The 115,343-nt window shown below is 66.2% G+C and carries 97 protein-coding genes and 5 tRNA genes (2 of these 102 running past the window's edge); 49 read left to right on the plus strand and 53 right to left on the minus strand.

Features of this window, described 5'->3' with window-relative positions:
- The 10 genes from AB2N08_RS14130 to AB2N08_RS14175 all read right to left on the minus strand — a co-directional run.
- A protein-coding gene (locus AB2N08_RS14130) for a SulP family inorganic anion transporter (RefSeq protein ID WP_367611294.1) crosses the window boundary here: on the minus strand, nt 1-1,349 show its 5' portion. 370 nt of this gene lie to the left of the window's left edge; the window shows 1,349 of its 1,719 coding nt (coding positions 1-1,349); the start codon lies at nt 1,347-1,349; its stop codon lies beyond the left edge, outside the window.
- An 88-nt stretch (nt 1,350-1,437) separates the two neighbouring features.
- The gene (locus AB2N08_RS14135; RefSeq protein ID WP_367611295.1) at nt 1,438-2,028 is read right to left on the minus strand and encodes a HupE/UreJ family protein; all 591 of its coding nucleotides are present in this window, start codon (nt 2,026-2,028) and stop codon (nt 1,438-1,440) included.
- Between the two features lie 30 nt (nt 2,029-2,058).
- A complete protein-coding gene (gene ureG / locus AB2N08_RS14140) occupies nt 2,059-2,682 on the minus strand; it encodes an urease accessory protein UreG (protein ID WP_367611296.1) in 624 nt (207 codons plus the stop codon).
- Between the two features lie 26 nt (nt 2,683-2,708).
- Nucleotides 2,709-3,374: an urease accessory protein UreF gene (locus AB2N08_RS14145; protein WP_367611297.1), complete on the minus strand. Its 666-nt coding sequence runs from the start codon at nt 3,372-3,374 to the stop codon at nt 2,709-2,711.
- Nucleotides 3,371-3,916, minus strand: a complete 546-nt coding sequence (gene ureE / locus AB2N08_RS14150) for an urease accessory protein UreE (protein WP_367611298.1) — start codon at nt 3,914-3,916, stop codon at nt 3,371-3,373. Before ureE ends, AB2N08_RS14145 begins: the two co-directional genes overlap by 4 nt.
- Before the next feature lie 9 nt (nt 3,917-3,925).
- Nucleotides 3,926-5,626 carry an urease subunit alpha gene (gene ureC, locus AB2N08_RS14155; protein WP_367611394.1) on the minus strand — a complete coding sequence of 567 codons (1,701 nt, stop codon included), beginning with the start codon at nt 5,624-5,626 and terminating at the stop codon, nt 3,926-3,928.
- Nucleotides 5,626-5,955: an urease subunit beta gene (locus AB2N08_RS14160; RefSeq protein WP_367611299.1), complete on the minus strand. Its 330-nt coding sequence runs from the start codon at nt 5,953-5,955 to the stop codon at nt 5,626-5,628. The genes ureC and AB2N08_RS14160 overlap by 1 nt, the downstream gene beginning before the upstream one ends.
- A 12-nt stretch (nt 5,956-5,967) precedes the next feature.
- Complete coding sequence (locus tag AB2N08_RS14165; RefSeq protein ID WP_367611300.1) at nt 5,968-6,270, minus strand: urease subunit gamma; 303 nt, start codon at nt 6,268-6,270, stop codon at nt 5,968-5,970.
- Between the two features lie 15 nt (nt 6,271-6,285).
- A complete protein-coding gene (locus AB2N08_RS14170) occupies nt 6,286-7,125 on the minus strand; it encodes an urease accessory protein UreD (protein WP_367611301.1) in 840 nt (279 codons plus the stop codon).
- Between the two features lie 100 nt (nt 7,126-7,225).
- Complete coding sequence (locus tag AB2N08_RS14175; RefSeq protein WP_367611302.1) at nt 7,226-8,710, minus strand: diguanylate cyclase; 1,485 nt, start codon at nt 8,708-8,710, stop codon at nt 7,226-7,228.
- Nucleotides 8,711-8,887: 177 nt separating this feature from the next.
- On the opposite strand from AB2N08_RS14175, the gene AB2N08_RS14180 reads away from it, so the two are divergent.
- The 4 genes from AB2N08_RS14180 (at nt 8,888) to AB2N08_RS14195 (ending at nt 12,797) form a co-directional block, all read left to right on the plus strand.
- On the plus strand, nt 8,888-9,853 hold the full coding sequence (locus AB2N08_RS14180; RefSeq protein ID WP_367611303.1) for an SDR family oxidoreductase: 966 nt from the start codon (nt 8,888-8,890) through the stop codon (nt 9,851-9,853).
- Between the two features lie 26 nt (nt 9,854-9,879).
- On the plus strand, nt 9,880-10,944 hold the full coding sequence (gene ku / locus AB2N08_RS14185; protein WP_367611304.1) for a non-homologous end joining protein Ku: 1,065 nt from the start codon (nt 9,880-9,882) through the stop codon (nt 10,942-10,944).
- Between the two features lie 2 nt (nt 10,945-10,946).
- Entirely contained in the window at nt 10,947-11,180 is a 234-nt protein-coding gene (locus AB2N08_RS14190) for a hypothetical protein (protein ID WP_367611305.1), read from the plus strand.
- A gap of 117 nt (nt 11,181-11,297) precedes the next feature.
- Nucleotides 11,298-12,797, plus strand: coding sequence for a catalase (locus tag AB2N08_RS14195; RefSeq protein ID WP_367611306.1), 1,500 nt, complete (start codon nt 11,298-11,300; stop codon nt 12,795-12,797).
- A 49-nt stretch (nt 12,798-12,846) separates the two neighbouring features.
- Here the strand turns inward: AB2N08_RS14195 and ligD are convergent, their stop codons facing one another.
- A complete protein-coding gene (gene ligD, locus AB2N08_RS14200) occupies nt 12,847-15,414 on the minus strand; it encodes a DNA ligase D (protein ID WP_367611307.1) in 2,568 nt (855 codons plus the stop codon).
- Between the two features lie 189 nt (nt 15,415-15,603).
- Between ligD and AB2N08_RS14205 the strand changes: the two genes are divergently transcribed.
- On the plus strand, nt 15,604-16,545 hold the full coding sequence (locus AB2N08_RS14205; protein WP_367611308.1) for a D-2-hydroxyacid dehydrogenase: 942 nt from the start codon (nt 15,604-15,606) through the stop codon (nt 16,543-16,545).
- Here the strand turns inward: AB2N08_RS14205 and AB2N08_RS14210 are convergent.
- Nucleotides 16,542-20,426: a sensor histidine kinase gene (locus AB2N08_RS14210; protein ID WP_367611309.1), complete on the minus strand. Its 3,885-nt coding sequence runs from the start codon at nt 20,424-20,426 to the stop codon at nt 16,542-16,544. The two genes, AB2N08_RS14205 and AB2N08_RS14210, sit on opposite strands and share 4 nt — an antisense overlap.
- 109 nt (nt 20,427-20,535) lie before the next feature.
- On the opposite strand from AB2N08_RS14210, the gene AB2N08_RS14215 reads away from it, so the two are divergent.
- The 6 genes from AB2N08_RS14215 (at nt 20,536) to AB2N08_RS14240 (ending at nt 22,888) form a co-directional block, all read left to right on the plus strand.
- Nucleotides 20,536-20,612: transfer RNA gene (locus AB2N08_RS14215), tRNA-Arg, on the plus strand.
- A 165-nt stretch (nt 20,613-20,777) separates the two neighbouring features.
- Nucleotides 20,778-20,854 (plus strand) — tRNA-Arg (locus AB2N08_RS14220).
- 71 nt (nt 20,855-20,925) lie between these two features.
- Nucleotides 20,926-21,594 (plus strand): NUDIX hydrolase, encoded by a 669-nt coding sequence (locus AB2N08_RS14225; RefSeq protein ID WP_367611310.1) that lies wholly within the window; start codon nt 20,926-20,928, stop codon nt 21,592-21,594.
- A 55-nt stretch (nt 21,595-21,649) separates the two neighbouring features.
- Nucleotides 21,650-21,726: transfer RNA gene (locus AB2N08_RS14230), tRNA-Arg, on the plus strand.
- A gap of 171 nt (nt 21,727-21,897) precedes the next feature.
- Nucleotides 21,898-21,974 (plus strand) — tRNA-Arg (locus AB2N08_RS14235).
- Between the two features lie 368 nt (nt 21,975-22,342).
- On the plus strand, nt 22,343-22,888 hold the full coding sequence (locus AB2N08_RS14240) for an FxDxF family PEP-CTERM protein (protein WP_367611311.1): 546 nt from the start codon (nt 22,343-22,345) through the stop codon (nt 22,886-22,888).
- 67 nt (nt 22,889-22,955) lie between these two features.
- Here the strand turns inward: AB2N08_RS14240 and AB2N08_RS14245 are convergent, their stop codons facing one another.
- The 3 genes from AB2N08_RS14245 to AB2N08_RS14255 are packed head-to-tail and all read right to left on the minus strand — an operon-like array spanning nt 22,956 to nt 27,383.
- A complete protein-coding gene (locus tag AB2N08_RS14245; protein ID WP_367611312.1) occupies nt 22,956-24,848 on the minus strand; it encodes a hybrid sensor histidine kinase/response regulator in 1,893 nt (630 codons plus the stop codon).
- On the minus strand, nt 24,848-25,429 hold the full coding sequence (locus AB2N08_RS14250) for a YfiR family protein (RefSeq protein WP_367611313.1): 582 nt from the start codon (nt 25,427-25,429) through the stop codon (nt 24,848-24,850). Before AB2N08_RS14250 ends, AB2N08_RS14245 begins: the two co-directional genes overlap by 1 nt.
- Nucleotides 25,430-25,445: 16 nt before the next feature.
- A complete protein-coding gene (locus AB2N08_RS14255) occupies nt 25,446-27,383 on the minus strand; it encodes a TonB-dependent receptor plug domain-containing protein (protein ID WP_367611314.1) in 1,938 nt (645 codons plus the stop codon).
- A gap of 301 nt (nt 27,384-27,684) precedes the next feature.
- Here AB2N08_RS14255 and AB2N08_RS14260 point away from each other — a divergent pair, with 301 nt between their 5' ends.
- The 3 genes from AB2N08_RS14260 to AB2N08_RS14270 all read left to right on the plus strand — a co-directional run bounded on the left by AB2N08_RS14260 (nt 27,685) and on the right by AB2N08_RS14270 (nt 32,875).
- A complete protein-coding gene (locus tag AB2N08_RS14260; protein ID WP_367611315.1) occupies nt 27,685-28,530 on the plus strand; it encodes a response regulator in 846 nt (281 codons plus the stop codon).
- Nucleotides 28,531-28,701: 171 nt separating this feature from the next.
- Nucleotides 28,702-31,734 (plus strand): ATP-binding protein, encoded by a 3,033-nt coding sequence (locus AB2N08_RS14265; protein ID WP_367611316.1) that lies wholly within the window; start codon nt 28,702-28,704, stop codon nt 31,732-31,734.
- A 130-nt stretch (nt 31,735-31,864) separates the two neighbouring features.
- Complete coding sequence (locus AB2N08_RS14270; protein WP_367611317.1) at nt 31,865-32,875, plus strand: GGDEF domain-containing response regulator; 1,011 nt, start codon at nt 31,865-31,867, stop codon at nt 32,873-32,875.
- 167 nt (nt 32,876-33,042) lie between these two features.
- Here AB2N08_RS14270 and AB2N08_RS14275 read toward each other — a convergent pair whose 3' ends face one another.
- Nucleotides 33,043-33,462: a hypothetical protein gene (locus AB2N08_RS14275; RefSeq protein ID WP_367611318.1), complete on the minus strand. Its 420-nt coding sequence runs from the start codon at nt 33,460-33,462 to the stop codon at nt 33,043-33,045.
- A 230-nt stretch (nt 33,463-33,692) separates the two neighbouring features.
- On the opposite strand from AB2N08_RS14275, the gene AB2N08_RS14280 reads away from it, so the two are divergent.
- Nucleotides 33,693-35,336 (plus strand): response regulator, encoded by a 1,644-nt coding sequence (locus tag AB2N08_RS14280; protein ID WP_367611319.1) that lies wholly within the window; start codon nt 33,693-33,695, stop codon nt 35,334-35,336.
- Between the two features lie 97 nt (nt 35,337-35,433).
- On the opposite strand, the gene AB2N08_RS14285 is transcribed toward AB2N08_RS14280, so the two are convergent.
- Nucleotides 35,434-35,913, minus strand: coding sequence for a hemerythrin domain-containing protein (locus tag AB2N08_RS14285; protein WP_367611320.1), 480 nt, complete (start codon nt 35,911-35,913; stop codon nt 35,434-35,436).
- Between the two features lie 192 nt (nt 35,914-36,105).
- Between AB2N08_RS14285 and AB2N08_RS14290 the strand changes: the two genes are divergently transcribed.
- Entirely contained in the window at nt 36,106-36,825 is a 720-nt protein-coding gene (locus AB2N08_RS14290; RefSeq protein WP_367611321.1) for a sensor histidine kinase, read from the plus strand.
- A gap of 60 nt (nt 36,826-36,885) precedes the next feature.
- On the opposite strand, the gene AB2N08_RS14295 is transcribed toward AB2N08_RS14290, so the two are convergent.
- The 3 genes from AB2N08_RS14295 to AB2N08_RS14305 all read right to left on the minus strand — a co-directional run bounded on the left by AB2N08_RS14295 (nt 36,886) and on the right by AB2N08_RS14305 (nt 40,314).
- On the minus strand, nt 36,886-38,187 hold the full coding sequence (locus AB2N08_RS14295) for an NAD(P)/FAD-dependent oxidoreductase (protein WP_367611322.1): 1,302 nt from the start codon (nt 38,185-38,187) through the stop codon (nt 36,886-36,888).
- Between the two features lie 97 nt (nt 38,188-38,284).
- The gene (locus AB2N08_RS14300; RefSeq protein WP_367611323.1) at nt 38,285-39,055 is read right to left on the minus strand and encodes a LytR/AlgR family response regulator transcription factor; all 771 of its coding nucleotides are present in this window, start codon (nt 39,053-39,055) and stop codon (nt 38,285-38,287) included.
- Nucleotides 39,052-40,314 carry a sensor histidine kinase gene (locus tag AB2N08_RS14305; RefSeq protein ID WP_367611324.1) on the minus strand — a complete coding sequence of 421 codons (1,263 nt, stop codon included), beginning with the start codon at nt 40,312-40,314 and terminating at the stop codon, nt 39,052-39,054. The genes AB2N08_RS14300 and AB2N08_RS14305 overlap by 4 nt, the downstream gene beginning before the upstream one ends.
- Nucleotides 40,315-40,543: 229 nt before the next feature.
- On the opposite strand from AB2N08_RS14305, the gene AB2N08_RS14310 reads away from it, so the two are divergent.
- The 3 genes from AB2N08_RS14310 (at nt 40,544) to AB2N08_RS14320 (ending at nt 42,740) form a co-directional block, all read left to right on the plus strand.
- Entirely contained in the window at nt 40,544-41,233 is a 690-nt protein-coding gene (locus AB2N08_RS14310; RefSeq protein ID WP_367611325.1) for a hypothetical protein, read from the plus strand.
- A 40-nt stretch (nt 41,234-41,273) separates the two neighbouring features.
- Entirely contained in the window at nt 41,274-41,411 is a 138-nt protein-coding gene (locus AB2N08_RS14315; protein WP_367611326.1) for a hypothetical protein, read from the plus strand.
- An 84-nt stretch (nt 41,412-41,495) separates the two neighbouring features.
- On the plus strand, nt 41,496-42,740 hold the full coding sequence (locus AB2N08_RS14320) for a DEAD/DEAH box helicase (RefSeq protein ID WP_367611327.1): 1,245 nt from the start codon (nt 41,496-41,498) through the stop codon (nt 42,738-42,740).
- On the opposite strand, the gene AB2N08_RS14325 is transcribed toward AB2N08_RS14320, so the two are convergent.
- From AB2N08_RS14325 to AB2N08_RS14335, 3 genes are all read right to left on the minus strand, one after another.
- On the minus strand, nt 42,737-43,042 hold the full coding sequence (locus AB2N08_RS14325) for a hypothetical protein (RefSeq protein ID WP_367611328.1): 306 nt from the start codon (nt 43,040-43,042) through the stop codon (nt 42,737-42,739). The two genes, AB2N08_RS14320 and AB2N08_RS14325, sit on opposite strands and share 4 nt — an antisense overlap.
- A 147-nt stretch (nt 43,043-43,189) precedes the next feature.
- Nucleotides 43,190-45,883: a bifunctional acetate--CoA ligase family protein/GNAT family N-acetyltransferase gene (locus tag AB2N08_RS14330; RefSeq protein ID WP_367611329.1), complete on the minus strand. Its 2,694-nt coding sequence runs from the start codon at nt 45,881-45,883 to the stop codon at nt 43,190-43,192.
- A 153-nt stretch (nt 45,884-46,036) separates the two neighbouring features.
- Nucleotides 46,037-46,447: a hypothetical protein gene (locus AB2N08_RS14335; protein ID WP_367611330.1), complete on the minus strand. Its 411-nt coding sequence runs from the start codon at nt 46,445-46,447 to the stop codon at nt 46,037-46,039.
- A 100-nt stretch (nt 46,448-46,547) separates the two neighbouring features.
- On the opposite strand from AB2N08_RS14335, the gene AB2N08_RS14340 reads away from it, so the two are divergent.
- Genes AB2N08_RS14340 through AB2N08_RS14355 form a run of 4 tightly spaced genes read left to right on the plus strand, consistent with a single transcriptional unit; the run spans nt 46,548 to nt 50,156 of the window.
- Nucleotides 46,548-46,964 (plus strand): hypothetical protein, encoded by a 417-nt coding sequence (locus AB2N08_RS14340; protein ID WP_367611331.1) that lies wholly within the window; start codon nt 46,548-46,550, stop codon nt 46,962-46,964.
- Between the two features lie 59 nt (nt 46,965-47,023).
- On the plus strand, nt 47,024-47,380 hold the full coding sequence (locus AB2N08_RS14345; protein ID WP_367611332.1) for a hypothetical protein: 357 nt from the start codon (nt 47,024-47,026) through the stop codon (nt 47,378-47,380).
- Nucleotides 47,380-48,771, plus strand: coding sequence for a TolC family protein (locus AB2N08_RS14350; RefSeq protein ID WP_367611333.1), 1,392 nt, complete (start codon nt 47,380-47,382; stop codon nt 48,769-48,771). Before AB2N08_RS14345 ends, AB2N08_RS14350 begins: the two co-directional genes overlap by 1 nt.
- Nucleotides 48,768-50,156: a multicopper oxidase domain-containing protein gene (locus AB2N08_RS14355; protein ID WP_367611334.1), complete on the plus strand. Its 1,389-nt coding sequence runs from the start codon at nt 48,768-48,770 to the stop codon at nt 50,154-50,156. Before AB2N08_RS14350 ends, AB2N08_RS14355 begins: the two co-directional genes overlap by 4 nt.
- 155 nt (nt 50,157-50,311) lie before the next feature.
- On the opposite strand, the gene AB2N08_RS14360 is transcribed toward AB2N08_RS14355, so the two are convergent.
- The 3 genes from AB2N08_RS14360 to AB2N08_RS14370 form a co-directional block, all read right to left on the minus strand.
- Entirely contained in the window at nt 50,312-53,059 is a 2,748-nt protein-coding gene (locus AB2N08_RS14360; RefSeq protein WP_367611335.1) for an ATP-binding protein, read from the minus strand.
- Nucleotides 53,060-53,205: 146 nt separating this feature from the next.
- A complete protein-coding gene (locus tag AB2N08_RS14365) occupies nt 53,206-55,650 on the minus strand; it encodes a heavy metal translocating P-type ATPase (RefSeq protein WP_367611336.1) in 2,445 nt (814 codons plus the stop codon).
- 72 nt (nt 55,651-55,722) lie between these two features.
- The gene (locus AB2N08_RS14370; RefSeq protein ID WP_367611338.1) at nt 55,723-56,061 is read right to left on the minus strand and encodes a hypothetical protein; all 339 of its coding nucleotides are present in this window, start codon (nt 56,059-56,061) and stop codon (nt 55,723-55,725) included.
- A 257-nt stretch (nt 56,062-56,318) separates the two neighbouring features.
- On the opposite strand from AB2N08_RS14370, the gene AB2N08_RS14375 reads away from it, so the two are divergent.
- The 6 genes from AB2N08_RS14375 (at nt 56,319) to AB2N08_RS14400 (ending at nt 60,652) form a co-directional block, all read left to right on the plus strand.
- Nucleotides 56,319-56,732 (plus strand): nuclear transport factor 2 family protein, encoded by a 414-nt coding sequence (locus AB2N08_RS14375; RefSeq protein WP_367611339.1) that lies wholly within the window; start codon nt 56,319-56,321, stop codon nt 56,730-56,732.
- Between the two features lie 110 nt (nt 56,733-56,842).
- Nucleotides 56,843-57,151, plus strand: a complete 309-nt coding sequence (locus AB2N08_RS14380) for an iron uptake protein (RefSeq protein ID WP_367611340.1) — start codon at nt 56,843-56,845, stop codon at nt 57,149-57,151.
- A gap of 2 nt (nt 57,152-57,153) precedes the next feature.
- Nucleotides 57,154-58,833 carry a PepSY-associated TM helix domain-containing protein gene (locus AB2N08_RS14385; protein ID WP_367611341.1) on the plus strand — a complete coding sequence of 560 codons (1,680 nt, stop codon included), beginning with the start codon at nt 57,154-57,156 and terminating at the stop codon, nt 58,831-58,833.
- Entirely contained in the window at nt 58,826-59,152 is a 327-nt protein-coding gene (locus tag AB2N08_RS14390) for a DUF3325 domain-containing protein (RefSeq protein ID WP_367611342.1), read from the plus strand. Before AB2N08_RS14385 ends, AB2N08_RS14390 begins: the two co-directional genes overlap by 8 nt.
- A 142-nt stretch (nt 59,153-59,294) precedes the next feature.
- Nucleotides 59,295-59,924, plus strand: a complete 630-nt coding sequence (locus AB2N08_RS14395) for a superoxide dismutase (RefSeq protein ID WP_367611343.1) — start codon at nt 59,295-59,297, stop codon at nt 59,922-59,924.
- Between the two features lie 98 nt (nt 59,925-60,022).
- Nucleotides 60,023-60,652, plus strand: a complete 630-nt coding sequence (locus AB2N08_RS14400) for an NAD-dependent dehydratase (RefSeq protein WP_367611344.1) — start codon at nt 60,023-60,025, stop codon at nt 60,650-60,652.
- 12 nt (nt 60,653-60,664) lie between these two features.
- Here the strand turns inward: AB2N08_RS14400 and AB2N08_RS14405 are convergent, their stop codons facing one another.
- Both AB2N08_RS14405 and AB2N08_RS14410 read right to left on the minus strand, forming a co-directional pair.
- Nucleotides 60,665-62,716: a TonB-dependent receptor gene (locus tag AB2N08_RS14405; protein ID WP_367611345.1), complete on the minus strand. Its 2,052-nt coding sequence runs from the start codon at nt 62,714-62,716 to the stop codon at nt 60,665-60,667.
- Nucleotides 62,717-62,828: 112 nt separating this feature from the next.
- Nucleotides 62,829-65,843, minus strand: coding sequence for a sensor histidine kinase (locus AB2N08_RS14410; protein WP_367611346.1), 3,015 nt, complete (start codon nt 65,841-65,843; stop codon nt 62,829-62,831).
- A gap of 122 nt (nt 65,844-65,965) precedes the next feature.
- Here AB2N08_RS14410 and AB2N08_RS14415 point away from each other — a divergent pair, with 122 nt between their 5' ends.
- A complete protein-coding gene (locus tag AB2N08_RS14415) occupies nt 65,966-66,391 on the plus strand; it encodes an efflux RND transporter permease subunit (RefSeq protein WP_367611347.1) in 426 nt (141 codons plus the stop codon).
- Between the two features lie 3 nt (nt 66,392-66,394).
- Here the strand turns inward: AB2N08_RS14415 and AB2N08_RS14420 are convergent, their stop codons facing one another.
- Both AB2N08_RS14420 and AB2N08_RS14425 read right to left on the minus strand, forming a co-directional pair.
- Complete coding sequence (locus AB2N08_RS14420; protein ID WP_367611348.1) at nt 66,395-67,687, minus strand: PQQ-dependent sugar dehydrogenase; 1,293 nt, start codon at nt 67,685-67,687, stop codon at nt 66,395-66,397.
- Complete coding sequence (locus AB2N08_RS14425; protein ID WP_367611349.1) at nt 67,684-68,115, minus strand: DUF2231 domain-containing protein; 432 nt, start codon at nt 68,113-68,115, stop codon at nt 67,684-67,686. Before AB2N08_RS14425 ends, AB2N08_RS14420 begins: the two co-directional genes overlap by 4 nt.
- Nucleotides 68,116-68,379: 264 nt before the next feature.
- Between AB2N08_RS14425 and AB2N08_RS14430 the strand changes: the two genes are divergently transcribed.
- The 10 genes from AB2N08_RS14430 (at nt 68,380) to AB2N08_RS14475 (ending at nt 79,041) form a co-directional block, all read left to right on the plus strand.
- Nucleotides 68,380-69,735 (plus strand): MFS transporter, encoded by a 1,356-nt coding sequence (locus tag AB2N08_RS14430; RefSeq protein ID WP_367611350.1) that lies wholly within the window; start codon nt 68,380-68,382, stop codon nt 69,733-69,735.
- Between the two features lie 29 nt (nt 69,736-69,764).
- Nucleotides 69,765-71,297, plus strand: a complete 1,533-nt coding sequence (locus tag AB2N08_RS14435) for a 3-hydroxyacyl-CoA dehydrogenase (RefSeq protein WP_367611351.1) — start codon at nt 69,765-69,767, stop codon at nt 71,295-71,297.
- The gene (locus AB2N08_RS14440; protein ID WP_367611352.1) at nt 71,294-72,079 is read left to right on the plus strand and encodes an enoyl-CoA hydratase-related protein; all 786 of its coding nucleotides are present in this window, start codon (nt 71,294-71,296) and stop codon (nt 72,077-72,079) included. Before AB2N08_RS14435 ends, AB2N08_RS14440 begins: the two co-directional genes overlap by 4 nt.
- A 105-nt stretch (nt 72,080-72,184) precedes the next feature.
- Nucleotides 72,185-72,937: a GntR family transcriptional regulator gene (locus AB2N08_RS14445; protein ID WP_367611353.1), complete on the plus strand. Its 753-nt coding sequence runs from the start codon at nt 72,185-72,187 to the stop codon at nt 72,935-72,937.
- A 42-nt stretch (nt 72,938-72,979) separates the two neighbouring features.
- Nucleotides 72,980-73,597 carry a glutathione S-transferase family protein gene (locus AB2N08_RS14450; RefSeq protein ID WP_367611354.1) on the plus strand — a complete coding sequence of 206 codons (618 nt, stop codon included), beginning with the start codon at nt 72,980-72,982 and terminating at the stop codon, nt 73,595-73,597.
- Between the two features lie 29 nt (nt 73,598-73,626).
- Nucleotides 73,627-74,847 carry a CaiB/BaiF CoA transferase family protein gene (locus AB2N08_RS14455; RefSeq protein WP_367611355.1) on the plus strand — a complete coding sequence of 407 codons (1,221 nt, stop codon included), beginning with the start codon at nt 73,627-73,629 and terminating at the stop codon, nt 74,845-74,847.
- Nucleotides 74,848-74,884: 37 nt separating this feature from the next.
- Nucleotides 74,885-75,499: a carboxymuconolactone decarboxylase family protein gene (locus AB2N08_RS14460; protein ID WP_367611356.1), complete on the plus strand. Its 615-nt coding sequence runs from the start codon at nt 74,885-74,887 to the stop codon at nt 75,497-75,499.
- On the plus strand, nt 75,496-76,398 hold the full coding sequence (locus tag AB2N08_RS14465; protein ID WP_367611357.1) for an amidohydrolase family protein: 903 nt from the start codon (nt 75,496-75,498) through the stop codon (nt 76,396-76,398). The genes AB2N08_RS14460 and AB2N08_RS14465 overlap by 4 nt, the downstream gene beginning before the upstream one ends.
- A complete protein-coding gene (locus AB2N08_RS14470; RefSeq protein WP_367611358.1) occupies nt 76,395-77,171 on the plus strand; it encodes an enoyl-CoA hydratase/isomerase family protein in 777 nt (258 codons plus the stop codon). The genes AB2N08_RS14465 and AB2N08_RS14470 overlap by 4 nt, the downstream gene beginning before the upstream one ends.
- Nucleotides 77,172-77,403: 232 nt before the next feature.
- A complete protein-coding gene (locus tag AB2N08_RS14475) occupies nt 77,404-79,041 on the plus strand; it encodes a tannase/feruloyl esterase family alpha/beta hydrolase (RefSeq protein WP_367611359.1) in 1,638 nt (545 codons plus the stop codon).
- 42 nt (nt 79,042-79,083) lie between these two features.
- Here AB2N08_RS14475 and pcaF read toward each other — a convergent pair whose 3' ends face one another.
- From pcaF to AB2N08_RS14515, 8 genes are all read right to left on the minus strand, one after another.
- A complete protein-coding gene (gene pcaF, locus AB2N08_RS14480) occupies nt 79,084-80,286 on the minus strand; it encodes a 3-oxoadipyl-CoA thiolase (protein WP_367611360.1) in 1,203 nt (400 codons plus the stop codon).
- Nucleotides 80,287-80,392: 106 nt separating this feature from the next.
- Nucleotides 80,393-81,331, minus strand: coding sequence for an alpha/beta fold hydrolase (locus AB2N08_RS14485; RefSeq protein ID WP_367611361.1), 939 nt, complete (start codon nt 81,329-81,331; stop codon nt 80,393-80,395).
- A gap of 33 nt (nt 81,332-81,364) precedes the next feature.
- The gene (locus tag AB2N08_RS14490; RefSeq protein ID WP_367611362.1) at nt 81,365-82,423 is read right to left on the minus strand and encodes an ABC transporter substrate-binding protein; all 1,059 of its coding nucleotides are present in this window, start codon (nt 82,421-82,423) and stop codon (nt 81,365-81,367) included.
- A gap of 22 nt (nt 82,424-82,445) precedes the next feature.
- Complete coding sequence (locus AB2N08_RS14495; protein ID WP_367611363.1) at nt 82,446-83,519, minus strand: porin; 1,074 nt, start codon at nt 83,517-83,519, stop codon at nt 82,446-82,448.
- Nucleotides 83,520-83,730: 211 nt separating this feature from the next.
- Nucleotides 83,731-84,510 (minus strand): phosphate/phosphite/phosphonate ABC transporter substrate-binding protein, encoded by a 780-nt coding sequence (locus AB2N08_RS14500; protein WP_367611364.1) that lies wholly within the window; start codon nt 84,508-84,510, stop codon nt 83,731-83,733.
- Nucleotides 84,511-84,537: 27 nt separating this feature from the next.
- Nucleotides 84,538-85,503: a fatty acid desaturase gene (locus AB2N08_RS14505; protein ID WP_367611365.1), complete on the minus strand. Its 966-nt coding sequence runs from the start codon at nt 85,501-85,503 to the stop codon at nt 84,538-84,540.
- 90 nt (nt 85,504-85,593) lie between these two features.
- Complete coding sequence (locus AB2N08_RS14510) at nt 85,594-86,877, minus strand: MFS transporter (RefSeq protein WP_367611366.1); 1,284 nt, start codon at nt 86,875-86,877, stop codon at nt 85,594-85,596.
- A 30-nt stretch (nt 86,878-86,907) separates the two neighbouring features.
- A complete protein-coding gene (locus tag AB2N08_RS14515; protein ID WP_367611367.1) occupies nt 86,908-88,125 on the minus strand; it encodes a pyridoxal-phosphate-dependent aminotransferase family protein in 1,218 nt (405 codons plus the stop codon).
- Between the two features lie 231 nt (nt 88,126-88,356).
- Here AB2N08_RS14515 and AB2N08_RS14520 point away from each other — a divergent pair, with 231 nt between their 5' ends.
- A complete protein-coding gene (locus AB2N08_RS14520) occupies nt 88,357-89,073 on the plus strand; it encodes a GntR family transcriptional regulator (protein ID WP_367611368.1) in 717 nt (238 codons plus the stop codon).
- Nucleotides 89,074-89,114: 41 nt separating this feature from the next.
- Here AB2N08_RS14520 and AB2N08_RS14525 read toward each other — a convergent pair whose 3' ends face one another.
- From AB2N08_RS14525 to AB2N08_RS14545, 5 genes are all read right to left on the minus strand, one after another.
- Entirely contained in the window at nt 89,115-90,095 is a 981-nt protein-coding gene (locus AB2N08_RS14525; protein ID WP_367611369.1) for a PDR/VanB family oxidoreductase, read from the minus strand.
- A 7-nt stretch (nt 90,096-90,102) separates the two neighbouring features.
- On the minus strand, nt 90,103-91,188 hold the full coding sequence (locus tag AB2N08_RS14530) for an acetamidase/formamidase family protein (RefSeq protein WP_367611370.1): 1,086 nt from the start codon (nt 91,186-91,188) through the stop codon (nt 90,103-90,105).
- A 110-nt stretch (nt 91,189-91,298) separates the two neighbouring features.
- Nucleotides 91,299-93,146, minus strand: coding sequence for an ABC transporter ATP-binding protein (locus AB2N08_RS14535; RefSeq protein WP_367611371.1), 1,848 nt, complete (start codon nt 93,144-93,146; stop codon nt 91,299-91,301).
- On the minus strand, nt 93,146-94,048 hold the full coding sequence (locus tag AB2N08_RS14540) for an ABC transporter permease (RefSeq protein WP_367611372.1): 903 nt from the start codon (nt 94,046-94,048) through the stop codon (nt 93,146-93,148). Before AB2N08_RS14540 ends, AB2N08_RS14535 begins: the two co-directional genes overlap by 1 nt.
- Nucleotides 94,045-95,145: an ABC transporter permease gene (locus AB2N08_RS14545; RefSeq protein WP_367611373.1), complete on the minus strand. Its 1,101-nt coding sequence runs from the start codon at nt 95,143-95,145 to the stop codon at nt 94,045-94,047. Before AB2N08_RS14545 ends, AB2N08_RS14540 begins: the two co-directional genes overlap by 4 nt.
- Before the next feature lie 258 nt (nt 95,146-95,403).
- Here AB2N08_RS14545 and AB2N08_RS14550 point away from each other — a divergent pair, with 258 nt between their 5' ends.
- Nucleotides 95,404-96,615 carry an aromatic ring-hydroxylating oxygenase subunit alpha gene (locus AB2N08_RS14550; RefSeq protein WP_367611374.1) on the plus strand — a complete coding sequence of 404 codons (1,212 nt, stop codon included), beginning with the start codon at nt 95,404-95,406 and terminating at the stop codon, nt 96,613-96,615.
- A 188-nt stretch (nt 96,616-96,803) separates the two neighbouring features.
- On the opposite strand, the gene AB2N08_RS14555 is transcribed toward AB2N08_RS14550, so the two are convergent.
- Nucleotides 96,804-97,772: an AraC family transcriptional regulator gene (locus AB2N08_RS14555; protein WP_367611375.1), complete on the minus strand. Its 969-nt coding sequence runs from the start codon at nt 97,770-97,772 to the stop codon at nt 96,804-96,806.
- Nucleotides 97,773-98,196: 424 nt separating this feature from the next.
- On the opposite strand from AB2N08_RS14555, the gene AB2N08_RS14560 reads away from it, so the two are divergent.
- The 4 genes from AB2N08_RS14560 (at nt 98,197) to AB2N08_RS14575 (ending at nt 102,889) form a co-directional block, all read left to right on the plus strand.
- Nucleotides 98,197-99,063, plus strand: a complete 867-nt coding sequence (locus AB2N08_RS14560; protein ID WP_367611376.1) for a TauD/TfdA dioxygenase family protein — start codon at nt 98,197-98,199, stop codon at nt 99,061-99,063.
- 55 nt (nt 99,064-99,118) lie between these two features.
- Nucleotides 99,119-100,651, plus strand: a complete 1,533-nt coding sequence (locus tag AB2N08_RS14565; RefSeq protein ID WP_367611377.1) for an ABC transporter substrate-binding protein — start codon at nt 99,119-99,121, stop codon at nt 100,649-100,651.
- Entirely contained in the window at nt 100,648-101,481 is an 834-nt protein-coding gene (locus AB2N08_RS14570; protein WP_367611378.1) for an oxidoreductase, read from the plus strand. Before AB2N08_RS14565 ends, AB2N08_RS14570 begins: the two co-directional genes overlap by 4 nt.
- A gap of 205 nt (nt 101,482-101,686) precedes the next feature.
- Nucleotides 101,687-102,889, plus strand: a complete 1,203-nt coding sequence (locus AB2N08_RS14575) for a multidrug effflux MFS transporter (RefSeq protein WP_367611379.1) — start codon at nt 101,687-101,689, stop codon at nt 102,887-102,889.
- Here the strand turns inward: AB2N08_RS14575 and AB2N08_RS14580 are convergent.
- Complete coding sequence (locus tag AB2N08_RS14580) at nt 102,886-104,388, minus strand: carboxylesterase/lipase family protein (protein ID WP_367611380.1); 1,503 nt, start codon at nt 104,386-104,388, stop codon at nt 102,886-102,888. The two genes, AB2N08_RS14575 and AB2N08_RS14580, sit on opposite strands and share 4 nt — an antisense overlap.
- Before the next feature lie 78 nt (nt 104,389-104,466).
- On the minus strand, nt 104,467-106,770 hold the full coding sequence (locus AB2N08_RS14585; RefSeq protein ID WP_367611381.1) for a TonB-dependent receptor: 2,304 nt from the start codon (nt 106,768-106,770) through the stop codon (nt 104,467-104,469).
- A 225-nt stretch (nt 106,771-106,995) separates the two neighbouring features.
- Between AB2N08_RS14585 and AB2N08_RS14590 the strand changes: the two genes are divergently transcribed.
- Genes AB2N08_RS14590 through rbsK form a run of 3 tightly spaced genes read left to right on the plus strand, consistent with a single transcriptional unit; the run spans nt 106,996 to nt 109,264 of the window.
- Nucleotides 106,996-107,820: a DODA-type extradiol aromatic ring-opening family dioxygenase gene (locus AB2N08_RS14590; protein ID WP_367611382.1), complete on the plus strand. Its 825-nt coding sequence runs from the start codon at nt 106,996-106,998 to the stop codon at nt 107,818-107,820.
- Between the two features lie 31 nt (nt 107,821-107,851).
- On the plus strand, nt 107,852-108,340 hold the full coding sequence (locus AB2N08_RS14595) for a VOC family protein (protein WP_367611383.1): 489 nt from the start codon (nt 107,852-107,854) through the stop codon (nt 108,338-108,340).
- 30 nt (nt 108,341-108,370) lie between these two features.
- Complete coding sequence (gene rbsK / locus AB2N08_RS14600) at nt 108,371-109,264, plus strand: ribokinase (protein WP_367611384.1); 894 nt, start codon at nt 108,371-108,373, stop codon at nt 109,262-109,264.
- Nucleotides 109,265-109,280: 16 nt separating this feature from the next.
- Here rbsK and AB2N08_RS14605 read toward each other — a convergent pair whose 3' ends face one another.
- The 7 genes from AB2N08_RS14605 to cysS all read right to left on the minus strand — a co-directional run.
- The gene (locus tag AB2N08_RS14605) at nt 109,281-110,252 is read right to left on the minus strand and encodes a bile acid:sodium symporter family protein (RefSeq protein ID WP_367611385.1); all 972 of its coding nucleotides are present in this window, start codon (nt 110,250-110,252) and stop codon (nt 109,281-109,283) included.
- Nucleotides 110,253-110,436: 184 nt separating this feature from the next.
- Nucleotides 110,437-110,529: transfer RNA gene (locus AB2N08_RS14610), tRNA-Ser, on the minus strand.
- A gap of 97 nt (nt 110,530-110,626) precedes the next feature.
- Nucleotides 110,627-111,874 (minus strand): aspartate kinase, encoded by a 1,248-nt coding sequence (locus tag AB2N08_RS14615; protein ID WP_367611386.1) that lies wholly within the window; start codon nt 111,872-111,874, stop codon nt 110,627-110,629.
- A gap of 147 nt (nt 111,875-112,021) precedes the next feature.
- Complete coding sequence (gene tilS / locus AB2N08_RS14620; RefSeq protein WP_370662420.1) at nt 112,022-113,446, minus strand: tRNA lysidine(34) synthetase TilS; 1,425 nt, start codon at nt 113,444-113,446, stop codon at nt 112,022-112,024.
- 48 nt (nt 113,447-113,494) lie between these two features.
- Complete coding sequence (locus AB2N08_RS14625; protein ID WP_367611388.1) at nt 113,495-114,472, minus strand: acetyl-CoA carboxylase carboxyltransferase subunit alpha; 978 nt, start codon at nt 114,470-114,472, stop codon at nt 113,495-113,497.
- Between the two features lie 106 nt (nt 114,473-114,578).
- Entirely contained in the window at nt 114,579-115,271 is a 693-nt protein-coding gene (locus AB2N08_RS14630; RefSeq protein ID WP_367611389.1) for a DNA-3-methyladenine glycosylase family protein, read from the minus strand.
- Nucleotides 115,271-115,343 carry the 3' end of a cysteine--tRNA ligase gene (cysS, locus tag AB2N08_RS14635; protein WP_367611390.1) on the minus strand. It continues 1,328 nt past the right edge of the window, so 73 of the gene's 1,401 nt are visible here — the last part of the coding sequence; its start codon lies off the right edge, out of view; its stop codon occupies nt 115,271-115,273. Before cysS ends, AB2N08_RS14630 begins: the two co-directional genes overlap by 1 nt.

The following is a 115,343-nucleotide window of genomic DNA, read 5'->3' on the forward strand; positions in this document are numbered from 1 at the left end:
CCGGCATCGACCCGCAGCATCAGCAGCCCCGGCGTGGTCTCGGCCGGGTAGCGGTCGACATTGCGGAAGTGCTCGGTGCCGTGAATACGGCCGAGCACTGCGATGTGCGGCCGGCTGGCGCGCCAGATCAACGCCCCCATCGACAGCGCCACGCCCACCACCACACCGGCCTCGACACCCAGAACCAGCACGCCGCCGGCCGTGGCCAGCAGCGCCAGCGCGTCGGCGCGGTCGTAGCGCCAGGCGGTGCGCAGCGTCGACAGGTCGAGCATGCCGAGCACGGCGACGATGATCGTCGCTGCGAGCGTGGGTAGCGGCAGCAGCGCCAGCCAGCCGGTGGGCAGCACGAGGGCCAGCGCCAGCAGCCCCGCCGTGATCATGCTGGCCAGCTGGGTATTGGCGCCGGCCGCGAAATTCACGGCCGAGCGCGACATGCTGCCGGTGACCGGAAAACCGCCCGTGAGCGCGCTGCCGACATTGGCCGCGCCCAGGCCCACCAGTTCGCGGTTGCTGACCAGTTTTTCGCCGCCGCGCTTGAGCGCCAGCGCCTGCGCGCCCGACATGCTGATCAAGAACACCATGAAACCGATCAGCAGCGCCGGTTGCAGCAAGGCGCGCCAGTGCTGCGACGATGTCGCCAGGTTCAGGCCCGGCAACCCGGTCGGCACGGCGCCGGTGGTGGCCACACCCATCTGCGCGAGGCCAAACCCGTGCACGAGCGCCATCGCCCCCAGCACGACGACGATCGGCGCCAGCTTGGCCCCCACGTCGGCCGCCGCCAGCGACAGGTTCAACCGCCGCAGCAACGGCGCGAGATGGCTGCGCGCAGCCAGCAGCAGCGCGAGCGAGCCGACGCCCAGCCAGATGCTCGGCCAGTGCGGCGACATGTCGATGTCGATGGCGCCGCCCACCAGCGTGCGCAACTGCCCCCACGCGATCACGATGGCCGAGCCGATCGTGAACCCGCTCATCACGGGCCGCGAGAAGAAATTGGCGAGAAAGCCGATGCGCAGCAGTCCGCACAGCAGCAGCACGAGGCCCGACATGAGGGCCAGTTGCGCCGCCAGCACGCCATACAGCGCGCTGCCGGGCGTGGCCAGCGGCGCCAGCGTGGACGCCGTCATCAGGGAGATGATCGCCATCGGTCCGACCGATTGCGTGGTGCTGGTGCCGAACAGCGCATACAGCAGGGGCGGGACGATGCTGGCGTAGATACCGACCGCCGGCGGCAGGCCCGCCACCAGCGCGTAGGCCATGCCCTGCGGGATCATCATCATCGCCACCACGATGCCGGCGCTGATATCGCCCGGCAGCGCGGCGCGCCGGTACGGGCGCAACCACTCAAGCATGGAACTTACCTGGCCGGGAGGGCCGGCTGTGAAAAGAGCGCTAGCGTAGCATAGTTACCAGGCCAGGCCGAGCCGGCGGATGGAAGCATCAACCGGCCAGCGCCACCAGCCACACGCCCGCCGCGCCGATCGCCGCGCCCAGCGGCCGGCGCAGGCGCCCGGTCGGCACGGCGCCCAGCAGCATCAGGCCGAGGCTGGCCATCATGAAGCCGGCGCCGCTGGCCATGCCAGTGAGCTCGTTGCCATGCGCCAGGCCATGCACGAAAGCGCAGGCGCCGACGGTCAGCACCGCCACCTGCGGCGGCACGCGCTGCTGCAGCCGCGGCGCGCAGGCCGCCAGCACGCCCAGCAGCAGCACGGTGGCGGCGATCGACAGTTCCAGCGCCGGCAAGTGCACGCCGCCACTGCTGGCCGCGCCCAGCGCCATCATCACGAGGAAGGTCGGCGCCAGCACATGGCCGTGCTGTTGCTGGCGGCTCCACAGGCCCACCGCGAGCAGCGCCAGCAAGTGGTCGATGCCCGTCATGGGATGCAGCAGGCCGCTCACGAAGCCGCTCTCGGGGCCGTGCCCGGGATGCGCAGCGGCCGGCAACGCCAACAGCAGACCGGTGGCGGCCACGCCTGCACGGGCCAGGTGGTTGGCGATGGCGAGGCGCCCTGCCTTGCATGATGTGTTCATGGTTGTCTCCTCATGGTTGTCTCCTGTCGATTACTGGTGCGGCGCATCGAGCAAACCCTGTTCGCGAATGAACGCGACCACTTCCGGCACGCCCTCGCCCGTGCGCATATTCGTAAACACGAATGGCCGCTCGCCGCGCTGGCGGCGCGCATCGCTCGCCATGACCGACAGATCGGCGCCGACGTGCGGCGCCAGATCGGTCTTGTTGATGATCAAAAGGTCCGAGCGCGTGATGCCCGGCCCGCCCTTGCGCGGGATCTTCTCGCCGCCGGCCACGTCGATCACGTACAGCGTCAGGTCGGACAGCTCCGGGCTGAAGGTCGCCGCCAGGTTATCCCCGCCGGATTCGACCAGCACCAGTTCCAGCGCGGGAAAGTCGGCCTGCAGCCGCGCGATGGCTTCCAGGTTGATCGACGCGTCTTCGCGGATCGCCGTGTGCGGACAGCCGCCCGTCTCCACGCCCATCAGTCGCTCGGGCGCGAGCGCGCCGGCGCGCAGCAGGATGTCCATGTCTTCGCGCGTGTAGATATCGTTGGTGATCACGGCCATGTCGTAGTCGTCGCGCATGTGGCGGCACAGCAGCTCGCACAGCGCGGTCTTGCCCGAGCCGACCGGGCCGCCGATGCCGACCCGCAGCGGATTGGATGTAGTCATCGTGGTTCCTCTATCTTCAACGGTGGTCACGACCTGTATAGCCGGCCGTGCTGGACTTCGTGGCGCATCGACAGCATCGACAGGCCCGGCGCCCAGTTCGATAATTCGTCGTCGGGCAAACTGCGCGCCAGGTACGCAGCGCGCTCGATCTCTGGCCGCAGCGACAGCAGCAGGCGCTGGCCGGCCACCTGCCCCAGCGGCACCGACTTGACGCACACCAGCACCTGGTTCTCGACCCAGGCGAACAGCATCGCCAGCAGCGCTTCTTCGTGCGGGATGTCCAGGCCATCGACGGCGCAGGCAAAGGCGAGGGGCAGCGTGACGTCCTCGCCCAGACTGCCCGTGTCGGCCACGCCCAACTCTGCAATCAGGCGGCCCAGCGAATAGCCCATCTGGACCGACTCGGCGCGCAGTTCGGCCGTGTCGCGCGAGGCCAGGAAACACTGGCCCCATTGCGTGACCGCATCCGCATCGCGCGCGGCAAACGCGCCGAGCAAGCGCCACAACACGGGCGCATCCCAGCGCGCCACCACTTCATCGAGGCAGCGCGCGATCCATGCGCGGGCGCTGCCGGCGTCGCGCACCAGGCCTTCTTCGAGCGCTGTTTCCAGGCCCTGCGAATAGCTGTAGCCGCCGATCGGCAAGGCCGGGCTGGCAAACTGCAGCAGGTGCAGCAGGCTGGCCGCGTTCATGCGGGATCCGGCTCGATCGGCACGACGTCGGACGGCCGATGAATCTTCTGGCGCAGCGGCACCGGCGCCAGCAGGCCGCCCGGGCCATGCTCATGATGGTGACCATGCCCGCCACCATGTCCTCCACCATACGCGCCCGCCTCCGGCTCGAACTTGGCCAGTTCTTCCTCGACGACGGCGCCCAGCCCTTCGACCATCTCGCGCAGCACCGGATCGACGCGGATGCGCAGCCAGCCAATGCCCACCTGGGTCTGCGTGTGGCGGTTCCCCAGGTGAAAGGCGCAGCGCGCCAGCAGCGTCGCGTCCGGGCAGCGCACGACATAGGTCGGCTCCAGCGCGGCCTGTACGCGCACCACGCGCCCGCCTTCGCCCAGCAGCAGGTCGCCGTCGCGCAGCACGGTGCCGCGCACGAGGAACATCGCGACTTCTTCGCCCGAGGCGAGGCGCGCCCGCTGGCGGCAGCGCTCCCGCTGTTCGAACGGCAGCACCAGCGTGTCATGCACGACGTCGGCAGCGGGAATGCAGGTATGCAGGGAAATCATGGTGGGCCTTCAGAACAAAAAGTAACGCTGCGCCAGCGGCAGCACGGTGGCCGCTTCGCACACCAGCAGGCGCCCGTCGGCCCGCACTTCATAGGTTTCGGGGTCGACTTCCATATGCGGCGTGGCGCCGTTGTGGATCATGTCGCGCTTGCGCAACCCGCGCGTGCCGCGCACGGCGATCGTGGTCTTCATCAACCCCAGCTCGCGCGCGATGCCGGCGTCGAACGCGGCCTGCGACACAAAGGTGAACGACTTGCGCAGCCCACCGCCAAAGGCGCCGAACATCGGCCGGTAATGCACCGGCTGTGGCGTCGGGATCGACGCGTTGGGGTCGCCCATCAAACTTGCCGCGATCATCCCGCCCTTGACCACCATCGACGGCTTCACGCCAAAAAACGCCGGGCGCCACAGCACGATGTCGGCGATCTTGCCCACTTCGAGCGAGCCGACGACATGCGCAATGCCGTGCGTAATGGCCGGGTTGATCGTGTACTTGGCGATGTAGCGTTTCACGCGCGCGTTGTCGTTGCGGCCCGTATCACCTTCGAGCGCGCCGCGCTGCACCTTCATCTTGTGCGCCGTCTGCCAGGTGCGCATGATGGTCTCGCCCACGCGGCCCATGGCCTGCGAATCGGACGACATCATCGAAATCGCGCCCAGGTCATGCAGGATGTCTTCGGCGGCGATGGTCTCGCGCCGGATGCGCGACTCGGCAAACGCCACGTCTTCGGCAATCGCCGGGTCGAGGTGGTGACAGACCATCAGCATATCGAGGTGCTCATCGAGCGTGTTGACGGTGAACGGGCGCGTGGGATTGGTCGACGACGGCAGCACATTGTCGTGCCCCACCGCCGCGATGATGTCCGGCGCATGCCCGCCGCCCGCGCCCTCGGTATGGAAGGTGTGGATCGTGCGGTCCTTGAAGGCCGCCACGGTCGACTCGAGAAAGCCAGCCTCGTTGAGCGTGTCGGAGTGCAGCGCCACCTGCACGTCCATCCGTTCGGCCACCGACAGGCAGTTGTCGATGGCGGCCGGCGTGCTGCCCCAGTCCTCGTGCAGTTTCAGGCCCACGGCGCCGGCGGCGATCTGCTCTTCCAGCGGGCCGGGCTGGCTGACATTGCCCTTGCCGAAAAAGCCCAGGTTCATCGCGAACGCGTCGGCCGCCTGCAACATCGAGGCAATGTGCCAGGCGCCCGGCGTGCAGGTCGTGGCGGCGGTGCCGACGGCCGGCCCGGTGCCGCCGCCCAGCATTGTCGTGATGCCCGAGTACAGCGCCTCGTCGATCTGCTGCGGGCAGATGAAGTGGATGTGCGTGTCGACGCCGCCGGCCGTGACGATCATGCCCTCGCCAGCGATGATCTCGGTGGCCCCGCCGATGGCCATCGTCACATCGGGCTGGATATCCGGGTTGCCGGCCTTGCCGATGGCGGCGATCAGGCCATCCTTGATGCCGATGTCGGCCTTGACGATACCCCAGTGGTCGACGATGACGGCGTTGGTGATGACGGTGTCCATCACGCCCTCGCGCAGGCGCTGCGACTGGCCCATGCCGTCACGGATCACTTTGCCGCCGCCGAATTTGACTTCTTCGCCGTAGGTCGCGAAGTCGCGCTCGATCTCGATCACGAGCTCGGTGTCGGCCAGGCGAATCCGGTCGCCCGTGGTCGGGCCATACATGTCGGCATAGGCCTGGCGGCTGAGCGTGACCATCATGCTTCTCCCGAGGACGAAACGGGCAAAGCGCCCGACACGCGCCCCTGGAAGCCATGCACGATACGGTCCCCTGCCAGGTCGACCAGCTCCACGGTGCGGCGCTGGCCCGGCTCGAAACGTACCGCCGTGCCGGCCGCGATGTTCAGCCGCATGCCGAGCGTGCTTTCGCGCTCGAACTGCAGCGCGGGATTGACCTCATAAAAATGATAATGCGAGCCGACCTGCACCGGCCGGTCGCCGGCATTGGCCACGATCACGGTCGCCGTGCGCCGGCCAACGTTGATGGCGATGTCGCCGTCTTCGAGAAAGTATTCGCCTGGGATCATGGGGTTCTCCGGCTAGGGAATCGGATGGTGGACCGTCACGAGCTTGGTCCCATCGGGGAACGTGGCCTCGACCTGGATATCGGGGATCATCTCGGGCACGCCCTCCATCACATCGCCGCGCGCGAGGATCGTCGTGCCTTCGCTCATCAGTTCGGCCACGCTGCGGCCATCGCGCGCGCCTTCCATGATGGCCGCCGTGATCAGGGCCACCGCCTCGGGGTAGTTCAGTCTGAGGCCGCGCGCGCGCCGGCGTTCGGCCAGCAGCGCGGCGGTGAAAATCAACAGCTTGTCTTTTTCGCGGGGAGTCAGGTCCATGGAATCGGGTCCGTTCTAGGTGAGCCAGATGCGCGGCGGGCACGCCGGCCGGTCGAGCAGATGGGGGCGCAGCAGTTGCCACACGCGCGCCATGACCGCGCGCGCGGCTTCGCCGTCGTCGCCGAGAAAGCGCGCCACGAACACCGACTTCACCTGGCTCAGCGCCAGGTGCGGGTCGATCTCGCGCACGCTGGCCTGCAGCGCGCCTGGCACCGGCCGGCCGACGGCGATGAAGGTGGCGCAGACCGAGTGGCCGTTCATGCCAAGAGGGCTGGCGATGCCAGCAGGCGTCAGGATGCCCTGCTCCCACCACAGCAGCCTGCCGTCCTGGCGAATGCGCGTGCGCTGCCGTACCCGCCCTTTGGCAAACGCTTCGCCTGCGGCCACGCGGCCGAAGCACAGCACTTCGCTGCCGATATAGATGCTGCCGGCGGCCAGGTCGACATCGTGTTCGAGGTCGACGCTGGCGGCGTCATAGAAAATGGTTTCTTGCGGCAGCCATTCGATGGCGGCGCCGGCGGCGATGCGCAGCCGCACCGCCTGGTGCGACACGCGGCCGTTGGCACGGTACCACTTGGCCGCGCCGGGGCTGGTGGCCAGCACGGTGCAGTGGGGCCCGGCGTCGATGTCGATCTCGAGCTGGTCGCCACCGACCACACCACCGGGCGGATGCACGACGATCACGTGGCAGGCGCCCGGGCCTTCCGGATACAGCGCCTTCTGCACGCGCAGCGGGCCGCGATGCGTGCGGCGCACGAGGCGCGTGGTGTCACCATCGCGCACGAAGCCCAGCGCCAGGCTGGCTTGCCAGGCGGGGAAGACGTCGGAAGGTTGGGTTGGACCGCAATCGCGCATGCTTAGTGAAATAGCACGATGCGTGCCAGCATCCAGCGATGGTTTCGCGGGTAAATCACGGTGCGGCTGCACCACAACGGTGCGCCCGCACCCAAACGCTTCAGGACATCGCCAGCTCGATGCAGTTGCGGCCGGCCCGCTTGGCGCGCGCCAATGCAGCGTGGGTACGCACGGCCATCGAGTCGCCGCTCTCGCCCTCGCCCAGCTGCGCCACGCCGAGGCTGATCGTGACGTGATCGCAACCGGGAATTTCCACCTGCTCGATCGCCGAACGCAGCTTCTCGGCCATTTTGAGCGCGTCGATGGCGCTCGTGTGCGAGGCGATGACCTGGAATTCTTCGCCGCCCGAACGCACCAGCACATCGCTCGAGCGCAGCATGGTGCGCGCCGTGTCGGCCACCGTGCGCAGCACCAGGTCGCCCACCGGGTGGCCGAAGGTATCGTTGATGTGGCTGAAGCGGTCGATGTCGAACGCGATCAGCGCCAGCGGCAGCCGGTAGCGGCGCGCACGCTTGATCTCTTGCTCGAGCAGGCTTTCGCCATGGCGCCGGTTGGCCAGGCCGGTCAGCGCATCGGTCGTGGCCAGGTGCGTCACGCGCGCCAGCAGCGCCTCGTTCTCGCGGGTGACCTCGGCCATGCGCAGGCCGTACGCGGCCAGTCCGGCCAGATCGTCAAGCGCCTGCAACTGCGCCGGCGAGAACACGCGCGCGTCGCCGAACAGCAGGCACAGGGAGCCGAGCGGCCCGCCCGGCCCCGGCCCCGGGATCGGCAATCCGACCACCATGCGCGCGCCAAACGATTCGAGGCGGGCGGCCAGTTCAGGCTCGCCCGCCTTGCCCGGCGCATCGAGCAGCGCGAATTCGCCGGTCGTCGCCGCCAGCAGGCCGGGGAATGCGTGGCGCAGCGGCGACTGCAGCAGCCGTCCATCGTGCGGGAGCAATGCCATCAGGTGCAGGCCGGCCACGCCCTGCTCGGCTTCGAGATGCAGGTCGCCGTCGCGATGCTGGAACAGGGCCGCATGCACGACGCCCGGCCAGCCGGCCAGCGCAGCGCACAGGTGTTCGGCAAAGCGCACGCTGTCGTCAGCGTCTGCCAGCGCCTGCTGGCAGGCGGTACGCACCGCCAGCAAGGTGCGCAGTTCGGCTTCGACCGGCGTCGGTGCGCCTGACGTCACGCATGGCGTCGTGGCAGTGAAGCCGGCACGCATGCGCGCAGCGAGCAAGGACCGGGTTTGCTGCGCGCGCAGCGGGCCGATGGCGTAGTCGAGCGGGCCGAAGGCCATCAGGGCCGGCAGCCAGCGCGCATTCGTGAAGGGACACAGCACCAGTACCGGCGCGCCCTGGCGCTCGGCGACCAGTGCGCCCAGCGCGGCCAGGTCGATGCCCGGATCGCAGCGCTCGAGATCCAGCACGAGCAGGTCGGCCGGTTCGCGCGCCAGCAGATTGCGCGCCTGCTCGGCGCCGGCGGCCACGCGCAGGTTGGCGAACATGCCGTCGCAGCCGTGCTGGAAATCGGCGCGGCGCTGGCCGACGGGATTGACGAAGACGCAGGTAAAGTGGTCGCGCGCGCCGTCTTCTTGATGCATTCGAATTCTCCAGATAGTAATCCAGCCGCGCCCTGCCGGCACGGCTGCAAGGCGAGTTTGCCACAAGCGACGGCCCAAGGGATAGCAATTGTCGTCCCAGTGTGTGGGAGCGCACCGTCGCGGCGCAGCGCTCGCCGAATACTTGTGGAGACAATCCAGACTCACGGGAGAACAACGATGACACAGCAAGACGACGTGGTAGCCAGGCAGCGCGCAATCCAGCAAGAGCAGGATGTACGTGACGCCGGCAAAAAAGAGACCGAAAGTAAGGACGCCGTCCAGACCGGCGTCGACCAGCCCGCGCCACCGATGCCGGCGCAGCACCTGGCCAAGCCGGGACTCGAAGCCGATATGGACCTCAAGCCCAAATTCATGGCCGAGGGTTACAAGGGCAGCGGCAAGCTCGAAGGCATGGCAGCCATCGTCACCGGCGCCGACTCGGGCATCGGGCGCGCGGTGGCGGTGCTGTTCGCGCGCGAAGGCGCCGACGTGGCCGTGATGTACCTGAACGAAGACGTCGATGCGGCCGAGACCAAGCGCTGCATCGAAGCCGAAGGCCGCCGCTGCATCACGATCGCCGGCGACGTCAAGGACCCGGCGTTCTGCAACGAAGCCGTGCAGCAAGCGGTCAGCACATTCGGGCGCCTGGACATCCTGGTCAACAATGCCGCGTTCCAGGAACACGCCGACTCCATCCTCGACCTGACCGAAGCGCGTTTTGAAGAGACCTTCCGCACCAATATCTTCGGTTACTTCCACATGGCCAAGGCGGTCGTCCCGCATCTCAAGCGCGGCGCGGCCATCATCAATACCGGCTCGGTCACCGGCCTGAAAGGGTCGGCCAAGCTGCTCGACTATTCGTCGACCAAGGGCGCGATCCACGCGTTCACGATGTCGCTGGCGGGCAGCCTTCTCGAGCAGGGCATCCGTGTCAATGCGGTGGCGCCGGGCCCGGTCTGGACACCGCTCAACCCGGCCGACAAGGGCCCGGACGACATCCAGGAATTCGGGGCCAGCACCAGCTACAAACGCGCGGCCCAACCTGAAGAACTCTCGCCGGCCTATGTCTTCCTGGCCTCGCCCGTCTGCTCGGGCTACATCACCGGCATCGTATTGCCGGTGACGGGCGTGGTCGGCGAATAATCATCTACTGGAACAAGGAGCCGGCAATGGCACGCAGCATGTGGAAGGGCGCGATCAGTTTCGGACTGGTCCACATTCCGGTCGATATGTACACCGCGGTCGAGAGCAAGGGGCTCGACCTGACGATGCTCGACCGGCGCGACTTTTCGCCGGTCGGGTTCAAGCGCTACAACAAGGGCAATGGCAAAGAGGTCGTGTGGGACGACATCGTCAAGGGCTATGAGTACGAGGACGGCGAATACGTCGTGCTGTCGGACGAAGACCTGCGCCGCGCCAATCCGGAAGCCACGCAAACGATTGACATCCAGGCCTTTGTCGATGCCGAAGACGTCCCGCTGATCTACTACGACCAGCCCTACTACCTCGCACCCGGCAAGGGCGGCGCGAAAGTCTACGCGTTGCTGCGCGAGACGTTGCGCGAAGCGGGCAAGATCGGCATCGCGCGCGTGGTCATCCGCGTCAAGCAGCACCTGGCGGCGCTGATCTGCGTCGGCGACACGATCGTGCTCAACACCTTGCGCTACCCGGACGAGATGCGCGACGCGGGCGAACTCAAGATCCCGTCGCCCGATTCCAGGACAGCCGCCGTCACCGTCAAGGAGCTCAAGATGGCGATGGCGCTGGTTGAAGGCATGAGCGAAGACTGGGCGCCGCAGCAGTACCACGATACCTACCGCGAAGACGTGCTGGCCCTGGTGAAGAAAAAGGTCAAGGCCAGGCAGACCAAGACGATCACGCAGCCCGAACCGGAAAAAGAAAAGCGCACCACTGGCAAGGTCATCGACCTGGTCGCACTGCTGCAGGCCAGCCTTGGCAAGAAGCCGGCCAAGGCGGCACTGGCGGCGCTTGATGACGACGATGACGACGACGATCCGCCACCGCGCAAGTCGCGCAAGCCGGCCGAGAACGAAGATGACGACGATGATGCGCCCGCACCACGTGCGCGCAAGGCGCCGGCCAGGTCCACTAGCCGCGTAAGCGCAACGAAAGCAGCGGCCAAGCCAGCGGCAAATAAGGCGGCAAATAAGGCGGCCAGGCCGGCGGCAAAGAAAGCCGTCGCCAAGGCGCCCGCACGCAAGAAGGCGGCGTGAGGATGGATGGATTCATTGACTTCCTCCAGTGGCCGGCGATGGCCGTGAGTCTCATCGCCGCTTACCTCATCGGTTCCAAGCGCGCCGAGCGCCGTATCCTGGGATTCTGGACATTCATTTTCAGCAATCTGCTATGGATCGTCTGGGGCTGGCACGATGAAGCCTGGGCGCTCATCACGCTGCAACTGGCGCTGATGGCCATGAATATCCGGGGCATCTTCAAGAACGAAGCATGAGTCGACCCGGCTGTATTGTAAAAAACTATCAAATTAATTAGATCAATTATGTTTATCTTTTAGATATTGCTGAGTAGAATCGCCTCATTGATAGTTTTTCGCAATGAGGAGAGCACCATGCTTGAACCCCGCATCACCACCGCTTCCGGCATCCCGGTCGCCGACAACCAGAATTCGCTGAGCGCCGGCCCGCGCGGCCCGCTGCTGCTGCAAGACTTTCACCTGATCGAAAAGCTCCAGCACTTCAACCGCGAACGCATTCCCGAGCGCGTCGTCCACGCCAAGGGTTCCGGCGCGTATGGCACGTTCACCGTTACCCACGACATCACGGGTCTCACCACCGCCAAGCTGTTTTCCAGCGTGGGCAAGGAAACGCCGGTGTTCCTGCGCTTCTCGACCGTCGGCGGTGAAAAAGGCAGCGCCGACACCGAACGCGATCCGCGCGGTTTCGCCCTGCGCTTCTATACCGAAGAAGGCAACTGGGACCTGGTCGGCAATAACACGCCGGTGTTCTTCATCAAGGATCCGATCAACTTTCCCGACTTCATCCACACCCAGAAGCGCGACCCGCAGACCAACCTGAAGTCGGCCAACATGATGTTCGACTTCTGGAGCCATGCGCCGGAAAGCCTGCACCAGGTGACGATCCTGTTCTCGGAGCGCGGCACGCCGGACGGCTACCGCCACATGCACGGCTTCGGCAGCCACACCTACAGCCTGATCGACGCGGATGGCGGCCGGGTCTACGTGAAATGGCATATCAAGACGCGCCAGGGCGTCAAGAACCTGCCGGCAGCCGAGGCAGCGCGCATCGCCGGCGTCGATCCCGATTACGCCCAGCGCGATCTGTTTGGCGCGATCGCCGCCGGCGACTTCCCGCAGTGGGACGTCAAGGTACAGGTGGCGCGCGAAGAAGCATTGCGCCAGTGGAGCGAGCGTACCGGCTGGAATCCGTTCGATCTGACCAAGGTCTGGCCGCATGGCGACTTCCCGCTGCAGCCGGTGGGCTTGCTGGAACTGAATCGCAATCCGGTGAACTACCATGCCGAAGTCGAGCAGGCGGCGTTCTCGCCGGCCAATGTGGTGCCGGGCCTGGGCTACTCGCCGGACAAGATGCTGCAGGGCCGCCTGTTCGGCTACCACGATGCGGCGCTGTACCGCGTCGGCACCAACCACCAGCAGCTGCCGGTGAACGCGCCGCGCTGCCCGGTGCACAACGGCCAGCGCGACGGCGTGATGGCCACCACCAACGGCGGATCGCAGCGCAACTATGCACGCCTGAACGCGGTCGGCGCCGGCGCCACCGGCATGGGCCATGGTGAACGCGAACTGGCGTTGACGGGCGACGCGGGGCGCTTCGATTTCCGCGGCCAGGAAGACGACTTCACGCAGGCCGGCAATCTGTTCCGCCTGATGACGCCATCGGAGCGCCAGAGCTTGTGCGACAACCTGGCCGGGCCGCTCTCGCAAGTGGATGCCGATATCCTGGCGCGCCAGTTGGGGCACTTCGACAAGGCCGATCCCGAGTACGGCCGTGGCGTGCGGGCCGCGCTGAAGGCGGCTGGCCGCAACGTAGGGTTGGCGGCTATGCCGCCGACGCGTTCAGACAACGCGTGAGCGACCTGACACTGGCCGCTTGAACGCGTCGGCAGCGAAGCGGCCAACCCTACGGCACGAATCCAAGCTGCTTCATCGCCTTGGTCAGTGTCTTCGCCGCCGTGGCATATCCCTGCCACGGCGTGTTGCCTTCATCGAGCCGGTCATGCACATTGGTGATGTTCCACTGGTCGCTCGAGGTGAGCGCATCCAGTTCATCCCAGCGCAGCGGCACTGAAATCCCCAGCCCCGGGCGCGAGCGCGCCGACCACGCGGCCACCGTCGTCGCACCCTGCCCGTTGCGCAGGTAGTCGATGAAGATTTTACCGATCCGGTTTTTCGGCCCGCTCTTGAAGGCGAAGCGCTCCGGCAGCGTTTGCGCCATATGGTGCACGATCGCCTGCGAGAAACTCTTTACCGTGTCCCAGCCATGGGTGCCCTTGATCGGCACCACCACGTGCAGGCCCTTGCCGCCGCTGGTTTTCAAGAATGCCGGCAAGCCCAGTTCATCGAGGAACGCGTGCATCAGTTGCGCCGCCTCCTGCATCTCTGGCCACTTGATGCCCTCGCCCGGATCGAGGTCGAACACCATGCGGTTGGGCTTCTGGTAACTGCCCTTGAACGCGTTCTGGGTATGGATCTCCAGTACGTTCCACTGCGCCGACGACAGGATGCCCAGCGGCGTGGCCACTTCGAGCATCGACGGATGTTCCGGGTCGAGTTGCTGGTCTAGATCGCGCAGGCCCGGCATCTTGCGCACGTCGACGTGTTTCTGGAAAAACAGCTCGCCACCCACGCCTTCGGGTGCGCGCACGAGCGAGACCGGCCGGCCCTTGAGGTGTTCCATCATCAGCTCGCCCACCAGCGCGTAATAGCGGATCAGCGCCAGCTTGGTGGCGCCTGTGTCCTGGTCGATCACGCGCTCGCCGTTGGTGATCTTGAGCGACGCAGGCAGCTTGCCTTGCGCGGCGACCGGCTCTTCAATGTCTTTCTGTTCCACGAGGTCCGCCACATCATGCTGCTGCTCGCGGGTGATGTTCTTCGCCGGCTTGTCCTCGCGCAGCCCCTGGAACACCGGATGGCGCACGGCGCCGCCGCTCGTCCACTCCGAAAAACTCACCTCGGCCACCAGCACGGGCTTGACCCAGTGATGCGCCCTCCCCGGCACCGCACGCGGCGGGAACGGGCTGGTGTCGGTGCGCAGCTTGTCGAGTTGGGTGGCAATGCTGGTGAGCGTCGCGTGGTTGAAGCCCGAGCCGACATTGCCGGCGTAGCGCAGCACGCCAGCGGCGTCATGGACGCCAAGGAGCAACGCGCCGATGCCGGTGCGCGCGCCTTTCGGGTCGGTGAAGCCGCCGATGACGAACTCCTGGCGCCGCCCGCATTTGAGCTTGATCCAGTCGGGCGAGCGGCGCGAGACGTAGCGCGCGTCGCGCCGCTTGCCGATCACGCCTTCCAGCCCGATCTTGCAGGCGGCGACGATCAACTCGTCGGGCTTCGCGCCGAATTCGGCCGAGAAGCGCACCTTGTCCGACTTCGCTTTCTTGAGCACCTGTTCAAGCACCGTGCGGCGCTCGACCACCGGCAGCTCGCGCAGGTCGTGGCCGTCGAAGTACGGAATATCGAACAAAAAGTAATCGATGTCGACGGCGCCGTCGCCCTCGAACGCCGCCTGCAGCAGGCCGAAATCAGGCTTGCCGCCGTCGTCGTGCACGACGATCTCGCCGTCGTACCAGCCGTCGGGCAGCTTCATGCGCTCGAGTTCTTGTTTCAGTGGCGTGAGCTTGGCGGTCCAGTCGTTCGCGTTGCGCGTGATGAGGCGCACCGCGCCATCCTCGATGCGCGCCAGCATGCGGTAGCCGTCGAACTTGACTTCGAACAGCCAGTTCTCGGGGTCGGGCGGCGGCGCGTCGACGAGCGTGGCCAGTTCGGGGGCGAATTTCTCCGGTAGCGGCATCCTCGCGTCGTCGCTGGCGGCTTTCGTCGCTGCCGCTTTCTTGGCGGGCGCTTTCCTGGCAGAGGCTTTCTTCGCAGGCTCTGCCTTGGCCTGTTTACGCAGGGCCGCCACCTTGTGCGCGGCGCGCTTGGGCATCGGTAGCGCCTTGACACTGTCGGGCATCTCGTCGACCAGCGAGAATTCGTCGGCCGGACGCGCGTAGTCGTCTTTTTCCTTGATGAGCAGCCACGGTGGCTGCTTCTCGCCCCGGCCTTTCATTCTCACGAGCGCCCAGCGCCCGTGCATCTTGTGGCCGTGCAGCGCGAACTTGATGCTGCCTTTCGCAAAACCCTGGCGTGGGTCTTCCAGCGGCTCCCAGGTGCCCTTGTCCCAGATGATCACTTTGCCGGCGCCGTACTGCCTGGCCGGAATCGTGCCTTCGAAATCCGAGTACGAGATCGGGTGGTCCTCGACTTCCACCGCCATGCGCTTGTCGCGCGTGTCGTAGCTCGGGCCTTTTGGCACGGCCCAGCTTTTCATGGTGCCGTCCAGCTCGAGCCTGAGGTCGTAGTGAAGGCGGCTGGCCCAATGCTTCTGGATCACGAAGGTCAGCACGTCCTGCCCCGCCACGCCGCCATCGGCCGGCTCGGACGTGATCTCGAAATTACGTTTGGCTTGATAGACTTTGAGCGCGTCCGACATGGCGACCCCTTTGAAACTCGATCTGCCCAGCGTAGCCGGGCTGCGCATCCGGAACTGTACGGCACCTCACGCTGACCACGGCTGCTATGATAATTGTAAGGGCATGTAAGACGGGTCAACGCGCGCGAGGCGCGGCCCGTTGATCGCCTGCTCTACAACAGGTTTCGTACCCAACCGCGAAAGGACACCATGCAGCGTATCGTTTTTCTCGACCGTGACAGCCTGCGCGCCAATCTCCGCGTACCCGCCTTCGACCATGCGTGGCACGACCATGCCGCCACCGCCGCCAACGACGTCGTGGCGCGGCTGGCCGGGGCCACGGTCGCCATCACCAACAAAGTGCCGTTGCGGGCCGAGACCATCGCCCGCCTGCCCGACCTGAAAATGGTCGCCATCGCCGCTACCGGCACTGACAACGTCGACCTGGCGGCCTGTCGCGAGCGCGGCATCGTGGTGTCGAACATCCGCGATTATTCGCTGGTGTCGGTGCCCGAACACTGCTTTACCCTGATCCTTGCGCTGCGCCGCAACCTGCGCGCCTACGCCGCCGACGTTGAAGTAGGCAAGTGGGAAACCTCGAGCCGCTTCTGCCTGCTCGACCACCCGATCGGCGACCTGGCCGGCACGCGCCTGGGCATCGTCGGCTACGGCGCGCTGGGCCGGCAAGTGGCCGGCATCGCGCGCGCGTTCGGCATGGAAGTCGTCGCCACCTCGCGCTCGCCCATCGCCGATGCGAACGTCGCGCAACTGCCTCTGGACGAATTGCTGGCCACTTCCCAGGTCGTGAGCCTGCACCTGCCGCTCACCGATCGCACGCGCCACATGATCGGCGCGCGCGAACTCGGGCTGATGCAGCCAGGCGCGCTGTTGATCAATACCGCGCGCGGTGGCCTGGTCGACGAGGCCGCGCTGGCCAACGTGCTGATGGAAGGCCGGATCGCCGCCGGCTTCGACGTGCTGAGCGAAGAGCCGCCCGGCTCCAGCAATCCGCTGTTGCGCCTGCGCCTCCCGCATTTTTTGCTCACGCCGCACATCGCCTGGGCCAGCTTTGGCGCGATGCAGACGCTGGCCGACATGCTGGTCGATAATATCGAAGCCTGGCACGCTGGCACGCCGACCAACGTGGTCTAGACCACCAGTGCAGCGGGCGCCCCGAGCGGCAGTTCGATCAAAAAGGCGGTGCCGGCGTCCGGCAAGCTCACCACGCGGATGGTCCCGCCCATCAGCGTGGTGACGATGTTGTAGACGATATTCAGTCCCAGCCCGGTGCCGCCCTGCCCCATGCGCGTCGTGAAGAACGGATCGAAGATGCGACCCAGGTGGGCCGCATCGATGCCGCGGCCGTCGTCGCGGAACGTGATCACCACGCGACCGTCCGCTTCCAGCGCGACGAGCGTCATGGCGCCGCCCGGCCCGTCGAACGCATGCAGCATCGCATTGTTGACGAAGTTGATGATCACCTGGCCGAGCGGACCGGGGAAGCTGTCCATCACGATCCCGGCCGGCACGTCGATGTCCAGCCGGTGCCCGGCCAGGCGCACCGTGTTCATCAGGGTCGCGCCGATTTCATGACAGGCCTGTGCCAGGTCGAAGCGGCGCCGCTGCGCACTGGCCTGGTCGACCGACACCTGGCGGAAGCTGCTGACCAGTTCGGCCGCATTGTGCAGGCTGCGCTCGATCAGCTGCGACGCGTCGCGCGCCGCGCCCATGTACTCGGCCAGGTCCGAGCGCTTGAGCGTGGCCGCCTCGAACTGCGCCGCCACCGCATGCGTGCGTTCCTGCAGCGTGCTGGCCATCAGCAGGCTGTTGCCGATCGGCGTATTGAGTTCGTGCGCCACGCCGGCCACGAGCGAGCCCAGTGACGCCAGGCGTTCCTGCGCCGCCAGCTGCATCTGGGTTTCCTTCAGCCGCGCGTAGGCCTGGGCATTGTCCATAGCCACGCCAACGTAGGCGGCCAGCGTGCCGAGCATGTCAAGGTGAACCTGGCCATAGGCGTTCGCTTCCAGGCTTTGCACCGTCAGCGCGCCCAGCACGCGCTCGCCCGACGTCACCGGCACGCACAGCACGGAGCGCGGCAGCGGCAGCGCTGCCGTCGGCGTGGACAGCGCGACGGCGGCGGCCAGGTCCGGCGCCAAGGGCAGGCAGGCGCCCAGTTCGGCGTCGACATCGGCCAGCAGGAAGGCGCGGCCGTCGTCCATGCAGCGCGCCAGCAGGTAAGCGCCCGGATCGAACGGCAGTTCGCGCGGCGCCTCGCGGCGACCGAACACCATCGCGAACGGCAGCTCGAGCACGCCGCGTTCGTTCGGGCGCAGCGCGACGGCGAACAGCGGCGCGTCCATCAGCGCCTTCACGTGCTGGTGCAGCGTGAGCATGATCGCCTCGTGATCGAGGTTCGCGGTCAGGACGCGGCCCATGTCCGACAGCAGCGCGATGTTGCGGTGGGCGCGCTCGACCGATTCCTTCTGGCGTTCGACTTCGCGCTTGCCCCGCTCGGCCGCTTCTTTTTGCAGCAGAAGTTCGCCGGTGCGGGCGTCGACTTCGCGCGCCAGCACATTCTGGCGCGTGACGAGCGCGCCGATGCGCAGGCGATAGACCAGGTACGACAACGCCGCCGCCAGCGCCACCGCCAGCATGCGGAACCACCAGGTCTTCCAGTACGGCGGCGTGATCGTGAGCGCGAGCGTGGCCGCCTCCTGGCTCCAGACGCCATCCTTGTTGCTGGCCCGGACGCGAAACACGTAGCGGCCGGGATCAAGATTGGTGTAGGTGGCAAAGCGCCGGCCGGCGCCGGTATTGACCCAGCCGCTGTCGAAGCCCTCGAGCTGGTAGGCATACAGGTTGCCCATCGGGTCGGCGTAGTGCAGCGCCGCGAATTCGAGCGAGATCACGGTGTCCGTGTGCGACAGCGTGATTTCGCGCTGCGCCGCCAGGTTGTGGATCCCGCGCGAACGGTTCAGCACCTGCAGGTCGGTGATGGCGACCGCTGGCGGGAACGGATTGTCGCGCACGTCGGCCGGGTTGAACGACGTGACGCCGCTCACGCCGCCGAAGTGCAGCTGCCCGTCGGCGCCGCGCCAGCCGGCGCCGACGAAATAAGCGCCGTCGATCAGGCCGTCCTTTGCGGTATAGCTCTTGGTGTTGCCGGTAACCGGGTCCACGCGCGTGATGCCGCCGGTCGTGCTGACCCAGATGACACCGTCGTTGTCTTCGAGGATGGCGCCGATCGACTGGGCATCCGGGCCACCAAACGGGTAGTAGCGAAACACGGTGCGCCCGCCGGCTTGCACCATGCGATGCAGGCCGCCGGCGGTGCCGACCCACAGGTCGCCGCCCCTGGATTCGTGCAGGTAGTACACGCGGCTGTGCCGCAAACTGCCGTTGTCGCGCGGATCGTGGCGAAAGTGGGTGAACGCGCCGGTGGCGGGGTCGAAGCGCTCGAGTCCCGACTCGGTGCCGATCCACAGCACGCCGCGCCGGTCCTCGACCAGGGCAAAGCCGTAGTTGTCGCCCAGGCTCGCGGGGTTGGCCGGGTCGTTGCGCCAATGGCGCACAGTGCCGGCGTCCGGCGCCACAGCCGACAGGCCGTCGCGCGTCATCACCCACAGCGTGCCGTCGCGGCCTTCGCGCAGCGCCTGCACGAAACTGGCGCCCGGGCCCATGTCCATGCCCAGCGCTACCCGCCCCATGCGCCCGCGCCCGTCGCGCCAGGCCAGGCCGGTGGGCGTGCCGATCCACAGCTTGCCATGTGCGAGCGCCAGCGCGGTGACAACCTTGCCCGTGATTGCGTCGGTGCCGAAGCGCTGCGTCGTGCCTGACACCGGGTCGAGCAGCATCAGACCATCGCCGCTGGTGCCCAGCCACAGGCGCCCATCCGCGGCGTCGACGATGGCGCGTACCCTGGCGCGGCCCATGCCTTCGATGTCGCCGAAGCGTGCGAAGCCGCTGCTGGCAAGGTCGGCGCGGTTGATTCCGCCAAAATAGGTGCCGACCCACAGGGTGCCGGTGCGGTCGACCAGCAAGGCCGAGATCTGGTTGTCGGACAGGCTGTGCCGGTCCTGCGCGACGTGACGGTAGCCGATGAAGCGGCCGCTGGTCGGATCGAGCCACATCAGGCCATCGCTCTCCGTGCCGACCCACAGCTGGGCGCCATTGTCGTGATACAGCGTTTTGATGCGCGCGTCGCGCAAGCCGTCTGCGGCGCCAATGCGGCGGCGCTGCGGCGCGTCGTCGTCGAGGCGCCAGGCTTCGAGGCCCGCCGCGGTGCCGATCCACAGCGTCTGGCGCGGCCCCATCGACAGCGCCAGGACGTTATTGCGCTCGGTGTCGGCCGCCGGCGCCAGCGAAAAATGCTCGACCTGCCCGTGCGCCGGGTCCAGGCGATCCAGACCGGCGGCGGTGCCGATCCACAGCGCCCCGCGATGGTCGAACGCGAGCGCATTGACGCGGTTGTCGCGCAGGCTGGCGCCATTGTCCGGATCGGCCACGTAGTTGCGCTGTTGCCCCGTGTGCGGATCGAAGCGCACCACGCCGTCATTGGTGCCCAGCCACAGCGCCCCATCGGATCCAGGCGCAATCGCCACCACCGCGCGCTTCACGGTGCGCCCCTGCTGGGTCAGCGCAAAGCGCTCGAAACGCCCGGTGGCCGGATCGTGCAGCGCCAGACCGCCCTTGGTCCCGAGCCACAGGCGACCGGTCGCGTCTTCGTACGAGGCCGAGACGAAATTGTCGGGGATGCTGTGAGGATCGTTGGCGTCGTTGCGGTAGACATTGATCCGATAGCCGTCGTAGCGGTGCAGGCCGGCCTGTGTGCCGAACCAGATAAAGCCCTGGCGGTCCTGCAGGATGCTCATCACCGAGTGTTGCGACAGGCCTTCCTCGACCGACAGGCGCTCGAAGCGCAAGTTGCGCTGCCCGGCCTCGGCCGGCAAGGCCAGTGCCACGAGGGGGAGCAGGAGCAGGAGGCAGGTGAAACGAAACAGGCCGCTACAGGCGGCCCAGGTGAAACCTGGCATGGTCATCCGATCGATTTGCGCTACAGGCAATCTACCAGAGGACTTTGTTGCCGTGAAATAATTTGAGTCTTCCAGAAATAAAATGTCGCTGCTATAATGCGTGCCTCGGGCGGCTGTAGCTCAGCTGGATAGAGTACTTGGCTACGAACCAAGGGGTCGTGGGTTCGATTCCTGCCAGCCGCACCAGAAAATACGAAAGGCCAGATCGCGAGATCTGGCCTTTTTTCTTGGCGCCGTACTCGTTGGCTGTGGATGCGTACTGAACTGCTGAGCTGCTGGACTGCTGATCTGCTACGCTGTTGCATGAGCCTTTGCCAAGACGCCCACATCCCGCTATAATGCTCGCATTGGGCGGCTGTAGCTCAGCTGGATAGAGTACTTGGCTACGAACCAAGGGGTCGTGGGTTCGATTCCTGCCAGCCGCACCAAACCTTTTCAAGATAAGGGCACTTCGCAAGAAGTGCCCTTATTGCTTTTGGACTCGCGCTCGACACGATCCATGACCACCTTCCATCCCCAGCCTGATGAGCACGGCGCGCCTGTGCGCCTGGCACACCCATCGACACCGAGCTCTCCCGAGGCCTGGCACGACGCGGCCAGTATCGCCACCGCGATCCCGCTCGGCGCCCTGCCCGTGTCGCTACACGGGCTGCCATTTGCGCCATGGCTTGACACCCCGACCGCCAATGCCGACTGGCAGACCGTTCCCGGCCAGGCCGCCATCGACGAGCCGCCCTTTGTCGTGCCAATGGCGCTGACCCCGGCTGCGGGCGTCGTGGTCGTGGAAGACGATGGCCGTGTGTGGGCCGTGGCGCCGTCGAACCGCTTTGGCGGCTACGACGCCACCTTTCCCAAAGGCCGCGTCGACCCCGACATCAACCTGCAGGCCACGGCGATTCGCGAAGCATTCGAGGAATCTGGCCTGCGTGTGCAGATCGTGCAGCACCTGGTCGATTGCCGGCGCACGCTGACAATGACCCGGTACTACCTGGCGCGGCGCCTGGGCGGCAATCCGGCACTGATGGGCTGGGAAAGCCAGGCCGTGCACCTCGTGCCGGTGGCGTTGCTGGAAACGGTGTTGGGCAACCCGAACGACGCCGTGGTCATCGATGCCTTGCGACGCGCGCTGGCCGCTGAAGCGGCGGCAATGAATCCACCGAAAAAATAATCTGCTGATATCCCTTTGCCAAGAAGGGCGCACCCCGCTATAATGCGTGCCTCGGGCGGCTGTAGCTCAGCTGGATAGAGTACTTGGCTACGAACCAAGGGGTCGTGGGTTCGATTCCTGCCAGCCGCACCAACCGTTTCAAAGAGAATGGCTCAGAAGAAATTCTGAGCCATTTTTCTTTTGCATGGAGATTCTTGCGTGATTGCGTGATTGCGTGATTGGACGTGATGTCACACGCGCGCAGGCTGCCAGATACGGCAGACTTTGCCATCGGCGCACATGCTGCTATAATGCGTGCTTCGGGCGGCTGTAGCTCAGCTGGATAGAGTACTTGGCTACGAACCAAGGGGTCGTGGGTTCGATTCCTGCCAGCCGCACCAAAGTTTCAAGAGAATGGCTCAGAAGAAATTCTGAGCCATTTTTCTTTGCGTGGACGATTTATACAGGCCTGCCGGGGCAAGCGTGCCCGTCGCAAGAGCGCTTCGCCGCTTTACGTAGGACTGCGCTGACAATCGGCACCGTCTTCGCCGTAATTTTCTACTCAGCCATTGCACCCGATCACCCTCTCCTATGAAGAGCAGGTCGCGGACGATCTCGCTCAGCAATCCCTTTCCATTTGGAACAAAATTCCTGTTCCGTATCCCGAATGCGGAACTTGATGCTTTTTCATGCCACTTTGTTAGCATGAAGTTTCTCGATCGTGAAACCCCAGGCTGCATGACGCGGCTGATTCTCAGCGAGGAACAACATGAAAAAATCATTGATAGCTGCAGTAATACTGGCCGGCGCTTCGTTCGGCTCGTCCGCCGTGATGGCCCAAACCGTCATCGGCAATTCACCCCAGGCACTCGACTGGACCGACCTCAGTGCTTATTTCGGCGACGCCTTTGCCGCCGACAACGCAGGCAATACCTTTGCCGATCGCTTCACCTTTACCGTCGAAGACACGATCGGCTACAACCTCGACACCATCGTGGCGTCGATCAGCCGTAGCGCCGACGTCGGTTTGGACATCACCGGCCTGGCCCTGTACGGCACCGACGATGTCCTGATCAGCGACGGCACCTCGGTCGCCACCGGCGTCTACGACTTATGGACGCTCTCCAGCAACAACCTGGCCGCCGGCGATTATTACGTGCAGGTAAGCGGCGACCTGGTGTCTGACACGTCGGCCAGTTTCGGCGGCGCGATCATGCTGGCGCCGGTGCCGGAACCGCAAACCTGGGGCATGCTGCTCGGTGGCCTGGGTGTAGTGGGTTGGCTGACACGCCGGCGTCAGAAGCAACAGGGCTGAACGGCGGGCAGGCAAGGCAGGTAGCTAGTGCCTGCAGGGCAGGTCTTGCCTGCCCTGCTTGCCGCGCTCAGGTACGCAGCTTCTTGATGATGCTGCGGCTGCCCAGAATTTCTTCGATCTGCTCGAAACGCACCGGCTTGACCATGTGATGATCGAACCCGGACTCGAACGCCAGTTGGCGGTCTTTCTCCTGGCCCCAGCCTGTGACAGCGATCAGGACCGTCAAGGCGCCGGTAGGCAGCTTGCGGATACCGCGCGCCAGGTCGTAACCCGACATGTGCGGCAGGCCGATATCCAGGAAGGCGTAATCGGGGCAGAAGCGCGCGGCGGCAGCCAGCGCATCGGGGCCGTTGTGCGTGATGACCACGCTGTGCCCCATTGCCGTGAGCAACGCGCCGATGCTGTTGACGAAGTCGACGTTATCGTCGGCCAGCAGAATGCGGTAGCTCTCGGCGCTGATGAACGCTGCCGGCGTCGGCTTGGTGGGCGGCTCCGGCTCGACCACGATCGGCAGGCGCACGACGAAGCGGCTGCCATGGCCGAGGCCTTCGCTTTGCGCCGTGATCGTGCCGCCATGCAGCTCGACGAGTTTGCGCGCCAGCGACAGGCCCACGCCCAGACCCGCATTGCTGCGCTCGAGCGTGGAGTCCACTTGCACGAACATGTCGAACACCGAGTCGAGCATGTCCGGCGCCAGGCCGATGCCGGTGTCGGCCACTTCGAGGATCAGGGTTTTCTCATCTACTTCGCCCTTGAGCACGACGCGTCCGCCCCGGTTGGTGTACTTGGCCGCATTGTTCAGCAGATTTGACAACACCTGGGCCAGGCGGGTGGCGTCGCCATGCAAGAACACGGGCCGGTCGGGCAGTTCGAGCACGAGCTCATGGCCATGCAGTTCGATGTACGAGCGCACCACCTCGAGCGCATCGTTGACCACCGCCTTGAGCTCGACGCGGCCCATCTTGATCGTGAACTTGCCGGTGTTGATGCGTGAGACGTCGAGCAGGTCGTCGACCAGGCGCACCATCTGGCGCAACTGGCGCTCCATGATGTCGGTGGCGCGCTGGGTAGCCTGGGCGTCGCCGCTGCGGATGCGCAGGATATCGAGGCCCGTGCGGATCGGCGCCAGCGGGTTGCGCAGTTCGTGCGCCAGCGTGGCGAGGAACTCGTCCTTGCGCCGATCGGCCACGATCAACGCGCCCTCGGCCTTCTGGCGCACGTCCATTTCGTGTTCGAGTGTGCGGTTGGCCGTCTGCAGCGCCTCGGAACGCCGCCCGATCTCGGCCAGCATGTCATTGAAGGCTTCGACCAGCACGCCGATCTCGCCTTTCTCGTGGCCCGGCACGCGCAGGCTGAAGTCGCGCCGCATCATGACCTGGCGCGCGATATCGGTGACCGATTCCAGCGGACGCGTGATCGAGGCCTGCAGGCGCGAGGCCACCACCGCCGCGATGACGAGGGCGCCAAGCAGCACGCCGCCAAGGATGGCGCCGTAGCTCAGGGCCCGGTCCATGACGCCGTAGCGCGAGCGCAGGTAGACGGTGCCGACCCGGTCGCCGTTCTCGACGATGTCGTGGTACAGGATGACTTCGCCGCGCTCGATGCGGTGGCCGGCCGGCTCGGGCCGCTCCGGCAGGTTCGCCTTGACGTCGGGTCGCACATAGGTGGCAAAGCGGGTGCCGTTGGCCGTGAATACGGCGGCGGCCACGATCTGCGGCCGCACCCGCAGCAGGGTCAGGCTTTGCGCCACGTCGGCCGGGTCATTGAAAGACACCGCGGGCGCGGTGACGCTGGCAACGATCTCGGCCTGGGTGGTCAAGTCATCGATCCAGTAGCGCTGGAAAGTACGCAGATCGAGCAACAGCATGGCGATTCCCGCACACAGCAACGCCACCACGGTGGTGGACACCGCCATGAGGATCAATTTGCTGCGCACGGAGCCGGTATCGTGCATTGGCATCAGGAGGCTCCTTTTTGCACGCGGTTCGCGACCGTCAACAGGCGCGAACTGAGCTTCACATTCTTTTTTTCCGCCGCATCGAGCGAGACATCGAAACGGACCCGTTCATCGACGATCGTAAAATTGATGACGCTGCCGCTTTGCAGCCCGCCATCGCATTCGGTCACGGTCAGCATCGCGTTGGCCGCGCGCAACAGGCGGGCGGCGCGCGCGTCATCCTGCCCGGCGACGAACAATACATGCAGCGGCTGCGCCAGGTCTTGCTCACGCAGCGCGCGCACGGCAATCGCGCGGCCGCCGACCAGGCGCCCTGCCGCGATCCGGGTCAGCTCGGCCGCGATATCGTCGGCCCCGATCACGCCCACGCTTACCGGCGTCGTCGCATCGGCGAACGAACCGACGGCGAAATCGGCGTAGCCCAGGAACTTATACAGGAAGGCCGCCTTTACACGGCGCTCCAGTGCGGGCGCAACGTCCGCCCCGGCGGCGTGCGCAGACAGGCCGATGCCGGCCAGCAGCGGCAGCATCAAGGCCCGGCACGCCTTGCGGCGCTGCGGACGGTCTGGTTGGTTGATAGTCATGAAATCCATTAGCCCGTCAAAAACGCAGCGTAGCGCTGGCAAACACAGTGCGCTCGATCAGCTGGCGGCTGCCCGCCGCGCGGAACTCGGCGTGACGCGCGTGCAGCAGGTTGCGCCCGGCGAGGGCAAGCTCGAGATCGGGACGCACTAGCCACGCGAGACGCGCATCGAGCTCATGATAACTTGGCACGGCCAACTGCGGCAGCCGTGCGACGTAACGAAGTGAAAAATCGGCCCGCAAGCGCTCGCTCAGGTCGTGCGCACTGCGCACCGTCCAGGTCAGGTTCGGGTCATTGCCCGCCAGGCCCGACAAGCCCATGGTGTCACGGCTGGCCGGCTCGCGGCCCACGTCGACATCCTGCAGCACGCCGCCGGCGTGCAGGCGCCAGCCGCGCGCGGCCTGCCAGCTGGCCCAGAATTCAATGCCACGCAAGGCGCCCTTGCCCAGGCTGGCGATGACATACGGCGGCGGCGCGCCCGCGCCCGCCGGCTCCAGCGTGCGCAGGCGCTCGAAATCGGTGTAGAACAGCGTCGCCGAATACGATACGAGCGGCGTTGGCTGCGCGCGGTAGCCGAACTCGACGACGCGCGCCGTCTCGGCCACCGTGTCGGCGCCGCCGGCGATCAGGAGCTCGCTCGCGTCGAGCGGATTCATGGCGAACAGGTCACGGTCGATGCGCGACGGCGCGCGCACCGTGCGCGAGAACGCCGCCCACAGCATCGAGCCCTCACTGACATCCCATGCCAGCCGCAGGTTCGGCAGCAGCTCGCTGCCGGTATACACATTGTGCTCGATGCGCAGGCCGGCGATGGCGCGCAGCATCGGGGTTAATGCGAGCTCGTCCTGAACGAACAGGTGCGACCAGCGCAGATTGCGCTGCGCTGGCGTGAAACGCAATACCGGGCCTTCGTCGATCCGATCACGGCTGTGGCGATGGCCGCCGCCCCAGGTGATGCCATGCTGGCCGAATCGCACCAGATGCTGGGCTTCGACGTCGATCGTGTCGATCTGCTGGGTCCCGACACCCGGCTGATTGCGCCGGGCATGGTCGATCCAGGCGTGCAGGCGCAACACGCCGGCATCGGCCAGGCGGCGCTCGAGGTCTCCTCGCAGGTTGGCGCCCGACATCGTCCCGCTCGGCAACAACGACCCATTGCGCAATCGCCCGCCGTACACGTCGCCGCTGAGCGTCACGTCGTGCTGCCCGCCCTCCCAATCCAGGCGAAAGCCCGCCTGCTCACGGGCCATGCGGCTGGCGGCGGTGGCCAGCGAATCGCTGCGATCGGCCTCGATGTCGGTGTGCCGTGCATAGGCGCGCCAGTGCGGCCCGTTGTCGAATTTGCCGCCGTAGCGCACACCGACGCCATATTCGTCCGGCCCTGAGTGCGCCGTGGCCACGCCGCCATGCGTCTCGGCCGCGCTGCGGGTAATGATGTTGATGACGCCATTGACCGCGTTGGTGCCCCACACCGTACCGCCCGGTCCGCTGACCACCTCGATGCGCGCAATGTCGTCCAGCATGACATCCTGCATTTCCCAGAACACGCCCGAAAACAGCGGCGAATACACGCTGCGGCCATCGATCATCACCAGCAGCTTGTTCGCCTGAGGCGACAGGAAGCCGCGTGCGCTGATGGCGTACTCGTAGGCATTGATGCGTGCGACCTGCAAATTCGGCGCCAGCCGCAGCGCCTCGGGCAAGGTGGTCGCGCCCGAGCGCGCGATATCGGCCCCGCTGATCACGAACACCGACGCCGCAGCGCGCGCGAGCGGTTCGCTCTGGCGCGACACGGACGTCACGACGATATCGGATAGCTGCTCGAGCGAATAATCCGCCAGCGGCAGCGCATGCAGACTGTCTTGCACGGCAGTTGCCTGCGCGCGCGCATCCAGGGCGCAGGCGGTCGACAACAGCGCGGCAGCGGCGCAAGAGTACAACGTAGAAATTGACATAGTTGCCATCCTAGAACATTTTCTTGCTTGAACCAAGTGCGCGCACGCCACAACGCGCGCCTTGACAATCTTCAGGGATATTGATTAAAGCAATGACGGTTATTGGAAATATAAATTGGACTGATTTGACGCATTGCAGCATGATGGAACTGTCTCCTCTATTCTCCTCCTAGGAAATAGATTTAGCCCGCCTCTCACGAAGCGGGCTTTTTTTTTGGCCGAAGCGCGCGCACGCTTGCCCGAGCAGCAACACACCAATTGGTGTAGGATGCCGCCCATATTTTCGTTTTTACAACAATCCATGCCTGACCTCGACCTTTCCGCCCGGAGCACCGCATCCTACGACTGGAGCGTCACTGCCCTGGGTGACGCCGCCCGCTGGCCCCTGCCATTGCGGCTGTGCAGCGACCTGCTGCTTAATTCCCCGCTGCCCACGCTGCTGGTGTGGGGACCGGAAACGGTTCTGGTGTTCAACGAGGCATATGCCGCTCTGGCAGGCCCCGGCTACGGCCGCGTGCCCGGCGGCTCGGTGCCGCCCGTCTTGCCGCCTCCGCTGGCTGCGGCCGGCCCGGCGCTGGCCGCAGCCTGGCGCGGTGAAGCCGGCGTGCTGGCCGACACCGCCCTGACCTTCCGCCGTCTCGACGGCAGCATCGACAACCGCTTCGACCTGCGCCTTTCCCCGGTGCGCGACGAGACCGGCGCCGTGCGCGGCGTGCAGATCGCGCTGGCCCCGGCCACCGCACAGGCGACCGACGAATCGGCCACCGAAGCGGCGGGCGAAGCCAGCCTGCGCATCCTGGTCGTCGAAGACAATATCGATTCCCAGTACCTGGTGTGCGAGATGCTCAAGGCCTTTGGCCACGAAGCCGACGGTGTCGCCCATCCCGACGAAGCCCTGGATCTGCTCGCGCGCCGGCGCTACGACGTGCTGTTTTCCGACGTCAGCCTGCCCGGCATGTCGGGCGTCGAGCTGGTACAGCGCGCCATCAAGGACGATCCGTCGCTGTCGATCATTTTCGCGTCCGGCTACGGCGACACACTGCTGCGGCACCTCGAGTTCCCGTACCAGTCGCTGCAAAAGCCCTACGAAATCGACCAGTTGCAGGATGCGCTGGCCAAGGTGGTGCGCCAGCCGGGCCGGCGTTGACGGCCGGGGCGGCAGGGGCGGCACCGCCCGAACGCACAAAGTGTGAGTAGGTCCCGCCCGGCTGGTCTACAATGAAACGCATCCTGCCCGGTTTCGGGCGTATGGCAACTCCGGCATGAACTCTTTATCACAACACGTCCGCCGCATCACCCGCCACCTCCGGAGGCCGGCATGAGCATTGCCCGTGATGTGTCCGCTCAAGACCTGGTCGCTGCACAAGAGGCACTCCAGCGCGCCACCGAGCGCATGGAAAACATGCTCGAAAGCCTCACCGACGGCTTCTGCGCGGTCGATCGCGACTGGAATATCACCTATATCAATGGCCGCGCACTGCAGATGGTCGAGCCGCTCAACAAGCGGCGCGGCGACCTGATCGGGTCCAAGCTGTGGGACGAGTTCGAAGACTTGCACGGTACCTCGGTCGCCCTCGATTGTGTACGGGCGATGGAGCAGCGCGTTACCGTCAACCGCGAATTCTTCTACCGCCGCCTGAACGCCTGGCTCGACATGCGCGTCTACCCGTCGCCCGAAGGCCTGACCCTGTATTTCCAGGACATCACGGCGCGCAAGCTTGACCAGCAAGCACTGATCGACAACAACAACCGCCTGCAACTGGCGATCGCCGCCGGGCGACTGGGCGACTGGCGCTGGGACGCGGCCTCCGACCGCGTCACGTTCGGGCCACGCGCGGCTGAAATCCTCGGCTTGCCGGCCGGCGTCCCACTCGAATGGCCGCGCCTGCGCGACCGCCTCGAGCGCGCGGATCGCCCGGTTGTGCGGCGCGCCGTGCTGACGGCATTTTCGCAAGGCAGCGACCTCGATCTGGAATGCCGCCTGCTCTCGCCCGGCAATCTGCCCGGCGGCTCTGCGCACTGCGTAGCACTGGTCGGTCGGCCCGATTACGCGAGCCCGCTCGAAGGCGGCGGCGTGCTGGGCATGACGGGCATGGCGCAAGACATCAGCGCCCGGCGCGCGGCCGACGACCACCTGCGCCAGAGTGAAGAAGAACTACGCGCCCTGGCCAACACCATTCCCCAGCTGGCGTGGATGGCCGATCCGGACGGCTCGATCGTCTGGTTCAACGAGCGCTGGTACGAATACACCGGCATCACACCGCACGAATCGACCGGCTGGGGCTGGAAAAAAGTGTACGACCCGGCGGTGTTGCCGGCGGTGCTCGAACATTGGGATGAATCGGTGCGCACCGGCACGCCGTTCGAGATGGAATTCCCGATTCGCGGCGCTGACGGCAATTTCCGCTGGTTCCTCACGCGGGTCGAAGCCGTGCACGACCGCGACGGCCGCGTGGTGCGCTGGTTCGGCACGAATACCGACGTCGACCAGGTCAAGCGTGCCGAGCAGGCGCTGCGCGACGAGTCGCATGTGCTTGAACTCCTCAACAGCACCGGCAGCATGCTGGCCTCGACGCGCGACCTGCGCGCGCTGATGCAGGCCGCCACCGATGTCGCCGGCGGCGTGTGCGGCGCGCGCTTTGCCGCTTTCGTGCATTACGGTCAGGCTGGCGACGGCACGCTGTTTTCGCTCTATACGCTGGCGGGCGCCACGTCGGCACAGTTCCAGGACTTCGCCGAACCGGGCGCCAGTGCGCTGTTCGGCCCGGGCCTGCGCGCCGGCGGCTTGCAGCGCGTAGCCGACATGGCAGCCGAACCTGCGCAGGCCAGCGCCGCGCTGCAATTCGGCCTGCCCAGCGGTCACCCGACGGTGCGCAGCTACATGACCGTGCCGGTGATGGCGCGCTCGGGCGAACTGCTCGGCACGATGTTCTTCGGCCATCCCGAGCCAAATGTGTTTACCGAACGCAGTGAGCGCATCGTCAGCGGCATTGCGGCCCAGGCCGCGATCGCGGTCGACAATATCCGCCTGTATGAAGTGGCCAGCCGCGCCGCCGAAGAGCGCAAGGTGCTGCTCGAGAACGAACGCGAAGCGCGCGCCGAAGCCGAGCGCACCAGCCAGATGAAGGATGAATTTTTGGCCACGCTGTCGCATGAACTGCGCACGCCGCTGTCGGCCATTCTCGGCTGGTCGCAGGTGCTGCGCCGCGGCAGCCGCGACGGCGCCGACCTGCAGCGCGGCCTGTCGACGATCGAGCGCAATGCCCGCGCCCAGGCGCAACTGATCGAAGACTTGCTCGACATGAGCCGCATCACCTCCGGCAAAGTATTGCTCGACATGCAGACGCTGGCGCCGGGCAGCTTCATCGACGCCGCCATCGAGACGGTGCGCCCGGCGGCCGACGCCAAGGGCATCCGCATCGAACGGCGCTATCCCGAAGGCGTCGCCATTCCGTCCGTGGCGGGCGACCCGGGGCGCTTGCAGCAAGTGGTATGGAACCTGCTGTCGAACGCGATCAAGTTCACGCCGCGCGATGGCCTGGTCACGATCGAACTGGCCTGCAACGACGGGCAGGTGGCGATCACGATCCGCGACACGGGCTTGGGCATCGCACCAGAATTCATCACGCACGTGTTCGAGCGCTTCCGTCAGGGCGATGCTTCGATGACCCGCAGCCATGGCGGCCTGGGCCTGGGCTTGTCGATCGTGAAGCACCTGATCGAACAGCACGGCGGCACGGTGCGCGCCGACAGCGCCGGGCCGGGCCACGGCGCCAGCTTCACGCTCGAGCTGCCGGCGGCCTTGTCCAGCGCGACCCGTCCGGCCCGTCCGGCCGAGACCGGGTCGCTGGCGGTGTCAGCGCCAGCCTCCCTGCCGGCCAAGCCGCAAGCGCCGGCCGACATGGCGCCGGAAACCATCGTGCGCGACATGCGCGGCACGTCGGTGCTGGTGGTGGATGACGACCGCGATGCGCGCGAACTGATCGCCCGCATCCTGTCCGATTGCCATGCCAACGTGCGTCTGGCCGCCAGCGCACAGGACGCGATGGCGCAGCTGCGCGCCAGCCCGCCCGACCTGTTGATCAGCGATCTGGGCATGCCCGACGTGAACGGCCTGGAGTTGCTGGCCTGGGTGCGCGCCCTGCCGCGCGACGCTGGCGGCCTGATCCCGGCCATTGCGCTGACGGCGTTCGCCCGCTCCGAAGACCGCTTGCGGGCACTCGAGGCGGGCTTTTCGGCCCACGTGTCGAAACCCGTCGAACAGACCGAACTGATGGCGGCAATCGGCATGGTCAGCGCCCCGGCGGCCGTGCCGATGCTCACCGACGGCGGGCGCGGACACAGTCGTTGATGTTCCTACCTGCTGACGCGGCGCTGTCCTACAAGAAATTTTATGGTCTTTGCTACACTAATTAGAGGTAAGGTATCGTCAGATTCCACCCCGAAATGGGGCGCCGCCCAGTTTCGATAAAGAGATAAGCATGCCGAGCAGACAAGACATTTTGAACGCCAAGATTTTGGTGGTAGACGATTCGCCCGACAATATCGAGTTGATGGAAGAGATATTGCGCGAAGAAGGCTATACCTGCGTCAGCTCGACGATGCTGCCGGAGCAGGTATGCCCACTGCACCGCGAGCATAATTACGACCTGATCCTGCTCGACCTGCAAATGCCTGGGCTCAATGGCTTCCAGGTGATGAAGGGCCTGAAGGAAATCGAGCAAGGCGGCTATTTGCCAGTGCTGGCGCTCACGGCCCAGCCGAGTTTCAAGATCGCCGCGCTCGAAGCCGGTGCGCGCGACTTCATCAGCAAGCCGTTTGACCTGCTCGAAGTGCACAAGCGCATCCACAATATGCTCGAGGTGCGCCTGCTCTACAAAGAGCTGGCCCAGTATTCCAAGGCGCAGCAAGAACTCGCCCTGCACGACGCCCTCACCGGCCTGCCCAACCGCCGCCTGCTCGAAGACCGCATCGAAACCGCGCTGCAGCACGCCAACCGCACCCATGCCAAGGCCGCGATCATGTATCTCGACCTCGATGGCTTCAAGGCGATCAACGATACCTACGGCCACGCCTACGGTGACGAGATCCTCAAGGCCGTGTCGCAACGCCTGTTGGCCAGTTCGCGCAAGGAAGACACGGTTGCCCGCCTGGGCGGTGACGAATTCATGGTCGTGCTGGGCGATATCCATAGCCTGGCCGATGCACAGGGGCCAGCCGCCAAGCTGGTCGAAGCCTTGTCCGAGCCGTTCTTCATCAACGACCTCACGCTGCGCCTGTCGACCTCGATCGGCATCAGTATCTATCCGGACGATGCCGAATCGGTCGACGCCCTGATCAATATCGCCGACTATGCTTTGTACGAAGCCAAGCGCGCCGGCAAGAACCGTTTCTGCTCGCCGGCGGCCAATCGCCAGGCGGCGTCCAAGACCACCGGTGCGCCGGTCGCGTCGCCCACGCCCGTGGCCGAACTGGCTGCACCGCACCGGTAAGCCTGCCCTGCCGTTCTGTTTTGGCTATCGCCGGGGTTCTCGCGCAAGTGAGAACCCCGGTTTGCATTGGCAGGACAGGCTGAAAACAAGAGAGGCTAAGAAACGAAACAGGCCACGGAACGTTGTTCCGTGGCCTGTTCAATGGTGCGTTAGCGAGCGCTTGATGCTTAGCGCTTCTCGCCTGCCGGGCAATCGCGGATCGCGCTTGTCTCTTCGATCGAGCGCGCGTGCTGGTGATCGCGACCGGCGTCGACCATTTCAGGCGGCACTTCGATACGGGTGATGCCGGCATCGACCGAGATCGGGTCGCTCGCCGGGAACGTCATTTCAACGGCATCATCGAGCAGCGTCTGCTCGGCCTTTTCTTTGCTCGATGGCGTCTCGCTGCCGGCCAGCGCCTTGATTGCAACCGCAAAATTGACAATCGGCAGGCTCGCCAGGTCGCCGATGGTCTTTACGCCCAGCGTGTCAGCCAACGCAGTCGCTTGCAGTTCGCCAATGCCACGCAAGGCCGACAATGGCGCGTCGGCCAGTTCGCGGAAGGTCTTGCCGTGAAACTTCTCATTTACGATGGTATCGATATTCATGGTGTGTCCTCTCTTATGTAACGCTCCCCGTCCTCGGTGGAACCGGTTAGCTGTCAATATCGCATAGCGGTATGCCCACGTATGTGCGGCAGCGAACGTCTTGGCCGTGCGCACAATTGATTTATTTGCCATATAGCACTTATGTCACATGATATGATGGCCCGCCTTTGCAAAGTAACCGTTTTGCAGTAACCGAGAGTCTGGTATCATTTTCGTAAAGCAATAAGAGCATGTTGACGAAAACCATCGTGGCGCACAGCGAACAACCCAAGATACTGGTCGTCAACGACGACCCGGCCAGCCTGCTTGCGCTGACCAGCCTGCTCGACCTGCGCGCAGCAGAAGGCAATTACACGGTGCTGTCGGCACGCTCGGGCCAGGAAGCGCTGCGCCAGGTGCTGCTGCACGATTTTGCCGTCATCCTGCTCGACGTGAACATGCCCGGCATGGACGGTTTTGAAACTGCCGAGGCGATCCACCAGCGTACACGCTCGGCCGATATTCCGATCATTTTTGTCACTGCGTTCCTGGCCGACGAAATCGACCGCCTCAAGGCCTACCAGCATGGCGCCGCGGATTTCCTGTTCACCCCCGTGATTCCTCAGATCCTGCACGCCAAGGTCGCTGTGTTCGTCACGCTGTCGATGAAGAACGAAGAACTCCGGCGCCAGGCCGAGGCGCTGTCGCAGCATGCGCTCGACCTGACCAACACGAACCGGCGCCTCATGAGCGAGATGGAAGAGCGCCGCGCCGCCGAGCGCAAGAGTCACGCCAAGGATGAATTTCTCGCGATGCTCGGCCATGAGCTGCGCAATCCGCTCTCGGCGATCTCGAGCGCTTCGAGCCTGATCGGCCTGCCCGGCGCGGGCGCGGACACCATCACGCGCGCCCGCACCATCATCCAGCGCCAGAGCAAGCACCTGTCGCGCATCGTCGACGACCTGCTCGACCTGTCGCGCGCGATGTCAGGCAAGATCCTGCTCGCGCGCCAGGCCACCGACCTGTCGAACCTGGTCGCGGGCTGCCTGGAAACCTTCCGCGCCACCGGCCGCACTAGCGGCTACCGGATCGGCGTCGACCTGGCCCCGGGCTGGGTCGATGGCGATCCGACGCGGCTCGAACAGATCGTCTCGAACCTGCTCGACAACGCGCTGAAATACACCCCGAGCGGCGGCGATATCGACATTGCGCTCGCGCGGGTTGGCGATGAAGTCGTGCTGTCGGTACGCGATTCGGGCGTGGGCATTTCGCCCGACTTGCTGCCGCAGGTGTTCGATGTGTTCGTGCAGGGCGCGATCTCGATCGACCGCTCGCAAGGCGGGCTGGGCATCGGCCTGTCGCTGGTGCGCCGCCTGGTGGAACTGCATGGCGGCAGCGTGGCGGCCGACAGCGCCGGCCTGGGCCAGGGCTCGAGCTTCACGATCTGCCTGCCGTGCGCCGAACCAGCGATCCCGTCACTCCCCTTGCTGAACCAGCCACTCGACACGGGCAAGCCATCAGTGCTGCTGATCGAAGACAACGACGATGGCCGCGACATGATGGCGACGATGCTGGCCGCCCACGGCTTCCCGGTGTATCAGGCCGCCGATGGCTTGCAGGGTGTGAGCCAGGCCGCGACGATCCTGCCCGACGCCGCGCTGGTCGATATCGGCCTGCCGGGCATCGATGGCTATGAAGTGGCGCGGCGCCTGCGCGCCGATCCGGCCACCAGCGCCATCCGGCTGATCGCGCTGACCGGCTATGGCCTGCTGGAAGACCAGCGGCGCGTGCTCGAAGCGGGCTTCGACCAGCACCTGGTCAAGCCGGTGGCCATTGAACGCCTGCTCGAAGCGCTGGCGCGCCTGACTGCCGAAGCGCCGCAAAATGCTGCGTGAGTGCTGCGTGAGCACCGGGTGAGCCGCTCGAGCGCCGCTTGCGCACAGATGTAAAAAAGCCGGCCCCGGGAAGGCCGGCCGGTGTCAAGTTCGTGCTTCAGGCGGTCGCGAGGATCTCGTCGCGGCGGGCCGCCATTTCGGCGCCCATGCTCTCCAGGTCGAGCTTGAGCTTGCGCACTTTCGGGAACATCTCTTCTTCTTCCTCTTCGACGTGGTGCGATACGTATTCGCCCAGCACCTTCACCTTGGCGTCGTAGTAGTCGTCGTCCACTTCCATCTCTTGCACTTGCGCGATCAGGTCCTTGGCCGAGGCGTGTTCGACGAAGGCTTCGTCGAGCATGTCTTCCATTTCCTTGGACGTTTCACGCAGCGCCGGGTAAAAGATTTCTTCTTCGATCGTGGTGTGCATGATCAGCGCTTCGCAAATCTCGTTGGCCAGCTTCTTCTTGCTGACATTGGCACGCTCGCCCAGCTCTTCGTACTGGTCGAACATGTCCTTGACCTCGTCGTGCTGGCTCTTGAGAAGTGCCAAGGCATCCTGCGGGCCGTCCTGCTTCTTGCTGGTTGCTTTCGTCATGGTAGTACCCCGTATTTGTTGGTTGAATGATGACTCGTTGGTCACATTGTCAGATTGCGCCGGCTGCATCGTAAACACTGTTCGCGACCTCACACTCAAGGGCAAGCAGACGAACCGCCCGTGCAACACCCGTCGCGCGCCGCACGAAAGACAATTGTTGTATGATTTCGGAAACATTTAACAGAGATCTCGATGACTGAACCGGCCCCACCGCATCCCGACCCGGAGGTAGAACGCCTGGTCGCGGCGCGCACCGCTGAACTCTCCGACATGGTGTCCTGGCTGGCCAACAGCTGGGACCAGGAGCGTCGCCAGCTCGCACGCCAGTTGCACGACAGCCTGGGTTCGTCAATGACGGCCCTGACGATGCACCTTGCCCTGCTCACCCAACGCCTGCCGGCCGAGGACAAGGCGCTGCGCGACCGCGCCGCGCAAATGAAGAACCTGCTCGGCGGCGTGATTGAAACCAATCGCCAGATGCAACTGGCGCTGTGGAACGACAAGCTCGAGTTCCTGGGTTTGCGCACGGCATTGTCGGAGCTGGTGCCCGAATTTTCGGCCGAACACGGGATCAAGGCGCTGGCCAGCCTGCCCGAGGAAGACGGCGCCTGGTCGCGCGAGCACGCCGTGCTGCTGCTGCGCTGCGCCGAAGAGGGGTTGCGCAATGCCGCCGCCCACGCGCAAGCCACGCGCGTGGACGTGATCCTCGATGACGACGGCGAGATGGCAATGTTGACGGTGCGCGACGATGGTGTCGGCCCACGCAGCGACGCACTGACCGCCGACGGCGCCTACGGCTTGCGCCTGCTGCGCGAACGCGCACGCTCGCTTGGTGGCAACCTGATCCTGGTGCGCACCGAGACTGGCGGCGCCTTGCTGCAGATGACGTTGCCGCGCGAATTGCCGGCGTAACAGAATAAGCAGATGAAAAAACGGCGGCCCGTGGCCGCCGTTGTCATGTCAACTTGCCGGTCAGTGCAGCTTGACCAGCGGCGTACTGCGCCGGATGAGGAAGCGCGCCACCGCCAGCAGCGCAGTGCGGGTGATGCCCATCACGGCCCGGTGGTGCATCAGGTGCAGGCTGGCGTACATCAGGCGCGCCACGCCGCCCTGCACGAACCAGCTCGCGCCGCGCAGCGAACCCATCAGGCTACCGACACTGGTGTTCTGGCCGACCGACACGAGCGAACCATAATCCTTGTATTCGTACGGCGTACTCAAGGCCGGCTGGCCCTTGTCCATGCGCAGGAAGGTCGTGACCAGGTAATCGGCCTGCTGGTGCGCCGCCTGCGCGCGTGGCGGCACCGGCAAGCCGTTGCCGTCGATGCAGACCGCGCAGTCGCCGAGCGCCCAGATGGCCGGCGCGCCCTTGACCCGCAGGTGGGCATCGACGTCCAGGCCGCCGCCGCGCGCAGTTGGCAGGCCGAGCTTGCCAAGCAGCTCCGGTGCGCGAATGCCCGCCGCCCACACGCACAGGTCGGCCGGGTAGACATTGCCGCCCGCGTCACGCACCTTGTCGCTCTCGATCGCCGTGACGCGGCAATCGCTGACCACGCGGATGCCACGCTTGTTCAACAGGCCCAGCGCCGCATTCGACACGCGCTCGGGGAGCGGCGCCAGGATCCGCGGCGCGCCTTCGAGGATCGTGATGCGCACGTCGCGCTTGACGTCCATGCGCGCAAAGCCGTAGCGCGCATACGCACCCGACGCTTCGCGCAGCTCGGCGGCAAGCTCGACGCCGGTCGCGCCGCCGCCGATGATGACCACGTCCAGGCCGGTCTCACGCCCTTCTTCACGCTGCTGCTCGACCGCCAGCATCAGGCGCAGCATGCGCAGGCGGAAGCGTTCGGCGTCTTCGGTCGCGTTGAGCGAAATGGAATGTTCCTGCGCGCCCGGCACGCCGAAGTAATTCGAGGTGCTGCCGATCGCAATCACCAGCGACGTGTACGCCAGGCAACGCACCGGCAGCACTTCGTCGTCTTCGGTGGCCGAATACACCGCGCCGACCTCGATCGACTGGCCGGCGGCGTCCAGCCCGGTCATCGGACCGAGCACGAAATTGAATCCATTGTCGTGCGCGAGCATCGCGTACGACAGACCTTCCTGGTGGATGTCCAGGGTGCCCGCCGCGACTTCATGCAGCGACGGTTTCCAGATATGGTACAGGCGGCTGTCGACCAGCGTCACCTTCGTCGGGCCGAGTTTACGGCCCAGTTTGCATGCCAGCTCCAGACCGCCAGCGCCGCCACCCACGATCACGATATCGCTCCGCAAGCTTGCCTCCTTCTTGATGCCCCATCCGGCAACAACGCCGGACTAATAGCAGTCTGGAGATTTTACTACGGCAACGTCAGGCACGGTGGGCGTGTCCCTACATGTGACGAAAGAGCGCCATGAACGGCTGACTGACAGTGAGCGTCTCGGGCCGGTTGCGCAGGCGGATGACGCCCTTGCCGCTTTCGTCGCGCGTGACGCCGGCCACGGCGCGCAGGTTGACGATCGTCGAGCGGTGCACTTGCCGGAACATGGTCGGATCGAGCACCTCGAGCAGGTCGCGGATCGGCTTGCGCAAGAGCGACTCGCCCTCGGCCGTCATCACCACCGTGTACTTCGAATCGGACTGGAAGTACGCTACGTCGTCGACCAGGATCAGGCGCGTCTCGACGCCGCGGCTGGCCGTCAGCCACACCAGCGGCTCGGCGCGCGGCGCGGGCGGGGCCACCGTCTGCAGGCGCGCCAGCAACGCCGCCAACTGTGTGGTATCGGCGCCACCACGCGCCAGGCGCTCGCGCACCCGGTGCACGGTGGCCGCCAGGCGTTCGCGCCCGATCGGCTTGAGCAGATAGTCGACCGCGCCGCGATCGAACGCGTCGAGCGCGTACTGGTCATACGCCGTGACGAACACGATTTCGGTGCGCAGGCCCGCCGCCAGCACGCTCGAGGCGACCTCGAGGCCCGACAGGCCCGGCATGCGGATGTCGAGAAACGCCACCTCGGGCCGGTGGGTGGCAATGGCGTCGAGCGCGCTGCCGCCGTCGTCGCAGGCGGCCACGATCTGCAGGTCCGGCCACACGTCGTTCAGCTGCTTGACCAGCTCTTCCCGCAGCAGGATTTCATCTTCGGCAATCACGCAGCTGGTCATGTGCGCACTCCCGCGCCCTGCAGCGCCAGCGGCACCGTGATGGTGGCCGCCACGCCGCTCGGGAAGTTGGCGACGATGGCGAAGCTGGCCATGGCGCCGTAGCCCAAGCGCAGGCGCTCGCGCACATTGCGCAGGCCAATGCCGGTGCCGGCGTTCTCGAGCGAGAAGCCGCGCCCGTCGTCGGCCACCGTCACCGCCGCCGCATTGTCGATCGTGCGCGCCAGGATCCACACGGTACCGCCGCCCGGCTTGGGCTCGAGACCGTGCTTGATGGCATTCTCGACCAGCGTTTGCAGCATCATCGGCGGAAACACGAGGCGGCGCAGCTCATCGGGCACGTCGACCTGCAGCGCCAGGCGCGGCCCCATCCGAATGGCCAGGATGTCGAGGTAGGCGCGCGCCCGTTCCAGCTCTTCGCCCAGCGTCGAAGGCGCATCTTCGGTGCGCGGCAGCGAGTGGCGCAGATACTGGATCAGGTTACCGAGCATGGCGTCGGCGCGCGCCGGATCGCTGCGCGTGAGCACCTGGGCGCTGGCCAGCGTGTTGTACAGAAAATGCGGCTCGACCTGCGCATGCAGCAGGTTCAGGCGCGCCACCGTCAAGGCCTTCTCGGTCGCACTCTGGCGCACGGCCTGCGTTTCAAGGCGGCGCCGTTCGGCGATGCGGCGCGTGATGGCGCGCACCACGGCTTCCGCGTTTTCCAGGTTGCTGCCCTGATCGACCAGGAACCAGTCGATCCAGGCCGGGTCTTCCGGTTCGCAGATCAGCGTGACGCTGCCGGCCGCATCGCCATTGGGCGTGACCGTGGCCCGGATCTGGTTGCGCCAGGTCGACAGGCGGGCCAGCGCCGCGCCGGCCGAGGCATTCCCGCCATACAGGTCGGTGCGCTCCAGCTTGGCGCGCACCTGCAGGCTGTCGCGGGTGCTGTCGACGCCCGTCACGCCCGGCATCTCGCGGATCGCGGCGTCGATCATGTCGAACGCTTCGCCGGCCTCGAACGGGATTTCGATCTGGCGCCGCTGGCGGTTGGCCAGCGTGGCCGCATCGACCGTGCCCGCCACCAGCCGCACGCGCCGGGTGTGCGAGAACGCGATCAGCAGCACCCAGCCGGCCAGCACGAACCCGAGCAGCGTCGCGTACCCGCCCAGGCGCACATCGACATCGTGCAGTACGGTTTCACTGAGAAAAATACACAGCGCCAGGTACACGGCGCTCCAGGCGACAACCAGGCGGCCATGGTGGAAAAAACTCGACATCATGATGGTCTTTCAAGCGTTGAAGAATGGCGCCAGCATAGGCACGTCATGGCCTGTAAACCAGCATTATGCGACGGAGCCCGGGCCAGGCCGACGAAACCGGGCCCGGCGGCGGTGAAATCCGCTACTCCGGCATGTTGCCAATACGCCGCATTACAATTTTGCTGAGTATGCGCACGCGCCCCGGCCGTACAATCGCGCCTTTCCGCTTTCCGATAGAGAGGTAGTCGAGATGTCCTTCCCACGCACCGTCATTGCCATCGCCGCCACCATCGCTGCTGCATTCGCCGCCGCATCCGCCCACGCCGAGATCGGCATGGCCGTCACGGCCAGCCTGGGCACGACCGGCGCCGGCGTCCACCTGGTCGTGCCGATGGAGCGCACGCTCAATGGCCGCTTCGGCGTCAACTATTACAAGCACGACTTCGACAAGCGTTCGGGCAGCCTCGATTACGATGGCGACGCCAAGCTGCAGACGTTCGACGCGCTGTTCGACTGGTATGCGTTCAGCGATACCCAGTTCCGGCTCACCGCCGGCGTCGTCTACAACGGCAACGAAGTGACCGCCAAGGCGCGGCCGGACAGCGCTGGCGGGTACCTCATCAACGGCCAGCGCTACAGCGCCGCCGACGTCGGCACGCTCGATGGTGACGTTGACTTTCGCAAGGCCGCGCCGTATTTCGGCATCGGCTGGGGCAATGCCCTCACGCCAAACAAGCGCTGGAACTTCAGCGCCGACCTCGGCGCGTTTTACCAGGGCAAGGGCCAGGTCGACCTGATCAGCCGCGGCTGCCGCACCTCGCAAGCAGTCTGCACGGTGCTGGCGCGCGACGTCGCGGTCGAAGAAGCGCGCCTGACGAATGAGCTGGCCGATCACAAGTTCTATCCGGTGCTGCGCGCCAGCGTGTCGTACAGCTTCTGATGGGCGTATGATGGGTGCTCCACTTGCCGGAGGTCCCATCATGCAACTCCGTACCCTGTCCGCCGCCGCTCTCGCCGTCGTATGCCTCGCGCTCGGCGGTTGTCGCGAACACAACGAGCCGGTCAAGCCGATTACCGATCTGTCCACGGGCGCGACCGTTACCGCACAGACGCGCTGAGTCCGGCGCATGCGGCTTGTCGCCATGCCGGCCCCGGCAGGTTACACTGCGGCCTGTCCATTTTCGTCGCAAGGTGTCCTGCCCATGTCGTTTGCTTCCCTCGGCCTGATCGAGCCGATCGTCCGCACCCTGGACGCCCTCGCCTACCACACGCCCACCGCCGTCCAGGAACAGGCGATTCCCGCCATCCTCGCTGGCAATGACGTCATGGCCGCGGCCCAGACCGGCACCGGCAAGACCGCCGGTTTCACGCTGCCGATCCTGCAGCGTCTGGTGATGGGCGGCAAGGTCGGCAACAATGCGGCGCGCGCGCTCATCCTGGTGCCCACCCGCGAACTGGCCGAGCAGGTGCACGAAAGTGTGCGCACCTACGCCGAAGGCTTGCCGCTGCGCTCGATGGTTGCCTATGGCGGCGTGAGCATCAACCCGCAGATGATGACGCTGCGTAAGGGTGTCGACGTGCTGGTGGCCACGCCCGGGCGCCTGCTCGACCTGCACCGGCAGAACGCCGTGCACTTCAATGAAGTCAGGACGCTGGTGCTCGACGAAGCCGACCGCATGCTCGATCTGGGCTTCGCGCGCGAGCTCGACGCCATCCTCAAACTGCTGCCGAAAAAGCGCCAGACGCTGCTGTTCTCGGCAACCTTCTCGGACCCGATCCGCGCGCTGTCGAACCAGATGCTGCGCGAACCGGTGCGCATCGAGGCGTCGCCGCGCAACACGACGGTGGCCGCGATTCGCCAATGGGTCATCCCGGTCGACAAGAAGCGCAAGGCCGAGCTGTTCGTGCACCTGCTGAAACAACACGACTGGACGCAGGTGCTGGCCTTCGCCCGCACGCGCAAGGGCGTCGATGAACTGGTCGCGCTGCTCGAGTCGAAGGGCATCGCGGTCGATTCGATCCACGGCGACAAGCCGCAGCCGGCGCGCCTGCGCGCTCTCGACCGTTTCAAGGCCGGCGACGTGCGCGTGCTGATCGCCACCGACGTCGCCGCGCGCGGCATCGACATCGACGACCTGCCGGCCGTGATCAATGTCGATCTTCCGATCGTGGCCGAGGATTACGTGCACCGCACCGGCCGCACCGGCCGCAAGGGCGCCAGCGGCGAGGCGGTGTCGCTCGTGTGCGCCGACGAGGTCGAGCAGCTGGCGGCGATCGAAGTGCTCACGCGCCAGACACTCCAACGGGTTGAAGAGCCGGGCTACGCGCCCGAGCACCGGGTGCCGCTGACGGATGCAAAAGGCCAGATCGTCAAGAAGCCGAAAAAGCCCAAGAAGCCCAAGGGCAATGCGCCGGTGGTGAGCGAGGACGTGCGCTTCAGGCGTTAAGCACCCGTGTGTGCCGGGCTCAGGCCGCGCCGGCGCTCCAGGCCGCGTTCGAGCAGTGCGCCGACCGTGTACAGCAGCACGAACACCGGCACCACGAACATGGCATACGCATCGGGCCATGCCAGGAACTCGAGCGCGCGGCCCAGGCCCAGCGCCTGCACCACGGCCAGCTGGCCGGCAATCGGCAACTGCAGGAAGATCAGCTGCGCCGCATTGTCTCCGCCGGCAAGCGAGACGATGCCAACGCAGGCGACGATGAAGATGGCGTACGGGGCGCATAACAACAAACCGAGTCGGGACATCGAAGAATCAGGGTGGGGCCCTGTTGGCAAAATGACAGAACGGATCGTCACGACGTGACAGGACAGCAAGCACCGCCAAGATACCACTGCAACAACCTGCAAAAATCCTCCGAATGTCACCATGCGGACCAAACCCGCCGCAAAATCCTAACGTAATGCGAGGCGCATTTTTCGGGTGCCGTCCTCGCGGTCGATCGTCACCTCGAAGCCCAGCTTTTTCACCATCGCGACGATGCGCGAATTCTGCGGCAGCGCCTCGCCCACGATCTCGGCGGTGCCGCGTGCGCGGCAGTAGCCGATCAGCTTTTCCATCATGATGCGCCCCAACCCCACCCCTTTCAGGTCCGAGCGCACGGTGACGGCGAATTCGGCGCTCGTGTTGTCGGGATCGGCCACGACACGGGCGACGGCCAGTGTCTCGGCCACCCCGGCGGCGTTCTTGCGGGTGGCGATGAAGGCCATCTCGCGGTCGTAGTCGATCTGCGTGAAGCGCGCCAGCTGCGACGGCTGCAGCTCGCGGATGCGCACGAACATCCGGTAACGCACGTCGTCGGGCGTGAGCGCATCGAAAAACGCCAGGTGGGCCGGGCCGTCCTCGGGGCGGATCGGGCGCAGCAGCAGCGGCGCGCCCTGCCACTCGATCGTCTCTTCGAGTTCGCGCGGATAGGGCCGGATCGCCAGCCGGTCGAGCGTGCTGCCCGAGCGGTCGGCCAGCGCCAGCCGCATGCGCGCGTCGAGCACGATCGCGCCGCGGCTGTCGACCACCAGCGGGTTGATGTCCAGCTCGACGATCTCGGGAATGTCGGAGATCAGGCGCGAGACCTGGATCAGCACCGCCAGCACCGCATCGAGATTGGCGGCCGGCCGGTTGCGGTAGCCGGCCAGCAAACGCGCCACGCGCGTGCGGTCGACCAGGTCGCGCGCCAGCACCAGGTTCAGGGGCGGCAGGCCAACCGAATAATCGTGGAGCACCTCGACCGCCACGCCGCCCTGGCCAAACACCAGCACCGGCCCGAACACCGGGTCGAGCGCAGCCCCGACGATCAGTTCATGGCCGTGCGTGCGGCGGCACATGGCCTGCACCGAGAAGCCGTCGAAGCGCGCCTGCGGGAACAGCTCGCCCAGCCGCAGGCGCATGCGCAATGCAGCCGCGCGCACGGCCTCCTCGGAATCGAGGTCGAGCGTGACGCCCCCGACATCCGATTTGTGCATCACGTCGGGCGTGAGGATCTTGACGGCGACCGGGAAGCCGATGGCGCGCGCGGCGGCGACAGCCGCATCGACATCGTCGGCGGCGCGGGTCTCGACCAGCGCCAGGCCATAGGCGCGCAGGATCGCCTTGGTTTCGGGATCGGACAGCAGCAGGCGCTTGGCGGCGATCGCCTCGCGCACCAGCGCGCGTGCGGCGCTGCGGTCGGGCGCCACATTGCCCACCATCGACGGCGGCACTTCCATCAAGAGGTTCTGGTTGCGCCGGTAGTTCACCAGTTGCAGGAAGCCGTTGACGCCGTCTTCGGGCGTGCGGAAGGTGGGCATGCGCGCCTCGGCGGCAATGGCGCGCGCGGCCACGACCGAGGCGCCGCCCAGCCAGCACGACAGGATCGGGCGCGAGGCGGCGCGCGCCAGCGGCGCAATCGCATTGGCCACGTCGCGGCTGTCGACGGTCGCCGTGGGCGAATGCACGACCAGCACGGCGTCGACCTGCGGATCGGCCAGCAGCACCTCGAGCGCGGCGCTGTAACGCTCGGCCGGCGCTCCGCCCAGCAGATTGACGGGATTCGCGCGGACCGAGCCACCACTCCAGCCAGCCGGCAGCACGGCGTCGAGCCGCACGATCGATTCGGGCGACAGCGACGCCGCCGTACCGCCGCCATAGCGCAGTGCGTCGCGCGCCAGCACACCCGGGCCGACGCCATTACTGACGATGGCCAGGCGCTCGCCGTGCAGCACGCGCGCGTAGGCCAGCGTCTCGACCGCCGCGAACAGCTGCTCGGTGGTGTACACGCGCAGCATGCCGGCGCGCCGGATCGCTGCGTCGAATACATCGTCTTCAGTCGCCAGCGCCCCGCTTTCGCTGGCGGCCGGTCGCGCGCCCTCGGTGTCGCTGCGCGACTTGAGCACGATCACCGGCTTGCTGCGCGCGGCGGCGCGGGCAGCCGACATGAATTTGCGTGCGTAGCGCAGCTGGTCGACATACAGCAGGACTGCACCGGCGTGGCCATCGCTGGCCAGGTAATCGAGCACGTCGCCCAGATCGACGTCGCCCGACTCGCCCAGCGAGATGAAATGCGAGAAGCCGATGCCGCGCGTGCGCGCCCAATCGAGCACGCCCGTCATCAGCGAGCCCGACTGCGAGACAAAGGCGATCCGCCCCGGCAGCGCGCCGCTGTGGGCCACGCTGGCGTTCAGGCCCAGGCCCGGCACCAGCAGACCCGCGCTGTTCGGGCCGAGAAGGCGCAGCAGGAACGGGTGCGCCGCGTCGAGCGCGGCCTGGCGCAGACTGCGGCCGCGCGCATCGCGCCCGCGCGCCATGCCGCTGCTGAGCACGACAGCCGCGCGCGTGCCGCGCTCGCCCAACTGGCGCACGAGCTGCGGCACGGTGGCGGCCGGGGTGCAGATGACGGCCAGCTCGGGCGCCTCGGGCAAGTCGGCCACACTGGCGTAGCACGGCAGGTCGCCCAGTTGCGTGTACTTTGGATTGACGGCAAACAGTTTGCCCTTGAAGCCGCCGCCCTGCAGATTGGCCAGCAGCGTGGCGCCCATGCTGCCCGCGCGCCCGGACGCGCCGATCAGCGCCACCGACGACGGTGCGAACAAGTGCTGCAGGTTACGGACGCTCATGCGGGCGTCACCGGAAAAGCGGGCCGGATGGCCGGGCGGTGCGGGTGGCGGGCAGTTGGCGGCATGGGTGAGACCTTCGCGTCGATGGCAGTTCAGGAAACGCAAGCATAACGCCACGGCGCACGGCGGCGCGCACTGGATTGCGCCGGGTGCTTACCGCAACGCGAACACGTGATCGACGCGCAGCGCAGGCAGCGCGCGCAGCTCGGCCGAACAGGCCAGCAGCTCGCGCATCAAGCCATCGGTCAGGTCTTGCGTGTGGTGCGCCACGACGACCGCATCGAACGCGACGTCGGCCATGCAGGCGCGCATGGCTTGCGCTTCGGGCAAGTCGCGCAGCGCGATGGCGGCCAGTCTCTCGTCCGCCCCCAGCGGCAACACCGCGTAGAAACGCAGCCGGAATTGGCGATCGAGCAGCATGCTGCCGTTCATGAAGCGGTCGACGCCGACGTCGAACAGGACGTGTGCAATGACTTCGGCCGCCCGGCCCGCGACTTCTTCCCGGTTTTTCCTGCGCCGCAGAGCGAGCAGACGCTCGATCAACACCATGCTCACCCTTGTCATTGAATTAACCCCGCATGCTATCAGTCACTTAATCGTCTAGCAAGGTTTCCGCCGCCATCATGACATGGGTGTTGCGCCGATGCCATGCTAAAATCGCCGCGTGAACCATACCTTCCATGTCTGCCTGCGCCGCGCACTCGTGTGGCTGATGCTGCTGGCGATTCCCTTCCAGGGCGTCGTTGCGGCAGGCATGGTTGCGTGCGCGCATGCGTCGGCCCAGTACGGCGCGGCCATGACCATGCCCGCGATGGACCACGGCGCCGTCCAGACCGGGCACTGCCACGATGCGAACCCCTCGGCCAACGATCCGGCACCGCTTGACAATGACCACGGCCAGGATCAAGAGCGCTGCAGCGCCTGCGCTGCCTGCTGCATCGGCGCCGCCATGGCGGGCGCACCGACGCTGCCCGCCGCCCCGCCGACCTTTTCGATACGGCTGATCGATGCCGCCACCGGCCGCCTCGAAGCGGTCGACCTGGCGCTGCCCGAACGACCTCCCCGCTTGCCTCTCGCCTGATCCTGCAAGCCGCCGCGCCAGATTGCGCGGCATCGATGCATTTCACCGAACGAGGAATCATGTTGACCCCGACTCAACGACAACGCCCGCTGCTGGCCTGCGTGCTGGCCTGCCTGCTGGCGGGCGCTTGCGCATTGACGCCCGCCACCGCGCAGACGACCGACCGAGCCAAACCCACGGATCCGGACGCCGCCGTCCCCGAAACACCTTACCAGCCGGCGCACGTGCCACGCGCGCCGAGCGTACCCACGACCACGCCGGACCGCACCTGGCAGGAAAACAACCGCACCGTGGCGGGCCAGGCCGGCCATGGCGCCCATGCGCAGCACGGCACGCCCGCAGCCACGCCGGCTCCCGATCCGCATGCGCATCATCATGACCACCATGCGCCGCCCGCGAAGAAGGAGCACCATTGATGACCAGCCCAATCTCCTGGCAAGCCTCGCTGGCGCTCGGGTTCTGCGCGCTGCTGGCCGGCTGCGCCAGCGTGGCGCCCGAGCGCGCCTTCCAGGCCGGCGCCAATGCGGCGCAGGCGCGCACCGGCGTCGAGGCCCGCCTGCTGCGCAGCGACGCCGACCGCCAGGCCCTGCAGACCGGGATCGACACGCTGCTGCAAGCGCCGCTGACGCAAGACGCCGCCGTGCGCATCGCCGCGCTGAACCACCCCGGCCTGCAGGCGACCTATTGGGAAGCCGGCATCGCCCAGGCCGACGTGGCCCAGGCCGCGCGCCTGCGCAATCCGGGCTTCGGCTTTTCGCGCATGGATGGCGGCGGCAACCGGGAAACCGAGCGCTCGGTGTCGCTCGACCTGGCCGGCCTGTTGACCATGCCACTGCGCCAGCGCATGGCCGCGCGGCGCCTCGATGAAACGACGCTGCGCGTGGCCGCCGCGATCGAACGCCATGTGACCGACACGCGCCGCGCCTGGATCGAGGCCGTCGCCGCGCGCCAGGCCCTGGCCTACGCGCGCCAGGTGGCGGACGCCGCCGATGCGTCGAGTTTACTGATGGAACGCATGACCCAGGCCGGCAACGCCAGCGCGCTGGACCTGGCGCGCGAGTCGGCCTTCCACGCCGAAGCCGGCGCCGGCGTGCTGCGCGCCGCCCGCCTGGCCCACGCTGCGCGCGAACGCCTGACGCGCCAGCTCGGCCTGTGGGGTACGCAGGCCGGCTACACCCTGCCAGAACGCTTGCCCGACCTGCCGGCGGCGCCGCGCGAACTGGTTGGCATCGAACGCACCGCGCTAAGCCAGCGCCTGGACGTGCAGGCCGCGCGCGCCGCTGCCGCCGGCACCGCCGCCGACCTGGGCCTCACGCGCACCACGCGCTTCATCAATGTGCTGGATCTCGGCTACGCCAGCAAGAGCGAGACGGGCGAACCGCGCAGCGAGGGCTACGAGATCGGCCTGGAGCTGCCACTGTTCGACTGGGGTGGCGCCCGCGTCGCGCGCGCCGAAGCGCTGTACATGCAGTCGCTCGGCCAGGTCGGGGCGATTGCGATCAACGCCCGCAGCGAAGCGCGCGCCGGCTATCTCGGCTACCGCGCCAGTTACGACGTGGCCCGCCACTACCGCGACCACGTGATCCCGCTGCGCAAGCAGATCTCGGACGAGACGCTGCTGCGCTACAACGGCATGCTGGCCAGCCCGTTCGAACTGCTGGCCGACGCCCGCGAACAAGCGGCGGCCGTCCACGCCACCATCGAAGCCCTGAAGGATTTCTGGCTGGCCCAGGTCGACCTGGAAGCCGCCATCGGCACGCGCCTGCCGGCGCAGGCTGCCACTGACAAGAAGGACACACCAGAATGACCAACCGCAGATCGTTCCTCACCGGCGCCGGCGCCACCGTACTGGGCGCCTCGCTGGTGAGCCGCGCCGGCGCGGCGTCGCTGCCGGAAGCGCCGACCCACACCTCGAGCGCCACCGCCGCCCCGCTGGCCCCGCCGAATGGCCGCCCGTACAACCCCGTCGTCACGCTCAACGGCTGGACCCTGCCCTGGCGCATGAAGGACGGCGTCAAGGAATTCCACCTGGTGGCCGAACCGGTCGTGCGCGAATTCGCGCCCGGCATGCATGCCAACCTGTGGGGCTACAACGGCCAGAGCCCGGGCCCGACCATCGAAGTGGTCGAGGGCGACCGGGTGCGCGTGTTCGTTACCAACAAGCTGCCCGAACACACCAGCGTGCACTGGCACGGCCAGTTGCTGCCGTGCGGGATGGATGGCGTCACGGGCCTGACCCAGCCCGGGATCCAGCCCGGCAAGACGTTCGTGTATGAATTCGTGGCGCGCCACGCGGGCACGTTCATGTACCACCCGCACGCCGACGAAATGCAGCAGATGGCGATGGGGATGATGGGCTTCTGGGTCACGCACCCGAAGAACCCGCGCCAGCACGCCGTCGACCGCGACTACGTGATGCTATTGTCGTCCTACGACATCGAGCCGGGCAGCTACACGCCGCGCACCAACACGATGCTCGACTTTAACCTGTGGACCATCAACAGCCGCGTGTTCCCGGGCCTGGACCCGATGGTCGCGCGCCTCGGCGACAAGGTGCGTATCCGCGTGGGCAACCTGACCATGACGAACCACCCGATCCACCTGCACGGGCACCGCTTCGAGGTGGCCGGCACCGATGGCGGCTGGGTGCCCAGGTCGGCGCGCTGGCCCGAGGTGACGACCGACGTCGCCGTGGGCCAGATGCGCGCCATCGAATTCGTGGCCGACGCGCCCGGCGACTGGGCCTTCCATTGCCACAAATCGCACCACACGATGAACGCGATGGGCCACGACGTGCCCACGCTCATTGGCGTGGACCATCGCGGCGTGGCCGAGAAGATCAACCAGCTGGTGCCGGGCTATATGGTCATGGGTGACAAGGGCGGCTCGATGGGCGACATGAAGATGGCGCTGCCGGCCAACACGCTGCCGATGATGAGCGGCGACGGGCCGTTCGGCAATCTGGAGATGGGCGGCATGTTCACCGTGCTCAAGGTGCGCGAAGGGTTGAGGCGCGGCGACTACGCCGATCCGGGCTGGTACCGCCATCCGGCCGGCACCGTGGCGCGCGAATGGACGGGAGAAATGCCGGCGGCGCCGCGGGCGCCGGACGCCCAACCGGCGCCCAGTGAACAGGCGATGGACGCGCGCAAGCCGGGTCCGAAGGAATCGACAGGGCACGAGCACCACTAGTGCCCTGAATCGGAGATTCGTTGAATAAATGCGGCGAGCGTCGCCCTGATACTGCGTCGCAAATGCGCGCAAGGCCCCGGCCTTGCTGTGCTTTGCTTCTTGTTTCAGGCCGACTTCGCCACATTTATTATTCAACGAACTTCCAATTCAGGACACTAACCGCGCGCGGGCGCCGCGGACACCGCGGACACGTTGCGCAGCAGCGCGATGAGCTGCTGCGGCGCGACCGGCTTCGTGAAGTGCTCATCGAAGCCGGCTGCCAGCGATGCGGCGCGGTCTTCCTTGCGGCCGCGCCCCGTCACGGCCACCAGATACGGACGCGGTGTTTCCTGCGCCAGGATCGCCGCCAGCTCCAGGCCGTCCATATGCGGCATGCCCAGGTCGAGCACCGCGATCTGGGCATGCCGTTCGCGGTACAGGCGCAGGGCCTGCGCGCCGTCGTGGGCCACCGTGACGGTCGCGCCTTCGGTGCGCAGCAGCCAGGCCAGCGAGTCGGCGGCATCGACGTTGTCGTCGGCGATCAGGATGTGCTTTCCGAGCGCGGCAGCTTCAGGCACGGGCAGGACGTCGCCCGGCATCGCTTGTCCCCCTTCGCACAAGGGCAGGCGCACGAGGAAGGTCGCACCGCGCCCCGGCCCGTCGCTGTCGGCGCAGATGCTGCCGCCATGCAGGTCGACGAAGCCCTTGGCCAGCGACAGCCCGATTCCCAGGCCGCCCTGGGCCAGGTGCTTCGCGCTGCCGACCTGCACGAACGGGTCGAACACGCGCTCGAGCATGTCGGCCGCCAGCCCCACCCCGCTATCGGATACCCAGGCGACGGCCTGGCCTTCGTCGCGCCGCAAGCCCACTTCGAGCCCGCCACCGGGCGGCGTGTACTTCGCCGCATTCGTGATCAGGTTGGCGAACACCTGCGTCAGGCGCAGCGGATCGGCGTCGACCCAGAGCCGATCATCGGCCACGCGCAGCGCCACCTGGTGGGCGCCGGCCTCGATCAGCGGCATGCTCGTTTGCAGCGTCTCGCGCAGCAGCCGCCCCAATTCCACGCGCACGCGCCGCAGTTCGATCTTGCCGCGGCTGATGCGCGAGACGTCCAGCAAATCATCGAGCAGGCGCGCCATCTGGTCGGTCTGGCGCGCCACCATGGCCGCGATCCATTCGATCCGCTCGGGCGCGAGCGTCTTGCTGCGCAGGAGCGAGGCCGCGTTGGCAATGGGCGCGAGCGGGTTGCGCAATTCGTGCGCCAGCGTGGCGATGTAGACGTCCTTGCGCCCGTCTGCTTCGCGCAGGCTGTGCATCGCCGCTTCGCGCTCTGACACGTCCAGCACCAGCGAGAACACGGTCTGGATCTCGCCCGCCTCGTCGACCAGCACCGAGTTGTACCACTCGCAGCACAGCGCACGCCCGTCGCGGGTGCGATTACGGTTGCTCGACTTGGCGTAGCGCGTACTCGAGTCGATCAGGCGCGCGATCATCGCCTGCACCTGGTCGATGTCGCCCTCGTGGATCAGGCCCAGGCGGTCAATCTGTTGGCCGATCGCGTCGGCGGCGGGCCAGCCGAACAATTCTTCGGCGCGGCGGTTCCACAGCGTGACGACCAGGTCACGGTTCCATTCGATCACGGCCAGCGGCGTGTTCTCGATCAGGTAACGGGTCTGGTCCAGGGCCCGGGCCAGCGCCGCATTGGCCTCGGTACGCTCGGTGATGTCGTCGATGACGATCACGGCCGCCGCCAGTTCGGCGGCGCCGTCGCGCAGGGGCGCGCCGCTGACCGAATATACGCGGCGCGCGCCGCCCTCCACGCTCTCGATCATGGCGTCGTGGAACGCCCGGCCGCCGATGGCGCGCGCGACCGGCTCGCGGATCAGGCCCAGCATGCCGCTCACGCCGTCGGCGGCGAAATGGCGCGCCATCTGCATGGCCTGGTCGTTGGCCATCACGCAGCGCCCGGTGGCGTCGACGATCAGCACGCCGTCGGGCAGCTGGCGCAGCACGGTGCCGAGCAGGCTTTGCCACTGGGCGCGGGCGCGCGTCTCGACCATTTCCTGGAACGTGGCGTGCAGGCGCGCGTGCAGCGCGATATTGTCGATCGCCAGTGCGCCCAGCACGAACAGCGACGCGGCCAGCCCGTACAGGCGCCCGGCATAAAAGCCCAGGTCGAACAGGCCGCCGTTGAACACGCACGACAGGCCCACCTCGAACACCCAGGCCGCCATCGCCACGGTCAGCCAGACATCGAGCACGGTGCGCGGGCGCTTGCGCACGGTTGCGTACAGCACGTAGAGCGACAGCGCCAGCACCGCGGCCGCGATGGCGTGGTACAGCGGCAGCGTGCGGTTGCCGTCCAGCAGCATCGGCAGGTAGGGTGCACCGGTCGTGCCCACCAGCACCAGCAGCGACACGAACAGCGCTGTGAGCAGCGCGCCAATGCGCATGAAGTGCGGCGGCAAGGTCGATGCCGCCAGGCGCCCGCTCGCGGCGCGTGTGTAACCGAGCACGAACAGCGGATACAGCGCGTGCCAGGCGGCGTGCAGCCAGGGCGCGGTCTGGCGGTTACCGCCCAGCACGCCCTCGTCGCCGAACAGGCCGGGGAACGTGAGCATGTGGGCGCCGGCGATCAAGGCAGTAAACAGGTAGCCGAGCGCCAGGATGCCCAGGGCCGGCGAGCGCCGCGTGTGGACGTGGCCAAGCAGCAACACGCCAGTGACAAAATTGGTGGCGATCAGTGTTGACAGGTAGATCGGCATGAACTCCGGCGCATGCGGCAGCGCCAGGCCCGCCGCCGGCACCAGCAGCGCGAACAGCAGCGCCAGCACGGCAAGTACCAGCACAATCCGGCGCAACTGGGCGCTGCTGGGCGGGTGCTTGACCAGGTCGGTCGGTTCTGCGAACACACCATCTCTCATGAGAATTCCGTTGACAGGATCGGTCGAAACGCGCGGCTCGGCGTATTTACCTTCCTACAAAATATAGCTCAACTGAAGAACAAGTAGGTGTATTTTTGACCACGAATCGTCCGGCAAACGATGCAGTAACACCTTGCGTGCGCGGCTTACGCGCCGGCGGTGACGGGGTACCCGGCCCCATCGATCGCCGCCACGATCGGCGCCAGGGCAGCGGCGCTGTCGATGCGCACTTTCGCGCTGGCCAGGTCGATGGTCACGCCGGCGGCCGGATCGACCGTATGGACGGCGGCGGTCACGCGGCCGACGCAGTGCTTGCAGGTCATGTCGGCAACAGTCAGTTCATACATGGGCATTTCTCCTTGAGGTTGGGGCTGAGGTTGAGGTTGATCCAGCGACGCCCCGGTGGTCGGGGTGGCGCGTGGCGCCGCCCGCCAGCGTCGCAGCAGCAGCGCATTGGCCACCACGCTGACTGAGCTGAGCGCCATTGCAGCGCCGGCCAGCACCGGATTGAGCAAGCCGAACGCAGCCAGCGGCACGCCGATCAGGTTATACACGAAGGCCCAGCCCAGGTTCTGGCGAATCTTGCGCCAGGTGCGCTGCGCCACGTCGAGCGCGTCGGCCACCAGCATCGGGTCGCCGCGCATCAAGGTGATGCCGGCGCTGTGCATCGCCACATCGGTACCGGTCGCCATCGCCATGCCGACATCGGCCGCGGCCAGCGCCGGCGCGTCGTTGATGCCGTCGCCGATCATGGCCACCGTGCGGCCAGCCCCGCGCAGCGTCGCGATCACCTGCGCCTTGTCGGCCGGGAGCACCTCAAAGTGCACGCGCGTGATGCCCAGCGCCTGCGCCACGGCGTGCGCGGCGCCGGCGCTGTCGCCGGTGAGCAGCACCGGTTCGATGCCGCGCGCTACCAGCCGCGCGACGGCGTCCTGCGCCCCCGGCTTGATCCGGTCGCCGAAGGCGAGCAGCCCGAGCACGCTGACGTGATCGCCGCGCCGCTCGGCCAGCCAGGACACGGTGCGCCCGGCCGCTGCATGCCCTTCTGCGCCAAGGGGCGGCACGCCCAGTTCTTCCATCAGGCGCCGGTTGCCGAGCAGGATCGTCGCGCCGTCCACTTCGGCTTGCACACCCCGCCCCGGCAGCGCGCGCGCATTGGCCGCAGCGGGCGCCGCGATACCGCGTCGCGCCGCTTCCTCCAGCACGGCGCGCGCCAGCGGATGCGCGCTGGCTTGCTGCACGGCGGCGGCCAGCGTCAGCAAGCGGGTGATGTCCGGACCGTCGAGCGCCACCAGTTGCGGGCGGCCCTCGGTGAGCGTGCCGGTCTTGTCGAACACGACGACGTCGACCGCGTGTGCGGTTTCCAGCGCCTCGGCGTCCTTGATCAGGATGCCGTGGCGCGCGGCCACGCCGGTGCCGACCATGATCGCCGTCGGCGTGGCCAGGCCCAGCGCGCACGGACAGGCGATGACCATCACCGCCACCGCATTGAGCAGGGCGTTTTGCCAGTCGCCGGTGGTGACACCCCAGCCCAGCAGCGTGACCAGGGAAATAGCCAGCACGACCGGCACGAATACCGCGCTGACGCGATCGACCAGGCGCTGGATCGGCGCCTTGGCAGCCTGAGCGTCCTCGACCATGCGGATGATGTGAGCGAGCATCGTCGCGCTGCCAACGGCCGTGGCGCGCACCAGCAGCAAGCCATCGGCGTTGACGGCCCCGCCGACGACCGTGTCGGCCGGCCCTTTCGCCAGCGGCAGGCTCTCGCCGGTCAGGAGCGATTCGTCCACGTGGCTGACACCCTCGAGCACCACGCCGTCGGCCGGCACCCGCTCGCCCGGCTTGACGACCATGATGTCGGCCACACGCAGCGCCGCGAGCGGCACGCGCACGTCGTTGCCGTCACGGCGCACGACGGCATCGGGCGGCTGCAAGCCTTCGAGTGCGCCGAGTGCGGCCACCGTCTGGCGCCGCGCCCGGCCTTCCAGCCATTTGCCCAGCAACACCAGCGTGATCACGACCGCCGACGATTCGAAATACAGGTGGGATGCGTGCCCGCTTGGTGTGAGCAGCAGGTAGAGCGACAGTCCGTAGGCGGCGCTCGTGCCGATGGCAACGAGCAAGTCCATATTGCCGGCCCCGGCGCGCAGCGCACCCCAGCCGGCGCGGTAAAAACGCGCGCCGAGCCAGAACTGCACGGGTGTGGCAAGCAGCCACTGCAGCCAGCCCGGCAGCATGGCGTCAACGCCGAACGGCGCGAGCAGCATCGGCAAAACAAGCGGGATACTCAGGAGCGCGGCGATGACCACCGGCCACGGGGCGGGCGAGGTGGCCTTGACGACAGCGGCAGGCGCATCGGGTGTTTCGAGCCGGGCCGTGTAACCGGCAGCGCCCACCGCGGCCACCAGCGCAGTTGCCGGCGCGGTGCCGTCGATGCGGGCTTTTTCGGTGGCCAGGTTGACGCTGGCGCCGGTCACGCCCGGCACGCTGGCAAGTGCTTTTTCGACGCGCGCCACGCACGAGGCGCAGGTCATGCCGTCGATCAGCAGCGTGACCGATGGCTTGGCGAGGTGATTGTTATTGTGATCCATCCGACAAGGATAAACCTTCCTGCGACAGGAAGGTCAACACACTGCGACGGACGGATCCAGGACAGACCTGGTTCAGCTGCCGAAGTTGAACAGCACGCCGACCGCCAGTTCGACCCAGATCGCGGCGAACACCAGCGCCAGTGCGCCGACGACCGCGACGCGCTGCCACACGGCCAGGCGGGCCACACGACGCCCGGTGCGCAGGCACGTCCAGCCGGCCCCGGCCAGCAGCACCGCCGCCACCGCGAAATCGAACCCGGTCCACTGCACGCCCTGGGCGAACTGCATCGCCACCAGGGGAACCAGCAAAATCATCGCCGTCGCCAGCGCGACGCGCACTGCATCGATGCCCATTGACGCGCGCATCGCGCTGTTGTTCGCGAGGACGTCCCCGCCGCCTGCCGTGTTCATGCTGTTCTCCTGGTATATGGCCGCCAATCGTGCCGGTAACACAGTGTAGCGCTATTGTCGTGTCGGCAAAAGCGGCAAATGCCGTAATGCGTGTCACAATGTAGAAATACTTCGTTACAAGGTTTCGCGCCAGACTTTATATACTTCCACCTAGTTTCATTAGAGTATTAATCATGCGACCTCTGCTGTTTATTCTGCTTCTCTCCGTCGCCATCGCCGCAGCCGCCGCAAACGCGCAAGTACCCCTGCGTGGGTCCATGCCCGGCCCATCCGGCACAACCGCGCAGTCGCCGGTCCTCACCGCGCTGCGCGACGCCGAGCAGCGCCGCGCCGAGGCAATCGCCACCCGCGACGTCGACGCGCTGCGCAACGTCATCGCGACCGATTACTATCACGTCGAAACCAATGGCCGTGTGCGTACCCGCAGCGAATTCCTGCAACTGCTGGCGCGCGACGAATTCGAGTTTCGCTCGTACGCCATCGCGAGCATGGAGATCCAGCTGCTTGACAGTGGCCGCTCCGCCGTGATCCGCGGTCGCTTCCAGGCCGACCTGCAGCAGAATGGCCGCACACGCGAATTTCGCGGCCGCTATGTGCGCGTCTGGCAGCTGCAAGCCGACGGCTGGCGTAACACGATGATGCAGAGTACCGAGATCAAGCCGGCGCGCTGACGGCGCGGTTTGGCCCCTGGCCGCTTGTCAAGACGACGCGACCGCTCTATCATGCGAATGATTATCATTTGCCGTCTCTTTTCACTCTGCCACGCAGCCGCTGCGCGCCCATGACCTCTTCTACCCTGACCTACCGCCACGTTGCCTCGCGCACCCTGGTCGCCCTCCTCGGCGGCTACGCCTTCACCTGGGGGATCATCGCCCTCGGCATCGCGCTGATGTACAGCGCCGGCATGGCGTTCCACGACGCCGAACACCTGTCCTACATCATCGGCCTGCTGGTGTTCCTCGTCGCTTTTCTGGTCGCGTTCGCCGCGCAGGGCTTGCGCCGCGTGGCGCTCGTGCTCGTTGGCGGCGGCGCGGCCATGACGGCGGCGGCCTGGTGGGTGCAGAGCCTGATCATCGGCGCGGGGGCTTGATCATGTTTCCCAATTTTCGCCATTCGATGGCCTGGTTGCACACCTGGTTCGGCCTGGCGCTGGGCTTCGTGCTGATGGTCGTATTCTTCTTTGGTTCGCTGTCGGTGTTCGACCGCGAAATCGACCGCTGGGCCATTCCCGACACCCGCTTCGAGCCGCAGCCAATGCCGTCGTTCGACAAGATGCTGCGTCCGGTGTTCGAGACCATGCAGCCGGACGCCGCCGCGCGCGCCGCCACTGCGCCGCTGGTCGACGGGCCGCTGCCAGAACGCTTCGACACGCCGCGCAGCTGGGGCGCCTATACGACCCATCGCGATCCAGTGCTGCTGCTGTTTGCCGGCTATGAAGTGCCGGGCGCGAAAGACCATGAAACGGCGATCTACGCCAACCGCACGGTCGATCCGCGCACGGGCGAAGCGCTGCCGACCGACCGCCTCAAGCTCGGCAGCGAGTTCTTTTACCCGCTGCACTACAGCTTGAGCCTCGACTGGAAGAACGTCGGCTACTGGATCGTGGGCTTCTCGGCCCTGATGATGCTGATGGCCCTGGTCACCGGCGTGATCATGCACCGCAAGATCTTCCGCGAACTGTTCACGTTCCGCCCGAAAAAAACCACCCAGCGCAGCATGCTCGACATGCACAACCTGACCGGCGTCGTCGCGTTGCCGTTCCACTTTTTCTTCGCGTTCACCGGGCTCGTGATCTTCGCGTACATCTATTTCCCGGTCACGCACACGCAGCTGACGCCGCTGCATGACCGTCATGAGCAGATCGAGGCCAGGGAAACCGGCTTGCCGCACGACCGCGCGGGCGTCGCGGCGCCGATGGCGTCGGTCGACGCGATGGTGGCCGAAGCCCAGCGCCGCTGGGCCGCCAAGGGCATGGGCGGCGCCGTCGGCTACCTGAACGTGCAGCACGTGGGCGACGCCAATGGCTACGTCAGCGTGTACCGTGCTGGTACCGATCGCGTCCAGCTCACCGGCGAAGGCATCCACTTCAAGCTGTCCACCGGCGAATTGCTGCGTGAAGACCCGCCGCCGACGCTCGTGGCACGCATCAATGAATTCCTCACCGGCCTGCACCTGCAGCACTTCAAGCACTGGCTGCTGCGCTGGCTGTACGTGCTGGGCGGCCTGTCGGGTTGCGCCTGCATCGCCACCGGCCTGTTCTTCTTCGTCGAGAAGCGCAAGCGGCATCACGCGAAACAGGGCGTGAGCGGCGCCCGCGTGGTCGATGCGCTGGCCGTCACGGTCGTCACCGGCATGCTGGTGGCCACGCTGTCGCTGCTGATTGCCAACCGCCTGCTGCCTGACGTCATGCCGGCCGGCTGGCCGCTGCGCGGCGCAATGGAAAAATACTGCTTCTGGGGTGCGTGGGTGCTGGCCGCCGTGCACGGCTGGTGGCGCACGGCATCGGTGGCCGAGGGCCGCCTGGCGCCGGCCTGGCGCGAGCAGTGCCTGGCCATCGCCGTGCTCGCCGTGGTGGCGCCGGTACTCAACTGGATCACCACCGGCGACCATCTGCTGCGCACGATCGGCAACGGCTACTGGCCGGTGGCCGGCGCCGACCTGTTCATGCTGGCGAGCGCCGCGCTGGCCTTCATGGCGGCGCGCAAGCTGCAGGCGCGCGCTGCGCGGCCCGTAACGGCCGGTAACGTCAAGCTGGAGGCCAAGCATGCTTGACGCCGCATTGTTGTTCGGCGCCCTGCTCGCCTGCGTGGCCGGGATGGGCTGGTTGGCGCTGTCGATGGACGTGCACTGGGCCCAGGTGCGGGGCAACGCGCCCCAGTCGCCAGCCCTCGTCATGGCGCTGCGCCTGGCCGGTGCGGCGGCGCTGATGTTCTCCCTCGTGCTGTGCCTGACGGTCGATTCGCCGTCGATCGCCGTGCTGGTCTGGTTCATGGCGCTGGCCGGCGCGACGCTGGCGATTGCCTTCACGCTCACCTGGCGCGCCAGTCTATTGCAGATGCTGGTATTCTGGACAAGTCAGGGCGCGCGCTGAAGTCTCTTCAGTGCGTGCGCCGGGTCGCACTCTGCCCGCCCGTTGACCCGCACATGCACAACGCCGGGCCGTGACCAACACGGCCCTGGTGCCACGCTTCATACCGGAACAGCGTTCCCAACCATCTGAACGGAGAATGATCATGCCATACGCATTGCCACCACTGCCTTACGCCTACGATGCCCTCGAGCCGCATTTCGATTCGCGCACGATGGAAATCCACCACACGAAGCACCACCAGGCGTACATCACCAACGTCAACAACGCGCTGGGCGAAGCCGGCGTCGCCGAAGTGCCGGTCGAACAGCTGATCGCCGATATCGGCAGCCTGCCGCAAGCCGTCCAGGGCGTCGTGCGCAACAATGGCGGCGGCCACGCCAACCATGCTTTGTTCTGGACCGTGCTGTCGCCCGAAGGCGGCAAGCCAGGCGGCAAGGTCGCACAAGCCATCGAAGATGACCTGGGCGGCTACGAGAAGTTCAAGGATGCCTTCACCAAGGCCGCGCAGACCCGCTTCGGTAGCGGCTGGGCCTGGCTAACCGTCGGCAAGGACGGCAAGCTGCTGGTCGAGAGCAGCGCCAACCAGGACAGCCCGCTGATGGGCCAGTTCGCCGGCATGTCGGGCGGCACGCCAATCCTGGGCCTGGACGTGTGGGAACACGCGTACTACCTGCAATACCAGAACAAGCGCCCAGACTACATCGCGGCCTTCTTCAACATCATCAACTGGGCGGAAGTCGAACGCCGCTACGAAGAAGCGCTGGCCAAGTAAGCCGGTGACCCGGCCTGCCCCGCAGGCCTTTCTTCCAACGCGAGGCCGGCCATCATGCCGGCCTCGCGTCGTATACAACTGGAAAAACAGGATAGACCATGAAACTGCTGCTGGTTGGATCGAGCGGGCTGGTTGGCGGCCATGTGCTCGCAATGGCGCTGGCCGACCCGAACGTCACGTCGGTGGTGGCGCCGACACGGCGCGCGTTGCCGGCGCACCCGAAGCTGCAGGCGCCGGTCGTCGACTTCGCGGCATTGCCGCCGGACGCTGCCTGGTGGCAGGCCGACGCCGTCATCTGCACGCTGGGCACGACCATGCGCAGCGCCGGTTCGCAAGACGCCTTCCGGCGCGTCGATCACGATGTCCCGCTCGCCGTGGCCAAGCTCGCGCGCCAGCATGGCACGCCGTGCCACGTGCTCAATTCGGCCATCGGCGCGAATGCCGATTCGCGCTTTTTCTACAACCGCGTCAAGGGCGAACTCGAGCACGACCTGGACCGGCTGGGCTTCAGATCGCTGACCCATGTGCGGCCCGGCATGATCGGTGGCAAACGCCAGGAACAACGCACGGGCGAACGCGTGTTCGGCGCCGTGCTGGCAATGCTCGGCCCACTCGTGCCGCGCCGCTGGCGCATCAACCCGGCGCCGCGCATCGCGCAGGCGTTGCTGGCCGCCGCTTTGCAGGCGCGGCCGGGCGTGCACATCGTCAGCTCGGATCAATTGATCTGACTAGGTCTACCTTTACAGCTTCACGTTCAGCGAGATGTACGCGGCGCGGCCATTACCCGATGAAAACATCGGCTGCGCCTGGCTCGCCGGCCAGAAGAAGTTGTCGTACCACGCATATTCATAGTTGCGGTCGGCGATGTTCTTGATTTGCACGTCGATGCTGGTGCGCGCCGAGATCGCATAGCGCACGTTGGCGTCGAACAGCACGAAGCCGCCGAACTTGCCCTGCTCGTTCGGGTTGTCGATGTAGTAATCGCCCTGCGAGCGCCCCTGCAGTCCGAAACGCCACTTGTCCGAATGCTTGTAGTCGAGCCCGACATTGGTGATGTGGCGCGGCGTCGAAAACACTTCCTTGCCGGCCAGCGAAACGCCATTCGCGCCAGTCGCGCTGATCACTTCCGCCTTTTGCAGCGAGTGCGACAGCGACAGCTCGAGCTTGTCGGTCACCTTGCCCGAGAGCTGGAAATCAAGCCCTTCGCGGCGCGTTTCGCCCAGGCCGACCGTGGTCCCGGTGGCCGGCATATTGGCCACTTCGCCGGTGGCATCCTGGCGCCAGATGGCCAGGCGCAGGTCGCTGCGGGCGGTCGGCTTGACCTTGACGCCCACTTCCTTGCCGGTATTGACCGACGCGTCGAACGGTGTCTGGCCCGGCACCAGGTAGGCCGGTCCGACCGAGCCGGTCAGGATCTGGAAGGTGCGGCCCCAGTTGCCGTACACGCTGATGTCCGCGGCCGGGCTGTACACCATGCTGAACTTGGGCTGCTTGATCCAGCCGTAATCCTGCAGCCCCGCACTGGTGCCACCCGGCAGCGGATTGTTGCCGGTAAAACGGTCGACGCGGTAGCCCGGCACCAGCCGGATGGTGTCGGTGGCCTTGATCACGGCCTGCACATAGGCGCCGACATTGTTGAACTTGTAGCGATCGTCGTTCTGGGTGCGCGCCGGGGTCGTGAAGTCGGATGGAATGGCGAAGTTGTAGCGCAGGCGCTGGTAGCCATTGTCCTGGCGCTCGGTGTTCACGCCGCCGTCGACCGTCACGCGTTCGTTCGCGCGCCAGGTCAGCGTGCTCATGAAGCCCAGCTGCGCCTCATCCCACAGGCGGCGCTGGCGCGCGGCATTGCCTTCCGGGTTGCTGGTGAACGTGACGCGGCGGTCATCCTTGTATTCGTTGTAGTACAGCTTGTTGCTGAGGAACGCGTTCGGCGCGATCTGCCAGTCGAGGTGGGCGCTCGCGTGGTGCATGTCCCGGTCGGTCTTGTCGTTGGCATTCTTGCGTGGCGACTGGCGGCGGTCGGCGGCCAGTTCGGCGGCGGTCAAAAAGCCCGGCTCGCCCGACTCGTGCTGGTAGGTGCGCACGACCAGGCCGGCCGTGACGGCCTTGTCCTTCGACGTGATGAACCACTTGCCGCCAATGGAATACTTGTTCGAATCGCCGTTCGCGCGATCGCTGTCGGTCAGTTGCCTGGCCACGAAATAATTTTGCGCAAAGCCATCGGCCTCGCGGCCATAGGCGGCCTGCACTTCGCGCGTGTTGAAGCTGCCGTAAGTAAAGCGGCTGTCGACGTAATTGCCGCCCTGGCGGGTACCGATATTCATGTTGCCACCGATATTGTGCAGGCCGTAGCGCGGGTCATTCGTGCCGCGCACCACCTCGATGTAGTCGACTTCGAGCGGGAAGATCATGTCGATGAAGCGCTGGTTGCCGCTGTTGACATTGCTCGGTATGCCATCAATCAGCACCTTGATACCGTTGATATAGCCTTCGCCATTGAATGCCCGGAAGCTCGCCTTGCCCGATTCGGCGCCCATGCGCGTCTCGGTCAGCTGCACGCCCGGCAACTGGCCAACCAGCTCCCAGCTATTGGTCACGTTCTTGTCCTCGATCTTGTCGGCGCCGAGCACATCGACCGACGTCAGCACGCGGTTCGAGCGCAGCGCGCCGGCATCGCGCTGGGCGCTCACGCGCACCTCGCCCATGACGATCGCGGGATCGGCGGCGACGGCAGATTGATTGAACACCGCCAGCACGGATGCGAGGGCAAGGGACAACAGCGATTGTTTCATGGTTAGACGGCCTTTGAGATGACAACGGCTGGCGCAAGGCGGCAGCAACGACGTCGATAATGATATCGCATTATCATTAAGAATGGCAACCCTGGCGCTATCCTCTCCCCCATCAAACCCGTGGCGGCGCACGCCACCGGCGGCGACTGTAAGCAAGGCGCGCCGCCAGCGTGAGCGCAATGCGCGTGCCCGTCCCGGCTCCGCTGTCGATGGCCAGGCTGGCGCCGATGCGTTGCGCCCGTTCGCGCATGCCACGCAAGCCCCAGTGGTCCGGCCGGCCAGCGCTACCCAGCCAGGCTTGGTCAATGCCGCGGCCGTCGTCCGTGATCGTCAGCGCGAACACGCTGGCGCGATAGACGATCTCGACCCGCACGAGCGAGGCCTCGCCATGCGTGCATGCATTGACGACCGCTTCGTGCGCGATGCGGTAGACGTCGTCCAGGATCTCGCTCTGCAGGGGACGCGCGACGCCGCTGGCCACGAACGAAAATTCGCAGGCTGCGTCGTGCGCCATTGCCATGCCGAGCGTCGTGAGTGCCTCATGCAACTCGGCAGCATCGAGCGGCCCGCTGCGCAGGTCGCGCACGCGGTCGCGCCCTTCCACCAGCACCTCGTCGGCCCGCAGCAGCGCGCGTTCGAGCTGCGCCCGCGCGGGTGCGTCAGCCGGCAGCGTAACTGCCACGGCCTGAAAACGCAGCACCAGGCCGTTCACCCCTTGCAGCAAGGTGTCGTGCAGTTCGCGCGCGATGCGTTCGCGTTCGCGATGGCGCTCTTGCAGGCGGTCGCGCATGCGCATGGCGGCGCGCCGGCTGGCGCGGCGTGAGAGCATCCACAAGGCGCCCAGCGTGAGCATTCCGACTGCAAACAGAAATAGCGGATGGCGGTACAACGGGCGCGCGATGCTGAACGCGAAGGTGGCTTCGCGCGGACTCGCCACGCCATCGTGATTGAGCGCCATGACGCGAAAGGTGTAGTGGCCCGGGCCGAGTCCCGTGTAGATGGCTTGGCGCGCGCGCCCGGCGTCGAGCCAGCGCGCATCGAAGCCGTCGAGCCGGTAGCGAAAGCCCAGGCGCTCGGGCGCGGCCAGGCTGAGCGCCGTGTAGTCGATGCTGATGCGGCGCACGCCGGCCTCCAGCGCGGCGGCGCCCACAGACGGTACGGCGACGCCGTCGACGCTCACCGCCTCGACCACGACGGCCGGCCCCGGCGCTTCCGGCGGCAGGCTGGCCGGGTCGAGCGTGACCACGCCGGCGCCGGTCGAGAACCACAGCCGCCCGTCGCTGCCCCGCACCGCGGTCGGCAGCGGCAGCACCTGGTGCGGATCGTTGGCCAGGCCGGCCGTCGCATCGAACGAGCGGTGGCGGATGCGGTGCGCGGGATCGGCGGCGGCGCGCGCCAGCTCGGCCCCCTTCAGCTGGAAGATGCCGGATCTGGTGTGCAGCCACAGGTCGGCGCCGTCAGCATCGACCGCGGGCGCCGGGACGATCGCATACAGGTTGTCGAACAGTCCGCCGTCCGGCAACGGCAGGCGGCGAAAGCGTCCGTTGTCGATATAGCCGAGGCCATGCTGCCCGCCCACCCAGAGCCGCCCGGCGTGCTGCGCCAGCGCCGTGACGTGGCCGATGTCCAGGCCCTCGGCGCCCTGCCAGCGCCGCACCTGGTCGCCGCGCCGCGCTTCGAGCAGGCCGTCGCGGTAGCCGAACCACAGCCAGCCATCGGGCGCGGCCAGCGCGCTGACCGGCATCCGCTGGCTGGCGCGCTGCGAGGTGGCGGGAACAGGCATCCATTGCCCCGCGTGCAGCCGGAACAGGCCAACCTTGTTGATCGATACCCAGAGGTCGCCCGAAGCGTCTCGCGCCATCGCCCGCACCGCGCTGTCCTGGCCTGCCGCCGCCGGCAGCGCGGCCACCCGCTCGAGCGTCGCGCCGCGTGCACGCCACACGCCATGCGGCCCGGCCATCCAGACAGTGCCGTCCTGGTCGCGCAGCGCGTTGTTGACCGGGCCCGGCATGCCGGTTTGCCGCACCTGGCCGGCCTGCCAGCGCAGTGCCGGCCCGTTGGCCGGGCCGGCCCACAGGCTGCCATCCGCACCCGGCGCCAGCGCCACATTGAGCGCGCCGGCCGGGAACGTCGTGGGCATCAGGATGCGCGGCCGGAAACGATCGAGGCCGGTGGCCGTGCCCGCCCACAGATTGCCATCGCCGTCTTCGACGAGCTTCCAGACGAAGTCCGAACTGAGACCTTCGCGCTCGGTGAAGGCCGATGCCGTGCGCAGCGCCGCCAGCGTGCCAGGCCGGGCGACATGCAGCAGGCCATGGCCGGCGGTGCCAAGCCACAGGCTGCCGGCGCGGTCGAACAGCAGGCTGATGGCCGGTGCGGTGAGCCGGGTGCTGGCGGTTGTGAAGCGCGCACCGTCACGCACCACGCGGTGCAGCTTGCCGCTGTGGCGTTCGGTCAGCCAGATCGCGGCGTCCGGCGCTTGCGCGATCTGGCTGACGGCATCGACGCCCACGCCGGTATCGACCAAGCGGCGCGCGCCAGGCGGCAGGTAGAACAGGCGGCGCTCTCCCGCCACCCACAGCCCGCCCGCGCGATCGCCCAGCACCGCCCGGGCACTGGCGTTTGCATAGCCCCAACCGGCGCCGATGCGCTCCCAGCGGCCGGCCGCATGGCGCGCCAGGCCGTCGTCCGCTGCCGCCCAGATGGCGCCCGCCCGGTCGCGCGCCAGGCCGAACACCATGCCGCCGGGCGCGCCAGGGCCGTTGATCCGCTCGCGCATGACGCCGCCGCGCACGATGCGCACGCCGCCGCTCCGCATGCCAACCCACAGGGCAGAGTCGACCGCCAGTACGGACGCGACGATGCCGGGCGCGCCGCCCTGCCCGGCCGGCAGCCGCCGGAAGCGCAAGCCGTCAAAGCGCAACAGCGATTCGTTACTGCCCAGCCAAAGAAAACCGTCCGGTGTCTGGGCCATGGCGCCGACTTGGCTCGGGCCGCCGTCCGTGGCGAGCCAGCGCCTGTGGTCCAGGCGCTCGAGGATCGGGGCCGGCGCGGCCTGGAGCGGGCCGCACCATGACAGCACCACCGTCACCAGCACAGTCAGCAGCACCGACACGAGATGTTGCATATTGTTCATTGGCCGATAGTATCACCGGGGCGTAGGGAGGAATCGAGCGGAAATATTCCGGCTCTGTTGCGCAAGGTGCGCTACGCTGGGGGATGCCCGATTGGGGTCGTTTGGAGATAGGCATGCAACTGAAACACACCTGTGCGTTCGCCATCGCGATCGTTCTCAGTGGACTCGCCGCTGCGTGCGAGGGGCCATTCCCGCTGATTGGCGTCCAGTATCGTGTCAGCGAACAAAGCCCCGATCGCGTGGAAGCGCTGGTGACCAATCCACTGGAACGGCTGTTGATGGGTACACCCCGTCTTGCCAATGTCGCGTCGACGACGAGTCACGGTACGGTCGATATCGAGCTGCGCTTCGATGGCGGCGCGACCGGGATTGACCTTGCTCAGGTGAAGCAGCGCATCGGGGAGATGCGCTTTGCGGAAGGCGTGGAGGTCAAGTCAACGAATGTGTTCTTCGCCTCGACCTGCTGGCAGCGATGGCCGCTGGGACCATTCAACCAACACGGAAAGTCGCCGCAGCACGGCGATCTCCCGTCCAGATAACGATCAGCGGCTCGGCACCACGCGCCACACGGTGTTGGCCAGGTCGTCGGCGATGATCAACGCACCGCGCGGATCGACCGTCACGCCTACCGGCCTGCCGCGCGTCTTGCCATTGGCATCCCGGAAGCCCGTTGCGAAGTCGATTGCCGCGCCCGACGGCCGGCCATTTGCGAACGGCACGAAGATGACCTTGTAGCCGACCGGGTTGTCGCGGTTCCAGCTGCCGTGCTCACCCACAAAGGCGCCGTTGGCAAACTGCGCGCCCATGGTCGGCTTCGAGAAGTCCAGGCCAAGCGCCGCGACGTGCGAACCGAGGCCGTAATCGGGCTTGATCGCGGCCGCGACTTTTTCGGGCTTTTGCGGCATCACGCGCGCGTCGACGTTCTGGCCCCAGTAGCTGTACGGCCAGCCGTAGAAGCCGCCTTCTTTCACTGACGTCAGGTAATCGGGCACCAGGTCCGGTCCCAGCTCGTCGCGCTCGTTTACCACCGACCACAGCTGGCCGGTTTCCGGATGCATCGCCAGCGCGGTCGGATTGCGCAAGCCGGTGGCGTACGGCTTGTAGGCGCCGGTGGTCACGTCGATCTGCCACACCATCGCGCGGTCGACTTCCGCTTCCATGCCGCGCTCGGTGATATTGCTGTTCGAGCCGATGCCGACATACACGTAGCGGCCATCGGGACTGACCGTCATCGCCTTGGTCCAGTGGTGGTTGATCTCGGCCGGCAATTGCGTGATCGTGACCGGCTTGCCGGCGGCCTTGGTCTGGCCAGCCTGGTAATCGAAGCTGACCACCGCATCCTGGTTCGCCACATACAGCTTGTTGTTGGCGAAGGCCAGGCCATACGGCGCGTTCAGGTTCTCGGCGAACACCGTGTTCAGTTCATACTTGCCGTCGCCGTCGGCATCGCGCAGCAGCGTCAGGCGATTGCCGCCCTTGACCTTGGTATTGCCCTGCGCCTTGATGTAGCCGGCGATGACGTCCTTCGGCTTGAGCTTGGCCGCGCTGCCGCCGCGCCCTTCAGCGACCAGGATGTCGCCATTGGGCAGTACCAGCATCTGGCGCGGGATTTTCAGGTCGGTCGCGATGGCCGTGATGCTGTAGCCGGCGGGGACGGTCGGCTTCTGGTCGCCCCATGCGCTCGGCTCAGCGATCTTCATGCTCGGGAACAGGCCACGCTCGGGCGCTGGCAGCTTCGGATCGGGCCCGCTGACCAGGGTGGTATTGGCTTCGTTGCTGCAGGCGCTGGCCAGCAGCGATACGGTGATGAATGCGAGTGCGCTCGAGCGATTCATTTCAGTCCTCCCGAACGTGGGTTGAGTCCCGCAACAGCGGTGATGCAGATCAGGATGAAGACGACGGCCGACAGGACCAGGCCCGTCGGCATGACGGCCCAAGCGTCCTTGGCGTGCTGGAAGGCGTTGACCAGGCCGATGACCCAGGTCACGAGCAGTAGCAGGAAGTAGGTCAACGGTCGCCCCGCCTTCGGCTTGGCCCGCACCAGATTGACCAACGCGAACACGAGCGCCAGCCCGGCAAACAGCAAGGCGCCGGCATTGAGCCAGGACGCGAAATTACTCCACTGGATCTGATGCGTGTTGTAGTAGGCAATATCGCTGAGCAGTGCGCCGAGGAACAGGGACACGCTGCCGGCGAGCAGGATCGTGTGGAGCACGCCTGGCGGGCGGGTGTATGCCGCGCCGGCGGTGGTAACTGTAGACATGGGGTTGACCTTATTGGTAATTTTGATAACGCAGATCATAGCGACTATGCCAACAGACTGTCGCCCCGCTGAGCTTGTACCGAATGGCAACTGCCTCATCGCCGAAAATTCAGACAAGCACAGGTGCACGCTTGCTTAGGCCATAAGACTGACCTATAATCATTTTAAGCATGCAGCATTGCACGCGGCCGAGTTCGATGAACCGGCCTGTCCGCAGCGTTGTGGCGGCCTACAAGAATAATGATCAACATTCTGGAGACACCCATGTCAGTAGCCGATTCCATCGCCGGCATTCCTGCGTCCGCCCACATCGACCCGGTCCTTCGGGCGCAGGAAGCCGACGCTGCCTACCGCAAGGTCTTGTGGCGCATCATGCCGTTCCTGATGCTGTGCTACGTGGTGTCGTTCATCGACCGCTCGAACATCGGCTTCGCCAAGCTCCACTTCATCGCCGATCTCAATTTCAACGACGCCATCTACGGCATCGGCGCCGGCATCTTCTATGTCGGCTACATCCTGTTCGAAGTGCCCAGCAATATGGTGCTGCACAAGCATGGCGTGCGCCAGACGCTGCTGCGCATCATGGTGCTGTGGGGCCTGTTCTCGGCCGGCATGGCCTTCATGCAGACGCCGACCCACTTCTACGTGATGCGCTTCCTGCTCGGCGCGGCCGAAGCCGGCATGTTCCCCGGCATGCTGCTGTACCTCACCTACTGGGTCCCGCTCAATCGCCGCGCCCGTTTCAACGCCCTGTTCACCGCGTCGATCCCCCTGGCCGGCATGATCGGCGGCCCCCTGTCGGGCGCCATCATGCACGCCTTCGACGGCGTCAATGGCATGCACGGCTGGCAGTGGATGTTCATCGTCGAAGGCTTGCCGGCCTGCGCACTGGGTGTGTTCGCGTATTTCTACCTGACCGACGGCCCTGCCAGCAGCCCATGGCTGACGGCGCGCCAGAAGCAGATCATCAGCGAAGACCTGGCCCAGCCAGTGACCAAGCGCGACCACGGCCCCCAATCGTTCCTGTCGGCGCTCTCCAATCCCAAGCTGTACTGGCTGTCCGGCATGGGCGTGGCCGTGCTGGTCAGCACCGGCGGCGTGTTCTTCTGGCTGCCGACCATCATTCGTCAATCGGGCATCGACAATGTGATGACCATCGGCGCGCTGTCCGTGATCCCGTTCGTGATCGCCCTGGTGGTGCAGTTCATGAATGCCCGGCACTCCGACCAGACCGGCGAACGCCGCTGGCACGTGGCGATTCCGGCCTTCGTCGCCACGGTCGGCTGGGCCTCGCTGCCATCGGTGCAGGGCAATGTGACGCTATCGATGCTGATGCTCACGCTGGCCACGGCCGGCACCCTGGGCCTGACCGGGCCGTTCTGGACGCTGCCGTCGTCCTTCCTGACCGGCAAGGCAGCCGCTGGCGGCATCGCTCTCCTGAGCACCTTCGCCGGTGTCGGCAGCGTGTTCAGCCCGATGCTGGTGGGCTGGTTGTCGGCGACCACCGGCAGCCTGGCGATGGGCCAGTACTACTTCGCCGGCCTGATGCTCATTGGCGGCCTGTCGCTGCTGATCGGCATCAAGCCGGAAGAGCTGGCCGAAGTGCGGGCCGCCAAGTAAACCACTCACAGAACTCCAAGGTATCCAGCATGAACGCATTGTCACCACAAGACCTGATCGCCGTGATCGGCGCCGGCGCGATGGGCAGCGGCATCGTCCAGGTCGCACTGAACGCCGGCCACCGCGTCGCGCTGTACGACGCCGCCCCGGCCGCGCTGGCCAAGGGCGTGGCGTCCATCGACGCCACCTACCGGCGCCTGCTCGAGAAAGGCAAGATCGACGCCGCCACCCACGCCGACCGCACGGCGCGCCTGCTGCCGGCAGCAACTCTGGCCGACCTGGCCGATGCCGCGCTGGTGATCGAAGCCATCGTGGAAAACCTCGACATCAAGGCCAGCGTGCTGGGCGAAGTCGAAGCGCTGCTGGGCGAACACGCCATCATCGCCACCAACACCTCGTCGCTGTCGGTCACAGCCATCGGCGCGCGCCTCAAACGTCCGGCGCAAGTGGCGGGCCTGCACTTCTTTAATCCGGCGCCGCTGCTGCCGCTGGTGGAGATCGTCAGTGGCAAGGCCACCTCGCCCGAGGTCGCCGACACGCTGTTCGCCACGGCGCTGGCGTGGAAGAAGACGCCGGTGCGCTGCGCCTCGACACCCGGCTTCATCGTCAACCGCGTGGCGCGCCCGTTCTACGGCGAGGCGCTGCGGCTTCTGGCAGACCGCGCCGCCAGCGCCGCGACCATCGACGCCATCCTGCGCGACGCCGGCGGTTTTCGCATGGGCGCGTTCGAGCTGATGGACCTGATCGGCCACGACGTGAACTACGCCGTCACCAAATCGGTCTACGACGCGCTGTACCAGGACCCCCGCTACAAGCCGTCACTGCTGCAAAAAGACCTGGTCGATGCGGGCTGGCTGGGGCGCAAGAGCGGCCAGGGGTTTTATCCGTATGGCGAGAACGCCGTGCGGCCCGAGCCTGCCGTGGCGCCGGACGCTCCGCGTCCTTCGAACATCATCATCGAGGGCGATCTTGGCGTGGCCGCGCCCCTGGCGCAACTGGCCCGTGACGCCGGGCTGGAAGTCGCCGTGACGGAGGCCGCCGGCCGCGCGCTGTTGTGGATCGACGGCGTGGCCGTGGCGCTCACCGATGGCCGCAGCGCGCTGCGGCGCTTGGCCGACGGCGATCCGGCCGGCGTCGTGTTCGACCTCGCATTCGACTATGCCGGTGGAAGCGCCATCGCGCTGGCAGCGGCCGACCTGGCGCAATCTGGCGCCCTGCAGACGGCCACCGGCTTCTTCCAGGCCCTGGGCAAGCGCGTGCTGGTCGTCGAGGACGTGCCGGGCCTGGTGATCATGCGCACCGTCGCGATGCTCGCCAACGAAGCGGCCGACGTGGTCCAGCAAGGCGTGGCGAGCGCCGGCGACACCGACCTCGCCATGGTCAATGGCGTCAATTATCCGCGCGGGCCGCTGGCATGGGCCGACCTGGTTGGCGCCGCCACCGTACAGCGCGTGCTGGCCAACCTGGCTGCGGCGTATGGCGAAGACCGCTACCGCAGCGCGCCGCTGATGCTGCGCCACGCCCTGAACGGCCGCCCATTCCACACCGGAGAACCGGTATGAGCGACCAGGTGGACATCCCGGTCAGCCACGCGCTGCACGGCGACGGCGTGGCCGTCATCACGATCGACCGTCCGCGCCGGCGCAATGCGCTGAACCTGGACGTGAAACAGCGCCTGGTCGACGCGGTACAGGCGCTCAATGCCGATGCGGCCGTGCGCGTGATCATCCTGACCGGCGCCGGCGGCTACTTCGTGGCGGGCACCGACATCGACGAGATGGCCTCGATGACGCCGACCAGCCACACGCTGGGCGCGACCGACCTGGTATTTACCACGCTGCGCCAGAGCAGCAAGCCGATCATCGCCGCCGTTGAAGGCTATGCGCTGGGCGGTGGCTGCGAACTGGCGCTGGCGTGCGACCTGATCGTGGCGGCCGAAGGCGCGCGTTTCGGCCAGCCCGAGATCAAGGTCGGCATCATGCCCGGCGCCGGCGGCACGCAGCGCTTGCTGCGCACGATCGGCAAGTACCAGGCGCTGCGCATGATGCTCACGGGCGAACCGATCGGGGCGAAAGAGGCGTTTGCCTGCGGCCTGGTGTCCGAACTGTGCCCTGACGGCGCGGCGCTCGAACGTGCCGCGGCGCTGGCGCGCACAATTGCCGCGATGCCGCCGCTGGCGGTGCGGGCGATTCGCGAAGTGGTGCTGCTGGGCCAGGATGCGCCGCTGGACACGGCGCTACTGCTCGAGCGCAAGGCGTTCCAGCTGCTGTTCGACAGCGCCGACCAGAAGGAAGGCATGCACGCCTTCCTCGAGAAACGCGCACCGCAATACCAGGGGAAATAAGCCAGGAAGTGAGTAATTCGGCTTAAAGGGTCAAAAAGCTGGTTCATCAACTTATTCGGTGATAATACTGTCTACAGGTGGTATTTCATGAAAGAGGATAAGTCGATGAAAACAGCAGGATTGCCCGCTACGACCGCGATCGATTTCAGCCGCAGTGCGGCGTCGCGTTACGTGCAGTTGGCCAGCCTGTTCCGGCGCCGGGTCGAATCCGGCCAGTGGCAGGTTGGAGAACAGATACCGACGGTGGACGAACTGGCGGCCGAATGCCAGGTCGCGCGCGCCACGGTGCGCCAGGCGCTCGACCTGCTGGAAGAAGAAAAGCTGATCGCAAGGTATCGCGCCAAGGGCACGTTCGTGATTGGCAAGCCGCAAGAACAGTTCTGGTGCGAAGTCGCGTCGGACTGGTCGGGTCAGTTGATGGCGCCCGACGGCGTGACGATCGAGATTCTGAGTGGTCGCGAGCGGCAGGCGCCCAACCCGCCCGACCCGATGGTCGGGACCATGGCGCCGTTCTACCAGCACTGGCGGCGGCGCCACTGGCGCAACGGCAAACCGTATTACCTGGGCGACGTCTTCATCGACGAGCGCCTGTGCGAGCGGATCGCGCCGGAATCGTTCGAGACCAAGACCTCGATGCGAATCCTGCGCGAACTGCCCGGGCTGGAGATTATCGAAGCGCACCAGACGCTCACGCTCGGCTCGGCCGACCCGGCGCTGGCCGAACTGCTGCAGTTGCCACTCAACGCGCCGGTGGCGCACGTGGCGCGCACGGCGGTCGATGCCGACGGTTGCCTGGTCTTCATCGGCCAGGGGATCTACCGGGGCGACGTGGTGCGGCTGGATATTAAATTGAAGTAGCGGCCAGCGTGCCGTTACTTTTCAACGCTGAAAAGGAATGGCATGAAACTTCACTGGTCCCCCCGCTCGCCGTTCGTGCGCAAGGTTGCGATCCTGCTGCACGAAACCGGGCTGCAGGCACGAGTCGAACGTGTGCGCTCGGTCGCCGCGATCGCCACGCCCAATCCGGCCATCATGGTCGACAACCCATTGAGCCAGATTCCCACGCTGGTGCTGGACGATGGCCAGGCACTGTACGACTCGCCCGTTATCTGCGAATACCTCGACACGCTGCACGACGGCCCGCGCTACTTCCCGCCCGCCGGCCCGGCGCGCTGGACCGCCCTGCAGCGCCAGGCGCTGGCCGACGGCATGCTGGCCATATTGCTGATCTGGCGCCAGGAACGCATGAAAGCCCCCGGCCAGCAGCTGCCCGAATGGCTCGCGGCGTTCGCCACCAAGATCGCTGCATCGCTTGCGCGCCTGGAAGCGGGCGCCGCATCGCTCCACGATGGCCACGACATCGGTCACGTGACGGTCGGCTGCATGCTCTCTTACCTCGACTACCGCTTCGCCGACCTCCACTGGCGCGCCGGCCATCCGGCCCTGGCCGCGTGGCACGCCACGTTCGAGGCGCGCCCGTCCGTGATCGCCACGCGTCCCGACGACGCGCAAACCTGAAGCACACTCAATACATACAGGAGACATCCATGGCTGGTCCACTCTCGCATATCAAGGTGCTCGATCTGAGCCGCATCCTCGCCGGCCCGTGGTCGGGCCAGGTGCTGGCCGACCTGGGCGCCGACGTCGTCAAGGTCGAACGCCCGAAGGTCGGCGACGACACCCGCAGCTGGGGCCCGCCGTTCCTGAAGGACGCCGCCGGCAACGACACCAGGGAATCCGGTTACTACCTGTCGGCCAACCGCGGCAAGCGCTCGGTAACGGTCGACCTGAACACCGAAGAAGGCCAGCAGATCGTGCGCGCGCTGGCGGCGCAGTCGGACATCCTGCTCGAAAACTACAAGGTCGGCACGCTGGCCAAGTTCGGCCTGGACTACGCCAGCCTGAAGGACATCAACCCGCGCCTGATCTACTGCTCGGTGACCGGCTTCGGCCAGGACGGCCCGAAGGCCGAGAACGCAGCCTACGATTTCATGATCCAGGCCATGGGCGGCCTGATGAGCGTGACGGGCGAGCGCGACGACCTGCCCGGCGGCGGCCCGCAAAAAGTGGGCGTGCCCATCGTCGACCTGATGACCGGCATGTACACCTCGGTCGCCGTGCTGGCCGCGCTGGCGCGCCGGTCCGAGACGGGCCTGGGCGACTACATCGACATCGGCATGCTCGACGTGATGGTCGGCTCGGTCGCCAACCAGGGCATGAACTATCTGGTCTCGGGCGAGACGCCGAAACGCAACGGCAACAAGCACCCGAACATCCAGCCGCAGGACGTCTTCGCGTGCGCCGACGGCCACATCGTGCTGGTGGTCGGCAACGACGGCCAGTTCGCCAAGTTCTGCGAAGTGGCTGGCCGGCCCGAATGGGTGGCGGACGAACGCTTCGCCACCAACGGCAACCGCGTGCGCAACCGCGACGTGCTGCTGCCGATGATGGTCCAGCTGTTCCGCGAGCGCCCGATGGGTGAATGGGCCACGCAGCTCGACGAGGCCGGCGTGCCGTGCAGCCCGATCAACACGATTCCGCAAGTGTTCGAGGACGAGCAGGTCAAGCACCGCAAGATGCTGATCGACATGCCGCATCCGACCGCCGGCTCGGTGCCGCAGATCCGCAGCCCGATGCGCTTCACGACCGCCGAACTCGCATTCGACCGCGCCCCGCCCCTGCTCGGCCAGCACACGAACGAAGTGCTGACTGGCCTCGGCTTCGACGAAGAACGCATCGCCCAGTGGGCGCGCGACGGCGTCATCTGACCCCCCGGCTTACTTTTTTTCCGACCCTATGTCCACCATGACTTCCCTGCCACGCATTTCCTTCCCCGCGCCAGAGACGATGAACCCGGAACAGCGCGCGGTCTACGACGACATCGTCGGCGGCCGGCGCGCGCGCCTGGTCGGCCCGCTGCGCGCGGCCCTGCACAACCCGGCGCTGGCCGACCGCTGGCAAAAGCTGGGTGCCCTGCTGCGCTTTGGCACCAGCATCCAGCCGCGCCAGAGCGAGCTGGCGATCCTGGTGACGGCGCGGCGCTGGAACAGCCAGCTCGAATGGCTGATCCACGCTGCCGACGGCCTGGCCGCCGGCCTGCCGCAGCCGATCATCGACGCCATCGCCGTGGCCCGCCTGCCCGAGTTCGACGATGCCGGCGACGCCGCCATCTACGAATACACGCGACAGTTGCTGCAGCATGGTCTGGTCGACGATCCTGCCTACCAGACGGTCCTGACGCTGTTCGGCGAAGCCGGCACGGTGGAACTGACGGCGATCGTCGGCTACTACTCGATGGTGGCGATGACGCTCAATGCGCACCGCATTCCGTTCCCGGAAGAAGGCACCGAGCCGCCGCTGCGCCCGATTGGCGACAATCCGCCGCATCAGCTGACCGACATGCCGGCGGTGGCGTCATGAGCGCGCCAATGGAAACCGTCACGCCACGCATGCCGACGGCGCCGCACAACGCGCTGCCGGCGGGCGCCTGCGACAGCCACGCCCACGTGTTTGGCCCCTATGACCAGTATCCGCTGGCGCATGCCTCGAGCTATGCGCCGCCGCTGGCGCCCGCCGCGCTGCACCGCAAGATGCTGGCGACCGTCGGCGCCGCGCGCGGCGTGCTGGTGCAGCCGGCGCCGTACGGCCTGGATGCGTCAGCCCTGCTGGGCGCCATTGCCGAAGGCGATGGCCGCCTGCGCGGCATCGCCGTCGCCGATGCGACAACGACCGAAGCCGAACTGCAAGCCCTGTACGACGGCGGCGTGCGCGGCCTGCGCTTCGTCGAGATGCGCGCGCCGACCGGCGCGGCCTATGCCGGCAGCGTCGGCGTCGACCAGCTGTCGCTCATGGCCCCGGCCATGCGCCGCATCGGCCTGCATGCCCAGTTGTGGGCGCCGATCGACGCCTATCCGGCGCTGCTGCCGCAACTGCGCGCGGCCGGCGTGGACGTGGTGCTCGATCACATGGCGTGCGCGAAGCCGGAACGCGGCTTGGACGATCCCGCCTTCCAGGCCGTGCTCGACGCAATCCGAGGCGGCGGCGTGTGGGTCAAGCTGACGCTGTGCCGCGTGTCGACGCAGGCGCCGGCGTATGCCGATGCGAAGCCGCTGCACGACGCGCTGGTGCGCGCCAATCCCGACACCCTGCTGTGGGGGTCGGACTGGCCGTATGTGCGCATGGACGACAAGTCGCCCGACGCCGGCGCCCTGCTCGACCTGTTCCATGACTGGGTGCCGGACGCCGCCGTGCGCCAGCGCATCCTGGTCGACAACCCAGCCGCGCTGTATGGCTTTAAAGACGCCGAGGACCACCCATGATCGATTTTACCCAACTGCGCTTTGAACGCGACGGCCACGTCGCCATCCTCACGCTCGACAGCCCGCCAGTCAATGCATTGACCCGCATCCTGAACGATGAACTGATCCAGGCGCTCGACATCATTTCCGAGACGCCCGACATCCGCGCCGTGGTGCTCACCGGCGCCGGCAAGGTGTTCTGCGCGGGCGCCGACCTGAAAGGCCGGGCCGAGAACATCAAGCACCCGGGCGACATGGGCGCGCACGCCCGCCGCACGCGCGAATGCTTCCACGCGATCCGCGAATGCGCCAAGCCCGTGGTCGCCGCCATCAACGGCGCGGCGCTTGGCTCGGGCCTGGCGATGGTTGCTTCGAGCGACATCATCATCGCGTCCGAACGCGCCACGCTCGGCTTGCCGGAAGTCGACGTCGGCCTGCTGGGCGGCTGCAGCCACGCGATGCGCCTGTTCGGCCACTCGCGCCTGCGCCGCATGGCGCTGACCGGCTACCGCGTGCCGGGCGAAGAACTGTACCGCCTCGGCATCGCCGAAGCCTGCACGCCGCATGACGAACTGCTGCCGCAAGCGTTGGCACTGGCCCAGGCGATCGCCGCCAAGAGCCCGGTGTCGACGCGCATGGGCAAGCACACGCTGAACGTCATCGAAGACATGAGCCTGCGCGATGGCTATCGCTACGAGCAGGACATGACCGCGGCCATCGGCCTGACCGAGGATGCGCGCGAAGCGCAACTGGCGTTCAAGGAAAAACGGGCACCGGTGTTTCAGGGACGCTAGGGATCACGCTAGCCCGGTAGTACATGCACGCCAGTCCCGCACCGCCCGCACGTCATTCCCGCGGAGGCGGGAATCCAAGTACGTGATGCCGCCTCTGTCGTCAAACGAAGCTGGAACGCACGCTGACTTGGATTCCCGCCTCCGCGGGAATGACGTTGGCAAATTTTCCGGCGTAGCCACCGCAGAGTGGCCGCCGGCCCATCGCAGCACCACAACATCAGGAGACAAACCGATGCAAGGCACCCCCACGTTCACGCTGGGCGTCATGGCGTCCGCCATGCTCGCTCTCGCAGGCTGCGGCAGCGACGACTACCAATCCGTCCACGTTCCCCCACCAGTCGCGCTCACGCCCGACTGCACCAAGGTGCAGGCGCTGGCCTGGCCCAACACCACCTTCCGCAGCGCCACCCGCATCGACGCCGGCGCCGCCAGCTCGGGCGCCGTCAAGCTGCCCGCACACTGCCTTGTCACCGGCGAGATCAATCCGCGCACCGGCGTCGACGGCGTGCGCTACGCGATCAACTTCGAACTGCGCCTGCCGCTCGACTGGAATGGGCGCTTCCAGTTCCAGGGTGGCGGCGGCACCGACGGCAATGTGCCGCCCGCGTATGGCGTTCTGAACAACCGTCCGGCCGTGGCGCCCGCGCTGAGCCAGGGCACGGCGGTCGTCAGCAGCGACATGGGCCACGCCGCCAGCGACAGCCGCGACGCCACTTTCGGCCTCGACCCGCAGGCGCGCATTGACTGGGGCTACAACGCGCTGGACCAGGTCACCCAACTGGCCAAGTCGGTCGTGGCGAGCTTCTACGGCCAGGCGCCGAAGCATTCGTATTTTGTCGGCTGCTCGGGTGGCGGGCGCCAGGGCATGATGATGACCCAGCGCTTCCCGCACCATTTCGACGGCGTCGTCTCGGGCGCGCCGATCTTCGAGCAGCACGTGGCGCAGGTCGGCTCGATGCAGATCCTGCAAGAACTGCGCGCCATCGCGCCCAAGGACGCGGCCGGCAATCCTGTCTTGAGCCGCGCATTTTCCGACGCCCAGTTGCAACTGGTAGCCGACGGCGTGCGCCGCCAGTGCGATGCAAAGGACGGCGTGGCCGATGGCCTTATCGAAAATTACGACACATGCAAATACGATCCGGCCGAACTGCAATGCGGCAGTGATACCGCATCCAGCGCCGGCGTGTGCCTGTCACCGCAGCAGGTCGGCGCCTTGACCCGCATCTTCCAGGGGCCGAAGACCAGTACCGGCACGCAGCTGTATCCGCCGATCCCGTGGGATATCAGCGTCAGTGGCTGGCGCGGCGCGATGCTCGGCACCTCGGAGACGGCCGTGCCGAATGCCCGGCGCGCAACCAACACGTCGATCAAGTACGTGTTCATGACGCCGGCGCAGCCGAACTTCGATTACTTCAGCTTCAACTTCGACCGCGATCCGGCCTTGATGACCGCGTCCGCCGCCTTCACGGCAACCAACAGCACCGACTACAGCGGCTTCAAGGCACGGAAAGGCAAGACCATCCTGTTCATGGGCATCTCCGACGCCGTGCTCAATGCGAACGGCATGAACCGCTGGTACGACCGGCTGGTGCAGGCCAATGGCGGCCCGGCCGCCACCAGCCAGTTCGCGCGCCTGTTCAATGTGCCGGGGATGGACCACTGCAGTGGCGGCAAGGCGCTGGACGACTTCGATCCGGTCACGCCGCTGTACGACTGGGTCGAGAAAGACAAGGCGCCCGAGATGATCCTGGCGAAAGGGGCCAGCTTCCCGGGCCGCGAACGGCCACTCTGTCAGTATCCGCAGATTGCACGCTACAAGGGCAGCGGCAGTCTGGACGACGCGGCCAGCTTCAGTTGCGGCGCTCCTTGATTGAATAAAAAAAGCCGGCTGCGATTGCAGCCGGCTTTTTTATCACACCCGTTCGATCACCAGCGCGATACCCTGCCCCACACCGATGCACATCGTGCACAGCGCGTAACGCCCTTCGCGGCGATGCAGCTCGTTCACCGCCGCCATCACCAAACGCGCACCGGATGCGCCAAGCGGATGCCCGAGCGCGATCGCGCCACCATTCGGATTGACGCGCGGGTCGGTGCCGCTCAAGCCCAGTTCACGCAGCACGGCCAGGCCCTGCGCCGCGAACGCTTCATTGAGTTCGATGACGTCCATGTCGGCCAAGGTGAGGCCGGTCTGCGCCAGCACCTTGCGCACTGCCGGCACCGGACCGATGCCCATGATGCGCGGCGCGACACCGGCAGCAGCCATGCCGACCACGCGCGCGCGCGGGGTCAGGCCGAAGCGCGATGCATGCGCATCGTCGGCCAGCAGCAGCGCGGCCGCGCCATCGTTGATGCCCGACGCATTGCCTGCGGTGACGCTGCCGCCAGGGCGCACGACCGGTTTCAACTTCGCCAGCGCTTCCATCGTCGTCGCGCGCGGATGTTCATCCTGGCTGACGACGACCGGATCGCCCTTCTTCTGCGGCACGGAGACCGGCGTGATTTCTTCGGCGAAGATGCCGGCCGCCTGGGCCGCCAGCGCGCGTTCCTGGCTTGCTACCGCCATCCGGTCCTGGTCTTCGCGCGAGATGCCGAATTCGTCGGCCACGTTCTCGGCCGTCTCGGGCATCGAGTCCACGCCGAATTGGGCCTTCATGGCCGGATTGACGAAGCGCCAGCCCATCGTCGTGTCTTCCATCTTCATGCTGCGCGAGAAAGCGCTGTCGGCCTTGCCGACGACGAACGGCGCACGGCTCATGCTCTCGACGCCGCCGGCGATGATCAGGCCCGACTCGCCGCTCTTGATCGCGCGCGCGGCCGTGCCGACGGCATCGAGGCCAGAGCCGCACAGGCGGTTGAGCGTCACGCCCGGCACGGTCACCGGCAGGCCGGCCAACAGCGCCGACATGCGCGCCACGTTGCGGTTATCTTCGCCGGCCTGGTTGGCGCAGCCGTAGACTACGTCGGTCAGCGCGTCCCAGTCGACCTGGGGATTACGTTGGACCAGCGCGCGCAGCGGGACGGCGCCGAGATCGTCGGCGCGCACGCCGGCCAAACTGCCGCCGTAGCGACCGAACGGGGTGCGTTGGGCATCGCAGATGAATGCGTCGAACATGGAATTCTCCTGTGAGTGGATGATGAATGAGGTCATGAAAGCACAAGCGCGCGCCGGGACCTTCTGGTCACGGCGCGCGTGCATTGAGCAATGAATGCCGGGGCGGTCAGTGCTTGCCCAGGAAGTCGATCACGCGCCGGTTGAACATCTCGGGCTGCTCCCAGTAGGCCGAGTGGCCGGTTTCCGGGAACACGGCCAGCTCGGCGTGCTTGATGTGGCGACCGAACTGGCGCAGGACCGGGGCCGGCGTGTACAGGTCGGCGTCTCCCGTGATCAGGAACACCGGCATGCGCAGCGTTTCGAGCTCGGCGAACGTGACGTCGACGTTCGAACCGTTCCCCAGCACCGGCTTTGACGCCGCCGCATCGGCTTTTCCGTCGCTCCTGGCGGCAGCAGGCTGCGGGTTCAAGGTCGGTGCGGCCGGCACGAACGGATAGGCCAGCGCGTTCCAGCGCGCCGTGCCTTCCGGATTCGCGGCGCGGTAGGCCGGGCCCAGTTCGCGGAACTCGACCGGCAGCGCATTGAACTGTGGCGCCGGGCGCGTGCGCTCGCCCATCTTCAGGTAGTCAGGATCGGTGACGAAGCCGATGCTGTTGGCAATCACCAGGCTGCGCACCTTGGCCGGGTATTCGAGCGCGTACTGGAACGCGGCGCCGCCGCCCGCAGCGGAACCGACGATGTGGAATTTATCGACGCCGAGCTTTCGCATGACGGCCTCGATCAGGATCGTCGAGCTGGTGCCGGTGCGGTGGCCCGGATTGGGCTGGCGCCAGTCGATCGCGATGAAGCGGTAGCCGGCGGCGGTAAAGGCGGGAATCTGGTGCACCCACATCTGGCTCTTGCCGCTGGCCGCGTGCAGGAACACGACCGGCGTGCCGGTGCCGCCCGAATCGCGGTACGGCACCACGTTGTTGCCGACTTCAAGTGTGCTGTCCTGCACGGTGACCGGCGCCGCGGTCGTGGAAGCCTGCTGCACGTGACCGCAGGCGGCGAGGGCCAGCGTCAGCGTGCCCAGGCACGCGAGTTTTCCGAGAAAATGGTTCATGTGTCGTCTCTGTCTGATTTTTATCTGAACTGCTTATTTAAATTGCTGCACTGGCTCAACGAACAACTCCTTGAGCACCGCATTCCACTTGTCGTTGTTCTGCGCGGCCTGCACTGGCGAAATGAAGCGCACCTTCACATCGTTCAACTCGGGAAAGCCGCTGTCGACGATGCGGTTCGACGGAATATGATCGGCCGCCTTGAGCAACTCCTGGCCGCTCTTCGACAGGATGAAATCGACCATCAGCCGCGCAGCATTCGGATGCGGCCCGCCCTTGACGATGCCGATCGCGTTGCCGGTTGCGGTGAGCGGTTCCATGCGCACCCAGTTCACGCTCTGCCCTTCGCGCTGCGCCATCACCGTGTGATGCACCATCACTTGCAGCCCGATCGGATAATCCTGGCGTGCGACGACGGTCACGATGCGGCGCGGATTGATCTGGATATTGGCGATGCGCTGGGCGGCCAGGCGGCGCAGGTAGGCCATGCCCGCTTCGTCGCCCATCGACAGCAGCACGTTGCCGACCAGGCCCTGGGCCGACGTCGGCGCCAGTTCCGCGCTCCACGCCATCTTGCCCTGCCACTGCGAGTCCAGCAAATCGGCCCACGTTCGTGGCGCGTCGGCCGGCTTGATCATGGCCGGGTTGTACCCCATCGTCATGTAGTACAGGACGGTCGAGGTCCAGTGACCGTCGGGATCCTTGAACTGCGCCGGGATCGTGCTGGCCGATGGCGAGACGTATGGCTGCACCAACCCGCGCGCCATCAGCAGTCCCGCGGTCGAGCTGCCGTCGAACAGATCCGCCTTGACCGCGCCGGCCCCGTGTTCGTCGATGACTTTCTTCGCATTGATCGGCGCGGCAGCGCGCACGACCTGCACGTCGATGCCCGGATAGCGCTGCTGGAAGCCCTGCTTGATCGGTGCCGAGGCTTCCTCGAGCAGCGTTGTGTACCACAGCAGCTGGCCTTCGGCCCTGGCGGCAGCCACGCGGTTGGCCTCGCTGTCGGGCACATTCGCGGCATGCGCCAGCGGCAGGCCGCCGACGGCGCACGCCAAGAGCATGGTGACGGCGCGTCTGATTCGGTTATGCATGGAGATTCCCCGATGGATGCGGTCAGAAGCGGTGAGTGATACCGGCGAAGAACGTCGATGGACTCATGCCCGGATTGACCGGTCCATAGGTCGTGTTCGCGTCGACGACGGCGTACTGGCTGTTGTCGCCGTTCTTCACGCGCGAGTACGCGGTATACAGTTCGGTGCGCTTGGACAGCTCGTACTTGTAGCCTACCGTGACCTGCTGCGCATCGAAATCACGTACGGTCTTGTCGTTGTAGCGCTTGTAGCTGGCGATCCAGCGGCCACCCGTGCCGCCCGGCTGGAGCGTGAAGCCGACCATCAGGCTGTCATAGTCGCGACTGAAGTAGGCATTGGGCAGCGCTGGCGCCGCGACGGTGCGCGTGCCTTCCCATTTGCCGACCTGATACAAGAAGGCCGGCTCGATCGAGGTGAATTTGTAGCTGGCGCCGATCGTCGCCGTCTTGTCGTTGCCGCTGTCCAGCGCATTCGCGTTCGAGCTGAAGCCGATGCCGGCCAGGAGCTTGCCATCGGAGTAGCTGACCAGCATGCCCTTCGCGTCGCGACCGCGCGAATTCTCCGTGGCCGACTCGCCCAGCGCATAGGAACCCTTGACCGAAAAGCCGCGCACGGTCGGGCTGGTGTACACGATCGCATTGTCGTTGCGGCCCAGGCCATCGCTGCGGGCGCCGGTGGAGATCGTCGACGACGCAGTGCCCATGCCGAGCTTCCACGGATCGACCGGACGCACCAGGTAGAAGGTGGGCGAATAGTCGCGGCCCACGTGAAGCTGGCCATAGCTGCCGATCAGGCCGACGAGCGCCTTGCGGCCGAACAGGCGGCCGCCCTGGCCCAGCGCACCGCTGTCGAGGCTGATGCCGCTTTCCAGCGTGAAGTCGGCTTTCAGGCCGCCGCCCAGATCTTCCTGGCCGCGAAAGCCCAGGCGCGAGCCGTAGCCGCAACCACTGCTGATCTGGGTTGTCGGGCCTTCGTTATTGCTCGAGACGGCCAGGCAGGCATCCATGATCCCGTAGACGGTGACGCTGGTCTGGGCGTGGGCGGACGTTGAAACGAGCAGGACTGCAGCGGCCGAAGCGGCCTTGAATGATTTCACGACTGTCTCCAGTGGCGCTGTGATCGCGCCATCGTTGGTGTTTGTTTAAAAAGCGAGGGTTTGTACCTTCTGCCGTCCGGCGTCTTGCGCGCCGTATCGGGCGAGCCGATGAATGAATAGTATGTGCTCGGGGTCGAAAGGTCAATAGGTCAGGTATATGGTTTTTTAAACTCAAACGAACGGCCCTGCCTGGGCGGTCAACGCCTTCGCTTCAGGCGAGATGCGGATAGCCGGCGGCGAGCGCCTGTGTTTCGAGCGAGAGGATGCGGGCGTAACTGACGTCGTCCAGCAGGTCGAAGTGGCGGATGGACAGCGCGCCCATGTGTGCCTGGACGGCAACGCCCGGCGCCAGCAGCGCGGTCTGCAATTGGCGGTGCAGGGCCGGCGGTACGGACAGCCCGGCCACCAGCGGAAGGCCGGGCGACGGCGCCGTGTAGCCCAGGACGGTCAGCCCGTCGACCTCATCCGGATACGCCTGCTTCAGATAGCCTAGGGTCACGCAGTCGATCGCGGCCAGGTCGGCCTCGCCCGTGCGCACCAGGCCCAGGCTGGCGCGATGGCTGCCGGTCCAGCACACGTGGCTGAAGAACCGGCCGGCACGTGCCAGCGGCGCCACGGCATGGCGCAGCGCGTTCATGCCGCTGTTGGAGTCGATGTCATTGGCGGCGGCGATGCGCCCGCGCGCATCCTCCAGGGTCGCAATGCCGCTATCGGCGCGCACCACGATGGCGCTGGCGTAGTCCGTACCAATGCAGCCGGGGAAGTCATAGGCTGGCGTGGCCACCAGCCGCACATGGTTGCGTAGACCCGTCAGGTAAGGATAGCCGCAGGTCTGGCCGAGCAGGACGTCGGCGCGCTGGAAATAGTCTGGCAGCGTCGGCTCGCGCACCAGTTCGACCGGGTCCGTGAAACCACCGGCACGCAACTCGGCCAGCAGCGCCTTGAACCAGGCCTCATACCCGGCCCTGATGCGCTCCGACACGTTATACATGGGGAACGCCACTTTCCAGTGCATGGGCTAACCGTGTCCGTGTGGATGAACCGGCGCATCGACCGGCTTGAAGCCGAATTGTCGCATCAACTGGCCATAGCCGCGCACATGAAAGCCGCCGCTGCGCGCGATGTAGCAGCTGCGCCGGGCGCGATACACCCGCGGCAGCAGATACCACGGCAGCGATGGAAAATCATGGTGGACCAGGTGGTAGTTGTTGTTCAAGAACAGCAGGCGGAACACCGGCCCCGCCTCGTTGATCACGATGCGCTGCTTGTGTTCGTCGGCCGGGCGGTGTTCATAGTAGGACCGGATCATGGCCAGCGACTGCGCCGGATACGCGATCGCCAGCAGGTAGTACAGGGGCGAGACGCCGGATTGGGCGTCGATCCACCACAGCAGCGCGCCCAGCATCGCCAGGTGCCCGAGCCACATCGGCACGTAGCGCCAATCGCCCCGCAGCGGCTGGCGCACGGCCTGGGTCCAGGTGCTGGCAATCGCGATCGCCGGCCCCACCAGCAGGCGGCCCCAGAAGGTCTTGTTCAACCACAGCAGCGCGCGCAGCGGGCGGTTCATGCCATCCCAGCTCACGGACGACACGTAGCTGCTTTCGGTGTCGCGCGCCGGCAGCGTGAGGTCGGCGTCGACATGGTGACGCAGATGGCTGTCGCGGTACAGGCGGTACGGGTACCAGACGGCCAGCGGCAGATACCCGAACAGCCTGTTGATGGCAGGGTTGGATGTCGGGTGGCCGTGGATCAGCTCATGTTGCAGCGACATATACCAGGCGCACCACCAGACCATCAGCACGGTGGCCGGCACGTTGCCCAGCGCGCGCCAGAACACCAGCGTGCCCAGCCAGCCGCCATGGATCACGGCGATCAGGAGCCAGGTCGGCCACTGCGCCCACCACAGCCGCCGCTCGCGCTCGAGGCGGATTTGCAGTTGCTGGGTGGCGTCCAGGTACTCGGAACGGTGGTGGCTGGCGGTCATGGTCGGCCAACGATACGGCCTCGCGTCCGTCAGCCAAACGAATACTTCCGAGCATCGATATCGTATTTTTCTCCGCAAGGGCACGTCGGCTCAGGCCGGCGTATTCGCCACCGCCGCCCCGACCGGGAAATCGCCGCCCTGGAATTTGCTCTCGGGCTGCATGCGAAACGCCAGCACGATGCCCAGCGCCATCAGGATCATGCTGCCCACGAAAGGCAATTCCCAGTTGCCGGTGCGGTCGATCAGATACCCCGACAGCACCGGGCAGATGATGGCGGCCAGCGCCGAGCCGGTATTCATCATGCCGCTGGCGGTGCCCGAATAATCGGGCGCGATATCCATCGGGATCGCCCACATTGGTCCGATCGTCATTTCGGCAAAGAAGAAACCGGCGCTCAGGCTCGTGATCGCGACGTACACATTGTGCGTGAACAGCATCGGCAGCAGCGCCAGCAGGGTCAGGAGCATGCAGACCGACACCATATAGCTGCGCGCCTTCTTGAGGCTGCCCGTGTTCTTGAGGATACGGTCGCTGACGATGCCCCCGAGCGTATCGCCGACCACGCCGGCGAAGAACACGCCGGTGGCGAACATGGCGGACTTCTTGATGTCCATGTCGTAGCTGTGCAGGAAGTACTGCGGAATCCAGCTCAGGAACAGCCACAGCGTCCAGCCATAGCAGAAATACACCAGCGCGACAGGCATCATGCGGCGAAACAGCGGCCCCCACGGTACCAGAACATTCTTCTTTTTCGGCGGCGGCAATGACGCCAGTTCGTGCGGTGTGATGCGCGGATGGTCGGCCGGATATTCGGTGAACGTGATGGCCCAGACAGCCACCCAGACCAGGCTGATCGCACCGAACACATGGAACGATTCGCGCCAGCCGTGCGTGGCCATGATCCATACCACGGCGGCCGGCGCCACCGCATTGCCCACGCGCGAGAACGCGTGCGTGATGCCCTGCGCAAAGCCGCGCTGTTCCCTGGGCACCCAGCGCGACATGGCCGAGGTGGCGGCGGGAAACGTGGCGCCCTCCCCGAAACCGAGCAGCAGCCGGCACAGCAGCAGCGAGACCAGACCGCCGGCAAAGCCGGTCAGGATCGTGGCCAGCGCCCACAGCAGGCCGCACACGATCAGGGTGCGCTTGGCGCCAAACTTGTCGCTTACCCAGCCGCCGATGATCTGGAACACCAGGTAGGGATAGGCGAAGGCGGAAAACACCAGGCCGATCTCGGTCTTGCTCAGGTCAAATTCCTTGCCAAAGCCGGCAGCAGCCGTGCTCACGTTGACGCGGTCGAGATAGGTGATGAAATACATCAGGCACAGCATGACGAGGATGACCGTGGTCGCCCGAAACCGCAGGTATTTCATGGTTGTCTCCAGGTGTTCTGGTGAAAGTGCTCAGGCGCCTTTGAGGTCGGGCGTGGAAGTCGGCGCGGCGAGCGCCTCCATCGCGGCCTGGACGCCGCTGCCCGCCAGCCTGACCCCGGCCAGCCGCAAGCCCATCTCGCAGCCGGCCAGCGTGGCCATCAGGGTCAGGTCGTTGGCCTCGCCCAGGTGGCCGATGCGGAACATCTTGCCTTTGAGCTTGCCAAGCCCGGTGCCCAGCGACATGTTGAAGCGCTCGTAGATCAGCGCGCGGACCGCGTCGGCATCCACCCCGTCGGGCATCACCACGCCGGTCAGCACCGGCGAATACACGGCCGGATCGGCGCACTGGATCTCTAGCCCCCAGCCCTTAACCGCCGCCCGGCACGCCTGCGCCAGGCGCTCGTGGCGGGCGAAGGTGTTCGCGAGGCCTTCGCCGAGCAGCATGTCGAGCGCTTCGGCCAGGCCGTACAGCAGGTTGGTGTTGGGGGTGTAGGGCCAGTAGCCGCTGGCGTTCATGGCGATGATCTCGTTCCAGTCCCAGAACGCCGTGCGCATGGCCGACGTCTTGCTGGCCGTGATGGCTTTTTTCGACACCGCATTGAAGCTGATCCCGGGCGGCAGCATCAGGCCCTTCTGCGAACCGGAAATCGACACGTCGACGCCCCACTCGTCGTGGCGGTAGTCGCTGCATGCCAACCCGGAAATCGTATCGACCATCAACAGCGCCGGATGGCCGGCGGCGTCGATGGCGGCGCGCACTGCGGGGATGTCCGACGTTACCCCAGTGGAGGTTTCGTTGTGCACGACGCAGACGGCCTTGATGTGGTGCGCGCTGTCGCGCCGCAGCCGCGCCTCGATCAGGTCGGCCTGCACACCCCGGCGCCAGCCCTCGTTGCCCGGCAGTCCGATAAACTCGGGCTGCAAGCCCAGGGCCTCGGCCATTCGTTTCCACAGCGTGGCGAAGTGGCCGGTTTCAACCATCAGCACATGGTCGGCGGGGCTCAGCGTGTTGCACAGCGCCGCTTCCCAGGCGCCGGTGCCGGACGCCGGATAGATGATCACCGGCTGGTCGGTCTTGAATATCTGCCCCATCCCGGCCAGCACCTGCAAGCCAAGCGCACCGAATTCCGGACCGCGATGGTCGATGGTGGGCAAGCTCATGGCCCGCAGAATGCGGTCCGGGACCGGGCTGGGTCCGGGAATCTGCAGGAAATGGCGACCAGCGGGATGAAAATCCAGTGTCAGCATGCAACTCTCCTCAAGGCGAACCTGTCGTTTTGCATTTTGAATGCAAAATAACTCTAGCAGTCCGTGACCCGCTGACGACGACTTCCGGTTGCAATTATCAAGAACAAGCTTGAGCAAAATCAAGCTCCGCATTGATTGCTTCCCTTGCCTTCCAGATCTCAAGTCCGCTTGCTTTGATACCAATAGTCCACGATGATGGTGGGTGATTGAGGTATGAGCGAGGAATATCGAATGTCAGAACAGAACGTACAGGGGGCAGCCGGGCGCACGGGCGAGCATGCCGTCGTGCGCCTGGCGCGCCAGCGTCTGCACGACACGGTCGTCGAACACCTTCGTCACCTGATCGTCGAGGCAGTACTGCCGCCCGGCACGAAACTGAATGAACGCGCGCTATGCGAGACGATGGGCATTTCGCGCACACCGCTGCGCGAAGCGCTCAAGGTGCTGGCGGTCGAGGGCCTGATCGAGATCGCACCGAACCGTGGCGCGTCGGTCTACAAGATGTCGACGGCGGAAATCTGGGAGACCTTCGAGCTGGTCAGCGCTCTGGAAGCCATGGCCGGCAAGCTCGCCTGCGAGCGCATCACGCCGGCCGAACTGGCCGAGATCAAGCGACTGCATGAAGCGATGCTCGACTGCAAGGCGCGGGACGACATGCCCGGCTACTACGATTGCAACCAGGAAATTCACAGACTGATCAACCTCGCGGCCCGCAATGGCGTGCTCCACCAGACCTTCCTTGGCATCAACCGGCGCTTGCAGGCGCTGCGCTTCAAGTCCAACTTCAAGCCCGGCAAGTGGGAGCGCGCGGTGCACGATCACATCGACATGATCGAGGCGCTCGAGACGCGCGATGGCGAGCGGCTGGCCAGTATCCTGGCGCGGCACTTGCTGGACAAGCGCGCCGCTGTCATGGAGATGCAGGCCGGCGCAAGCGCGCCAGAGTGAAGCGGTCGAGCGACGGCTCAACCACGCGGATGCAACCGGGCCTACAGATCCAGCACCAGCGTGCCCTTGGCCCGCGAGCAGCACGGCGTGAACTGGTTGTTGCAGGCGCGCTCGTCGTCCGACAGGCACAGGTCGCGGTGATCGGGCTCGCCCGCCAGCACGCCCGTCAGGCAACTGCCGCACACGCCCTGCTCGCAGCTGATCGGGATCGTGTAGCCATGCCGGATCAGCACGCTGCTGGCCGATTCGTCGGCCGCCACCGCCAGCACGGCGCCGGTGCTGGCGATCTCGATCTCGAAGCTGCCGTCGCCGGTCTTGTCGAGATCCTGGTTGGTGAAGTACTCGCGGTGGATATTGGCCGGTTGCCAGCCATGGTCGCGCGCGGCGTCGACCACGTAGTCGATGAACCCGGTCGGGCCGCACACGTACAGGTGCAGGTCGGGATCGGCGTCGGCCAGCAGCGCCGGCAGCGCCATCTTTTGCTCGGACAGGCCGTCGTCGAAGTGAAAGTGCACGCGGCCGTCGAACACGGGGTCGGCGAGGCGCGCGCGAAACGCCGCGTGGCCCGGGCTGCGCGCGCAGTAGTGCATCTGGTAGGCGCCGCCGGCGTGGTTCAGCCATTCGGCCATGCCGAGCAGCGGCGTGATGCCGATGCCCCCGCCGATCAGCAATGTGCGCGCAGCGGGTACCAACGGAAACAGGTTGCGCGGCGTGCCCACGGTGATGGTGTCGCCTTCTTCGAGTTCACGGTGCAGGGTCAGCGCGCCGCCGCGCGAATCGGCGTCGCACAGCACCGCGATGACGTAGCGGTGCCGCTCGGCCGGATCGTTGCACAGCGAGTACTGGCGGATCAGGCCGGGCCGCACATGCACGTCGATGTGCGCGCCGGCCTCGAACGGCGGCAGCTCGATCCCGAACGGGCAGCCGAATTCAAAGCTGAAGATGTCGTTGGCCTCTTCGGTCTTCCTGATGATGGTCAGCTGCAGTTCGTTCACGATGATGCCTTCCGGTAGTCGGTTCACGGTCGCCTCAGGATTGTTTCTCGCCCTTGGGCGGGAACATGCCGCGGCCGATGCGCACGTGCACACCCTGGCGGGTATCGACCACCTGCGTCACGCCAAAGTCGGCCGCCACGCTCATGAGCGAATAGCTGTCGTTGCGCGACAGGCCCTGGTGTTCGTTCAGCAGATGCAGCATGTCGAGCGACGCGGCGCGCATGGCCTGGTCGAGATCGTCGCCGAAACCGTGGACGATCCAGCTGTCGACCGTCTCGAGCAGCGGCGACGGAAAATGGAAATCGCGGCGCAAAATGATCTGGAAGACCACGTCGAGCGACGCCTCGATGGCGGTGCCGCTGATCTCGCCGTCACCCTGCGAGATGTGCGGGTCGCCGATCGAGAACAGGGCGCCATCGACGGCCACCGGGTAATACATCGTGGCGCCGGCGCCGATGCGCCAGTTGTCGATATTCCCGCCGTGCAGGCCCGGTGGAATCGTGCTCACGCGGCCGCGCACATCGGGCGCCACGCCGGCCGTGCCAAGGTGCGGCCGCACGGGAATGCGCACGCCTTCGAGCGTCTTCTGGCGATCGCATTCCGGGCACTCGATGATCTTGCCCGGCGTGAGGTACTTGCCCTTGAAATCGTAGGCGTAATGGGCGCGCGCGTTGTTGCCGCTGGCGTCGATCTGGTAGATCGTCACGCGCTCTTTTTCGTCGAATTCCTTGTACAGGTAGCCCCAGTTGGCGGCCAGGTTCGAGCCATAGCGAAAGCGCGGGGTCATCGACAGGTAACGCACTTCGATCATGTCGCCCGGCTTGGCGCCCTCGACCCAGATCGGCCCGGTCATGATGTGCACGCCCGGGTTGCGGTCGGCTTCGGGAATCTCGGTGAAGATCTTGCGCACGGCGGCGTCCATCATCAGGTCGGGCGCATCGCCCGCGTGATGGGTGACCGCCTCGGCGTGCACCAGGTCGCCGCTCTTGACGCGCAGCACGGGCGCGAGCGCCGGATCGAAATAGCCCCAGTGGACGGTGGAAGGCGTGGCGGGCAGCTGGTGCAGGGCCGATGGCTTGACGTCCTTGCGGCCTTCGATGTCGTCGGAAATGAGTGGCATGGGGGTGAGCTCCGTTATCTGTGTTGACCAGGCTTTACTGTAAATCCCGGTCTGCACCCCGTCTTGACTGCCGACGCATGCGGAGTTGCTCACCCGCCGCAGTCCCTTACTTAGCTTGCCGGCGGCCAGCGCACACCCAGGTCGGCTGGCGGCACCATCGCCAGCAGGCTGCGCGTGTACGGGTGCTGCGGTGCGCCGAGCACCTGTTCGGTGGGGCCGCTCTCGACCACTTCGCCCCCGTGCATCACCATCACGCGGCTGCACAGGTAGCGCACCACCGCCAGGTCGTGCGAAATGAGCAGCAGCGACACCTTGTGCTCGGCGCGCAGGCGCAGCAGCAGGTTGAGGATCTGCGCCTGTACCGAGACGTCCAGGCCCGAGACGATTTCATCGGCCACCAGCAGTTGCGGCACATCGCACAGCGCCCGCCCGATATTGATCCGCTGGCGCTGGCCGCCTGACATCTGGGCCGGGAAGCGGTCGACCATGTCCGGCGCCAGGCCCACCGCCGCCAGCAACGCCTGTGCGCGGCGCTGGCGCTCACTGTGCAGGTTCGGCCGGTTCTCCATCATCTGCGTGAGCAGGCTGCCGACGCGGCGGCGCGGATTCAGGGCCGAGCGCGGGTCCTGGAAAATCATCTGGATCGAGTCGATCCGGCGGGTCCATTCGCCGCCCGAGTCGCCCAGCGGCCGGCCGTTCAGGACGATGCTGCCGCTGCTGGCCGATTCCAGCCCCATCACCAGGCGCCCCAGCGACGACTTGCCGCTGCCGCTCTCGCCCACGATGCCGACGAATTCGCCCGGCGCGATGTCGAAACTGATGTCCTTGACGGCCGCCACGCCGCCCTTGCCGCGCCAGCCGCGCCCCGGGTAGGTCTTGCAGATCGACTTCACCTGCAAGAAGGCGTCGGTGGTTTTCAGCGGGCCGTTGTCGAGCGGCGCGCCATCGTCGGCCAGCGGCGCCTGCGGCGCGTTGGGCCCGTGCCAGCAGCGCAGGCAGTGGCCGGGCACGGCCGGGGCCAGCGTTGGCAGCATGGTGCTGCACTCGGGCAGCGCAACCGTGCAGCGCGGCTGGAAGCGGCAGCCGGCCAGGCTGGAAAAGTCGGTGATGCCCGGCATATGACCGAGCAGCGGCTGCAGCAGCCGGCGCGGGCCATCAAGGGTCGGATTGGCGCGCTGCAGCGCCCGCGTGTACGGGTGGCGGGCGGCGCCCGTCACGGCGCGCGCCGGGCCACTCTCGACCACTTCGCCCGCATACAGCACGGCCAGTTCGTCGCACACGTGCGCGGCCAGGGCCAGGTCATGCGTGACGAAGATGACGCTCGTGCCGCGCCGCGCCTGCATGGCGCGGATCAACGTCACCACGTGCGCCTGGCTGCCGGCATCGAGGGCCGTCGTCGCTTCATCGGAAATGACCAGCGCCGGATCGCCCGCGAACGCCATCGCGATCATCACGCGCTGGCACATGCCGCCCGAGAGCTGGAATGCGTATTTGTCCATCACGCCCGGCGGCAGGCGCACTTCGTCCAGCGCCGCCTGCGCACGCGCGCGGCATCCCGACCTTGGCACGCCGAGCCGGCGCAGGTGCTCGGTGAACTGGTCGCCAACGGTGCGCACGGGGTTCAGGGCCGTCATCGGTTCTTGTGGAATGAAGGCGATACGCGGCCCGAGCAGCGCGCGGTGTTCAGGCGCCGGCATGGCCAGCAAGTCGCGGCCCTCGAACAGCAGCTGGCCGCCGCTGACCGCAAAGTTGTCGGGCAGCTGGCGGGCGATGACGCGCCCCAGCATGCTCTTGCCGGCGCCCGATTCGCCCACCAGACCCAGCGTGCGGCCCGGCCGCAACGTGAAGTCGATCATGCGCAGCACGTCGCCGCCCTCCACGCCGCGCGGCGCCACGCACAGGCCGCGCGCCTCGAGCAGGGGCGTGCCCAGCGCCAGTTCGTGTTCTGCCATCTGCATCATTGCGCTCCTTTCTTGTTCCCGCGCCCCAGCAGGCGCGGATCGGCGCTGCGGCGCAGGCCGTCGCCGAGCATGGTGGTGGCCAGCACCGTCACCACAAGGCACAGCACCGGCAGGATCAGGCCCCACTGCGAAGAAAAGACATTCTGCAGACCGTCGGCCACCATCGTGCCCCAGGTCGGCACGTCGGCCTGCACCGAGCGCCCGACAAACGACAGGATCGCCTCGGCCACGACCGCCACGCCCATCTCGATGCTGATCAGGGAGATCAGCATCGGCAGGATGCCGGGCACGATGTCGCGCACGATCACCTGCCAGTGGCGGGCGCCGGCGATGCGCGCCGCGGCCACGTATTCGCGCCGGCGCAGCACCACCACTTCGCTGCGGATGATGCGACAAAAGCGCGTCCAGTCGGCCAGCACGATCGCGATGATCACATTGGTCAGGCTGGGCTCGAGCACCACCATCAGCACCAGCGCCAGCACGATGGCGGGAAACGACATCCAGACATCGACCACGCGCAGGATCACCCAGTCGACCACGCCGCCGCAATAGCCGGCCACCAGCGCCAGCAGGCAGCCCAGCGCGGCAGCGCCCAGCGGCGCCACGGTGGCGATGATGACGGTGACCTGGGCGCCGTATATCAGGCGCGACAGGATGCACTGGCCGAGGGCGTCCGTGCCGAGCGGGAAGCTGGCCATGCCGCCCTCCACCCACATCGGCGGCAGCAGCGTGTTGACCAGGTCCTGCTCGTTGGGCAGGTGCGGCGCGAGCGTGGGCGCGGCCAGCGCCACGATGGCCAGCGCGAGCAGCACGACGACGCCGAACAGCGCGCGCGGTTCGGCCAGCAGCGCAAACACGCGCGGCACGCGCATCAGGGGAAGCGAGAGTTTGTGGTTCATGACAGGCGCAATCGAGGGTTGACGAGGACCAGCAGCGCATCGGTCAGCATGTTCATGGCCAGCACCGCCGCCGAATAGGTCAGGGCCAGGCCCTGGATGACCGGCAGGTCGTGGGTGGCGATCGCCCCTACCATCATGTTGCCGATGCCGGGCAGGCTGAAGATCGTCTCGAGCAGCAGCGTGCCGCCGATGATGGCGCCGGCCTGCATGCCGATCATCGACAGCGTCGGCAGCGCCGCGTTGCGCAGCGCGTGCGCGAACAGGATGCGGTTGTCCGACACGCCGCGCAGGCGCGCGGCGACGATATAGTCTTCGTTATAGACCTCGATCAGGCTCGAACGCAGGATACGCATCAGCGGCGGCGCGATGCCCAGCGCTAGCGCCAGCACCGGCATGACCAGGTGCGCGGCGGCGCTGCGCAGCGCCGTCATGTCGCCGGTCAGCACCGCATCGACGAGCGTGAAGCCAGTCACGCGCGGCAGCGCGATCGCCGCATCGATCGGGCCCAGGAACGGCAGCCATTGCAGCGCGATGCCAAAGCCCAGGATCATCAGGATCGCCCACAGAAAATCAGGCACCGAGATGGCGACGCTGCCGCCGACATCGAGCACCCGCTCGAGCGGCCGGCCCAGATAACGAAACGCCAGCAAGCCGCTGGCCACGCCCAGCCCGACCCCGAGCAGCAGGCCGCAGAAGATCAGCTGCAAGGTGGTGGGCAGCGCCTGCACGATCATGGCGCCGACGGCCAGGCCCGACTGGATCGAGGTGCCGAAGTCGCCGCGCACCACCTGCCCGATCCAGATCCCGAACTGCATCCACACGGGCCGGTCGAAACCCATCGTGTGCGCAAGCGCGTCGACATCGGCGTGGGTGGCGGTGGCCGGCAGCAGCATCCCGAGCGGGTTCACCGGCAGCAGGCGCAGCACGACGAACACCACGAGCGCGACGACCAGCATCATCAAGACGCGGGTGCAGATACGCTGGGCCAGCACCAGGAGGGTGGCGCCGCCCTGCAGCAGCAGTTCGATGGCAGGCACCGGCGCAGACACCTGGCGGGCTGGATTAGCGGGAGCGGCAGCGGGCAATAAGGTGGGCATGAATGGCCTATGTCGACTGAAGTGGATGGCGTGAGGCAAGGCGCCGTGCAAGCATCATAAGCAGCGCGCCCCGCCGCTTCTTGACGACGGGCGCACGGGTTCTACGCTGAAACTGCATGTCGCCGGCGGGGCCGGATAGTCTATTTCTCGTGCGTGGGACGGCAAGAATCGGCGCCGGGGCATCACTACCATGGCTGTATTGGAGGGCACCAGCCGCTCCTTGACAGTGCATACCCGCGAACAGCTAATTGGAGAGACATGATGGGATTCCCGGACCAGGCGTTTTTTGATGAACTCGGCACGTCGGCGCTCAAGGTCGAACAGGCCAACACGCTGCCGCCGCTGTGCTACACCGACACCGCCTTCTACGAGTTCGAAAAAGAGGCTGTCTTCAACCACGAGTGGCTGTGCGTCGGCCGCGCCTCGTGGGTGGCCAAGCCGGGTGACTACTTCAGCACCGAGATCATCGGCGAGCCGCTCCTGATCGCGAAGAACGCCAAGGGCGAGATCAAGGCGATGTCGGCCGTGTGCCAGCACCGCGCGATGCTGGTGGCTGAAGGCGCCGGCAATGCTCGCGCCTTCCTGTGCCCGTACCACCACTGGACCTATTCGCTCGACGGCGAATTGATCGGCGCGCCGGCGATGGAGCAGACCGAGGGCTTCGACAAGAAGGACTTCTGCCTGCCGACGCTGCAGGTGGAGTTGTGGCAGGGCTTCATCTTCGTCAATTTCGATCCGCTGGCCACGCCGCTGGCGCCGCGCCTGGCCGCCATCGACAAGGTGGTCGCCAACTACCGGATGGACATCGCCGAAGGCCCGCGCCCCGAACCCGGCACGCGCTACGCCTGGAACTGGAAGGTCATGTTCGAGAATAACAACGACGGCTACCACGCGAACAAGCTGCATATGGGCCCGCTGCACGATTTCGTGCCCAGTTCGCTGGCCAGCTTCCCGGACGACCTGCCCGACGACACGGCCGGTTACTACCGCTTCAACGGCACGACCCACCCCGACGCCGCCTTCAACGTCACGCAAAAAACCGTGTTCCCGGTCTTTCCGGCCTTGACCGAAGAGGAACGCAACCGCATGCTGTTCGTGAACCTGCCGCCGACGCTGTCGCTGGTGATCAATGCCGACATGATCCTGTTCATGATCCTGCGCGCCGATTCGGCCGAAACCCACATCATGGACCAAGGCGTGCTGATGGCGCCGGGCGCAATGAAGGACAAGCTGTACTTCAAGCGGCTGGAGATGACGCTCAATTCGGTGTCGGAGATCGTCGAGCAGGACCTGGATGTCGACCGCCAGGTGCAGATCGGCCTGCGCTCGCGTTTCGCCGTGCGGGGCCGCTACTCGTGGCAAGAGCAGGCGCAGCAATCGTTCAACCACTGGCTGGTACAGCGCTACCTGGCCACGCGCAGCCAGCAGACAGCGGGGGCACGCCGGATTCCGATTGCCGCGGTGGGTTAGCCGGCGCTGTATCGCGGCGATTCTTTCGCCAGCTTCAACACCGTCATTCCCGCGCAGGCGGGAATCCAAGGGCTCACGCGAACCACAAGCGCATATCGCAGTGGCTCGGCAAATGACCTGGATTCCCGCCTGCGCGGGAATGACGGTCTTCAGGCCGCCAACTGGCGGGCCTTTTTCATTGTGCATCCCTATTGCAGGCGCTTGCCCAGCTGGCTCTGGCGGTACTCGCGCGGCGTGACGCCGAATTCGGCGCGGAAGCTGCGGCTGAAGTGCGCGGCGTCGTTGAAGCCCCAGCGGAAGCAGATATCGAGGATCGACAGGTTCTGGTAGGCGGCGCTGGCCAGGTCCTTGCGGCATTGCGCCAGCCGGCGCTGGCGCACGTACTGGCCAAAACTCAGCTGCGCTTCCTCGAACAGCTTCTGCACATAGCGCGACGACGCGTGCTGGCTCTCGGCGATGCTGCGCACCGACAGCTCCGGGTCGCCGAGCACGGCTTCGATGGCCTGGCAGATGCGGTGGAAGTGGATCGAGCGCGCCACGTTGCCAAAGCTGCGGAACGACGATTCCTCGGCCAGCGCGGCGATGATGAATTCGGACAGCGACATCTCGATCGGCCGCATCTGCGTGGCGGTCAGGTCGGACAGGTTGTCGGCGATCGAGCCGAGCATGGCGGCAAACACGCGGTTGCCGCCGGCCTGTGTCGGCAGCGCGCCGGGCTGCATCGTGCCGGGATTGAGCAGGCGCGGATGCAGCAGGCCGGAAGGAATATTCACGTACAGCAGGCGAAATTCGTCCGTCACTTCCAGCGTCGAATCGCGCCCGCCGGGCCCGTAGATGATGTCGCCGCATTGCAGCGGGATACATCGGCCGCCGTCATTGAGTTCGTAGGTGCCCGAGATGAGCAGCGCCAGCCAGACGGCGCCGGCCGATTCCTCGACCCGGCCCGAGATCGTTTGCGGCGACGCTTCCAGCAGCGAAAATTCAATGCCCAGCGGCGAGACGACGCTGCAGACATTGCCGTGGAATTCGCGCTGCCCCTGCGCCAGCGCGCCGGGCATCGAGATGCGGTTGAGGGTATCGCTCCAGGCATGCTGCCGTTCCGCGCTTCCGATCTGGTTACTTGACCACTTCCATGACTTCAATGCTTCCGGTTGCATGTGATGCCCTCCTGAGTAATTAGTCAGAGTACGTACCAAAACAGACGCAATTTTTGTGCCAAAGAAATAAGCGCGATATGCGGACGGAATGGCGGGCATGGCGCGCGCTGTGTGCGCGAAAACCGTGCACCGTTTCACCAGCTTGATGCCGAAAGGCTATATGCGTGCACACCGGGAATGGCGGCGCACGAAAACACAAGACGCCGGTCGTCGTGAAGCAAGAGCGTCTTGGCGCCCGACCGTAAGCTGGGTGCACAGTCAACGGCGCCATGCTGCGCCCAGGGAGAGCCCATCGTGGATTGCACTGCCAGCTGGTTTGAATGTTGCTTTAGTAAATGTTATTGGTGGCTGTCGCTGTTCTGATGGCCGGCCCGTCGTCCGACTTCCCACCATGCCTGCACCACCATTATCGAGAGAGTCCCGTATGAACGCCGCCCTGCACGCCAGCCCCGCTTTGGCAATCCGCAAACTCAAGAACAACTTCGGCGCCGAGATCGCCGGCGTCGACCTGGCCACCGCCAGCGACGAAGAACTGGCCAGCGTCGTCGCGGCCTTCCACCTGAACGGCGCCATCCTGCTGCGCAACCAGACCATGGATGCCGATGCGCTGGTGCGCTTCGTCAGCCAGTTCGGCGAGCCCGAACAGCACACGCTCAAGGAATACACGATGCCGACGCACCCGCTGGTGTACCGGCTGTCGAACCGCATCCTGGACGGCAAGCCGATCGGCATCCACAACGACGGCGTCGGCTGGCACACCGATTATTCGTACAAGCAGGAACCCGTGATGTGCACGATGCTGTACGCGGTGGAAGTGCCGCCCGAAGGCGCCGACACGCTGGTGGCCGACATGGTCGCCGCCTACGATTCGCTGCCGGCCGAGCGCCGCGCCGAACTCGATCCGCTCCAGGTGCACCACAGCTACCAGCACTTCATGGAAACGCGCGACTTCAACCGCCGCAAGCTCACCCCCGAGCAGCTGGCCGACAGCCCGGACGTGATGCACCCGTTGGTCCGCACGCACCCGGCCAATGGCCGCAAGGCGCTGTGGCCGAGCAGCGGCACGGTCAAGGGCATTCCCGGCCTGTCGACCGAAGACGCGCTGGCCCTCGTCGATGAACTGGTTGCGTATGGCACGCAAGAGCAGTTCGTGTATCGCCACAAGTGGCAGGTCGGCGACGTGCTGATGTGGGATAACCGCTGCACGATGCACACCGGGACCCTGTTCGACGACAAGAAGTACATCCGCGAGATGCACCGCCTGTGGGTCAAGGGCGACCGCCCGTATTGAGCATTGCAGCATCAACGTCATGCAACCCGGTTCTAGCACGTATCAAAGGAAACTCATGGAACGTCGCAATTTCGTCAAGACCAGCGCCCTCGGGATCGGTGCCCTGCTCGGCCCATACTGGGGCATCCGCACCGCAGGCGCGGCGCCGGCGCCCGCCTCCATCAGCATCGCCTTCCCGTTCGACGTCTATAACTGGGACCCCACCAGCCGCATCGCGCCGCAGCTGATGCCGCTGTATAAATGCCTCTTCGACCAGCCGCTCGAGTATTCGAGCGACTCGGTCTTGCAGCCGGGCCTGGTCAAGGCCTGGCGCTGGCTCGACCAGAAAGGCCTGGTGCTCGAACTGGAGTTTCGCGACGACGTCCTGTTCCACAACGGCGACAAGATGACCTCGAGCGACTTCAAGTACACCTTCTTCGACCGGCCGCGCGCCGACAAGTCGCTGCAACTGGGCTTCATCTGGAACAACGTCACGAAGATGGAGCTGCCCTCGCCGACCAGGGCCGTGATCCACCTGTCGCAGCCGTTCATCAGCGCGCCGCAGTACCTCGGCTACGCGGGCGCCTTCGTGCTGCCCAAGGCGTATATCGAAAAAGTGGGCATGGCCGCCTTTATGGAAAAACCGATCGGCACCGGCCCGTACAAGCTGGCCGGCTACCAGCGCGACTCGCGCATCGTGCTGCAGGCGTTCGACAAGCACTGGCGCGGCGTGGCGAAGGTGCCGAACGTGACGATCCAGGTCGTGAAGGATGCGACCACGCGCGTATCGGGCGTGCAGTCGGGGCAACTGGCGCTGGCGACCAACCTGCCGATCCGCGACGCCGTGCGCCTGGCCCGGGTTCCGGCCTTGAAAACCGCGCTCACGCCGACGGTCGACAGCTTCATCATCCACATGGTCAACAGCGGCGCGCTCACGGACCGCAATGTGCGACTGGCGATGCACCACGCCATTGACAAGGCCGCGCTGAGCAAAGCCTTCTTCAATGGCGTGGCCGCGCCCCAGGCGCGCGCCTCGGCGCCGGGCACCCCGACGTTCGACGCCGGCGCCAGATTCGCGTTCGCGCCGGATACGGCCAGGGCGTTGCTGGCCAAGTCCGGCTACAGCGCGGCCAAGACGGTCAAGTTCAGGTTCTTCTCCACCAAGGGCGTGTACCCGAACGATTTCGAGATGGCGCGCGCGATCGTGCAGATGTGGCAAAAGGTCGGCATCGATGCAGCACTCGAGACCATCGAACTGGCCCAATACTTTTCCAAGGTCGAAGTCGGCAAGCTCGAAGGCCCGGCACTGTCGTTGTGGACCAATTCGACGGGCGACCCGGAACTGTCGATCGGCGCCTACCTCAATCCGAAGGTGATGTTCTCGGTCTGGCGCAGCGCCGACGTGTCGCCGCGCCTGGATCCGCTTCTCGCCGAGATGGACACGGCCAAGCGGATGGCCGGCTACAAGGCCTTTGAAACCTGGGCCGTCGAGCAAGGTTACTCGCTGCCGCTGATGCAGGGCGTCTCGAGCGTGGTGCACGCCAGGTCGCTCGTTTATCAACCGTACAAGAACGGCTGGGTCTTGCCGAACAGCTGGAGGATGGCATGACAACCTGGTTCATCACGGGCGTGACCAGTGGCCTGGGCAAGGCGATCGCCGTGGCGGCGCTGGCGCGGGGCGATTCCGTCGCCGGCACGGTGCGCAGCGCGCAAGACCTGGAAATCTTCGAGACGCTGGCCCCTGGCCGGGCCATCGGCTGCGTGCTGGATGTGCGCGACGAAGCGGCGCTGCATGCGGCCGTGGCCAGCGTCGAAATGCGCACTGGCGGCATCGACATCCTGGTCAACAACGCCGGCTACGGCATCCTGGGCGCGGTCGAAGAGACCAGCCTGGCCGAGGCGCGCGCCCAGTTCGACGTCAACGTGTTCGGCGCGCTGGCGGCGGCGCAGGCGGTGCTGCCGGCCATGCGCCGGCGCCGCGCGGGCCGCATCATCAATATCAGTTCGGTCAGCGGCGTGGCCACCTGGGCCGGCACCGGCATCTATTGCGGCACCAAGCACGCACTCGAAGGCATCATGCAGACCCTTGGCGCCGAGGTGGCGCACCTGGGTATCCACGTGATCAACCTGGAACCGGGCGGCATGCGCACCGACCACGCCGGTCGGTCGATGACGAAGACCGCCGCGCGCATCGACGACTACGAAGGCGCCGCACGCGACGCCGAACGCATCATGGCCGGCCACCATGGCCACGAGCCGGGCGACCCGGCCCGGTTGGCCCGCGTCGTGCTGGACATGGCCGATCATGCCGAACCGCCGCTGCAACTGCTGCTGGGCGCCGATGCACTGTTCTACGCCACCCAGAAGCAGGCCCAGGTCCAGGCCGCGATGGGCAAGTGGCTGCCGGTCTCGATGTCGACGGCGTTCGACGCGCAGTAACCGCATGGCGCGGCGCCCATGCCGTTCAGCCAGCCGCGAACGTCATCCCCGCGAAGGCGGGGATCCAAGTCAGTTGCACCGCCACTGCGATATGCGTCGGTGGTGCGCGTGCAACCTGGATCCCCGCCTGCGCGGGGATGACGTTTTCGGGCTGAGCGAGCGGCACGCCTGTCGCTCCCCTCCCTGATTCTGCTGAAGGACTATCTTGAAACCCTGGATCCTGACCCTGTTACTGGCCGGGCTGGCGATGGTCGGCCCGTTCGCGACCGATACCTACCTGCCCTCGTTCGTCGCCCTCGCCCACCACTTCGCCATCAGCCCGGCGCTGGTGCAGCAGACGCTGAGCGTGTACCTGTTCGCGTATGCGTTGATGACGCTGTTCTACGGCACGCTGTCCGATTCGTTCGGGCGCCGCCCCGTCATCCTGTTTTCGCTGGTGCTGTTCTGCGCCGCCTCGGTCGGCGCCGCGCTGGCGCAGACCTTCGGCCAGCTGCTGCTGTTTCGCGGCTTGCAGGGGCTGTCGGCCGGCGCCGGCATGGTGGTCGGGCAGGCGCTGGTGCGCGACCTGCTGCAGGGCGCCGCCGCGCAGCGCATGATCGCGCAGATCATGATGGTGTTCGGCGTGGCGCCGGCAGTCGCCCCGATCGTCGGCGGCTGGCTGCAGGTGACGTTCGGCTGGCGCGCCAGCTTCGCGCTGATGGCCGTTCTCGCGCTGATCCTGGGCCTGGCCTGCGCGCGCCTGCTGCCCGAGACGCTCACGCCCGTTGCGCGCCATCCGTTCGATGCGGCGACCATCCTGCGCCGCTTCGGCGCGGCGCTGGGCAACCGCTGCTTCTTGCTGCGCAGTCTTGCCATCGGCGCCCTGTTCGGCAGCTTCGCGCTGTACGTGGCCTCGGCCGCCAGCTTCATCATGGGCGTGCTGCGTTTGCCAGAGACAGCGTTCGCGTGGCTGTTCGTGCCGATGATCGGCGGCTTTGTCGCCGGTTCGGCCATCAGCGCCAAGCTCGCGCACAGCCACTCCGGGGCAGCGATGATCCGGGCAGGCTTTGGCATCATGGTCGTCGCCGTCGCGGCCAACCTGGCTTACACGTGGACGTTCACGGCGACTGTGCCGTGGGCCGTGCTGCCGATCTTCGTCTACACCTTCGGCCTGGCGCTGGTGCTGCCGCCGATGACGATCATGACGCTCGACCTGTACCCGGCAATGCGCGGGCTGGCCGCGTCGGTGCAGAATTTCGTGCAGATGCTGATCTTCGCGCTGGTGGCGGCGTTTGTCGCACCGGCGCTGTTCGACAGTGCGTTCCTGCTGGCGGCGGGGATGGCCAGCGGGATGGTGATCAGCTGGATTTGCTGGCACTGCGCGGGATCGGCAGCGCCAGCATTGGTGACGGCTCAGGAAGCAATCTAAGGATTGGCCGCCTCGAGCAGATCGAGGCGGGTGCGGCCAAAGCCGGTCACGGGTACGGCGCCAGTCTTCGAGAACTCCAGCAGGTGGTCTTGCTGGGGCGTGAGCTGCGGCCACGCCGGCTGGCCCGCGACGTTGGGGTTGCCCGTGCTGGCAAACGCCACCCAGTAGTTGCTGACCATCTCGGCCATCTTCTGGTCGTTCGCGCTCCAGCCGGGGCGTGCCCGCGCCGACGGCGTGGCAAACACCATTTCCATTTCATTGTCGTGCCCCGCACCCGGCACCGTGGCGCGCAGCGCTTCCGGCACGTAGCTGTAGCGGTACAGCCAGACCGGGACGCCGCGCGCGGCCTGGAATTTGGCGCGGCGCCGCGTCGGTTCGACCATCGCCATCTCGCCCCACATGCGCCCCGTCGCGTCTTCGCGCGTGACGCCGGATGTCAGGTACTCGGCCAGGATGCGCTCGCCCGTGGCGCCCATCTTCTGCAGCATCGCGGGGCCAGCACCCGGCATCCATTTCATCAGGCTTTGCTCGTAATCGTTGGCGCCGGTCAGGTACGGCACCGGGGCCGCCGTCCCGAGGCGGAAGGCAGTGGCCGTATCGTGCACGACCAGCTGGCCGTCGAGTACCGGCGCGGCGACGGCGCGCACCGGGGCGTCCAGCACGGTCGCTGCCGGGAGCGCGCGCAGCGCGGCCAGGTCGCCGTCCGGTACGCCCTTGCTGCGCGCCCAGGCCTGGCCCGTCGCTTCGAACGCGGCGAACGGCGCCGGCGCGTTGCTGGCGCCGCCGCTTTGCGAAATCGCCTTGTCGAACAGGCCGCGCGCCAGCGGTGACGTCAAGAGGAAGTTGACCGACGACGCGCCGCCGGACTCGCCGAACACGGTGACATTCTTCGGATCGCCACCGAGGGCGGCCGCATTGGCGCGGACCCAGCGCAGCGCGGCCATCTGGTCCATCAAGCCGTAGTTGGCGAGCGGCGCACCGCGTTGTTCGGCGCTCAGGGCCGGATGGGCGTAGGTGCCGAAGCGCCCCAGGCGGTAATTGAGCGTCACCAGCAGCACGCCCTTGCGCGCCAGCGCGCTGCCATCGTAGATCGGCAGCGACCCGGACCCCATGATGAAGGCGCCGCCGTGGATCCAGACCATCACCGGCAACGGCTTGCTGGCGCCGGCCGGCCGCCACGCATTGAGGTACAGGCAGTCTTCCGAGGCCGCGTTCTGGTAACCGGGCGGCAGCGGATTGCTGGCGCTGTCCTGGACGCAGTCGTTGCCGACCGCGCGCGCCGGGCGCACGCCGGGCCAGGCGGCGACGGGTTGCGGCGGGCGCCAGCGCAACTCGCCCACCGGCGCGGCGGCAAACGGCATGCCAAGAAAAGCGTCGACGCCAGCTGTGCTGACGCCCTCGATGGCGCCACCGGTGACGCGGGCCTGCAATGACTGGGCGAACGACGCCGCCGGCAGGAACAGGCCGGCAAGTGCTGCACCCAGGAAGGTGCGATGCAAACGAACTCGGTACATACAATGCCTTTCACGAAAACGTAAAAGCCGGCTTGCGCCGGCCTCGTTGGAACTCAAGCCACGTCAGAATTCGTAGCCCACCTTGGCGATGATCTGCCGCGGCGCTATATATTCATTGCTGGTCTGCCCGATGCCATACGGGTCGGTAAAGCGCGAGTTGATGCCGTTCTTGTTGCCCAGATTCGACGCCGACAGCGAGAACGTCCAGTTATTGTCGTTCGGCTTATAGTCGACGTGCAAATTCACCAGCGTGTAGCTCGGCACCTGATCCAGACCGCCCTGGTTGAACATGCGGTAGATGAAATCGCCGCGGTAGATCACTTCCAGGCGCGGGGTGACGATACCACTCGACAGCGGCAGCGCGTAGGCGGCATTGAACGAACCTTGCCACTTCGGCGTTTTCGCCGTCGACTGGCCGTTCAGGTTCTGCGCCTTCGGCACCAGTGCAGCAGCGCAGGCCGGCGTCGGATAGCTGGTGTAGTACGAGCCGCAACCAGCTGTCGTGGCCACTGCCGACGCGATGCCCGCAGCGTCGTAGGTAAAGTAGTCGCCCACGACCTTGCTGCGCATGAAGGTCAGGTTGCCGTTCAGGCGCAGGCGGTTTTCCAGCGCCAGGTACGACACTTCGGCCTCGATGCCGCGCGAGCGCACCTTTGGAACGTTCGCGATCCCGCCCTGGTAAGGATTCGGATCGTTGGCCAGGTATTGCAGGTTGCGGTAGTCGTACAGGAAGGCCGCCACGTTCACGCGCAGTTTATTGTTCAGGAACTGGTTCTTGGAGCCGATCTCGAACGCGTTGATCGACTCGGGTTCGAACAGGTGCGCCACCATCACCGAGCGCGGATTGTTGTTGACGCCACCCGGTTTGTAGCCGTGCGTGAGGCTGGCGTAGACCATGCTTTGCTCGGCGAGGTCGTAGTTGGCTTCCAGCTTGCCGGTCGGTTTGCTGGTGGTGTTCTGGAACCAGTTACCAGTACCACCGCTGATCTCGTCACGGTTATAGCGGGCGCCGGCCGTCAGGCGCAGGTCGTCACTGACGTGGTAAGTGCCTTGTGTGAAGACTGCATACGACTTGCGCTCTCCGTAGGCGTCCTGCGTGAACAGCAGATTGTACGGCCGCACGGTGAACGGCCGTGGCGGCAGATCGAAGTTGGGATTGGCATCGGTGCCGGCGAATTCGACCACATAGCCATTGCTGTTCTGGCGCATCAGGAACACGCCGGCCTGCCAGTCGACCTTCCCGCCCGGCAGCGAGGCGATCGAGAACTCCTGTGTGTAGTTGTCGAGCTTCGTGTTCCAGGCAGCGACGTTGTCGTAGCGGCCCAGCGTCGCGTAGTCGAGCCGCGAGCCGTTCATGCGTTGCTGGTGGTCGAGGCGCTGCGAGCTGGTGATCGATTTGAGCGTGGCCCACGGCAGCGCATACTCCAGGTTCAGCGCGTACAGGTCGGCGCCCAGCTTGAAGCGGCTCGCGTAATCCTGCGTGAGCACGCGCGGGTTCGGATTCGGATCGAGGATATTCTTTTGCGCGGCGCCGGGCTGGTTGGCGCGGTACCACTGGCCGGTGAGCGTGGCCGTGAAATTGCTGCCCGGTTTCCACAAGAACGCAAGCTTGCCGCTGGCGTCGTGCGCTGCGTCGAGATCGAAGCCGTAAGTCGAGCGCGCGAAGCCATCGTGGTCGTATTTCTGCAGCGACGCGCGCATGGCCACCGTCTCGGCGAGCGGCACATTGACCGCGGCGCGCACCTGCGTGAGGTGGTAGTTGCCGACACTGATGTCACCGCTGCCGCTGGTCTCGCCGAGCTTGGGCTGCTTGCTCACCAGGTTGATGGTACCGCCGGTCGAGGCCATGCCCGACACCGTGCCCTGCGGGCCGCGCAGGACTTCAAGGCGGTCCAGATCGAACAGGCTCTGATTGAGCGAAATGCTGTTGGCGATATACACGCCATCGACGTGCAGCGAGACGCCGGGCTGCGTTTGCAGCGACGCTTGCGGCGTCTCGGAGCCGACACCGCGCACGGTCACCACGGTTTCGAAACCGGCGCTCTTGGAGATCGACATGCCCGGCACCTGGCCATTCAGGCCAGCCAGGTTGACCACGTTGGCCTTGCCCAGCGCATCGCCCGAAATCGCGGTGACGGCCAACGGCGCCTCTTGCAGATTGACGCGCCGTTTTTCGGCGGTGACGATGATCTTCTCGATGCCGCCTTCCGACTTGGCCTGCGGTTCCGGCGCATCCGCTGGCGCCGGCTCGGGCGCAGGTGAATCCGGCGCGGCATGCGCCGCCTGGGCACTCAGGGCCAGCGCGATCATCACGCCTGGCCAGTTAATGCGCGTACCCGGGACGGGCATCTTGTTTGTACTGGACATTGCAACTCCCTCGATTGGTAAAAGCGCAAAGCCGGCTGGCCTCGACCAATTCAGGATGCCTCACATGTGCCGGCCGATTCTTGTACTGCGGCGCACAAAAAATGTGTTCGCGGCGTATCGCTGAACGAACCGAAAAACGCGACAAGTTTTGCTGCGCCCTGATTCAAGACCAGCACGCAGCGCTCGCCGATACTCGCCGCATCGACATCTTGAGGGGAACACACAATGAGCGCGGACCAGACGCCGGCCACCATGCCGACCTTTTTCATTCCACACGGCGGCGGCCCCTGCTTCTTCATGGACTGGACGTTGATGGGCGGCCCGGCCGATACCTGGAACGACCTGGAAGCGTTCCTGCGCGGCCTGGGCGACCGGCTGCCGGGCAAGCCGAAAGGCATCCTCGTGATCTCGGGCCACTGGGAAGAAAAAGTCTTCACGGCCTCGACCAACGAACACCCGGCCATGATCTACGACTACAACGGCTTCCCGCCCCATACCTACAAGCTGAATTATCCGGCGCCCGGCGCGCCCGAGCTGGCCCACCAGGTCGTGCGCCTGCTCGAAGCGGCCGGCCTGCCGGCCGCCACCGACAACACGCGCGGGTTCGATCACGGCGTGTTCGTGCCGTTCTTGCTGATCGACCCGCAAGCGTCGATTCCGGTCGTGACGCTGTCGCTGAAAACGGATCTGAACCCCGAAGACCACCTGGCCGCCGGCCGCGCGCTGGCCAGCCTGCGCGACGAAGGCATCCTGATCGTCGGCTCGGGCATGAGCTACCACGATATGCGGGGGTTCCGTACACCGGCCGCGCGCGCACCGTCGGCGACCTTCGATGCGTGGCTGACGCAGGCCGTCGAAGCCGAACCCGAGCAGCGCTGGCGCGCACTGGCGCGCTGGAGCGAAGCGCCGGCCGGCCGCGCTTCGCACCCGCGCGAAGAACACCTGTTGCCGCTGATGGTCGCGGCCGGCGCGGGCCATGCATCGAAAGGGACTAAACCGTTTACAGACAACGTGATGATGGCCGATATCTCGGCTTTCCAGTTCGGCTGACCCTCCCCCTCAACTTCATCGAGACACCACCATGAGCAAACCAAATACCCTGATCTTTGTCGACCTGCCGAGCAGCGACCCGGCCGCCGCGGCGCGCTTCTACGCCGAAGTCTTCGGCTGGCGCAACGATGAAAAGCCGGCTGGCGTGTATCACCGCATGGTCCCGGGCGGGAACTTCAAGAACAGCGACGGTACCGACAGCGCGATCGGTAATCTGCACCTGGGCATCTTCGACGCCGCCAACGCCCGCCCGCATCCGAACAAGGACGGCGTGGAGCCGCGCACGCTCAGCACTGACGGACGCAAGCCGCGCATCTGGATCCTGATCGGCGACGATACAGCCGACCGCATCCTGGCCGCGGCCGAAGAACGGGGCGCGACCATCCTGTGGCGCGACCATTACTGGAGCACCTTCAACGGCTACAATGGCGCGTTCGAAGACCCGTGGGGCAACGAGATCCTGTTGTGGGGCAAAGGCGGCGATGCGCCGGCAATACCGGGCACGTTCACCACGGAGTAACTCGTCCCATTTCACCTTCAAGAGTTCTTCATGATCGTCGTCATCGGCAGTATCAATATGGACCTGGTGTTGCGCGTGCCACGCATGCCCCTGCCAGGTGAAACGCTGACCGGCGGCGCCTTTCGCACCATCCCCGGCGGCAAGGGCGCCAACCAGGCCGTCGCCTGTGCACGCTTGGGCCATGCGCCCGTGGCGATGATCGGCTGTCTGGGGGACGACGCCTTCGGCCACACGCTGCGTGCGGCGCTGGTGGCCGACGGCATCGATGTCAGCCACGTCGCGGCGCTGCCGGGCGTGGCGTCCGGCATTGCGTCGATCCTCGTCGACGCCAATGGCCAGAACAGCATCGTCATCGCCGGCGGCGCCAACGATCTGCTCAGCCCCGCCCATATCGACGCCGCGCTGCCGCTGCTGCAGCGCGCCAGCGTCGTCGTGCTGCAGCTGGAAACGCCGCTGGCGACGATCGCCCATGCAGTCAATCTGGCGCATTGCCTGGGCAAGACGGTGGTGCTCAATCCGGCGCCTGCGGCCAGCCTGCCGGCAGCCGTGCTGGCCCAGGTCGATTATCTGATTCCCAACGAGATCGAAGCGGCCATGCTGCTTGGCGCCAGTGCGTCTGCGCCGGCCGAGCCGCGTGATCAGGCAGCGGCGTTGCGCTCGTCCGGTTGCCGCAATGTGCTGGTCACGCTCGGCGCCAAGGGCGTGCACGCGGCGCTGGAAAGCGGCAGCCAGGACTTCCCTGCGCACGCCGTTGAGGCGCTCGACACCACTGCCGCCGGCGACACCTTCATCGGCGGCTTCGTCGCCGCACTGGCGGTGGGCGCCGATGCCGCGGCCGCCATCGGCCAGGGCCAGCGCGCCGCCGCCATCGGCGTCACACGCGCCGGCGCCCAGACTTCCATCCCATACCTGCACGAGCTGTAACGCTCTCGAGGCCCGCTCAGGCCCGATCCGCCGCAATCCGGGCTTCAAGCGCCTGCGGCGTGCGCCGGGCGTACCTGCCCGCGATCACCGCGCACACCAGCAACTGCACCTGGTGGAACAACATCAACGGCAATACGATCATGCTGATGCTGGCGGCGGGAATCAGCACGTGGGCCAGCGGAATACCGGTGGCCAGGCTTTTGTTCGAGCCGCAAAACACGATCGTGACCTCGTCAGCCCTGGAAAATCCGCAGCGCCGCGCCAACCAGGTCACGGTCGCGATGACCAGCGCCAGCAGCACGATGCACACCACGATCAGGCTGCCCAGCATGACCAGCGGCACCTTCGACCACAGCCCGGCCACCACGGCCGCGCTGAACGCCGAGAACACCACCAGCAGAATTGAGCCCTGGTCCACGGCTTTCACCAGGCTTTTGTGGCTATCCACCCAGCCACCGATCCAGCGCCGCGCGACCTGGCCGGCGATGAATGGCAGCAGCAACTGATACACGATCGCCAGCACGGCATCGACCGATGCACTCGCCCCGGCAGCGGCCGGCATCGCCAGGCTGACGAGGAGCGGCGTGAGAAAAATGCCGAGCAAGCTCGACAAGGATGCGCTGCAGACGGCGGCCGGCACATTGCCCCTGGCTGCGGCCGTGAAGGCGATCGAGGACTGCACGGTGGACGGCAACAGGCACAGGAACAGGATGCCCAGGTACAGCTCGGGTGTAAGCAGCAGGAGGATGGCGGGCTCGAACAGCAGCGCCAGCACGGGGAACAATGCGAAGGTGCACAGCAGCACCAGCAGGTGCAGGCGCCAGTGGGTGGCGCCGGCGATGACGGCGGCGCGCGAGAGCTTGGCGCCATGCAAAAAGAACAGCAGGCCGATCATGAAAACGGTGACATACTTGAGCCCGGCGGCGATGCTGCCTTGCGCGGGGAAGAGGCTTGCTGCGGCCACGGTGGTCAGCAGCATCAGGGTCATTCTGTCGGGTAAGAATCGGGATTGCATTCGTAGGCCTTTCGCGCAGCGAGAATATTCGTCAGCTAGTGTAGCCGCCCGAATATCAGAACAATTGTCTCTGGACGCACGGTGATAGAGGGGGATGCTGAAGAAGACGAGCCACCAAAGAGAAAAGCCACCTCGCGGTGGCTTTTTTCATCGTTCTTGGCGGAGACGGTGGGATTCGAACCCACGATACAGGTATAAGCCGTATGCATCCTTAGCAGGGATGTGCCTTCGGCCACTCGGCCACGTCTCCAATCAGTACCAACGTTTCCGTCAGCGCTGAGTGCAAGCATCTTAAGGGTTGGTGCTCATTTGGTCAAGAAAACACGCCCAAAAAATTGCAGAACTGCTTAACTTTGTTCGAGGTTGAACGACTTGTGCAGGGCGCGGACAGCCAGCTCCATGTACTTCTCGTCGATCAGCACCGAGATCTTGATTTCGGACGTCGAGATCATCTGGATATTGATGCCCTCTTCCGACAGCGTGCGGAACATGTCCGAGGCCACGCCGACGTGGCTGCGCATGCCAACGCCCACGGCCGAGACCTTCGAGACCTTGGCGTCGCCCACGATCTTGGCCGCGCCCAGGATGTCTTTCTGGGCTTCGAGCACGTTCATCGCCTGCACGTAGTCATTGCGCGAGACCGTGAAGGTGAAGTCGGTCTTGCCGTCCACCGACTGGTTCTGGATGATCATGTCGACTTCGATATTGGCTTCGGCGATCGGGCCCAGGATGTGGAAGGCGACGCCCGGCTTGTCCGGCACGCCCAGGACGGTGATCTTTGCTTCATCGCGATTGAAGGCGATGCCGGAGATGACGGCTTGTTCCATATTGCTTTCTTCCTCAAACGAAATCAGGGTACCGGAGCTGGCTTCTTCGGCCAGTGGCATCAGGGGATCGGTCAGCGACGACAGCACGCGCGTCGGCACCTGGTAGTTGCCCGCGAATTCCACCGAGCGGGTCTGCAGCACTTTCGAGCCCAGCGAGGCCAGCTCGAGCATTTCTTCAAAGGTGATCTTCGACAGGCGGCGCGCCTCGTCGACCACGCGCGGGTCGGTCGTGTAGACGCCGTCGACGTCCGTGTAGATCAGGCATTCGTCGGCCTTCAGCGCCGCCGCAATGGCGACCGCCGAGGTATCCGAACCGCCGCGGCCGAGGGTCGAGATATTGCCGTCCTCGTCCATGCCCTGGAAACCCGTGATGATGACGATCTTGCCGTTGGCCAGGTCGCGCAGCACGCGCGTGTCGTCGATCGACTGGATGCGCGCCTTGGTGAACGACGAGTCGGTGCGGATGCCTGCTTGCCAGCCAGTGTACGAGACGGCATCCTTGCCGATGGCCAGCAGGGCCATGGCAAGCAAGCCCACGGACACCTGCTCACCGGTCGAGGCGATCATGTCGAGTTCGCGCGGATCGGGCTGGTCCATGATCTGCTTGGCCAGGCCAATCAGGCGATTGGTCTCGCCCGACATGGCGGACGGCACGACAACGATTTGGTGACCAGCGTCATGCCACTTGGCCACGCGGGCCGCGACATTCTTGATACGGTCCGTCGATCCCATCGACGTCCCGCCGTATTTGTGGACAATTAAAGCCATATCAGGAAGGGTTCCAGCTTGGGTAAGGATCAAAAGGGGACCCTTACTCTAGCATGGTGCATCGCGGCATCACAAGGCTAGTCGGCGCAAAAGCTATACGAAAAGAAAATAACCTAATGCGTTTCGCAACGAAGCCGCCTAGACAAGTCAGGCAGCGGACGCTTCCCAGCGTAGTTCGATCAGCCCCTCGCCTGCGTCCAGCAGATGCTGGCAATCCATGCCGATGCCGGCCGCGAACAGCAGGTCGCGCCCGCGGCTGACGGTCGGCAGCCGTTCACGCTCCCAGGCCGGCACGCCCAGTGCCTGGAAATGCGCCTTCAACCCGCGCGTGGGCCGGTTGGCTGCCGTCTTCAGCCGCTCGCCACCCTTGCGGAAATCGATCATCAACGGCAGCGCCCGTAACCAGGCGGCGTCGAAGCCATGTTCAGCTGGCACAAAATGCAGCACGCCGCCATACGCCGGAAACGCGATCGACGCTTCACCCTGCCAGCGGAAACGCTCCCCTTCCTTCACGAACACGCCGAGATCGTCCGGGTCGCGCATGCCACTCAGCTCCGGCAGGTGCGGCGTCAGGAACAGCTTGCCGCGATGGCGGCGAATATGACAGTCGGGATGCGTGACTTTCAACTGCGCATCCTCGCGCGCCGAGAACAATTGCCACACCATCTCTGCCAGCCATGCCGTCGATGGCATCGCCAATCCGCGCGCGGCAAACAGGTGGCGCAGGCAATTGTCGATGCGATCGGCGCTGAGTGCGCCCAGCACCGCCAGATCGACGGCGTCGCCAACCAGGCAGGCGGCAAGGTCTTGCGCCGCCAGTTCTTCCAGCATGCGCTGGGCCGATGCGACATGGGCCGCGCCGCGCGCCAGGCGCGCCTGGAAGCCGGGGAAGTTCGCGGCCAGCGCCGGCATCACCTGGTGGCGCAGCGCATTTCGCGCATAACGTGCGTCTTCGTTGGATTCATCCTCGACCCAGGCCAGCGCGTGCGTGGCCGCATACGCCTCGAGCGCGGCGCGCGGCTGCGTGAGCAACGGCCGCGCCATCACGGTGGCGTCGTCGCCCAGCAAGCCGGGCGAGCGATTGGCCGCTTCCATGCCCGACAGACCGGCCGGGCCCGAGCCCCGCAGCAATTGCAGCAGCACGGTTTCGGCCTGGTCGTCGAGGTGATGGGCGGTGAGCAACAGCGATGCGCCGTGCGCGCGGCACATGGCGCCCAGCGCCGCGTAGCGCGGACGCCGCGCGGCCGCTTCCACGCCGGAACCATCGGCCGCAATGGTCACGCGGCGATGGTCGAACGGCACACCCAGCGCAGCGCAGCTGCGCTCGCAATGCGCAAGCCAGGCGTCGGCGTTCGGGCTCAGTCCGTGGTGAACATGGAAGGCGGATAGTCGAATGCCCTGTTGCGTGCACCAGGCATGGGCCAGGTGCAGCAAGACCATCGAATCGAGGCCGCCGCTGAGGGCGATCGCGATCGAGGCGGGGGCGTACTGGGTGTGCAGGCGCGCGAGCGCCTCGTTACATGCTGCCGGGACCGATCCGGCTGGATCGGTCCCGCGATTGGTTCTGCTCACTGTTGCAACTCACTCGGTTCGCTTGCTTGCCTGGCTTACACGTCGGACTCACTCTTCCCGCGGCAGCGTTTCCTTGAACTTACCGTATGCCATCAGCTTGGCGTGACGGGCTTCGAGCAGGTCCTTGGTCTTCATGCCCTGGAACTGGCGCAGCGTGTCGGCCAGTGCGCGCTTGAGCAGTTGCGCCATCTGTTTCGGATCGCGGTGCGCGCCGCCGAGCGGCTCGTTGACGATCTTGTCGACCAGGCCCATGGCCTTCAGGCGATGCGCGGTCAGGCCAAGAGCGTCGGCGGCTTCGGGCGCGCGCTCGGACGTCTTCCACAGGATCGACGCGCAGCCTTCCGGCGAAATCACCGAGTACGTCGCGTATTGCAGGATCAGCACCGCGTCGCCCACGGCAATGGCCAGCGCGCCGCCCGAACCGCCCTCACCGATGATGGTGGCGATCAAAGGCACTTTCAGTTCGGCCATCACGTACAGGTTGTGACCGATGGCCTCGGACTGGCCGCGCTCTTCGGCTTCGATGCCCGGGAACGCGCCTGGGGTGTCGACAAAAGTAAAGATCGGCAGGCCGAATTTTTCGGCCAGCTTCATCAGGCGCATGGCCTTGCGGTAGCCTTCGGGCTTGGGCATGCCGAAGTTGCGCATCGCGCGCTCTTTGGTGTCGCGGCCTTTCTGGTGACCGATGACCATGCAGGGCTGGCCGTTGAAGCGGGCCAGGCCGCCGATGATCGACTGGTCGTCGGCGAAGGTGCGGTCGCCGTGCAGTTCGTGGAAATCGGTGAAGATCGCGTTCACGTAATCCATCGTGTACGGACGCTGCGGGTGACGCGAAATCTTCGACACTTGCCACGGAGTCAGCTTGGCATAGATGTCTTTGGTGAGCTGCTGGCTTTTCTTGTCCAGGCGATCGATCTCCTCGGAGATATCGACGGCGGAATCATCTTGTACGAACCGCAGCTCTTCAATCTTGGAATCGAGCTCGGCGATCGGCTGCTCGAAATCGAGGAAAGTTAATTTAGTCATTGTAACTCCGGGGGTAATGTCTTGGCCGCGCCGTGAGGCTGCGCGGCGGATCAGGGCGCTATTCTACCGTAAGCCGGCGGCGCTTCGGGGGCTCAAACCCGGGAGCTCAAGCCGCAGGGGCGACCGGGTCCAGGCTGCGCCACAAATACCATGTCGCCACCGTGCGCCAGGGTTCCCAGTTCGCGGACACCTCGCGCGCATCGCTGCGCGATACTGGTTCGCCTGAGAAATAGTTTTGGCTGATGCCCTGGATGAGGCCAGGATCGTCGAGTGGCAGCACGTTCGGCCGCAGCAGATTGAATATCAAAAACATCTCGGCGGTCCAGCGGCTGATGCCGCGAATCCGGATCAGCTCGGCGATAACCGCTTCGTCATCCATTTCCGACCACAGGTCGGCATGCACGCGCTTGGCCTTGAAATGATCGGCCAGGTCGAGGATGTATTCGGTCTTGCGCTTGGACAGGCCGCAGCCCGACAGCTCCACGGCGCCGAGCTTGATGATCTGGCTCGGGGCCAGTTTCGGGCACACGGCCAGCAGCTTGCCCCAGGCCAGGTCGGCCGCTTTTGGCGTGACTTGCTGACCGACAATCGAGCGTGCGAGCGTGGTGAACGGATCGGGCTGGCCGCGCAGGTGCAGGTCGCCGAACTGCGGGATCAGCTTGTTCATGATGCGGTCGCGCTGCATCAGCTCGCGCTTGGCTTCGGCCCAGTAGATCGGCACGGCAAGTGCGTCGTGCGCTGGCGGCGAAACGCTGGCCAATGCAGCCACGCTGCCCGACTTGTCCTTGTTCGCTGGCATTATGTACGGCGCCAGGTCGTTCCGTCGGCCTTGTCTTCCAGGACGATGCCCGCCTCAGTCAATTGCTTGCGG

This window comes from Massilia aurea, assembly GCF_040790145.1.
GTDB lineage: Bacteria > Pseudomonadota > Gammaproteobacteria > Burkholderiales > Burkholderiaceae_D > Telluria > Telluria aurea_C.

Bases quoted from the DNA above. Each gene is read 5' to 3' on its own strand.
- AB2N08_RS14375 (WP_367611339.1), top strand. From the start codon at position 56,319: ATGCCCGGCCCATCCGGCACAACCGCGCAGTCGCCGGTCCTCACCGCG.
- AB2N08_RS14420 (WP_367611348.1), bottom strand. From the start codon at position 67,687: ATGAATCGCTCGAGCGCACTCGCATTCATCACCGTATCGCTGCTGGCC.
- AB2N08_RS14285 (WP_367611320.1), bottom strand. From the start codon at position 35,913: ATGACGAAAGCAACCAGCAAGAAGCAGGACGGCCCGCAGGATGCCTTG.
- AB2N08_RS14520 (WP_367611368.1), top strand. From the start codon at position 88,357: ATGTCAGAACAGAACGTACAGGGGGCAGCCGGGCGCACGGGCGAGCAT.
- AB2N08_RS14415 (WP_367611347.1), top strand. From the start codon at position 65,966: ATGCAACTGAAACACACCTGTGCGTTCGCCATCGCGATCGTTCTCAGT.
- AB2N08_RS14270 (WP_367611317.1), top strand. From the start codon at position 31,865: ATGCCGAGCAGACAAGACATTTTGAACGCCAAGATTTTGGTGGTAGAC.
- AB2N08_RS14240 (WP_367611311.1), top strand. From the start codon at position 22,343: ATGAAAAAATCATTGATAGCTGCAGTAATACTGGCCGGCGCTTCGTTC.
- AB2N08_RS14300 (WP_367611323.1), bottom strand. From the start codon at position 39,055: ATGACCAGCTGCGTGATTGCCGAAGATGAAATCCTGCTGCGGGAAGAG.
- AB2N08_RS14565 (WP_367611377.1), top strand. From the start codon at position 99,119: ATGGAACGTCGCAATTTCGTCAAGACCAGCGCCCTCGGGATCGGTGCC.
- AB2N08_RS14380 (WP_367611340.1), top strand. From the start codon at position 56,843: ATGACCTCTTCTACCCTGACCTACCGCCACGTTGCCTCGCGCACCCTG.
- AB2N08_RS14350 (WP_367611333.1), top strand. From the start codon at position 47,380: ATGACCAGCCCAATCTCCTGGCAAGCCTCGCTGGCGCTCGGGTTCTGC.
- AB2N08_RS14400 (WP_367611344.1), top strand. From the start codon at position 60,023: ATGAAACTGCTGCTGGTTGGATCGAGCGGGCTGGTTGGCGGCCATGTG.
- AB2N08_RS14450 (WP_367611354.1), top strand. From the start codon at position 72,980: ATGAAACTTCACTGGTCCCCCCGCTCGCCGTTCGTGCGCAAGGTTGCG.
- AB2N08_RS14325 (WP_367611328.1), bottom strand. From the start codon at position 43,042: ATGTCCCGACTCGGTTTGTTGTTATGCGCCCCGTACGCCATCTTCATC.
- AB2N08_RS14630 (WP_367611389.1), bottom strand. From the start codon at position 115,271: ATGCCAGCGAACAAGGACAAGTCGGGCAGCGTGGCTGCATTGGCCAGC.
- AB2N08_RS14165 (WP_367611300.1), bottom strand. From the start codon at position 6,270: ATGGACCTGACTCCCCGCGAAAAAGACAAGCTGTTGATTTTCACCGCC.
- AB2N08_RS14510 (WP_367611366.1), bottom strand. From the start codon at position 86,877: ATGAAATACCTGCGGTTTCGGGCGACCACGGTCATCCTCGTCATGCTG.
- AB2N08_RS14465 (WP_367611357.1), top strand. From the start codon at position 75,496: ATGAGCGCGCCAATGGAAACCGTCACGCCACGCATGCCGACGGCGCCG.
- AB2N08_RS14335 (WP_367611330.1), bottom strand. From the start codon at position 46,447: ATGACAAGGGTGAGCATGGTGTTGATCGAGCGTCTGCTCGCTCTGCGG.
- AB2N08_RS14535 (WP_367611371.1), bottom strand. From the start codon at position 93,146: ATGCAGATGGCAGAACACGAACTGGCGCTGGGCACGCCCCTGCTCGAG.
- AB2N08_RS14470 (WP_367611358.1), top strand. From the start codon at position 76,395: ATGATCGATTTTACCCAACTGCGCTTTGAACGCGACGGCCACGTCGCC.
- AB2N08_RS14225 (WP_367611310.1), top strand. From the start codon at position 20,926: ATGACCACCTTCCATCCCCAGCCTGATGAGCACGGCGCGCCTGTGCGC.
- AB2N08_RS14255 (WP_367611314.1), bottom strand. From the start codon at position 27,383: ATGTCAATTTCTACGTTGTACTCTTGCGCCGCTGCCGCGCTGTTGTCG.
- AB2N08_RS14210 (WP_367611309.1), bottom strand. From the start codon at position 20,426: ATGCCAGGTTTCACCTGGGCCGCCTGTAGCGGCCTGTTTCGTTTCACC.
- rbsK (WP_367611384.1), top strand. From the start codon at position 108,371: ATGATCGTCGTCATCGGCAGTATCAATATGGACCTGGTGTTGCGCGTG.
- AB2N08_RS14595 (WP_367611383.1), top strand. From the start codon at position 107,852: ATGAGCAAACCAAATACCCTGATCTTTGTCGACCTGCCGAGCAGCGAC.
- AB2N08_RS14370 (WP_367611338.1), bottom strand. From the start codon at position 56,061: ATGAACACGGCAGGCGGCGGGGACGTCCTCGCGAACAACAGCGCGATG.
- AB2N08_RS14555 (WP_367611375.1), bottom strand. From the start codon at position 97,772: ATGCAACCGGAAGCATTGAAGTCATGGAAGTGGTCAAGTAACCAGATC.
- AB2N08_RS14460 (WP_367611356.1), top strand. From the start codon at position 74,885: ATGACTTCCCTGCCACGCATTTCCTTCCCCGCGCCAGAGACGATGAAC.
- ku (WP_367611304.1), top strand. From the start codon at position 9,880: ATGGCACGCAGCATGTGGAAGGGCGCGATCAGTTTCGGACTGGTCCAC.
- AB2N08_RS14345 (WP_367611332.1), top strand. From the start codon at position 47,024: ATGTTGACCCCGACTCAACGACAACGCCCGCTGCTGGCCTGCGTGCTG.
- AB2N08_RS14245 (WP_367611312.1), bottom strand. From the start codon at position 24,848: ATGCCAATGCACGATACCGGCTCCGTGCGCAGCAAATTGATCCTCATG.
- AB2N08_RS14490 (WP_367611362.1), bottom strand. From the start codon at position 82,423: ATGCATAACCGAATCAGACGCGCCGTCACCATGCTCTTGGCGTGCGCC.
- AB2N08_RS14590 (WP_367611382.1), top strand. From the start codon at position 106,996: ATGAGCGCGGACCAGACGCCGGCCACCATGCCGACCTTTTTCATTCCA.
- AB2N08_RS14550 (WP_367611374.1), top strand. From the start codon at position 95,404: ATGATGGGATTCCCGGACCAGGCGTTTTTTGATGAACTCGGCACGTCG.
- AB2N08_RS14175 (WP_367611302.1), bottom strand. From the start codon at position 8,710: ATGCATCAAGAAGACGGCGCGCGCGACCACTTTACCTGCGTCTTCGTC.
- AB2N08_RS14305 (WP_367611324.1), bottom strand. From the start codon at position 40,314: ATGATGTCGAGTTTTTTCCACCATGGCCGCCTGGTTGTCGCCTGGAGC.
- AB2N08_RS14505 (WP_367611365.1), bottom strand. From the start codon at position 85,503: ATGACCGCCAGCCACCACCGTTCCGAGTACCTGGACGCCACCCAGCAA.
- AB2N08_RS14170 (WP_367611301.1), bottom strand. From the start codon at position 7,125: ATGCGCGATTGCGGTCCAACCCAACCTTCCGACGTCTTCCCCGCCTGG.
- AB2N08_RS14290 (WP_367611321.1), top strand. From the start codon at position 36,106: ATGACTGAACCGGCCCCACCGCATCCCGACCCGGAGGTAGAACGCCTG.
- ligD (WP_367611307.1), bottom strand. From the start codon at position 15,414: ATGTCGGACGCGCTCAAAGTCTATCAAGCCAAACGTAATTTCGAGATC.
- AB2N08_RS14320 (WP_367611327.1), top strand. From the start codon at position 41,496: ATGTCGTTTGCTTCCCTCGGCCTGATCGAGCCGATCGTCCGCACCCTG.
- AB2N08_RS14615 (WP_367611386.1), bottom strand. From the start codon at position 111,874: ATGGCTTTAATTGTCCACAAATACGGCGGGACGTCGATGGGATCGACG.
- AB2N08_RS14360 (WP_367611335.1), bottom strand. From the start codon at position 53,059: ATGAGAGATGGTGTGTTCGCAGAACCGACCGACCTGGTCAAGCACCCG.
- AB2N08_RS14560 (WP_367611376.1), top strand. From the start codon at position 98,197: ATGAACGCCGCCCTGCACGCCAGCCCCGCTTTGGCAATCCGCAAACTC.
- AB2N08_RS14625 (WP_367611388.1), bottom strand. From the start codon at position 114,472: ATGACTAAATTAACTTTCCTCGATTTCGAGCAGCCGATCGCCGAGCTC.
- AB2N08_RS14365 (WP_367611336.1), bottom strand. From the start codon at position 55,650: ATGGATCACAATAACAATCACCTCGCCAAGCCATCGGTCACGCTGCTG.
- ureE (WP_367611298.1), bottom strand. From the start codon at position 3,916: ATGATTTCCCTGCATACCTGCATTCCCGCTGCCGACGTCGTGCATGAC.
- AB2N08_RS14190 (WP_367611305.1), top strand. From the start codon at position 10,947: ATGGATGGATTCATTGACTTCCTCCAGTGGCCGGCGATGGCCGTGAGT.
- AB2N08_RS14430 (WP_367611350.1), top strand. From the start codon at position 68,380: ATGTCAGTAGCCGATTCCATCGCCGGCATTCCTGCGTCCGCCCACATC.
- AB2N08_RS14585 (WP_367611381.1), bottom strand. From the start codon at position 106,770: ATGTCCAGTACAAACAAGATGCCCGTCCCGGGTACGCGCATTAACTGG.
- AB2N08_RS14410 (WP_367611346.1), bottom strand. From the start codon at position 65,843: ATGCAACATCTCGTGTCGGTGCTGCTGACTGTGCTGGTGACGGTGGTG.
- AB2N08_RS14180 (WP_367611303.1), top strand. From the start codon at position 8,888: ATGACACAGCAAGACGACGTGGTAGCCAGGCAGCGCGCAATCCAGCAA.
- AB2N08_RS14385 (WP_367611341.1), top strand. From the start codon at position 57,154: ATGTTTCCCAATTTTCGCCATTCGATGGCCTGGTTGCACACCTGGTTC.
- AB2N08_RS14435 (WP_367611351.1), top strand. From the start codon at position 69,765: ATGAACGCATTGTCACCACAAGACCTGATCGCCGTGATCGGCGCCGGC.
- AB2N08_RS14425 (WP_367611349.1), bottom strand. From the start codon at position 68,115: ATGTCTACAGTTACCACCGCCGGCGCGGCATACACCCGCCCGCCAGGC.
- AB2N08_RS14530 (WP_367611370.1), bottom strand. From the start codon at position 91,188: ATGCCACTCATTTCCGACGACATCGAAGGCCGCAAGGACGTCAAGCCA.
- AB2N08_RS14145 (WP_367611297.1), bottom strand. From the start codon at position 3,374: ATGAACGCGGCCAGCCTGCTGCACCTGCTGCAGTTTGCCAGCCCGGCC.
- AB2N08_RS14310 (WP_367611325.1), top strand. From the start codon at position 40,544: ATGTCCTTCCCACGCACCGTCATTGCCATCGCCGCCACCATCGCTGCT.
- AB2N08_RS14515 (WP_367611367.1), bottom strand. From the start codon at position 88,125: ATGCTGACACTGGATTTTCATCCCGCTGGTCGCCATTTCCTGCAGATT.
- AB2N08_RS14275 (WP_367611318.1), bottom strand. From the start codon at position 33,462: ATGAATATCGATACCATCGTAAATGAGAAGTTTCACGGCAAGACCTTC.
- AB2N08_RS14405 (WP_367611345.1), bottom strand. From the start codon at position 62,716: ATGAAACAATCGCTGTTGTCCCTTGCCCTCGCATCCGTGCTGGCGGTG.
- ureC (WP_367611394.1), bottom strand. From the start codon at position 5,626: ATGGTCACGCTCAGCCGCCAGGCCTATGCCGACATGTATGGCCCGACC.
- AB2N08_RS14605 (WP_367611385.1), bottom strand. From the start codon at position 110,252: ATGACCCTGATGCTGCTGACCACCGTGGCCGCAGCAAGCCTCTTCCCC.
- AB2N08_RS14475 (WP_367611359.1), top strand. From the start codon at position 77,404: ATGCAAGGCACCCCCACGTTCACGCTGGGCGTCATGGCGTCCGCCATG.
- pcaF (WP_367611360.1), bottom strand. From the start codon at position 80,286: ATGTTCGACGCATTCATCTGCGATGCCCAACGCACCCCGTTCGGTCGC.
- AB2N08_RS14545 (WP_367611373.1), bottom strand. From the start codon at position 95,145: ATGCCCACCTTATTGCCCGCTGCCGCTCCCGCTAATCCAGCCCGCCAG.
- AB2N08_RS14540 (WP_367611372.1), bottom strand. From the start codon at position 94,048: ATGAACCACAAACTCTCGCTTCCCCTGATGCGCGTGCCGCGCGTGTTT.
- AB2N08_RS14570 (WP_367611378.1), top strand. From the start codon at position 100,648: ATGACAACCTGGTTCATCACGGGCGTGACCAGTGGCCTGGGCAAGGCG.
- AB2N08_RS14455 (WP_367611355.1), top strand. From the start codon at position 73,627: ATGGCTGGTCCACTCTCGCATATCAAGGTGCTCGATCTGAGCCGCATC.
- AB2N08_RS14280 (WP_367611319.1), top strand. From the start codon at position 33,693: ATGTTGACGAAAACCATCGTGGCGCACAGCGAACAACCCAAGATACTG.
- AB2N08_RS14440 (WP_367611352.1), top strand. From the start codon at position 71,294: ATGAGCGACCAGGTGGACATCCCGGTCAGCCACGCGCTGCACGGCGAC.
- AB2N08_RS14500 (WP_367611364.1), bottom strand. From the start codon at position 84,510: ATGTATAACGTGTCGGAGCGCATCAGGGCCGGGTATGAGGCCTGGTTC.
- AB2N08_RS14315 (WP_367611326.1), top strand. From the start codon at position 41,274: ATGCAACTCCGTACCCTGTCCGCCGCCGCTCTCGCCGTCGTATGCCTC.
- ureG (WP_367611296.1), bottom strand. From the start codon at position 2,682: ATGACTACATCCAATCCGCTGCGGGTCGGCATCGGCGGCCCGGTCGGC.
- AB2N08_RS14160 (WP_367611299.1), bottom strand. From the start codon at position 5,955: ATGATCCCAGGCGAATACTTTCTCGAAGACGGCGACATCGCCATCAAC.
- AB2N08_RS14135 (WP_367611295.1), bottom strand. From the start codon at position 2,028: ATGAACACATCATGCAAGGCAGGGCGCCTCGCCATCGCCAACCACCTG.
- AB2N08_RS14195 (WP_367611306.1), top strand. From the start codon at position 11,298: ATGCTTGAACCCCGCATCACCACCGCTTCCGGCATCCCGGTCGCCGAC.
- AB2N08_RS14250 (WP_367611313.1), bottom strand. From the start codon at position 25,429: ATGACTATCAACCAACCAGACCGTCCGCAGCGCCGCAAGGCGTGCCGG.
- AB2N08_RS14355 (WP_367611334.1), top strand. From the start codon at position 48,768: ATGACCAACCGCAGATCGTTCCTCACCGGCGCCGGCGCCACCGTACTG.
- AB2N08_RS14260 (WP_367611315.1), top strand. From the start codon at position 27,685: ATGCCTGACCTCGACCTTTCCGCCCGGAGCACCGCATCCTACGACTGG.
- AB2N08_RS14205 (WP_367611308.1), top strand. From the start codon at position 15,604: ATGCAGCGTATCGTTTTTCTCGACCGTGACAGCCTGCGCGCCAATCTC.
- AB2N08_RS14395 (WP_367611343.1), top strand. From the start codon at position 59,295: ATGCCATACGCATTGCCACCACTGCCTTACGCCTACGATGCCCTCGAG.
- AB2N08_RS14485 (WP_367611361.1), bottom strand. From the start codon at position 81,331: ATGAACCATTTTCTCGGAAAACTCGCGTGCCTGGGCACGCTGACGCTG.
- AB2N08_RS14390 (WP_367611342.1), top strand. From the start codon at position 58,826: ATGCTTGACGCCGCATTGTTGTTCGGCGCCCTGCTCGCCTGCGTGGCC.
- AB2N08_RS14445 (WP_367611353.1), top strand. From the start codon at position 72,185: ATGAAAACAGCAGGATTGCCCGCTACGACCGCGATCGATTTCAGCCGC.
- AB2N08_RS14265 (WP_367611316.1), top strand. From the start codon at position 28,702: ATGAGCATTGCCCGTGATGTGTCCGCTCAAGACCTGGTCGCTGCACAA.
- AB2N08_RS14330 (WP_367611329.1), bottom strand. From the start codon at position 45,883: ATGAGCGTCCGTAACCTGCAGCACTTGTTCGCACCGTCGTCGGTGGCG.